The organism is Acetobacter zythi (assembly GCF_963921165.1).
Classification (GTDB): Bacteria; Pseudomonadota; Alphaproteobacteria; order Acetobacterales; family Acetobacteraceae; genus Acetobacter.
The window spans coordinates 278,599-392,998 of record NZ_CAWUEO010000001.1 but is presented as its reverse complement, the minus strand read 5'-3'; the positions used below and the strand labels follow the sequence as shown (position 1 = coordinate 392,998).

At 59.4% G+C, this 114,400-nt stretch carries 102 protein-coding genes (2 of these 102 running past the window's edge); 46 read left to right on the top strand and 56 right to left on the bottom strand.

Annotated elements, in window-relative coordinates:
* Window positions 1-534: the 5' portion of a DUF58 domain-containing protein gene (locus tag AABE20_RS01925; RefSeq protein WP_338331576.1), read on the bottom strand. 465 nt of this gene lie to the left of the window's left edge; the window shows 534 of its 999 coding nt (coding positions 1-534); the start codon lies at window positions 532-534; its stop codon lies off the left edge, out of view.
* 4 nt (window positions 535-538) lie between these two features.
* Window positions 539-1,558, bottom strand: coding sequence for an AAA family ATPase (locus AABE20_RS01920; protein WP_338331575.1), 1,020 nt, complete (start codon window positions 1,556-1,558; stop codon window positions 539-541).
* A gap of 191 nt (window positions 1,559-1,749) precedes the next feature.
* Here AABE20_RS01920 and AABE20_RS01915 point away from each other — a divergent pair, with 191 nt between their 5' ends.
* From AABE20_RS01915 to AABE20_RS01895, 5 genes are all read left to right on the top strand, one after another.
* A complete protein-coding gene (locus AABE20_RS01915) occupies window positions 1,750-2,259 on the top strand; it encodes a DUF1285 domain-containing protein (RefSeq protein ID WP_338331857.1) in 510 nt (169 codons plus the stop codon).
* Window positions 2,246-3,469, top strand: a complete 1,224-nt coding sequence (locus AABE20_RS01910) for a CCA tRNA nucleotidyltransferase (protein WP_338331574.1) — start codon at window positions 2,246-2,248, stop codon at window positions 3,467-3,469. Before AABE20_RS01915 ends, AABE20_RS01910 begins: the two co-directional genes overlap by 14 nt.
* 46 nt (window positions 3,470-3,515) lie before the next feature.
* Complete coding sequence (locus AABE20_RS01905) at window positions 3,516-5,300, top strand: ABC transporter ATP-binding protein (RefSeq protein WP_338331573.1); 1,785 nt, start codon at window positions 3,516-3,518, stop codon at window positions 5,298-5,300.
* 169 nt (window positions 5,301-5,469) lie between these two features.
* Entirely contained in the window at window positions 5,470-6,663 is a 1,194-nt protein-coding gene (locus AABE20_RS01900; RefSeq protein ID WP_338331572.1) for an HlyD family secretion protein, read from the top strand.
* Window positions 6,660-8,237 carry a DHA2 family efflux MFS transporter permease subunit gene (locus tag AABE20_RS01895; RefSeq protein ID WP_338331571.1) on the top strand — a complete coding sequence of 526 codons (1,578 nt, stop codon included), beginning with the start codon at window positions 6,660-6,662 and terminating at the stop codon, window positions 8,235-8,237. Before AABE20_RS01900 ends, AABE20_RS01895 begins: the two co-directional genes overlap by 4 nt.
* A 126-nt stretch (window positions 8,238-8,363) precedes the next feature.
* Here the strand turns inward: AABE20_RS01895 and AABE20_RS01890 are convergent, their stop codons facing one another.
* The 9 genes from AABE20_RS01890 to carA all read right to left on the bottom strand — a co-directional run bounded on the left by AABE20_RS01890 (window position 8,364) and on the right by carA (window position 21,297).
* Window positions 8,364-8,870, bottom strand: coding sequence for an RNA pyrophosphohydrolase (locus AABE20_RS01890; RefSeq protein WP_338331570.1), 507 nt, complete (start codon window positions 8,868-8,870; stop codon window positions 8,364-8,366).
* Complete coding sequence (locus AABE20_RS01885) at window positions 8,870-9,985, bottom strand: divergent polysaccharide deacetylase family protein (protein WP_338331569.1); 1,116 nt, start codon at window positions 9,983-9,985, stop codon at window positions 8,870-8,872. The genes AABE20_RS01890 and AABE20_RS01885 overlap by 1 nt, the downstream gene beginning before the upstream one ends.
* 26 nt (window positions 9,986-10,011) lie before the next feature.
* Entirely contained in the window at window positions 10,012-11,460 is a 1,449-nt protein-coding gene (locus AABE20_RS01880) for a S41 family peptidase (RefSeq protein ID WP_338331568.1), read from the bottom strand.
* A gap of 184 nt (window positions 11,461-11,644) precedes the next feature.
* Entirely contained in the window at window positions 11,645-13,096 is a 1,452-nt protein-coding gene (locus AABE20_RS01875; protein ID WP_338331567.1) for a murein hydrolase activator EnvC family protein, read from the bottom strand.
* Window positions 13,097-14,635 carry a 2,3-bisphosphoglycerate-independent phosphoglycerate mutase gene (gpmI, locus tag AABE20_RS01870; RefSeq protein WP_338331566.1) on the bottom strand — a complete coding sequence of 513 codons (1,539 nt, stop codon included), beginning with the start codon at window positions 14,633-14,635 and terminating at the stop codon, window positions 13,097-13,099.
* A 168-nt stretch (window positions 14,636-14,803) separates the two neighbouring features.
* Complete coding sequence (locus tag AABE20_RS01865) at window positions 14,804-16,000, bottom strand: threonine ammonia-lyase (RefSeq protein ID WP_338331565.1); 1,197 nt, start codon at window positions 15,998-16,000, stop codon at window positions 14,804-14,806.
* Window position 16,001: 1 nt separating this feature from the next.
* Window positions 16,002-16,475 (bottom strand): transcription elongation factor GreA, encoded by a 474-nt coding sequence (gene greA / locus AABE20_RS01860; RefSeq protein WP_338331564.1) that lies wholly within the window; start codon window positions 16,473-16,475, stop codon window positions 16,002-16,004.
* A gap of 144 nt (window positions 16,476-16,619) precedes the next feature.
* Entirely contained in the window at window positions 16,620-19,874 is a 3,255-nt protein-coding gene (gene carB, locus AABE20_RS01855) for a carbamoyl-phosphate synthase large subunit (protein WP_338331563.1), read from the bottom strand.
* 16 nt (window positions 19,875-19,890) lie between these two features.
* Window positions 19,891-21,297: a glutamine-hydrolyzing carbamoyl-phosphate synthase small subunit gene (gene carA / locus AABE20_RS01850; protein ID WP_338331562.1), complete on the bottom strand. Its 1,407-nt coding sequence runs from the start codon at window positions 21,295-21,297 to the stop codon at window positions 19,891-19,893.
* 182 nt (window positions 21,298-21,479) lie between these two features.
* Between carA and AABE20_RS01845 the strand changes: the two genes are divergently transcribed.
* The 8 genes from AABE20_RS01845 (at window position 21,480) to AABE20_RS01810 (ending at window position 29,333) form a co-directional block, all read left to right on the top strand.
* Window positions 21,480-21,935 (top strand): GatB/YqeY domain-containing protein, encoded by a 456-nt coding sequence (locus tag AABE20_RS01845; RefSeq protein ID WP_338331561.1) that lies wholly within the window; start codon window positions 21,480-21,482, stop codon window positions 21,933-21,935.
* Between the two features lie 24 nt (window positions 21,936-21,959).
* Window positions 21,960-23,789: a DNA primase gene (gene dnaG / locus AABE20_RS01840; RefSeq protein ID WP_338331560.1), complete on the top strand. Its 1,830-nt coding sequence runs from the start codon at window positions 21,960-21,962 to the stop codon at window positions 23,787-23,789.
* 155 nt (window positions 23,790-23,944) lie between these two features.
* A complete protein-coding gene (gene rpoD, locus AABE20_RS01835) occupies window positions 23,945-25,924 on the top strand; it encodes an RNA polymerase sigma factor RpoD (RefSeq protein WP_338331559.1) in 1,980 nt (659 codons plus the stop codon).
* Window positions 25,914-26,492 carry a GNAT family N-acetyltransferase gene (locus AABE20_RS01830; protein ID WP_338331558.1) on the top strand — a complete coding sequence of 193 codons (579 nt, stop codon included), beginning with the start codon at window positions 25,914-25,916 and terminating at the stop codon, window positions 26,490-26,492. Before rpoD ends, AABE20_RS01830 begins: the two co-directional genes overlap by 11 nt.
* 157 nt (window positions 26,493-26,649) lie before the next feature.
* Window positions 26,650-27,105 (top strand): 30S ribosomal protein S6, encoded by a 456-nt coding sequence (gene rpsF / locus AABE20_RS01825; protein ID WP_086647171.1) that lies wholly within the window; start codon window positions 26,650-26,652, stop codon window positions 27,103-27,105.
* Window positions 27,106-27,110: 5 nt separating this feature from the next.
* Window positions 27,111-27,386, top strand: a complete 276-nt coding sequence (gene rpsR / locus AABE20_RS01820; RefSeq protein ID WP_025827191.1) for a 30S ribosomal protein S18 — start codon at window positions 27,111-27,113, stop codon at window positions 27,384-27,386.
* Window positions 27,387-27,397: 11 nt separating this feature from the next.
* Window positions 27,398-27,988: a 50S ribosomal protein L9 gene (gene rplI / locus AABE20_RS01815; protein ID WP_338331557.1), complete on the top strand. Its 591-nt coding sequence runs from the start codon at window positions 27,398-27,400 to the stop codon at window positions 27,986-27,988.
* Window positions 27,989-28,109: 121 nt separating this feature from the next.
* Window positions 28,110-29,333, top strand: coding sequence for a class I SAM-dependent methyltransferase (locus tag AABE20_RS01810; protein ID WP_338331556.1), 1,224 nt, complete (start codon window positions 28,110-28,112; stop codon window positions 29,331-29,333).
* 9 nt (window positions 29,334-29,342) lie between these two features.
* On the opposite strand, the gene rsmA is transcribed toward AABE20_RS01810, so the two are convergent.
* The 6 genes from rsmA to AABE20_RS01780 all read right to left on the bottom strand — a co-directional run bounded on the left by rsmA (window position 29,343) and on the right by AABE20_RS01780 (window position 38,019).
* Complete coding sequence (gene rsmA, locus AABE20_RS01805) at window positions 29,343-30,170, bottom strand: 16S rRNA (adenine(1518)-N(6)/adenine(1519)-N(6))-dimethyltransferase RsmA (protein WP_338331856.1); 828 nt, start codon at window positions 30,168-30,170, stop codon at window positions 29,343-29,345.
* Window positions 30,170-31,534: a peptidylprolyl isomerase gene (locus AABE20_RS01800; RefSeq protein WP_338331555.1), complete on the bottom strand. Its 1,365-nt coding sequence runs from the start codon at window positions 31,532-31,534 to the stop codon at window positions 30,170-30,172. The genes rsmA and AABE20_RS01800 overlap by 1 nt, the downstream gene beginning before the upstream one ends.
* Before the next feature lie 81 nt (window positions 31,535-31,615).
* Complete coding sequence (locus AABE20_RS01795; RefSeq protein ID WP_338331855.1) at window positions 31,616-33,943, bottom strand: LPS-assembly protein LptD; 2,328 nt, start codon at window positions 33,941-33,943, stop codon at window positions 31,616-31,618.
* A 6-nt stretch (window positions 33,944-33,949) separates the two neighbouring features.
* Window positions 33,950-35,062: an LPS export ABC transporter permease LptG gene (gene lptG / locus AABE20_RS01790; RefSeq protein ID WP_338331554.1), complete on the bottom strand. Its 1,113-nt coding sequence runs from the start codon at window positions 35,060-35,062 to the stop codon at window positions 33,950-33,952.
* A 15-nt stretch (window positions 35,063-35,077) separates the two neighbouring features.
* Window positions 35,078-36,220, bottom strand: coding sequence for an LPS export ABC transporter permease LptF (lptF, locus tag AABE20_RS01785; RefSeq protein WP_338331553.1), 1,143 nt, complete (start codon window positions 36,218-36,220; stop codon window positions 35,078-35,080).
* Between the two features lie 89 nt (window positions 36,221-36,309).
* Window positions 36,310-38,019 carry a porin gene (locus AABE20_RS01780; RefSeq protein ID WP_338331552.1) on the bottom strand — a complete coding sequence of 570 codons (1,710 nt, stop codon included), beginning with the start codon at window positions 38,017-38,019 and terminating at the stop codon, window positions 36,310-36,312.
* Between the two features lie 574 nt (window positions 38,020-38,593).
* Between AABE20_RS01780 and AABE20_RS01775 the strand changes: the two genes are divergently transcribed.
* Together AABE20_RS01775 and AABE20_RS01770 are read left to right on the top strand one after the other, a co-directional pair.
* A complete protein-coding gene (locus AABE20_RS01775; protein ID WP_338331551.1) occupies window positions 38,594-40,426 on the top strand; it encodes an ABC transporter ATP-binding protein in 1,833 nt (610 codons plus the stop codon).
* A complete protein-coding gene (locus AABE20_RS01770) occupies window positions 40,423-41,115 on the top strand; it encodes a GntR family transcriptional regulator (RefSeq protein WP_338331550.1) in 693 nt (230 codons plus the stop codon). Before AABE20_RS01775 ends, AABE20_RS01770 begins: the two co-directional genes overlap by 4 nt.
* Before the next feature lie 134 nt (window positions 41,116-41,249).
* On the opposite strand, the gene minE is transcribed toward AABE20_RS01770, so the two are convergent.
* From minE to minC, 3 genes are all read right to left on the bottom strand, one after another.
* Window positions 41,250-41,534, bottom strand: coding sequence for a cell division topological specificity factor MinE (gene minE / locus AABE20_RS01765; protein WP_165990574.1), 285 nt, complete (start codon window positions 41,532-41,534; stop codon window positions 41,250-41,252).
* Window positions 41,531-42,346, bottom strand: coding sequence for a septum site-determining protein MinD (gene minD / locus AABE20_RS01760; RefSeq protein ID WP_165990573.1), 816 nt, complete (start codon window positions 42,344-42,346; stop codon window positions 41,531-41,533). The genes minE and minD overlap by 4 nt, the downstream gene beginning before the upstream one ends.
* A 148-nt stretch (window positions 42,347-42,494) precedes the next feature.
* On the bottom strand, window positions 42,495-43,190 hold the full coding sequence (gene minC, locus AABE20_RS01755) for a septum site-determining protein MinC (protein ID WP_338331549.1): 696 nt from the start codon (window positions 43,188-43,190) through the stop codon (window positions 42,495-42,497).
* A gap of 185 nt (window positions 43,191-43,375) precedes the next feature.
* On the opposite strand from minC, the gene AABE20_RS01750 reads away from it, so the two are divergent.
* Together AABE20_RS01750 and AABE20_RS01745 are read left to right on the top strand one after the other, a co-directional pair.
* Window positions 43,376-44,044: a glutathione S-transferase family protein gene (locus AABE20_RS01750; RefSeq protein ID WP_338331548.1), complete on the top strand. Its 669-nt coding sequence runs from the start codon at window positions 43,376-43,378 to the stop codon at window positions 44,042-44,044.
* Between the two features lie 28 nt (window positions 44,045-44,072).
* Window positions 44,073-45,248, top strand: a complete 1,176-nt coding sequence (locus AABE20_RS01745; RefSeq protein ID WP_338331854.1) for a BaiN/RdsA family NAD(P)/FAD-dependent oxidoreductase — start codon at window positions 44,073-44,075, stop codon at window positions 45,246-45,248.
* 67 nt (window positions 45,249-45,315) lie between these two features.
* On the opposite strand, the gene rsmI is transcribed toward AABE20_RS01745, so the two are convergent.
* Window positions 45,316-46,281: a 16S rRNA (cytidine(1402)-2'-O)-methyltransferase gene (gene rsmI, locus AABE20_RS01740; RefSeq protein WP_338331547.1), complete on the bottom strand. Its 966-nt coding sequence runs from the start codon at window positions 46,279-46,281 to the stop codon at window positions 45,316-45,318.
* Between rsmI and AABE20_RS01735 the strand changes: the two genes are divergently transcribed.
* A complete protein-coding gene (locus tag AABE20_RS01735) occupies window positions 46,269-47,711 on the top strand; it encodes a penicillin-binding protein activator (RefSeq protein ID WP_338331853.1) in 1,443 nt (480 codons plus the stop codon). The two genes, rsmI and AABE20_RS01735, sit on opposite strands and share 13 nt — an antisense overlap.
* Before the next feature lie 78 nt (window positions 47,712-47,789).
* Here AABE20_RS01735 and AABE20_RS01730 read toward each other — a convergent pair whose 3' ends face one another.
* The 3 genes from AABE20_RS01730 to AABE20_RS01720 all read right to left on the bottom strand — a co-directional run bounded on the left by AABE20_RS01730 (window position 47,790) and on the right by AABE20_RS01720 (window position 51,060).
* Window positions 47,790-49,388, bottom strand: coding sequence for a tetratricopeptide repeat protein (locus AABE20_RS01730; RefSeq protein WP_338331546.1), 1,599 nt, complete (start codon window positions 49,386-49,388; stop codon window positions 47,790-47,792).
* Between the two features lie 139 nt (window positions 49,389-49,527).
* Window positions 49,528-50,118: a CarD family transcriptional regulator gene (locus tag AABE20_RS01725; protein WP_025827163.1), complete on the bottom strand. Its 591-nt coding sequence runs from the start codon at window positions 50,116-50,118 to the stop codon at window positions 49,528-49,530.
* Between the two features lie 66 nt (window positions 50,119-50,184).
* A complete protein-coding gene (locus tag AABE20_RS01720; protein ID WP_338331545.1) occupies window positions 50,185-51,060 on the bottom strand; it encodes a bestrophin family protein in 876 nt (291 codons plus the stop codon).
* A gap of 158 nt (window positions 51,061-51,218) precedes the next feature.
* On the opposite strand from AABE20_RS01720, the gene fghA reads away from it, so the two are divergent.
* Window positions 51,219-52,085 (top strand): S-formylglutathione hydrolase, encoded by an 867-nt coding sequence (gene fghA, locus AABE20_RS01715; protein WP_338331544.1) that lies wholly within the window; start codon window positions 51,219-51,221, stop codon window positions 52,083-52,085.
* A 12-nt stretch (window positions 52,086-52,097) separates the two neighbouring features.
* Here fghA and AABE20_RS01710 read toward each other — a convergent pair whose 3' ends face one another.
* The 3 genes from AABE20_RS01710 to AABE20_RS01700 are packed head-to-tail and all read right to left on the bottom strand — an operon-like array spanning window position 52,098 to window position 54,324.
* Complete coding sequence (locus AABE20_RS01710; RefSeq protein WP_338331543.1) at window positions 52,098-52,688, bottom strand: YdcF family protein; 591 nt, start codon at window positions 52,686-52,688, stop codon at window positions 52,098-52,100.
* Window positions 52,689-52,699: 11 nt separating this feature from the next.
* A complete protein-coding gene (locus AABE20_RS01705) occupies window positions 52,700-53,647 on the bottom strand; it encodes a cell division protein FtsX (protein WP_338331542.1) in 948 nt (315 codons plus the stop codon).
* Window positions 53,644-54,324: a cell division ATP-binding protein FtsE gene (locus AABE20_RS01700; protein WP_338331541.1), complete on the bottom strand. Its 681-nt coding sequence runs from the start codon at window positions 54,322-54,324 to the stop codon at window positions 53,644-53,646. The genes AABE20_RS01705 and AABE20_RS01700 overlap by 4 nt, the downstream gene beginning before the upstream one ends.
* A gap of 268 nt (window positions 54,325-54,592) precedes the next feature.
* On the opposite strand from AABE20_RS01700, the gene AABE20_RS01695 reads away from it, so the two are divergent.
* Window positions 54,593-55,609: a zinc-ribbon domain-containing protein gene (locus AABE20_RS01695; protein ID WP_338331540.1), complete on the top strand. Its 1,017-nt coding sequence runs from the start codon at window positions 54,593-54,595 to the stop codon at window positions 55,607-55,609.
* A 49-nt stretch (window positions 55,610-55,658) separates the two neighbouring features.
* On the opposite strand, the gene AABE20_RS01690 is transcribed toward AABE20_RS01695, so the two are convergent.
* A complete protein-coding gene (locus AABE20_RS01690) occupies window positions 55,659-56,072 on the bottom strand; it encodes a hypothetical protein (RefSeq protein ID WP_338331539.1) in 414 nt (137 codons plus the stop codon).
* Between the two features lie 256 nt (window positions 56,073-56,328).
* On the opposite strand from AABE20_RS01690, the gene AABE20_RS01685 reads away from it, so the two are divergent.
* From AABE20_RS01685 to AABE20_RS01665, 5 genes are read left to right on the top strand one after another with little or no spacing between them, the layout of a single operon-like run.
* Window positions 56,329-58,125, top strand: a complete 1,797-nt coding sequence (locus tag AABE20_RS01685; protein WP_338331538.1) for an ATP-binding protein — start codon at window positions 56,329-56,331, stop codon at window positions 58,123-58,125.
* Window positions 58,109-60,103, top strand: coding sequence for a response regulator (locus AABE20_RS01680; RefSeq protein ID WP_338331537.1), 1,995 nt, complete (start codon window positions 58,109-58,111; stop codon window positions 60,101-60,103). Before AABE20_RS01685 ends, AABE20_RS01680 begins: the two co-directional genes overlap by 17 nt.
* Window positions 60,104-60,148: 45 nt before the next feature.
* A complete protein-coding gene (gene hslV / locus AABE20_RS01675; protein ID WP_338331536.1) occupies window positions 60,149-60,748 on the top strand; it encodes an ATP-dependent protease subunit HslV in 600 nt (199 codons plus the stop codon).
* A complete protein-coding gene (gene hslU, locus AABE20_RS01670) occupies window positions 60,748-62,061 on the top strand; it encodes an ATP-dependent protease ATPase subunit HslU (protein WP_338331535.1) in 1,314 nt (437 codons plus the stop codon). Before hslV ends, hslU begins: the two co-directional genes overlap by 1 nt.
* Window positions 62,061-62,501: a SufE family protein gene (locus AABE20_RS01665; protein ID WP_338331534.1), complete on the top strand. Its 441-nt coding sequence runs from the start codon at window positions 62,061-62,063 to the stop codon at window positions 62,499-62,501. The genes hslU and AABE20_RS01665 overlap by 1 nt, the downstream gene beginning before the upstream one ends.
* Window positions 62,502-62,662: 161 nt before the next feature.
* Here the strand turns inward: AABE20_RS01665 and AABE20_RS01660 are convergent, their stop codons facing one another.
* The 3 genes from AABE20_RS01660 to AABE20_RS01650 are packed head-to-tail and all read right to left on the bottom strand — an operon-like array spanning window position 62,663 to window position 66,811.
* Window positions 62,663-64,993, bottom strand: a complete 2,331-nt coding sequence (locus tag AABE20_RS01660; protein ID WP_338331533.1) for a xanthine dehydrogenase family protein molybdopterin-binding subunit — start codon at window positions 64,991-64,993, stop codon at window positions 62,663-62,665.
* On the bottom strand, window positions 64,986-65,462 hold the full coding sequence (locus tag AABE20_RS01655; protein ID WP_165990556.1) for a (2Fe-2S)-binding protein: 477 nt from the start codon (window positions 65,460-65,462) through the stop codon (window positions 64,986-64,988). The genes AABE20_RS01660 and AABE20_RS01655 overlap by 8 nt, the downstream gene beginning before the upstream one ends.
* A gap of 20 nt (window positions 65,463-65,482) precedes the next feature.
* Window positions 65,483-66,811, bottom strand: a complete 1,329-nt coding sequence (locus AABE20_RS01650; RefSeq protein ID WP_338331532.1) for a c-type cytochrome — start codon at window positions 66,809-66,811, stop codon at window positions 65,483-65,485.
* Window positions 66,812-67,358: 547 nt separating this feature from the next.
* Between AABE20_RS01650 and rpmI the strand changes: the two genes are divergently transcribed.
* From rpmI to pstS, 5 genes are all read left to right on the top strand, one after another.
* Entirely contained in the window at window positions 67,359-67,559 is a 201-nt protein-coding gene (rpmI, locus tag AABE20_RS01645; protein ID WP_048853984.1) for a 50S ribosomal protein L35, read from the top strand.
* A gap of 14 nt (window positions 67,560-67,573) precedes the next feature.
* Window positions 67,574-67,933 (top strand): 50S ribosomal protein L20, encoded by a 360-nt coding sequence (gene rplT, locus AABE20_RS01640; RefSeq protein ID WP_166110272.1) that lies wholly within the window; start codon window positions 67,574-67,576, stop codon window positions 67,931-67,933.
* 154 nt (window positions 67,934-68,087) lie between these two features.
* The gene (gene pheS, locus AABE20_RS01635; RefSeq protein WP_338331531.1) at window positions 68,088-69,158 is read left to right on the top strand and encodes a phenylalanine--tRNA ligase subunit alpha; all 1,071 of its coding nucleotides are present in this window, start codon (window positions 68,088-68,090) and stop codon (window positions 69,156-69,158) included.
* 4 nt (window positions 69,159-69,162) lie between these two features.
* Entirely contained in the window at window positions 69,163-71,622 is a 2,460-nt protein-coding gene (pheT, locus tag AABE20_RS01630) for a phenylalanine--tRNA ligase subunit beta (protein WP_338331530.1), read from the top strand.
* 31 nt (window positions 71,623-71,653) lie between these two features.
* A complete protein-coding gene (gene pstS / locus AABE20_RS01625) occupies window positions 71,654-72,691 on the top strand; it encodes a phosphate ABC transporter substrate-binding protein PstS (protein ID WP_338331529.1) in 1,038 nt (345 codons plus the stop codon).
* A gap of 89 nt (window positions 72,692-72,780) precedes the next feature.
* On the opposite strand, the gene AABE20_RS01620 is transcribed toward pstS, so the two are convergent.
* From AABE20_RS01620 to AABE20_RS01610, 3 genes are read right to left on the bottom strand one after another with little or no spacing between them, the layout of a single operon-like run.
* Window positions 72,781-74,499: an ABC transporter substrate-binding protein gene (locus AABE20_RS01620; RefSeq protein ID WP_338331528.1), complete on the bottom strand. Its 1,719-nt coding sequence runs from the start codon at window positions 74,497-74,499 to the stop codon at window positions 72,781-72,783.
* On the bottom strand, window positions 74,486-74,659 hold the full coding sequence (locus AABE20_RS01615) for a hypothetical protein (protein ID WP_338331527.1): 174 nt from the start codon (window positions 74,657-74,659) through the stop codon (window positions 74,486-74,488). The genes AABE20_RS01620 and AABE20_RS01615 overlap by 14 nt, the downstream gene beginning before the upstream one ends.
* Window positions 74,649-74,894, bottom strand: a complete 246-nt coding sequence (locus AABE20_RS01610) for a hypothetical protein (protein ID WP_338331526.1) — start codon at window positions 74,892-74,894, stop codon at window positions 74,649-74,651. Before AABE20_RS01610 ends, AABE20_RS01615 begins: the two co-directional genes overlap by 11 nt.
* Before the next feature lie 264 nt (window positions 74,895-75,158).
* Between AABE20_RS01610 and AABE20_RS01605 the strand changes: the two genes are divergently transcribed.
* Window positions 75,159-77,807 (top strand): cation:proton antiporter, encoded by a 2,649-nt coding sequence (locus AABE20_RS01605; protein WP_338331525.1) that lies wholly within the window; start codon window positions 75,159-75,161, stop codon window positions 77,805-77,807.
* 41 nt (window positions 77,808-77,848) lie between these two features.
* Here the strand turns inward: AABE20_RS01605 and AABE20_RS01600 are convergent, their stop codons facing one another.
* Entirely contained in the window at window positions 77,849-78,379 is a 531-nt protein-coding gene (locus AABE20_RS01600; RefSeq protein WP_338331524.1) for an HdeD family acid-resistance protein, read from the bottom strand.
* Window positions 78,380-78,682: 303 nt separating this feature from the next.
* Here AABE20_RS01600 and rpsD point away from each other — a divergent pair, with 303 nt between their 5' ends.
* From rpsD to AABE20_RS01580, 4 genes are all read left to right on the top strand, one after another.
* Entirely contained in the window at window positions 78,683-79,300 is a 618-nt protein-coding gene (gene rpsD / locus AABE20_RS01595; RefSeq protein WP_025824941.1) for a 30S ribosomal protein S4, read from the top strand.
* Between the two features lie 99 nt (window positions 79,301-79,399).
* Window positions 79,400-80,947, top strand: coding sequence for a peptide chain release factor 3 (locus tag AABE20_RS01590; protein WP_338331523.1), 1,548 nt, complete (start codon window positions 79,400-79,402; stop codon window positions 80,945-80,947).
* Window positions 80,948-81,067: 120 nt separating this feature from the next.
* Complete coding sequence (locus AABE20_RS01585; RefSeq protein ID WP_338331522.1) at window positions 81,068-81,973, top strand: LysR family transcriptional regulator; 906 nt, start codon at window positions 81,068-81,070, stop codon at window positions 81,971-81,973.
* Window positions 81,974-82,088: 115 nt separating this feature from the next.
* Entirely contained in the window at window positions 82,089-84,008 is a 1,920-nt protein-coding gene (locus AABE20_RS01580; RefSeq protein ID WP_338331521.1) for an FUSC family protein, read from the top strand.
* 78 nt (window positions 84,009-84,086) lie between these two features.
* Here AABE20_RS01580 and AABE20_RS01575 read toward each other — a convergent pair whose 3' ends face one another.
* The 4 genes from AABE20_RS01575 to AABE20_RS01560 all read right to left on the bottom strand — a co-directional run bounded on the left by AABE20_RS01575 (window position 84,087) and on the right by AABE20_RS01560 (window position 90,220).
* A complete protein-coding gene (locus AABE20_RS01575; protein ID WP_338331520.1) occupies window positions 84,087-85,118 on the bottom strand; it encodes an isocitrate/isopropylmalate dehydrogenase family protein in 1,032 nt (343 codons plus the stop codon).
* A gap of 98 nt (window positions 85,119-85,216) precedes the next feature.
* On the bottom strand, window positions 85,217-86,998 hold the full coding sequence (locus AABE20_RS01570) for an aminopeptidase P family protein (RefSeq protein WP_338331519.1): 1,782 nt from the start codon (window positions 86,996-86,998) through the stop codon (window positions 85,217-85,219).
* Window positions 86,999-87,080: 82 nt separating this feature from the next.
* The gene (locus AABE20_RS01565) at window positions 87,081-87,995 is read right to left on the bottom strand and encodes a 50S ribosomal protein L11 methyltransferase (protein ID WP_338331518.1); all 915 of its coding nucleotides are present in this window, start codon (window positions 87,993-87,995) and stop codon (window positions 87,081-87,083) included.
* Window positions 87,995-90,220 (bottom strand): ATP-dependent helicase, encoded by a 2,226-nt coding sequence (locus AABE20_RS01560; protein ID WP_338331517.1) that lies wholly within the window; start codon window positions 90,218-90,220, stop codon window positions 87,995-87,997. Before AABE20_RS01560 ends, AABE20_RS01565 begins: the two co-directional genes overlap by 1 nt.
* Window positions 90,221-90,265: 45 nt before the next feature.
* Here AABE20_RS01560 and AABE20_RS01555 point away from each other — a divergent pair, with 45 nt between their 5' ends.
* Entirely contained in the window at window positions 90,266-91,006 is a 741-nt protein-coding gene (locus AABE20_RS01555; RefSeq protein ID WP_338331516.1) for a JAB domain-containing protein, read from the top strand.
* Window positions 91,003-91,722 (top strand): JAB domain-containing protein, encoded by a 720-nt coding sequence (locus tag AABE20_RS01550; RefSeq protein WP_338331515.1) that lies wholly within the window; start codon window positions 91,003-91,005, stop codon window positions 91,720-91,722. The genes AABE20_RS01555 and AABE20_RS01550 overlap by 4 nt, the downstream gene beginning before the upstream one ends.
* Before the next feature lie 34 nt (window positions 91,723-91,756).
* On the opposite strand, the gene AABE20_RS01545 is transcribed toward AABE20_RS01550, so the two are convergent.
* The 3 genes from AABE20_RS01545 to AABE20_RS01535 are packed head-to-tail and all read right to left on the bottom strand — an operon-like array spanning window position 91,757 to window position 93,729.
* A complete protein-coding gene (locus AABE20_RS01545) occupies window positions 91,757-92,929 on the bottom strand; it encodes a 5-(carboxyamino)imidazole ribonucleotide synthase (RefSeq protein ID WP_338331514.1) in 1,173 nt (390 codons plus the stop codon).
* Window positions 92,926-93,477: a 5-(carboxyamino)imidazole ribonucleotide mutase gene (purE, locus tag AABE20_RS01540; protein ID WP_338331513.1), complete on the bottom strand. Its 552-nt coding sequence runs from the start codon at window positions 93,475-93,477 to the stop codon at window positions 92,926-92,928. The genes AABE20_RS01545 and purE overlap by 4 nt, the downstream gene beginning before the upstream one ends.
* A gap of 45 nt (window positions 93,478-93,522) precedes the next feature.
* Window positions 93,523-93,729 (bottom strand): YdcH family protein, encoded by a 207-nt coding sequence (locus tag AABE20_RS01535; RefSeq protein ID WP_025824960.1) that lies wholly within the window; start codon window positions 93,727-93,729, stop codon window positions 93,523-93,525.
* Window positions 93,730-93,959: 230 nt separating this feature from the next.
* Here AABE20_RS01535 and AABE20_RS01530 point away from each other — a divergent pair, with 230 nt between their 5' ends.
* Entirely contained in the window at window positions 93,960-94,124 is a 165-nt protein-coding gene (locus AABE20_RS01530) for a YdcH family protein (protein WP_086646044.1), read from the top strand.
* 62 nt (window positions 94,125-94,186) lie between these two features.
* Here the strand turns inward: AABE20_RS01530 and AABE20_RS01525 are convergent, their stop codons facing one another.
* The 4 genes from AABE20_RS01525 to AABE20_RS01510 form a co-directional block, all read right to left on the bottom strand.
* Window positions 94,187-94,777: a DUF1013 domain-containing protein gene (locus tag AABE20_RS01525; protein WP_338331512.1), complete on the bottom strand. Its 591-nt coding sequence runs from the start codon at window positions 94,775-94,777 to the stop codon at window positions 94,187-94,189.
* A gap of 205 nt (window positions 94,778-94,982) precedes the next feature.
* Window positions 94,983-95,510 (bottom strand): Hsp20 family protein, encoded by a 528-nt coding sequence (locus AABE20_RS01520; RefSeq protein ID WP_338331511.1) that lies wholly within the window; start codon window positions 95,508-95,510, stop codon window positions 94,983-94,985.
* Between the two features lie 175 nt (window positions 95,511-95,685).
* Window positions 95,686-95,916, bottom strand: a complete 231-nt coding sequence (gene rpmE, locus AABE20_RS01515; RefSeq protein WP_338331510.1) for a 50S ribosomal protein L31 — start codon at window positions 95,914-95,916, stop codon at window positions 95,686-95,688.
* Window positions 95,917-95,931: 15 nt separating this feature from the next.
* A complete protein-coding gene (locus AABE20_RS01510) occupies window positions 95,932-96,219 on the bottom strand; it encodes a hypothetical protein (protein ID WP_338331509.1) in 288 nt (95 codons plus the stop codon).
* Here AABE20_RS01510 and mscL point away from each other — a divergent pair.
* Window positions 96,218-96,709 carry a large-conductance mechanosensitive channel protein MscL gene (mscL, locus tag AABE20_RS01505; RefSeq protein ID WP_338331508.1) on the top strand — a complete coding sequence of 164 codons (492 nt, stop codon included), beginning with the start codon at window positions 96,218-96,220 and terminating at the stop codon, window positions 96,707-96,709. The genes AABE20_RS01510 and mscL overlap by 2 nt on opposite strands.
* A gap of 89 nt (window positions 96,710-96,798) precedes the next feature.
* On the top strand, window positions 96,799-97,197 hold the full coding sequence (locus tag AABE20_RS01500; RefSeq protein ID WP_338331507.1) for a hypothetical protein: 399 nt from the start codon (window positions 96,799-96,801) through the stop codon (window positions 97,195-97,197).
* 62 nt (window positions 97,198-97,259) lie between these two features.
* Here the strand turns inward: AABE20_RS01500 and secF are convergent, their stop codons facing one another.
* Window positions 97,260-98,207, bottom strand: a complete 948-nt coding sequence (gene secF / locus AABE20_RS01495; protein ID WP_338331506.1) for a protein translocase subunit SecF — start codon at window positions 98,205-98,207, stop codon at window positions 97,260-97,262.
* An 18-nt stretch (window positions 98,208-98,225) separates the two neighbouring features.
* Window positions 98,226-99,791, bottom strand: coding sequence for a protein translocase subunit SecD (gene secD / locus AABE20_RS01490; protein WP_338331505.1), 1,566 nt, complete (start codon window positions 99,789-99,791; stop codon window positions 98,226-98,228).
* A gap of 254 nt (window positions 99,792-100,045) precedes the next feature.
* Here secD and AABE20_RS01485 point away from each other — a divergent pair, with 254 nt between their 5' ends.
* The 3 genes from AABE20_RS01485 (at window position 100,046) to AABE20_RS01475 (ending at window position 104,250) form a co-directional block, all read left to right on the top strand.
* Window positions 100,046-101,026: a Gfo/Idh/MocA family protein gene (locus AABE20_RS01485; protein ID WP_338331504.1), complete on the top strand. Its 981-nt coding sequence runs from the start codon at window positions 100,046-100,048 to the stop codon at window positions 101,024-101,026.
* A 191-nt stretch (window positions 101,027-101,217) separates the two neighbouring features.
* Window positions 101,218-103,155: a ribonucleoside-diphosphate reductase subunit alpha gene (locus tag AABE20_RS01480; protein WP_338331503.1), complete on the top strand. Its 1,938-nt coding sequence runs from the start codon at window positions 101,218-101,220 to the stop codon at window positions 103,153-103,155.
* Window positions 103,156-103,233: 78 nt separating this feature from the next.
* Window positions 103,234-104,250, top strand: coding sequence for a ribonucleotide-diphosphate reductase subunit beta (locus AABE20_RS01475; protein WP_338331502.1), 1,017 nt, complete (start codon window positions 103,234-103,236; stop codon window positions 104,248-104,250).
* A 21-nt stretch (window positions 104,251-104,271) separates the two neighbouring features.
* On the opposite strand, the gene AABE20_RS01470 is transcribed toward AABE20_RS01475, so the two are convergent.
* Window positions 104,272-105,027, bottom strand: a complete 756-nt coding sequence (locus tag AABE20_RS01470) for a tRNA1(Val) (adenine(37)-N6)-methyltransferase (protein ID WP_338331501.1) — start codon at window positions 105,025-105,027, stop codon at window positions 104,272-104,274.
* 102 nt (window positions 105,028-105,129) lie between these two features.
* On the opposite strand from AABE20_RS01470, the gene AABE20_RS01465 reads away from it, so the two are divergent.
* The gene (locus AABE20_RS01465) at window positions 105,130-106,200 is read left to right on the top strand and encodes a polyprenyl synthetase family protein (RefSeq protein WP_338331500.1); all 1,071 of its coding nucleotides are present in this window, start codon (window positions 105,130-105,132) and stop codon (window positions 106,198-106,200) included.
* 96 nt (window positions 106,201-106,296) lie between these two features.
* Here AABE20_RS01465 and AABE20_RS01460 read toward each other — a convergent pair whose 3' ends face one another.
* Window positions 106,297-107,160, bottom strand: a complete 864-nt coding sequence (locus AABE20_RS01460; protein WP_338331499.1) for a glutamate racemase — start codon at window positions 107,158-107,160, stop codon at window positions 106,297-106,299.
* A gap of 4 nt (window positions 107,161-107,164) precedes the next feature.
* The gene (locus AABE20_RS01455) at window positions 107,165-107,917 is read right to left on the bottom strand and encodes an orotate phosphoribosyltransferase (protein WP_165990527.1); all 753 of its coding nucleotides are present in this window, start codon (window positions 107,915-107,917) and stop codon (window positions 107,165-107,167) included.
* A 269-nt stretch (window positions 107,918-108,186) separates the two neighbouring features.
* Between AABE20_RS01455 and AABE20_RS01450 the strand changes: the two genes are divergently transcribed.
* Window positions 108,187-108,426, top strand: coding sequence for a hypothetical protein (locus AABE20_RS01450; RefSeq protein ID WP_338331498.1), 240 nt, complete (start codon window positions 108,187-108,189; stop codon window positions 108,424-108,426).
* Between the two features lie 198 nt (window positions 108,427-108,624).
* On the opposite strand, the gene gltA is transcribed toward AABE20_RS01450, so the two are convergent.
* The 4 genes from gltA to AABE20_RS01430 all read right to left on the bottom strand — a co-directional run bounded on the left by gltA (window position 108,625) and on the right by AABE20_RS01430 (window position 111,778).
* The gene (gltA, locus tag AABE20_RS01445; protein ID WP_338331497.1) at window positions 108,625-109,935 is read right to left on the bottom strand and encodes a citrate synthase; all 1,311 of its coding nucleotides are present in this window, start codon (window positions 109,933-109,935) and stop codon (window positions 108,625-108,627) included.
* A gap of 150 nt (window positions 109,936-110,085) precedes the next feature.
* Window positions 110,086-110,631: a SixA phosphatase family protein gene (locus AABE20_RS01440; protein ID WP_338331496.1), complete on the bottom strand. Its 546-nt coding sequence runs from the start codon at window positions 110,629-110,631 to the stop codon at window positions 110,086-110,088.
* 14 nt (window positions 110,632-110,645) lie between these two features.
* Window positions 110,646-110,966: a chorismate mutase gene (locus tag AABE20_RS01435; RefSeq protein WP_338331495.1), complete on the bottom strand. Its 321-nt coding sequence runs from the start codon at window positions 110,964-110,966 to the stop codon at window positions 110,646-110,648.
* Between the two features lie 68 nt (window positions 110,967-111,034).
* Window positions 111,035-111,778: a metallophosphoesterase gene (locus tag AABE20_RS01430; protein WP_338331494.1), complete on the bottom strand. Its 744-nt coding sequence runs from the start codon at window positions 111,776-111,778 to the stop codon at window positions 111,035-111,037.
* Between the two features lie 305 nt (window positions 111,779-112,083).
* Here AABE20_RS01430 and scpC point away from each other — a divergent pair, with 305 nt between their 5' ends.
* Window positions 112,084-113,601, top strand: a complete 1,518-nt coding sequence (gene scpC / locus AABE20_RS01425; RefSeq protein ID WP_338331493.1) for a succinyl-CoA:acetate CoA-transferase ScpC — start codon at window positions 112,084-112,086, stop codon at window positions 113,599-113,601.
* Window positions 113,602-113,738: 137 nt separating this feature from the next.
* Here the strand turns inward: scpC and AABE20_RS01420 are convergent, their stop codons facing one another.
* Window positions 113,739-114,400: the 3' portion of a hypothetical protein gene (locus AABE20_RS01420; RefSeq protein ID WP_338331492.1), read on the bottom strand. It continues 49 nt past the right edge of the window; 662 of the gene's 711 nt are visible here — the last part of the coding sequence; the start codon falls outside the window, past its right edge — the gene reads right to left on this strand; it ends in the stop codon at window positions 113,739-113,741.

The following is a 114,400-nucleotide window of genomic DNA, read 5'->3' as shown; positions in this document are numbered from 1 at the left end:
GGGCAGGGGCACAATCCCGGAAGGGGAAAGAAGCTGGACCCGCTCACCATGGCGCAGCAGCAGGGCGGCCATGCTGAGCAAAAGCAGGACGGCGCGGTCCAGCTTGCCGGGCAGGGCGTTGGTGGAGCGCCACTGCATGGAGCCGGAAAAATCGCACCAGAGCAGTACGGTCTGTGCGGCTTCGGCTTCGGTTTCACGCACATGGGCGCGGGCTGTGCGGGCGGATTGCCGCCAGTCTATGCGGCTGACCGGCTCGCCCGGTTGTGCGGGGCGGTATTGCCAGAACGTATCCCCCCATCCAGCGCGGTGTTGGGGGTGCCTGCCCGATGCCAGTGTGGTGGCGATCTGGCTTGCATGGAGCAGAAGGTCCGGCATGCGCGTGGCCAGCGTTTGCGCGGCACAGGCCATATCCGCCGTGGCGGAAAGCGGGGGGCTTGCGGTGCCCGCCACACCGTGTTGCCCACCCGCCACGGTGCGGTTCTGGCCAAAAAACCGGCGTAGCAGAGTGGTTGGCGTCAGTCCGGACCGGCTCATGGGGTCAACCCAGAGTCTTGACCAGTCGGGCCACAATATCGTCCGTGGTCACGCCTTCAGCGCGGGCGGCAAAGGTGAGCGCCATGCGGTGGGCCAGTACGGGGCGAGCCAGAGCGGCAACATCGTCCAGACCGGGGGAAAGCCTGCCATCAAGCAGCGCGCGCGCACGGGTGGCCAGCATAAGCGTTTGTGCCGCTCGTGGGCCGGGACCCCATGCGATCTGCTCGCGCAAGGTGGCGTCGGGCGTGCTCTGGGGGCGTGCCGCGCGGACAAGGTGAACAATGGCGTCCAGCACTTTTTCGCCCACAGGCATGCGGCGGACCAGATCCTGGGCCTGCATCAGGCTTGGTGCGTCCATGACCTGCTGGACCTGCCTGTGCTGTGCGCCCGTTGTTGCCAGCAGCATGGCGCGCTCGGACGCGGCATCGGGAAAGGTCAGGCCGATCTGGAGCATAAAGCGGTCAAGCTGGGCTTCAGGCAGGGGGTAAGTGCCTTCCTGCTCCATGGGGTTCTGCGTCGCCAGCACATGGAAGGGCTGGGGCAGGGGGTATTCCACCCCGGCGACAGTCACATGGTGTTCCTGCATGGCTTGCAGCAGGGCAGACTGGGTGCGCGGGCTGGCACGGTTAATTTCGTCCGCCATCAGCAACTGGGTGAATACGGGGCCATGCACAAAGCGGAAGCTGCGGTGGCCGGTTGCGTCCTCGTCCAGAATTTCACTGCCGGTAATGTCGGAGGGCATCAGGTCGGGGGTAAACTGCACACGGCGGGCGTTCAGGCCCAGTACGGTGCCAAGGGTGGTCACCAGCAGGGTCTTGCCCAGACCCGGAGCGCCAACCAGCAGGGCATGCCCACCGGCCAGAACCGTGGTCAGCGTCTGGCGGATAATCTGGTCCTGCCCGAAAATGACGGTTGAAATTTCCTGCTGGACGGCGGCAAGCCGTTCACAGATACGATCTGCCTCCCGCACTTCTGGGGGGGAGGAAGGCTGTTGTGCCGGGAACGGTGCGTCTGATGTGGTCATGGATCCAGTCTGAATTACATGCAGGGCTTACATCAAGCGGGGTAAGCTCCCTATATCATTGTGCACAACACAAGGACACGTATTAACAGGATGGTGAGTCAGTGAAAGGTGAACAGGTAGGCGGCGCGCAGGCCCTTTCGTGCCACGATAAGCACGGGACCGATACCCCTGACGGAGCGGAAAACCGGCGTCTGCCTTTTTTGGTCAGGCGGGATGGCGTGTGGCTGTACCGTGGGTCCGAGATCAAGCGCAAGGCCATGTCCTGCCTGTTTGGCTCCCTGCTCACGCGGGATGCGCAGGGCGCTTACCTGCTACGCACCCCGTTTGAGAGCGGACTGATCGAGGTTGAGGATGTTCCCTTTTTAGCTGTGGAACTGGACTGGAGCGGCATGGGGCGCATGCAGCGCCTGAGTTTTCGCACCAACATGGACGAGGTGGTGGTGGCCGATGCCGAACACCCGATTCGGACCGTGTGGGACATCCCGCCTGAAGCCTGCCCCGAGGGCTGCCCCCCTTACCTGACCATACGGCAGGGGGAGGGGGCTTACCCGCTGGAGGCGCGCCTGTCCCGCGCGGTGTGGTACGAACTGGCGGCGCTGGCCGAGCCGGGGGCCTGTCAGGGCGTGCCCTGCATGGGTGTGTGGAGCTGTGGCTGCTTTTTTCCCATTGCGCGTATGCCGGTAGATAATGGTGAGGCCTGATTGGCTCATAAGCAGGTTGGAGCCGCCCCGGCAGGCCGCGCTGGCGCGCCTGTGGGCGATCCTGCCCGCCATGCGCCTTGTCGGCGGTGTTGTGCGGGACCTGCTGGCAGACCGCCCTATTGCGGATATCGATCTGGCCACCCCAGAACCACCTGAACAGGTGATGGAATGCCTGCGCGCGCAGAATGTGCATGTTGTGGCCACCGGCTTGCAACATGGCACCGTAACAGCCGTGCTGGATGGTGCTCCGTACGAGATTACCACACTCAGGTGTGATGTTGAGACAGACGGACGCCACGCCGTTGTACGCTGGACGCAGGACTGGCGGGCGGACGCATTGCGGCGGGATTTTACCATTAACGCCATGTCGGTCGATCGCGCCGGGGTGTTGTATGATTATTTTTCCGGGCAGGCCGATCTGGCGGCAGGGCATGTGCGCTTTGTGGGCCAGCCCGCGCTGCGGATACAGGAGGACGCACTGCGCATTTTGCGGTTTTTCCGCTTTTATGGGCGTTACGGACAGGGGCAGCCGGACCAGCAGGCCCTGCATGCCATAAGCAACGGTGTTGCCTTGCTCGATGCTCTGTCGGTCGAGCGGGTGTGGATGGAATTGCAGCGCATTCTGGCAGGGCCGAACGTGGCCGCAATTTTGGGCCTTATGGAAGGCACAGGCGTTCTGGCCCGTATATTGCCAGAAGGCCATACATTGGAGCGGTGTGTGCGGCTGCTGGACAACGGCGCACCGGGCAATGCGTTGCTCCGGCTGGCGGGGCTGAGTGCCGACCCACGCGCTGTTGCAGGTCGCCTTAAGCTGTCCCGCGCCCAGACCGGGCTGCTGGTGGCATTGGGCCGCCCCGCCCCGGTGCCCGATGCCAGCATGAGTGATGATGCCCTGCGCCGCCTTGTGGCGGATGAGCCGCATGATGTGCTGGAAGGGCGCGTATGGCTGCATCAGGCCGCAATGCCACGCACGGCTGCACAGAACGCGGTGTTTGCACAACTCAGGAGCCGGTTGCGCGGGATTGATGCGCCGGTTTTTCCCATAGCCGGGCGGGATGTACTGGCCATGGGCGGGCAGGCCGGGCCGGAGGTCGGGCGGGTTATGGGGCTGGTCCGCCAGTGGTGGCTGGACGGAGGGTGCCGTGCGGACGCGCATGCATGCCGTATGCACATAAAGCACCTGCTGGATGCAAAAGCAGCACAAAGCTGACCCTGGCCCCTTACATGCAGGGGGGAGAGGCTGGTAAAGACAGGGTATGACGTCCGAGCCTCATGCCGCCCCATCCGCTTCTTCCCGCCCTTTGCGGCCCGATGATACGCGCGCCCTGCTCAAAAGACTGTGGCATACGCAAATAAGCCAGTACCCCGGCCGCATTGCCACCGTTGTTGCCGTAACGGTGCTGACCGCGGTGCTGACTGCCCTTTACCCGCTGGTTATCCAGCGCGCACTGGATATGTTTGCCACGCGTGATCCGCGTATTCTGTATCAGGTTCCGCTTCTGGTGGTGGTCATTACGCTCGCCAAGGCTCTGGCCCAGTATGCACAGACCCTTGCAACACACGGGCTGGTTCTACTGGTGATCCGGGGTTTGCAGGAACAGATGTTCGAGCACCTGCTCCGCACCGATATTGCCCATGTGGAGCGCGAGGCCCCGGCCAAGCTGGCCGCGCGGTTTACCACGGATGCAGTTACCATTCGCGATGCCCTGATCCGCGCCGTAAGTTCCATGGGCGATGTGGTTACGGTTGTGGGGCTGATTATTTCCATGTTGTACATGGATTGGGAACTCAGCCTGATTGCGGCCGTGCTGTACCCCATTGCGGCAGTGCCCATCCAGCGGTTGGGCAAGCGTGTGCGCCGTGCATCGAACGGCATGCAGGAACGGGTGGGGGAAACCGCAGCCTTCCTGACCGAAAGTTTTGCACAGGCCCGCACGGTGCGTGTTTACAGGCTGGAGGAAAGCGAGAGCGCACGGGCAGAACTCTCGTTCGGCCATCTTTATCAGGCCATGCTGCGGATTACCCGTGGCCGCGCGCGGGTGGAGCCTTTGCTGGAAGCGCTGGGGGGTGCCGCAGTTGCCGCCGTGCTGGGTTTTGCTGGCTGGCGTGCAGCCATGGGGGGGGCAACGCTGGGCGATTTTTCCGGTTTTGTGGCGGCCCTGCTGCTGGCCTCGCGCCCGTTGCGCGCTTTGGGTTCGCTTAACGCTGCGTTGCAGGAAGGGCTTGCCGGGCTTGTGCGTGTGTTTGCCGTGGTGGACGACCCCCCCGCAGTCACGGACAGCCCACAGGCCCGTCCGCTGCCTGCGGGGGGCGGACACCTTGTTTTTGAGAATGTCCGTTTTGTTTATGCTGATGGCCGCGTGGGGCTTGACCACCTGAGCTTTGATGCCCGGCCGGGAAGCACGGTTGCACTGGTTGGGCCGTCCGGGGCGGGCAAGTCCACCGCACTATCCCTTGTGCCCCGGCTGCATGATGTCTCGTCTGGCCGTATTCTGCTGGACGGCATGGACCTGCGGGATGTGCAACTGGAAAGCCTGCGTGGCGGCATGGCCTATGTCAGTCAGGACCCGTTGCTGTTTGACCTGTCTGTCCGGGACAATATTCTGATCGGCCGCCCCGGAGCGTCCGATACCGAGGTGGCGGCGGCAGCCCATGCCGCAGCGGCGGCAAAGTTTATTCAGGCTCTGCCCAATGGTTATGACACGCAGGTCGGCCCGGGGGGGCAGCGCCTGTCTGGCGGGCAACGCCAACGCGTGGCCCTTGCCCGTGCCCTGTTGCGCAACCCCCGCCTGCTTTTGCTTGATGAGGCCACCAGTGCGCTGGATAGCGAGAACGAGGCTCTGGTGCAGGACGCACTGGCTACGCTGCGCAAAGGACGTACGACTCTTATTGTCGCACACCGCCTGTCCACCGTGCGCTCGGCCGACATGGTTGTGGTGATGAAAGAAGGGCGCGCCGTGGAATGCGGCACGCATGATGATCTGATGGCCCATGATGGACTTTATGCCCGTCTGGTCAGGACACAGGGACTGGACCGCTAGATAAAGCGATGGCGGTTTTGCAGGTATAACCGCAAATTATAGGCATAGCGGTCCATGTGGCGCTTGATGCAGGGGTATGAACGTGCCACATACTGACCGAACTGGTCGGTCAGCGGACCTGGCCGAAAAAAATGCCGCGCAGGATGTGTTGGAGAGGGCAAGGAACAGAATGGCCGACGACCATAACGAGCAGTCTTTATCATCCCCCCCCGCGCCGGAGCAGAGTGGGCCTACGGACCAGCCCACGGCTGACCAGCCGCAGGCCAAAAAAAGCAGCCGGGGCAAGGTCATTCTTTCAGGCGTTATCGGCTGTCTGGTTGTGGCGGGCGGGCTGTACTGGTTCATGACCCGTAATGAGGTGGAAACGGACGATGCCTTTACCGCAGGTCGTTCCGTAACCATTGCCCCCCATGTTGGTGGCTACGTGACCGAACTGCTGGTGAACGATAACCAGTTTGTGCGCAAAGGGCAGATTCTGGCCCGTATTGACCCGCGCGACTGGGAGGCGGAAAGGGATAAAGCCGCCGCACAACTGGCCAACGCACAGGCAGCCGCACAGGCGAGTGACATGATGCACCGCGTGGCGTTGCTGGAGTTCCCCGGTAAGCTGTTGCAGGCACAGGGGCAACTGGCAGACGCCAAGGCCCAACTGTTCAAGGCGGAAACGGACTACCGCCGCCAGCATGGTGTGGAACGCGCGGCCACTTCCCAGCAGGATATAGACTATGCCAAGGCCGCACTGGAGGCGGCGCAGGCACGGGTCATGGCGTCCGAAGGTGCGGTGCAGATGGCCCAGCCCGTTCAGCCGAATATTGAAAACGCAGCCGTGCAGATTTCGCAGCAGGAGGCGCAGGTCAAAGCCGCGCAGGCTGGTCTGGTGTCCGCTGCGCTGAATGTGGAATGGACTGTTATCCGCGCTCCTCATGATGGCTGGATTTCGCAGCGTAACGTCGAGCAGGGCAACTTTGTCCGTCAGGGCCAGAGCCTGTTTGCCATTGTAGAGCCGGAAGTCTGGGTTGTGGCCAACTACAAGGAAACACAGGTTACCAGAATGCGCCCCGGCCAGAAGGTGGATATCCGGGTGGATGCTTACCCAAGCCTGAAGCTGCACGGGCATATTGATTCGTTGCAAAAAGGCACAGGCGCAACCTTTAGCGCCTTCCCGCCTGAAAACGCGACCGGCAACTACGTAAAAATCGTGCAGCGTTTGCCCGTTAAAATCCTGATTGATGATGGCCTGAACCCCGACCAGCCTTTGGCCCTTGGCCTGTCGGTCGAGCCAACCGTTCATGTGGATACGCAGGGCCATTCCGATGCGCCCCCGCAAGGTGGCGTGGATAACGGTGGGCAGGTTGCTCCATGAGCGCACAGGCAGGCGCTGCCGCGGCGGGGTGGAAACCAAAATATAATCCGTGGACCGTGGCTTTTGTGGTGACCATGGCCGCGTTCATGGAAATTTTGGACACCACCATTGTCAACGTGTCCCTGCCGCACATCGCGGGCAGCCTTTCCAGCACGTATGATGATTCCACCTGGACGCTCACCGCCTATCTGGTTGCCAATGGCATTGTGCTCACCATTTCTGGCTGGTTGGGAAAAGTGTTTGGCCGCAAACGCTATTTTCTGATCTGTATTACCATGTTCACCGTATCGTCCTTTTTGTGCGGTATGGCGACCAGTCTGGGTGAACTGGTTGTTTTCCGTCTTATGCAGGGCTTTTTTGGGGGCGGGCTTCAACCCAACCAGCAATCCATTATTCTGGACAGCTTTCCACCCGCCAAACGTGCGGCGGCATTTGGCCTAACTGCTATTGCTGCTGTTGTTGGCCCGGTTATTGGTCCAACGCTTGGGGGGTGGATTACGGATAACTTCTCATGGCGGTGGATCTTTTTCATTAACGTGCCATTTGGTTTTCTCACCACGCTGGGGGTTATGGCTGTGGTGGAGGACCCGCCATGGGCGCAAAAGCAGAAGGCCCCGGTGGATGTTATTGGCATTAGCCTGATCACTCTTGGTTTTAGCTGTCTTGAGGTCATGGTGGACCGTGGGGAGGATGCCGACTGGTTTGGCTCCACCTTTATCCGCATTATGGGTGTGCTGGCTTTTCTGGGTATTACGGGTGCTGTGTTCTGGCTGCTCCATACCGATAAACCGGCTGTGGACCTGCGTGTTTTCAAAGACCGTAATTTTGCCGTGGGTACAGCCCTTATGGGGGCCATGGGGGCGTTGCTGTATGCATCGGCTATTGTGGTGCCGCAGTTTGCCCAGCAGGTCATGGGGTACACCGCAACGCTGTCTGGTCTGCTGCTTTCCCCCGGCGGGATGGCCGTTATTGTGCTGATTCCCATAGTGGGTAAGCTGATGACCCTGACCAGCGTACGCAATGTGATTGCCATTGGCTTTACGCTTATGGGGTTTGCCTTGTTCTATTCGGCCCAGTTGCTGCCATTGCTGGATTTCAAACATCTCATGCTGTACCGCATGAGCCAGACGGCCTGCCTTGCATTTTTGTTTGTGCCGCTCTCCACCATTGCTTATTCAACCATTCCCGAACGGTTGAACCCCGATGCCTCGGCCCTGTTCAGCATGGCGCGCAATGTGCTGGGGTCACTGGCAATTTCTGGCGCAACCGCGTTGCTAACCGAGCGCAAACAGGCACATCAGGCCTATATGGTGCATTGGATGACGCCCTTTAACCAGCCATTCAATGCCTATCAGGATCAGGTGCGGCAGGCGGCAACGGCGCGTGGCGCGCCGGAGGGGCTGGCCGATGCCGTGGCGCAACATACCCTGTTCAAGGAGTTTTCGCGTCAGGTGGCCATGTTGTCCTACAATGAGGTCTTCATGATTTTGGGTATTGGCGCGTTCTTGTGCGTGCCACTGTGCTTTCTGCTTTCCCCCCTTAGGGGAGATGGCAAAGCCAAAGGCGCTCATTAAAAAAATAGCGGGCCATGCACAGGGTTTCAAAAAAAGCCATTGGTCGGGGTGTGTATTTCCCGAGCAATGGCTTTTTTGTTGGGTCGGCTGGTTGCGGGGGAGGGGGGAGCGCCCTCCCGCCGTGGTTTAGGATGCTACGGCAAGGTGGGCAAAAACAGGAACTATCTGTTCATAGACCGGCTTTTTGAAACCAACAGCACAATCGGGCAGGGTTTGCAGGTCAATCCACATCCATGCATCAAATTCGGCAGGCAGGTGGCTGTTCAGGTGGATGTCTGCTTCCGTGCCGGTAAAGCGTAGGGCAAACCATTTTTGGGTTTGTCCACGGTAGCGCCCGCCAAGGGCGTGGCCAATCAGTGCAGCAGGCAGGTCATACTGGATCCACGCCGGGTGTTCTGCCAGAATACTTACCTGAGTAGTGCCAAGCTCTTCCCCCACTTCACGCAGGACAGCGGTGCGTGGGTCTTCCCCCTCGTCTATTCCGCCTTGTGGGCATTGCCATGTCCCTTGCGAAAGAGGCCCACCCGCACCGGGCATATCCGTCCGGCGGGCAATAAGCACGCGGCCTTCAGCATTAAAAATCAGTGCGCCTACATTGGGGCGATAGGGCAGTGTGTTCGGGTCAACCGGCATTAGTGCTGCCCCCCCATCATACGTGGGGCCGGGTTGGAGAGGTTGACGTGCATCTGCCCGTTACTGGCTGGTTGGGGCAGGCTTGCCGGGTCCGGTGGCTGGATAAGCTGGCTGACCGGCACCAGCGTTATGCCCACATCCTTAAGGTGGGGCAGCCACGCCCGCAGGCAGGCCAGTGCTACGGGGCGCAGGGGGCCAAGCACGCCAATGGCGCGCCCGTTCTGGCGGGCAAGCTGCTGGAGTTTGAGCAACTGGATGTCAATATTAACGATATCCTCGTCGGTATTGATGCTCACATCAGCCGTGCCGACCGCATTGCTGCTGTCAATATGGGTGTCGGGGCTTGCATTCAGGTAAAGCAGGCCACGCTGGTCCAGAGCGGACAGAATGGATTTGAACCCGTTGGAACTGGAAAACCCGCCACCATTTTGCCCGTCAAAAGCATTGGTAACCCCCACATAGCCCGCCAGATGGGAGAGGGACCAGTTCAGGTTATCCATATTCTGCTGGGTGGAGAGTAGAACGCCCAATGCTTTTGGGCCTTCGCTGTCGGTCGCACCGTCTTTGCCTGCATCACCTGTTTTACCCGCCTCTCCCTGCATGGGTAGGGAGAGCAGGAGTTCGTGCTGGTGCTGGCGGGCTGCATCCATAATGGCATCCGGGTCCGCTACATAGGGGGAGACCGCAAGCGATACCTGACCGGGCAGGGCGGCAATGGCGTCCTTGGTCAGGTCTTCGGACTGGCCAACACCATCAACCAGCAGTGCCACCATGGGGGCGCCGGGGGGCACGTCTACCGTAGGGGCTGCATAAACTTGGCGTGGCAGGGCGCCATGGAGGCCGCGCTTGGGCAAAGGAAAACCACCGGGGCCAACATTTTTTTCCAAAAGACTGGCCTGTGGGGGAGGAATATTGACCAGATGGGCCGCAGAGGCGGTTTTGCTCCCCGGCTCTGCCACCGTATCAATATCATCCCCTCCGGCAATCAGGTGGGGTGGCCCCATAATCTGGAGTGCCAGAGCCAGAACAGCCGTTGCCGTAAGGCAGCCCCCCCAGAAGCGGATGAACAACCGACCATTGGCCGGAAGCTGCTGCCATAGAGGGGGTGTCTGCATGACCACTGCCTTTTGCCTGCTATGCGTTAGTTATGAGCCGAACAGTCGGTCTTGGCCGCTGGCTTGACCGGCGGCAGAGATGCCGTGGGGTCGGGCGCTGGCAGACCAGCCATAGACCGCACAACACGCAGGCCTTCTTGGAGCTGAAAGTCCGTATTGGGCTTATTGTATTCAAATTCCGGCCAGTTGGCGGGGGGCTGGTCAGGAATAATCTTGGCAATGGCAGGCAGGTCCGTGCGTGGCTGCGCCTTGGTCTGGTTGCCGCCCTGATTTTTGAGAATATGTTCCAGATCGGCTTCACGCAGGCTGAAAGCGGGGTCTTCGCGCGTTTCCTTAACCACAATATCAGGCGTAATACCCAGCGCCTGAATGGAGCGGCCCGAAGGTGTGTAGTACCGCGCGGTGGTCAGGCGTACCGCCCCATTGCCGGGAATGGGAATAATGGACTGCACGGAACCTTTGCCAAAGGTACGTGTGCCAATCAGCACGGCGCGGTGGTGGTCTTGCAATGCGCCAGACACAATTTCCGAAGCCGAGGCCGAGCCACCGTTAATCAGCACCACCATGGGCAGGCCATCGGTAATATCGGTTCCGTGGGCATCCCAGCGCTGGCTATCCTTGGGATGACGGGCACGGGTGGAAACAATCTCGCCCGAGCGGATAAAGCTGGAGGAGACCTCTACCGCCTGATCAAGCAGGCCGCCGGGGTCATTACGCAGGTCAAGCACCAGACCGCCCAGCTTGCCACCGGCCTGCTGCTTGAGGGCGTTATACCCCTTGAGCAGTTCTTTTTCCGTGGTTTCGTTAAACTGGGCAATGCGCAGGTAGCCAATCCGGTCGTACAGGGCGGATTTGACCACATCAATATGAATGATCTCGCGTGTAAGGGTGACCGTAATGGGCTTGGGTGTTTTTTCGCGCACAAGGGTCAGGGTAATTTTGGTGTTGGCCTTGCCGCGCATTTTTTTAACCGCTTCATCCAGCGGTGTGCCGTCTATGGTGTGGCCATCCACGGCAATAATGTAATCTCCGGGTTTGATGCCAGCCCGAAAGCCCGGCGTGCCATCAATGGGAGAAACAACGCGGATATGCCCATCCTGCTGCTGTAGCTCCAGCCCAAGGCCGCCAAATTCGCCCTTCATCTGGACCATCATGTCATCATACTGTTTTTGGGTCATGTATGAACTGTGGGGGTCCAGACCGCTGAGCATACCGTTCAGGGCGTTGGTGATCAGGTCCCGGTCGGAAACAGGCTCAACATAGTCGGCCCGGACCAGATCCAGCACCGTGCCAAACAGGGTGAGCAGGCGGTAGGTTTCTGCGTGGTTGGTGGTGGGGGCGGCATCTGGTGTCGCACTCTGGGCCTGCGCCGGAGTGGCCAGAAATCCCGCACCGTTGTTGTGTCCGGGGTGAAAAGTCAGGGCAAGGCCGGTCATGGCTGCGGCGCCGAGCATCAGACCTGTGCGGAACTTCATGCGATCTTGTCTCCTGTCGCAGGGCTTTGGCCCGTGCGCTTGTTCTTCCTGTCTTTTCAAATGCGCGCACCCAACCATGGTTGGGTCCGTTGCGCGCCGTGCCGGAGCATGGCGGCATAGTGCCCAAGACTAGCGTGTTCCGCAACGAAGGGGAACAGCCAGAGAGCGCAACCCGCCTCACTCTTTACAGAAAGGGGGCGGGATTGACGGTTTTTTGTCCGTTACGCAACTGAATGAAAAGTGTGGCGGAACTGCCTGTTGCACTCATGTGTCCCAGTGGTGCGCCTTTTGTCAAACTCTGCGCGGTGTCCACGCTTAGCTCGGAAAGTCCAGCAAGAACAAAACGGTAGTGCCGCCCACAATTCAAAATCACCATCTGGCCGTAGCTGCGGAACGCTCCGGCAAAGTCCACGCTGCCAGAGCAGGGCGCGCGCACACTTGCCCCCGGAGGGGTGCGGTAGGTCAGCCCCGTGGTGGGGCCAGAATCGCTGGCGACCCCCCAGCCCGAAACCAGCCTGCCCGCAACAGGCTGCACACCAGCCCCCGTGCCACGTTCGGCCAGACCCGGCCCTTCGTTCTGGCTAAGGGTCGCTTCCTGCTGGCGGGCGGCCCGCGCCCGTCCGGCCTGATGGGCCTGTTCGGCAGCGGCAATTTCGCGCTGCAAGGCGGCGCGTGCGGTATCTTCCAGCGCGTCCAGCCGGGCAATGGCGTCCTGCAAGCTGGAGGCCCGCTGGGTTGCGGCCAGCAACTGCTGGGCAGCACTTCGCGCCATTCTGCTGGCCTGTTGCTGGGCAATACGGGCAAGGGCCGCCTGCTGGCGCACTGTATCGCGCTGCTGGCTCTGGTTCTGCTTCAACCCCGCGAGTGTGGCATACTGGGCCGAGAGGTCTTTATCCACGCTGCTCAGGCGTGCCTGCTGGGCGCGCATGGCCTGTGCCTGCACCTCCATCTGCCGCGACAGACCTTTCAGGATTAAAAAACCGGTTACCGCATCCCCCTGCGGCACGGGGGCGGCCAGCAATGTGTCTGACGGGTAAAGCGACAGGCGCTCGGCCAGTGGCAGAATAGGGCCAAGGGCTTGGGCATTGGCGCGTAAGGTAGCCTGTAGGTTCCGCTGCTCATCCCGGATTGCGCCAATGCGCTCGCTCAGGTCGGATATCTGCTGTTCCGTATCGTGCAACTGGCTTGTGGCGGTTACTGTTGCAGCAGACAGGGCCAGCGCCTGATTTTTGGCCTGCGCGGCGGCTGCCTGTGCCGCATCGTTTTTGAGGCGTGAGGCCTCAATGGCTGCGGCCTGCCGGGTTTTTTCCATTTCCATGGCCTGGTGCTGCGCACGGGCGGCGGCTACGGCTTCCTGCGCCTCCAGAACGGAATGGCCCTGCCTGCCCCGTGCGGTGGTGTGGGCATGCGCCAATGTGTCCGGGGTGGTTGGGAGCGTGTGTCGTTTTGTGTGTGGGGGGGCGGAGCCTGCCTGCCGCGCCCGGGCCGTATGTGTTGTGCCCGCGTGTTCAGCACCCCATGCCAGCGGGGGGCAGAGCAACCCTGCTCCGAGCAGGAGTGCGGTGGCCCCGGCCAGCTTTCTGCGTGTTTTGGCAGATGGGCTTTGGGTGCAAAAAGGTGGCCGGGGGCTGGTCATTCAGTGCGCAAGCAGGGATTGGCCTGTCATTTCGGCGGGTTTGGGCAGGTGCAGAATGTCCAGCAAGGTGGGGGCAAGGTCCGCTAGTTTGCCGCCATCATGCAGTCGGCCTGCTTTGGCCCCAGCGACAATAAAAGGCACAAGGTTAAGTGTGTGGGCTGTGTGCGGGCCACCGGTCTGCGGGTCTTTCATGGTTTCGCAGTTACCATGGTCTGCGGTTACCAGAAGAACGCCGCCTGCTTCTTCCAGTGCGCGTGCAATGCGGCCCAGTCCGGTATCCACTGCTTCTACCGCTGTAATGGCGGCGGCCAGCACCCCGGTATGGCCAACCATGTCCGGGTTGGCGAAGTTGAGAACAATCAGGTCGTATTCCCCGCTTTTTATGGCGGCTACGGCTTTGTCGGTCAGTTCGGGGGCGGACATTTCGGGTTGCAGGTCGTAGGTGGCCACTTTGGGGGAGGGCACCAGAATGCGGTCTTCGCCTTCAAACAGTTTTTCGCGCCCACCGTTCATGAAGTAGGTGACGTGGGGGTATTTTTCGGTCTCCGCCATGCGGAGCTGGCGCAGTCCGGCCTGTGCCACCACCTCGCCCAGCAAATTGATCAGTTCCTCTGGCGGGAACAAAACGGTCATGCGGCCTGCCAGTGCATCGCTGTAATGGGTCATGGCAAGGGCTGCGGCAAAATGCACGACTTTGCCGCGCGCAAACCCGGCAAAGTCTGGTTCAAGCAATGCATCCATCAACTGGCGGATACGGTCCGCACGGAAATTGAAGGAGAGAATACCGTCTCCATCCTGCATACCCGTATAGCCATCCAGCACTGTGGGAAGAATGAACTCGTCCGATACATCCTGCGCGTAGGCCGCACTCACAACCTCTTCTGGCGTTTTGGCCTGCGGGCCTGTTGCGCTGAGCAGGGCGTTATAGGTTTTTTCCACCCGGTCCCAGCGCTTGTCGCGGTCCATGGCGTAATACCGGCCAGAAATGGTGGCAAGCTGCACAGCAGAAGGCAGTGCTGCGCGGAGCTGTTGCAGGTAGGTTGCGGCCGAGCGGGGGGCGGTGTCGCGCCCATCGGTAAACAGGTGGAGTGCTACAGGCACCCCTGCGTCACTGACAATGCGGGCAAGGGCTGCCGCGTGGTCCTGATGTGAATGGACCCCCCCGGCGGAGATCAGCCCCATAAGGTGGCATGTGCCTCCAGTTTTTTTGAGCGTTGCAATAAAATCGGTCAAAGCCGGATTGCTCGCCAAAGACCCATCCGCAATGGCGGCAAAAATGCGGGGAAGTTCCTGCATGACCACCCGGCCCGCCCCGATGTTAAGGTGCCCAACCTCCGAATTGCCCATCTGCCCTTCAGGCAGGCCCACATCCTCGCCGCTTGTGCGCAGAAAGCTGTGCGGGTTTGCCTGCCACAAGCGGTCAAAATTGGGCGTTCTGGCCAGATGCACGGCATTGTCCGACGGCTCTTCCCGCCAGCCAAACCCGTCAAGAATGACCAGCATGGCGGTGCGCTTTGGGGGGCGTTGGGTGGATGGCATGGAGTTGGACCTCATTCTTATGTTTTTTGGTTATGGCATGAATAATGCCACCAAAACGCGGGGAAGATAAAGAGGTCACGGGGCAGGGGTGCTGTAGGCATAAAAAAGGGGTGGTGGAATACGTTCCACCACCCCTTTTTGTGTGTGCTCAAGAGTGCGGAAAAGCCCTTACGCCCTGCGCACGATGTAGGACAGACCCAACGCTTTGGTAATAAGGGCCGCGTGTTCAGGGTCACGCGCTTCAATCATCACTTCCAACTGGGCGGCCTGCACGGATGGGGCGGCAAAAAGCCGCTGGTGCGAGACTTCTATAATATTGCCGCCAGCTTCCCCAATGGTTTTGGAAATATCGGCCAGAACACCCGGCCGGTCGGGAATTTCCATGACCAGACGCAGAATGCGGCCATCACGCAGCATGGCGCGCAGGAGGGTGTTGGCCAGAATGCGGCTGTCGATATTCCCGCCAGAAATGGGGAGCGCTACCTTTTTGCCCCGGAACAGTTCGGGGTAGGTCAGCACGGCGGCAAGGGCTGCGGCCCCTGCACCCTCGCTGACCTGCTTGGCCCCTTCGGCCAGCAGGGTAATGGCATTTTCAATCGCACATTCAGAGACAACCAGAACCTTGTCGACCTGCTTGCGAATGACCTCATCCGTCTGTTTGCCAATCTGGAGTACGGCAATGCCCTCGGCAATGGTGGAACCACCATTGGGGTGTGTGGCCGGGCCGGGGAAGGCGGAAAGGGAATCGTAGGATTCAACCTGTACGCCAATCAGCTCCATATTGGGGCGCATGGCGCGCGCGGCAACGGAGCAGCCAGCCAGCAGGCCACCCCCGCCAATGGGGGCGACCAGCATGTCCAGATCGCCCGCATCTTCAAGCAGTTCCAGCGCGCAGGTGCCCTGGCCTGCCATAACGGCGGCATCATCATACGGATGGACAAAGGTCCGGCCTTCGCGGGCCTGCATGTCCTGTGCGAACATCAGGGCTTCGGCAAAGGTCTCGCCTTCAAGCACCACACGCGCACCCCAGTTGCGGGTCCGCACCACTTTGCCTGCGGGGGTGAACTTGGGCATAACAATAACCGCGTCAATACCCAGCAGGCTGGCGTGGCGGGCTACCCCCTGTGCATGGTTGCCTGCGGATACGGCTATTACGCCGCGCGCGCGTTCCTCCGGGGTGAGCAGGGCCAGCTTGTTGGCGGCCCCACGTTCCTTGAAGGAGCCAACAGCCTGAAGGTTTTCCAGCTTGAGCGTAATGTCCGCCCCCGTTGCGCGGGAAAGCGCGTGCGAGGCCAGAGTAGGCGTGCGGATAACCTTGCCACGAATGCGCTCGGCCGCGGCGGTGACATCTTCGAACGAGATCATATCAGATGAATTTGACGGACAGGATTTCGTAAGTCCGGTCGCCGCCAGGAGCGGGCACGGACACGGTGTCGCCTTCCTGCTTGCCAATAAGAGATTTGGCGAGCGGGGATGAGATGGAAATCTTGCTCTGTTTGATGTCCGCCTCGTGCAGGCCAACGATCTGGTAGGTGATTTCCTTGTCCGTATCCTCGTCAACAAGGCACACGGTTGCGCCAAATTTGACATGGCTGCCAGACAGGGAGGAAGGCTCGATCACCTCGGCGGTGGAGATCAGTTCTTCCAGTTCCTGAATACGCCCTTCAATAAAGGACTGGCGTTCGCGCGCGGCATGGTATTCAGCATTTTCCGAAAGGTCGCCATGGCTGCGGGCTTCCGCAATGGCGCGGATAACAGCGGGGCGTTCTTCTGATCTCAGCTTGCGTAGCTCATCTTCGAGCTGAAGCAGGCCCTTGCCCGTCATTGGAGTTTTCTGCAAGACGTGTCCCCAGAATAAAAGCTGCCGGACCTGCTGGCCCGGCGCAGTAGTTACATCAATAGTCGCGTCGGGTGACGCCTCACACTCGTGGGGTTTGGCCCGGCATGGAACGGATGGGGCAGCCGGTCCGGCTACCCCGTGCGCTCAGAACGAACCACTAAAGTATGACTGAAGTGGCGCAACATCAAGCGGTCCTTCGCGCATTGCCGCAATGGCATGGATTGCAGCGCGCGCGCCCGCCATGGTGGTGTAGTGCGGAATGCCCAGTACAAGGGCGGAACGGCGGATGTCAAAACTGTCCGCAACGGACTGTGCGCCCTGTGCGGTGTTAATGACCATCTGCACCTCGCCCGAGCGAATGGCGTCCACGCAATGCGGGCGGCCTTCGAGCACTTTGTTGACCACATTCACCTCAATGCCGGACTCACGCAGTTTGCGCGCCGTGCCCCGTGTGGCCACAATGTTAAAGCCCATGGAGGCCAGCAGGCGGCCCAGCGGGGGCAGTTGCGGCTTGTCGCTCTCACGCACGGACAGGAACACCGTTCCGCTCATGGGCAGGCGCACGCCAGCCCCAAGCTGGGATTTGGCAAAAGCCCGCTCAAAGGACGTATCCAGCCCCATGACCTCACCCGTGGAGCGCATTTCCGGCCCCAGAATGGTGTCAACCTCGGCAAAGCGGTTGAAGGGGAACACCGCTTCCTTGACCGCCACATGGGGCACCACGGCCCGGTCGTCCAGATTAAAGCCGCTCAGCTTGCTGCCCGCCATAACCCGTGCGCCAATCTTGGCTACGGGAACCCCCGTTGCCTTGGCCACAAACGGCACGGTGCGCGAGGCACGCGGATTGACCTCCAGCACAAAGATCTCCTGATCCTTGATCGCGTATTGGACGTTCATCAGCCCCACAATGCCAAGCTCACGCGCCATGGCTTCGGTCTGGGCCTTAAGCTCGGTCACAATGGCGGGGGAGAGGGTGTAGGGCGGCAGCGCACAAGCACTATCACCCGAGTGAATACCCGCTTCCTCAATGTGTTCCATAACGCCTGCCACGTACACGTCCGTGCCATCGGCAATGCAGTCCACATCGGCTTCGATCGCTTCGTTCAGGTAGCGGTCGAGCAGAATGGGGCCGGAGGAAATTTCATGCCCGGCAACGCGCAGCACGTCACGCATGTAACGCTGGAGGGAGGCGCGGTCGTACACAATTTCCATGGCCCGGCCACCCAGCACGTAGGACGGGCGCACAACCACCGGGTAGCCCACGCGCTCGGCCACGGCCTCGGCTTCCTCGGGGCTGCGGGCAATGCCGTTTTCGGGCTGGCGCAGGCCAAGCTTGTGCAACATGGCCTGAAAGCGCTCGCGGTCTTCCGCACGGTCAATGGCATCGGCCGGTGTGCCCAGCAGCGGAATGCCTGCGGCCTCCAATGCGCGGGAGAGCTTGAGCGGGGTCTGCCCGCCATACTGCACAATGCAGCCCTTGACCGTGCCGTTACGCTGTTCGCAACGGATGAGGGCAATAACGTCCTCGGCCGTGAGCGGTTCAAAGTACAGACGGTCGGAGGTGTCGTAATCGGTGGAGACAGTCTCGGGGTTGCAGTTGACCATAATGGTTTCATACCCGGCCTCACGCAGGGCGTAGGCGGCATGCACACAGCAGTAGTCAAACTCGATCCCCTGACCAATACGGTTGGGGCCACCACCAAGGATAATGATCTTTTCGCGGTCTGTCGGGTTGGATTCACAGATCGGGGGGGCAAAATGCCCTTCGTAGCTGGAATACATATACGGTGTGGCGGAGGTAAACTCGCCAGCGCAGGTATCAATCCGGCGGTAGACCGGGGTAACACCTGCTTTTGTGCGCAGTGCGTCCACTTCCTCGGGCTGTGTGCCCGACAGGCGGGAGAGCTGCACGTCTGAAAAGCCAAGGGCCTTCAGGCGGCGCAGGCTTTGTGCGTCTTTGGGCAGACCGTGGTGTTCCACTTCGCGCTCGGCACGGATGATTTTTTCCATCTCGCGCAGGAACCACGGCTCAAACTTGCAGGCTTCGTGAATGGCCTCAACCGACAGGCCAGCCCGCAGCGCCTGAGCAGCCATGAGAATACGCTCGGGCCGGGGCTGGGAAAGAGCCGCACGGAAGGCGTCCTCCCCACCATCGCCGGGGGCTTCTACCGGGTCCAGCCCATGCAGGCCGGTTTCCATCGAGCGCAGGCCCTTCTGGAGAGCCTCTGGGAAGGAGCGACCAATGGCCATGGCCTCACCAACCGACTTCATGGAGGTGGAGAGCAGGGCCGGAGCGCCGGGGAACTTTTCAAACGTAAAGCGCGGAATCTTGACCACAACGTAGTCAATCGTCGGCTCGAAGGAGGCCGGTGTTGTACGTGTGATGTCGTTTTTGAGTTCATCCAGCGTATAACCGACCGCAAGCTTGGCCGCGACCTTGGCAATGGGGAAACCCGTAGCCTTGGACGCCAGCGCGGAGGAGCGCGAGACGCGGGGGTTCATCTCGATCACCACCATGCGGCCATCGGCGGGGTTAATGCCGAACTGCACGTTGGAACCACCCGTTTCCACCCCAATGGCGCGCAGGCAGGCCAGCGAGGCATCGCGCATACGCTGGTATTCCTTGTCGGTCAGCGTAAGGGCGGGGGCGACTGTAATGGAGTCCCCTGTATGGATGCCCATGGGGTCGATGTTTTCGATCGAGCAGATGATAATGCAGTTGTCCGCCGTGTCGCGCACAACTTCCATTTCATACTCTTTCCAGCCCAGTACGGACTCTTCAACCAGCACTTCCGTGGTGGGAGAGGCGTCCAGACCGGAAAGGATAATCCGCTCGAACTCTTCACGGTTATAGGCAATGCCACCGCCCGAGCCACCCATGGTAAAGGACGGGCGGATAATGGTGGGGAAGCCAATCTGCTTGAGCGCTTCGTGCGCTTCGGCCAGCGTGTGGGCAATAAAGCTGCGTGGGCTTTCAATGCCAATGGCGTCCATGGCCTCGCGGAATTTCTGGCGGTCTTCGGCGCGGTCGATCACATCGGCCTTCGCACCGATCAGCTCCACATTATGCTTTTCCAGAAAGCCCGAGGCATGCAGCGCCATGGCTGTGTTCAGCGCGGTTTGCCCACCCATGGTTGGCAGCACCGCATCGGGCTTTTCCTTGAGAATAATGCGCTCGACCACTTCTGGCGTAATCGGCTCCACATAGGTGGCGTCCGCAAGGCCGGGGTCGGTCATGATGGTGGCGGGGTTGGAGTTGACCAGAATAACCCGGTAACCCTCCTCTCGCAGGGCCTTACAGGCCTGCGCGCCGGAATAGTCGAACTCGCACGCCTGACCGATAACAATGGGACCGGCGCCGATGATGAGGATGGAGCGGATGTCTGTCCGTTTGGGCATGATGCGTTCGGTCCTGTTAGTGCTTGACGCCGTTGGTGTCGATCAGGGTGACAAAGCGTTCGAACAGATAAAAACTGTCGGACGGGCCGGGGCTTGCTTCGGGGTGGTACTGCACGGAAAACGCGGCGTATTTGTCCGATGCCAGACCTTCGTTCGAGCCATCAAACAGGCTGACATGGGTAACATGCGCGTTTTCGGGCAGGGTTTTGGCGTCTACGGCAAAACCGTGGTTCTGGCTGGTAATTTCCACCTTGCCGGTTGCAAGGTCCTGCACGGGCTGGTTTGCCCCCCGGTGGCCGCGTTCCATTTTGTAGGTCTTGGCCCCCAGTGCCTGTGCAAGTAGCTGGTGCCCAAGGCAGATGCCAAACAGCGGTATGCCCGCTTCAAGCACGGTGCGGATGGCGGGCACGGCGTAGGTTGCTGTGGCCGCAGGGTCCCCCGGACCGTTGGAGAGGAACACGCCTTCGGGCTTGAGGGCCAAAATCTGCTCGCCCGTGGTGGTGGCGGGGACCACGGTTACGTCACACCCGGCACTGACAAGGCAGCGCAGGATGTTGCGTTTTGCCCCGTAATCCACAGCCACAACCTTCCGGCGTTTGCCCGTGGGGGCTGCGGTGTTGTTGGGCCATGACCACACACCTTCGGACCATTCATAGGGGGCTGTGCAGGTCACTTCCTTGGCGAGGTCCATGCCCTCCAGCCCCGGCCACGCCGCCACGTCTGCTGCAATGGCGTCCAGATCGAACCTGCCATCGGCAGGGAAAACAAGGGCTGCGGTCTGTGCGCCGCCATCACGGATTTTCAGGGTCAGGCTGCGGGTGTCCACGCCTGCAATGCCGGGGGTGCCGTGCTGCTTGAGCCATGCATCCAGACTGCTGGTTGCGCGCCAGTTGGCCTGCTCGGTCGGGTCTTCCTTGACCACAAGCCCAAGGGCTGCGGGGCGGGTGGCCTCGTCATCAAGCGCATTCGTGCCAACATTGCCGATATGCGGGAAGGTAAAGGTAATGATCTGCCCGGCAAAGGAGGGGTCGGTCAGGGTTTCCTGATACCCGGTCATGCCGGTGGAAAAGCAGATTTCCCCAATGGCGGGCTTGGGTGTGAAAGCGCCAAAGCCTTTCCCCCACAATACGCTGCCATCAGCGAGAACAAGAGCGGCGGTCGCGCCATCCGGGCGGGCTTGAGGCATGGATGATCCTGTCTGGCTGCCTCCCGCAAGCGGGGAGGGTCTGTCTGTAACTGCGGGTGTGGGCTGGAGGTCCTGAAGGGAAAGACCCGTGGCCTGGGCAATGGCTGGCCAATGGCGGGAGGGAATGGCCTGCGCCTGCCGCCATTTGCGAATGGCCTCGGTGCCAACGCCGGTCAGCCGCGCTGTGGCGTCTGCTCCGCCAATGCGGGCTATAATGGAGTCGATTGACATGGGCATGTGCAAAATGGTTCCTCCCGGAGCGCTCTTTTAGCAGCATGTCAGACAGGTGGGAAGAAATTTCCCACATGCGCGCGCTGGGTGCGTGGGAGGCTGGGAAGTTTTTTCCCGCTAAAGCTTTTTTTCGTGGCGGGTGATATGCTCCGCAGCGATTATAAACACATATGGAGCGTAGAAGAAGCATGACCCTTCGTGAAAGCCTGATGGCAGACCTGAAAACCGCAATGAAGGCAGGCGAAAGCGCGCGCGTTGCCACCATTCGTATGGTCACGGCCAAGCTCAAGGATGTGGAAATTGCAGGCCGTGCCAAGGGCAATGAAGGGCTGAGTGAGGAGGAAGGCGTGTCCGCCCTGCGCGGTATGATCAAGTCCCGCACGGAATCCGCCACCCTGTACCGTGATGCCGGTCGCCCGGAACTGGCGGATAAGGAGGAGGCCGAAATTGCCGTCATTCGTGGCTACCTGCCGCCAGAACTGGACGAAGCAACCCTGAACGCCGCCGTGGCCGAAGCCATTGCCTCCACAGGGGCTGCCTCCATGAAGGATATGGGCAAGGTTATGGGGGTGCTTAAAGGCAGGTTTGGTGCTGCGCTGGATATGAGCCGCGCAAGTGCCGCCGTAAAAGCCCTGCTGGGTTAAGGCTTAGGGTGGCAACGGCTCCAAATGGCCATTGATTCCAACTTTCTGGATGAGTTGCGTGCGCGCACCCCCATAACGTCCGTCATCGGGCGCAGGGTCAAACTCGCGCGTTCTGGCCGGAACTGGAAAGGTTGCTGCCCGTTCCACGGGGAAAAAACGCCCTCGTTCTATGTGTACGACGACCACTTCCATTGTTTTGGCTGTGGTGTGCATGGAGATGTGATCTCCTTTGTCATGCAGATGGAGGGCAAAAACTTCCCCGAGGCTGTGGAGGAACTCTCCTCTGCCGCAGGCATGGAAGTGCCAAAGGATACCCGCGTCACGCGTGAGCAGGTGGCCCATGCCCGCTCTTTGGAAGATGTGCTGGAGGCAGCGCAGGCGGTGTGGTCCGCCGCACTTTACAAACCCGAAGGGCGCGCAGGGCTGGACTATCTGCTCGGGCGGGGGCTTACGCGGGAGACTATAGCCGCGTTTGGTCTGGGCTGGGCCAGCGCGGGGCGGGGGCATCTGGTGGAAGCGCTGGCTCCACAGGGTATTACGCCTGAGCAGATGGCGCAGGCCGGGCTGATGCGGGTGGATGAGGACGGTCGGCCCAAGGGAGAACTGTTCTGGGGGCGTGTGACGTTCCCGATCCGTGACCGCAAGGGGCGGCTTGTCTCTTTTGGTGGGCGTATTCTGGGGGATGGGCAGCCCAAATACCTGAACGGGCCGGAAACTCCGCTTTTTTCCAAGCGCAGGCTCCTGTTCGGGCTGGACCGCGCCCGTGCTGCCGTACGGGCGCCAAGGCCAAAGGGCGTGGTGGCCCCGGACCTGATTGTGGTGGAAGGGTATATGGATGTCATAGCCCTGCATCAGGCGGGTTTTACGGGGGCTGTGGCCCCTTTGGGTACGGCCCTCACACCCGAGCAACTGGAGGTGTTGTGGCAGGTCGACCGCGCCCCCATCTTATGTTTTGACGGTGATGGCGCGGGCAGGCGGGCTGCGGTCAAGGCGGCGGAAACCGGGTTGCCTCTGCTGGCGCCCGACCACACGCTACGCATCTGCCTTCTGCCCGATGGGGAGGACCCCGATAGTCTGGTCCGCCAGCGGGGGGCTGCGTTTGTAGCCGAGTTTTTTGCCGGGGCATCGCCCCTGTCCAGCGTGCTGTTTGACCTGCTGGTGGGCGGTGTGACCAGTCCGGGGCCGGAGGAGCGGGCAGCCCTGCGGCGCAGATTGGCCGAAGTGGCCGCTCTTATTCCGGACAAGGCTCTGGCATCGGAATACCGTGCAACGCTGCTGGACCGTTTTTTTGCAACCTTCCGCCAGCAGGGGCGGGGGAAGCAGCAGGGGGGCAGGTCCGGTTTTGCGCCGCCGGGCGCCGTGCAGGATTCGCACACGGTGGATATGGACCAGGTGCGGGAGCAACAGCGGCTTATGCTGCTGTTGTTAGTAGAGCACCCACAACTGGTGGCGGAAATGGAAGAAGCCCTGTGCCGCCTTGACTTACCAGTGGATTTTGCGCCATTGCGTGGTGTGCTGCTGGACTTGTCGGCCGATGGTCGTCTGCCCCAGACAGGGGATGACCTGCGGGCATGGCTGAAGGAGCACGGGCAGGAGGCAACTCTGGCGCCGCTCATGCGTGTTGATGGCACAGGTCTGAGCCATGGAGACGTAGAGATTGTTGCCGCCAGAACACGATGGTGGCATTTTTACGGCTTGTTGTACCGTGACCAGTTCATACGTGAGGTTACGGACGATGTGGCCCGTTTTTTTTCCGAAAAAACGGGAGATACCAGCCAGTGGCAGAGATTACAGGCGCGGCTGGAGGCCATGGAGCGCCTGCGCCGTGGCGGACTGGATGATGCGGATATCTGAACAGAAGCTGAATGTTCCTGAGGGTGTTCCTCTTGACTTCGCGCTCAGTATATCCCACGTCCTGCCCGCCCCGAATAACGTGAACAGTGTAGTGTAATAAACTGGTCGTTCTGTATCCTGTCCGGGATGCAGATGGGGGGAGGAGCAGGTCTGGCATGGCGACAAAAACGGCATCAACGAACGCAGCGCAGGAACAGGATGGTGATTCCAGCCTGTTGGATACTCAGTCATCCGCGGTCAAAAAGCTGATCGCAAAAGGGCGCGAGCGGGGATGCATCACGTTTGATGAGCTGAATGCCGTTCTGCCGCAGGATAAGATGTCCTCCGAACAGATCGAGGACATTATGGCCGTCCTGTCCGAAATGGGCATTCAGGTGGTCGAAAGCGAAGAGAGCGAAGAAGGCGAAGCCCAGAAACCTGCCGAAGACGATGAAGAATCGGATGAGGAAGAGGCCGAAGCCGAAGCGGATGCAGAAAGCCCCGCCGCAGGGAATGTGAACGAAAGTGCGGGTCGCACGGATGACCCCGTTCGTATGTATCTGCGCGAAATGGGCACGGTCGAACTGCTCTCCCGCGAAGGCGAAATCGCCATTGCAAAGCGGATCGAGGCTGGCCGGGACGAAATGATCGGCGGCCTGTGCGAAAGCCCGCTGACCTTCCGCGCCATTATCTCGTGGCATGAAAAAATCCGTAACAATGAAATGCTGCTGCGTGACATTGTGGATCTTGAAGCCATGCAGAGCGGCGGCCCGATGGAAGAAGGGGCCGAGGGCGCTGAAGGCGAAGGCTTTGCCGAATCCGAGACCGAAGAGGCGGAAGAGTCCGATACCGAATCCGAAGGCGATATTGAAGGCGAAGGCAGCGGCCTGTCCCTTTCCGCGCTGGAAGAAAAGCTCAAGCCCGAAATTCTGGCCCATTTTGCTGAGATCGAACCGCTCTATGAGGCCCTGCGCAAATTGCAGGTACACCGTATTGAAGCCCTGACATCTGGCGAAGATGTGGACGGCGCGTTTGAGGATAATTACATCGCTCTGCGTGACCAGCTGGTCAGCAAGGTTGAGCAGGTTCACCTGCACAACAACCGGATTGAAGATCTGGTGGCCCAGCTCAAGCAGATGTTCCAGCGCCTGAACGTGCTGGAAGGGCGTATGCTGCGTCTGGCCGAAAGCTGCCGCGTCTCGCGCGATGATTTTTTGATGAAGTACCGTGGCCGCGAACTCGATCCGGGCTGGATGGACATGGCCTCCGCCCTGCCGGGCCGGTCATGGAAAAACTTTGTTGCCAAGCACGCATCAACAGTTGTGGACCTGCGTAACAACGTGGCGGGTCTGGCGCAGGAAACCGGTCTGCCAATTGGTGAGTTCCGGCGTGTTTACGCCACGGTCGCCCGTGGTGAGCGCGATTCCGCCCGTGCCAAAAAGGAAATGATCGAAGCCAACCTGCGGCTGGTTATTTCCATTGCCAAAAAATATACCAACCGTGGTCTTCAGTTCCTTGACCTGATTCAGGAAGGCAATATCGGCCTGATGAAGGCGGTGGACAAATTTGAATACCGCCGTGGCTACAAGTTCTCCACCTATGCCACGTGGTGGATCAGGCAGGCCATTACCCGCTCTATTGCGGATCAGGCGCGCACCATCCGTATTCCTGTGCATATGATCGAGACCATCAACAAGCTGGTGCGGACCTCGCGCCAGATGCTGCATGAGATCGGTCGGGAACCCGCTCCCGAAGAACTGGCTGAAAAGCTGGGTATGCCGTTGGAAAAAGTGCGCAAGGTGCTCAAGATCGCCAAGGAGCCAATTTCTCTCGAAACCCCGATCGGGGATGAGGAAGACAGCCATCTTGGGGACTTCATCGAGGATAAATCGGCGGTTATCCCCCTCGATGCGGCAATCCAGACCAATCTGCGTGAAGCAACGACCCGCGTTCTGGCCTCGCTCACCCCGCGTGAGGAACGTGTGCTGCGTATGCGCTTTGGTATTGGCATGAACACCGATCATACGCTGGAAGAGGTCGGCCAGCAGTTTAACGTAACGCGTGAGCGTATTCGTCAGATCGAGGCCAAGGCGCTGCGTAAGCTCAAGCACCCCAGCCGGAGCCGCAAGCTGCGTTCCTTCCTGGATGATAACTGATCTAGGCTTTCTTCAGCCGGTTACGCGCATGAGGGTGCTTGTCACCTTCATGCGTATGGCCCGCCCTCCCGCACTGCCACCCCTGGTACTGCCACAGGGATGGGTGTTTGAAGACGATGTGCGTCTTTCCGTCTCCCAGTACCGGGCCTTGCATTTTGGTGTTGGGCGCAACTGCTGCTGGTGGATGCGGCAGGTTCTGTCGGACAAGGCATTGGCCCATCTGCTGGCCACCGCTCCCATAAAAGTTGGTCTGTTGCGTGAGCACGGGCATATTCGCGGGTTTTATGAACTGAACCTGACAGACCCGCAGGATATCAATCTGGCCTATTTTGGCCTGCTGCCCGATGCCATTGGGCAGGGGGTTGGCCGGGCTTTTCTGGATGGGGTGTTGCGCCGGGCATGGGCTTGCGGGCCTGAGAGCGTGCGGGTCAACACCTGCACGGCGGATCATCCCCGTGCCCTACCGCTTTACAGGCAGATGGGGTTTGAGGTGATCCGGCGCGTGGAGGAGGAATGGGATGTGCCAGACCGGCTTGGTCTGGATATTCCTGCGCATCTGCGCTGCTAAATATCTTGCATTTCCGGGCGGGGTGTGGTTGACACTCCCTTTCCCTGCCGGACTCAGGCATTGGTCCGGCTATACCCTTGGTTTCTGGCTTGTTCAGAGGCACCGCTGCCGAAAGGGTTCGGCACGGGTGGGTTGATTGTATCCGAAGGGAGCAAACATGCCACTTTACGAAAGCGTGCTGATTGCACGTAATGACATTTCTCAGCAGCAGGTGGACGCTATTCTGGACGGTATTGCCGCTCAGATCGAAGCAGACGGCGGTGCCGTTCGCAAGCGTGAATACTGGGGTCTGCGCAGCCTTGCATACCGCATTAAAAAGAACCGTAAGGGCCATTACGCTCTTCTGGGTCTGGAAGTGCGTTCCGAGCTGCTCAAGGAAATTGAACGCCAGTTGTCCCTCAATGAAGACATCCTGCGTCTGCTGACGCTGCGGGTGGAAGAAATTGACGAAGCTCCGTCCCCCGTTCTGTCCCGCAAGGGCGAAGATCGTGGCGAACGCGGCAGCTTCCGTGGTGGCGCCAAGCCAGCCGGTGGTCGTTTTGAAAGCGGCCGTGGTGGCCGTCGCGGTGGCGACGACCGGGTTGCTGACCAGCCAGAAAACGCAGCGGAGTAATTCAGATGTCTGAAACCACAGAAATCAACCCCGCCGCCCGTCGTCCGGCTGTTGGCGCACGTCGTCCGTTCTACCGTCGTCGCAAGTCCTGCCCGTTCTCCGGCCCCAACGCGCCGAAGATCGACTACAAGGACGTGCGTCTGCTCAGCCGCTTCCTGTCCGAACGTGGCAAGATCGTGCCGAGCCGTATTACGGCGGTTTCCGCAAAAAAGCAGCGTGAGCTGGCGCAGGCTATCAAGCGTGCCCGCTTCCTGGCTCTGCTTCCTTACGTTGTAAGCTGAGGGGAACAACCATGGCTGCTACAGAAGTAATCCTGCTCCAGCGCGTAGCGCATCTGGGTCAGATGGGTGATGCGGTAAAGGTTCGTCCGGGTTATGCCCGTAACTACCTGCTGCCGCAGGGCATGGCCATTCGTGCGAACGAAGCCAACCGCGCCCGTTTTGACCGTGAACGTGCTCAGCTTGAAGCGCAGAACATCAAGAACCGCGAAGAAGCAGAACGTCTGTCCGAACGGATGGAAGGTCTGGCGGTTGTCCTGATCCGTCAGGCTGGTGACAGCGGTAGCCTGTATGGCTCCGTAAGCCCCCGCGATGTGGCAGAGTCCGTGACGGAAGCTGGTTTTACCATCTCCCGCCAGCAGGTCTCCCTTGCACACCCCATCAAGTCCCTTGGGCTTTATGAGGTTAAGGTTTCCCTGCACCCGGAAGTTGTCGTGTCTGTTATCGTTAACGTTGCCCGTTCGCAGGAAGAAGCTGAACGTCAGGCACGTGGCGAAGCGACCTCCGTGGAAGAAGAAGCCACTCTGGCCGGTGACGAAGCCTTTATTGAAGGCGAAATCGTTGCTGACGCCGAAGACGCTGAAACTCAGGAAGCATCTGCCTGAGTTTTCGCTTCTGCGAGAGTATGAAAAGAGGATCGGCTTTGGCCGGTCCTTTTTTTTTGTCGGTTTGTCGGTTTCGTTCTATGTAGTTTCTGGAGATTTTTACACATAGGGAATTTTGAGCATGAAGCGCATTCTGGGGCCGATCTTGCGGCATTTTGTAGAATCCGGCTCCCTGCGCGTGTTATGGCCAGATGGTGCCAGCAATACCTACACGGGCAAAAAGCCCGGACCACAGGCCGGTGTGCATCTTAAAAATACGGCAGCGGTCAAATCTCTGGTGCTCAACCCCGGTCTGGCATTTGGTGAAGCGTATATGGATGGCTGTCTGGAGCCATTGGACTGCACGCTCTACGACCTGCTGAACCTGCTTATGCTGAACGCCATGAACCCATCGGGGCATATAACGGAGCAGTTTTCCGCTGCTTTGCGCTATGTGCGGCGCGGCTGGATCCAGTTTAACTCCACCTCCCGCTCCAAGCAGAACGTGGCCCACCATTACGATCTGGGGAACAGCCTTTATGCGCTGTTTCTGGATAAGGACTGGCAGTATTCCTGCGCGTATTTCCGCACGGGAGAAGAAACGCTGGATGAGGCGCAGGAGGCCAAAAAGCACCATATTGCCGCCAAGCTCAAGCTTGATCGCCCCGGTCTGGAGGTGCTGGACATAGGTTGTGGCTGGGGTGGTATGGCCCTGACACTGGCGCGTGATTACGGCGCGATTGTAACCGGCATTACCCTTTCGGAAGAGCAGTTGGCTTTTGCGCGCAAGCGTGCGCAGGATGCAGGGCTTGCGGAGCGTGTTCATTTTGAACTGCTGGACTACCGGCATTTACAGCGCAAGTTTGACCGTATTGTCTCGGTTGGTATGTTTGAGCATGTCGGTGTTGGGCACTACAAGGCGTTTTTTGAGACAGTCCGTAACGCCCTGAAGCCAGATGGTATTGCGCTGATCCACTCCATTGGCCGGAGTGATGAACCCGGAACCACCAACCCGTGGATGAACAAATACATCTTCCCCGGTGGGTATTCTCCCGCACTGAGCGAGGTTTTTTCCGCCGTGCAGCAGACCGGGCTATGGGTTACGGATTGCGAGATCCTGCGCCTGCATTATGCCAGAACCATTGCCATCTGGCGTGAGCGTTTTGCCGAACGCCGCGTGGAAGCTGTGGCCATGTATGATGAACGCTTTGCCAGAATGTTTGAATTTTATCTGGTTGCGGCGGAACTCGCCTTCCGCGTGCAGGGGCACATGAACTTCCAGTTGCAGCTTTCCCCCTCCATAAGCGCGGTCCCCTACACCCGCGATTACATGGTGGACGCGGAAAGACGCCAGACCGCCAGCTAAGGCTAAGGTCTAACCCAGAGCCAGATGTGCACGCGCCAGTTGGTCAAACTCTGCAATGCTCAGGGTTTCGGCCCGGCGGGTGCCGTCTATACTGGTGGCATCCAGCAGCTTTGCGCCGTTCAGGCTTTTAAGCGACCCTCGCAGCATTTTGCGTCTTTGGCCGAAGGCTGCGGCAGTAACGCGCTCCATGGCCTTGAACAGGGCAGGAGAGGGCTGCTCATGGTGTGGGGTAATGCTGGCCACAGCCGACCAGACTGCCGGAGGGGGCGTAAAAGCACCCGGGGGGAGCTTCATCACCACAGAACAATCCGCGCACCACTGGCTTAACACTGCCAGACGGCCGTAATGTTCGCTGTCGGGGGCTGCGCATATCCGTTCGGCCACTTCCCACTGGAACATCAGGGTCAGGCGTTCCCATGCCGTACCCTGGCGCAACCACCCGATGAGCAGGGGCGTTGCAACATTGTAGGGCAGGTTGGCTACAATCTGCCGGGGGGAGGGGCAGAGTGTTGTCAGGTCATGCTTGAGGGCGTCGGCCTCGATCACGCGCAGGCGGTCGGGGTAAAACTCGGCCAGTTCCGTAATGACCGCCACGGCGCGCGTGTCCAGTTCCACAGCGGTAACCGTGCTGGCCCCCGCGGCCAGCAACGAGCGGGTTAGGCCACCGGGGCCGGGGCCAACCTCCACAACATGCTGCCCGGCCAGAGTGCCTGCAAGGGCTGCAATATGGTCGGTAATGCCTGGGTCGAGCAAAAAGTGCTGGCCCAGAGCCTTGCGGGCGTCCAACTCATGCCGGCGAATAACATCGCGCAGGCTTTCCAGTTCGGGAGGCAGGATTACGCCCCTTTCAGTTTAACGTGCAGGTCAATCATGGCGCGGCGGTGCAGATCGCTGTCAAGCTGACGGGCTGCCTGCTCTACGCGTTCGTTCATTAACTGGTCCGCAATTTCGCTGGGGGAGCGGTTGGAAAAGTTCTTTTCCGTTTTGGAGCAGACCATAAGCAGGTCAATCCCCTCGCGCGAGACCATGGGGCGGGAAGCCTGACCAATGGGAAGCTCCGCCAGAACGGACTGCATTTGTGGGTTCAGGCGCTCAAGGGGAAGTTCACCGGGGTTGCTCGGGCGTTTTTCGCCTTCGGCCTTGTTGGCGGCTTCCATATCCGGGCAGTTATGGGTTGTTTCGATAATGTGCATAGCCCGTTGCAGCGCGGCTTCCTGCTGCGGGGTTACGTGCTGGGGGTCCAGTGGTGTGTCAAACGATACAAAAACCTGACGGACATCGACCATATGGCCCATTTCCTTGCCCACGATCCGCTTGCCGTTCAAGGACACAATCAGGAACCCGCCGGGCACGGTAATGGGGTTGGAGACCGCGCCAACACCTACAGGCATCTGCCGCACAATATCCACAACACTTGGGTCCAACTCATCTTCCTGCACCCAGCCCATGGAGCCGCCATCCAGCGCTGTCTGGCTTTGGGAGAACTGGGCGGCCACAATGGGGAAGGGAGCGCCCTTGTGGAGTTCGTCAATAACCGTGTTGGTAAAAGCGAGTTCTTCTTCCGCGTGGCGGGGGTCATCCACCTTGACGAAAATTTCGCTAATTTCGTATTCCGTGCGGCCTTCTTCACGCTTGAGTGCGGCCTGACGCTGGGCAATATCGCCTGCGGAGACGCGTGAGCGCGGGCCAAGTTCCTGCCGCAGGACCTGAATCCAGCCAATCTGTACGCGCAACTGGTCGATGAGTGTGGTCAGGGAAACGCCATCCTGCGCAAGGTGGCTGCGCAGGGTGCCTTCGGGCATGCCATTCCGTTTTTCAATATTGCCAATGGCTGCGGCAATCTGTTCGGGGGCAATGTTGATGTGACGGCTCAGAATTTCCTGCGTCCGCAGTTTTTCATCAATCATCTGACGAATAATCTGTGGGCGCAGGCGGGCCATCAGGTCATCGGATACGGGCAGGCCAGTGGAAAGGGCAAAAAGCTTGCCGCGATTGTCCACGTCTCTTTTGGTCAGGGGGATGCTGTTCACCACCGCGACAATCATATCATCGGGTTCAGGCTGCGCCACGGGGGCCTGCGCGGTTTTTGCGGCTGACGTGCGGTGGTGTGTGGCCGCCACAGCAGGGGGAGCCGCCACACAGACCGGAAGGGCCAGCGCGGTAAGAGAACAACAAGCCAGTGTTAAGGAGCGCAGACGCATACGGAACGGTCTTTCAGCTTTCTGCCATATCAGAACGATCTGTTTGTGATACCGGAGATGGCACTATTTTTGAAGCAGTTCTTACTTGAGGCCAAAAGCCCCAAGCGTTTTAAGGCTTACCGTGACCAGATAGGTCGAGTTACGCTGCTCCCCACCGATGGTGGTGTATTGCTTCAGATACATGAAGTCGATAGCGAAGCAGTCATTATCATACCCAAGATCCCCCCCCAGAGAGACGAAGTTCTTGCGTGAAAGGCTGCGCCGGGAAAAGCCTGAAGCGTGCCAGTTCCGCCAGTCCACGGACACACCGCCGCTGAGTTCGCTTGTCTGCGTTGTGTAGAGCTGGTTGGGGGGAGAGGAGCGGTAGTTGGTCGCAAAATAGTAATAAGGCGTCACAGGCTCGTAAATATAACCGCCACGAATGCGGAAATGCGGCACACCGGCACTGAACAGCGCATCGCCAAAATTGATTTTGGTCGTGTGCGGGTCCAGCCGCATGCGGGCTGTAAAGTCAAAATACTGGCTGGGTATGACGCGTGCACGCGCCACCACGTCCGAGGCATGGTGGTCCAGCCCGGAGTAGGGGAGCATGTCATGCGTAATATGCTGCTGAAAACTTTCGCCCGCCAGCAGGTCCACTACGTGGCCGTCCCATGTCCAGTTGGCGTGAATGCCCACATTGCCGCGCAATCCGCCATCCAGCCTGTCTGTTCCTTGGTAGCGGTTGAGGGCGAACAGCGTGCTATCGGTAAATTCGTAGCTCATGCTGTCTTCGTTGGGGATCATGTCATTTGTCCCCGCGCCGGTATTGGGGGCGTAAATACCCTGCACAATTGGCTCGATCAGCTGGGTGCCCCGGCCATGTTCAAACGTGCGGACAAAGGGCCAGTTGGTTTTTAAGGCGATGGTGGGCAGCACCTGCCCGCTTACGGTCGTACGGGAGGTATTGTAGTAAGTGGGTTGCTGGTACAGCTTGCGCGCGCGGTAGACCATTGAGTCCAGTCGCAGGGTTAGCAGGAACTGCTGGCCCATTTTGGTATGGAATGGGCGGTTCCAGTTCAACTGGAGTTCACCACGCTGGTCAGACACGCCGTTTCCACGGCGGACGTTAAAGTCCGTTGTGTCAACGCTCAGGCGGCCACCCAGCGCATCCGGCTGTCCTGTAAAGCTGTAGGTATAACGGGGCAGTACAAGGGGCAGATCCTTGTTATGAATGATACCCTGGTTCAGCCCCTGATAGTACTCGCCGTCTAGGCGGCTGTAAGAACCGGTACCAAACCCTTCCACATGGGCGGTGGAGGTAAGGGTATCTTCCCCATAGCCCTGCACACGGTAATCGCGCATGTAGTTTGCGGAGCTGGCCAGTTTGATATTGGCGCCAGCCCGCCAGTATTTGTTAATGGAAAAATCACCGCGGGCGAAAATATGGCCTTGCATGCCATGGTTGCCCCCGCTGTTTTCGGGTTGGCCAAAGCTGTTGGTGTAGGACTCGTTCCTATGGGTGTCATAGGCGACCCCGCCACGGATGCTCAACTGGCCAAAATTCAGGTGGTTACGGTAAAAGGCGCTGAGCTGCGGTCCTGTTTTGGTGGCGAACAGGCCCTGCACACTCATGTCAGACTGCTGATTGATGACCCAGTAATAGGGAATTGTAAAATAGGTGCCAAGGTAGCGGTCATGCGGCGTTACGCCGGGCATGAGAAAGCCGCTCCGCCGCTTGGCAGATGGGTCGGTCATGGAAAAATAGGGTAAATAAATGACCGGAATGCCCATAATATCCAGATAGGCATCGCGGAAGTCTATTTTCTGGTGTTCAAGGTCCTGCGTCGCGTTAAAGGCGCGGAACTGCCAGAAGGGCGGACGGGTTTTGTCTTTTTCACAGATTTCGCAGGCCGTGTACACGGCGCGGCTCATGTCGTTAATTTTGCCGCCGGTACGCCGCATGCCGTTGGCCGCCATTTTGGCGTTGTCTGGCATGGTGGCGTTTACGTGCAGCATGATCCCGTCCTTCATGCCGCCTGTCAGTTCCGCATAATGGGCGTATATGACCGATCCGTTCGGTTGGATGGTGGCCACATTCCCGCGTGCGGCAATAAGGCCCGTATCCCTGTCATATACAATTTTGTCCGCGCGCAGGACCCGTTCGCCCTGCCAGACCTGCACGTTGCCCGTCCATGTTACGGTGTGTTCGACATCGTTGTAATCAACTTTGTCGGCCTGAAATGTTGCGGGGTCGTTGGGGGATGTCTTCTGGCTGGGGTTTACGTGCATGGACTTGGGTTTGAACTGCGCAAACGCGGCCCTTGGCTGGCTGATAACCAGACATGCCGCAACACTGCCCAGTGCGGTTGCAGCACTCAGGGTGGAGCGGCGGCGCAGCAGGGCGCAGCAAAAAGGCCGGAGCGCCACGATCAATCAGCCATCCTCCAGATGAAGAAGTAGTGCAACAGCCAGGCATAGCCCGGCAAGGGTAGGTGCCCATGCAGCCAGAACGGGGGGAAGCGCTCCTGACTTTCCAAGCTGCTCAGCGACTTTGGATATGGTGAAAAGCAGAAAACCTGCCGTAACACCAGACCCAACCATTTTGGCAACGCCCCCCCGCCGTGATGGACGCATGGAAAAACCGGCCGAAACCAGCGCCATGGTGCCAGCCAGTATAGGCAATGCGAGCAGGGACTGAAAATGAATACGGTGGCGTATGGATGAAAAACCTGAATGTTCCAGCAGGCTTATAAAGCCCGGCAATGTCCAGACGGACAGTGTGTCGGGTGAAGCAAAACTTTCCTGCACCCGTTCAAGGGTGAGACTTGTGGGGAGGATGATCGTGCCAACGGACTGAAGAATGTTGTTCGGTTTTACAACCGAAGCCTCTGTAAGCTCCCATCCGGCACTTTGCAAAGACCCTTTGGGAGATTCGATTCGCATCACCAGCCGGTCTTCGTGGTCGAGCCGAAAGATGCTGATATCGCGAATATGCAACTGCCCCTGAGCCACCTGTACGTTTCCTGCATGCAGCATGGCAACGCCTTGGGGGTCGTACTGCGTATCCGCCTGCCGGAGCCAGAGGGAGCCGCCAGAAAGGCTGAGTGGCCCCCCATCGGAGCGCAGATACTGCTGGTCCAGATCCGCCGCCCGCCGGTACATGACCGACGAAAGGGGGGAGAGCACGCATGTGGCCAGCAAGCCAAGCGCAATGGCGCAGGTCAGGGGGGCCGCCAGAAACTGCCATGCGGAAATACCCGCAGCCCGCGCAACAATCAGTTCGGATGAGCGGGTTAGCCGCCAGAAGCACACAATGCCGCCAAGCAGAATACCAAAGGGCAGAATTTCAATGGCAAAATAGGGTATGTGCAGCCCGGCTATTTCCGTCACAATATTGGAGGGAACCTCGGGGCGGGAGGCAACCCGGCGGAACAGATCAATCAGGTCGAACAGGCAGATCACGCCCGTAAGTGCGGCGACCATAGCCAGAACGCACAGCATGAACTGCCGTGCAATATAGCGCGAGAGAGTGACAGCGGCGATCATACGCTCAGACGCCCCTCATGCCTGCGGGCGCCGGGAGGTTTTTATTTCTGGCATGAACAGCACATAAGCGCAGACCAGCCCCGGCAGGGTGGCAAGGAGCGGAATAAGCGGCAGAAGGCGGATGTTCCGCCCGGCCAGATTTTGCAAAAGCATGGTCATGGCCAGCAACCCCACAACGCACAGCACAGCCACCAGAGGCCGCGTTACCCCCCCATGGCGCGAGAACGTGCCCCGGAGCATGGCGAACATGCCGATCATGGCAAAGGAGAAGCAGGTGAGCGGGGATGTAACGCGCCGCCAGCCTTCCACCCGGAACTTGCCCCGATCACGCACGGATACGGCGTTGGGGGCGGGGGAGAGTAGTTCGGAGAGAGACATCTCAGCCGAATCACGCGTGTGCTGGTTTGATGGATGTACGGTTGAAAAATCCATGGTGTCCTGTTTGAAAACAAGCATGTTCAACCGGCCGGTCTTGCGGTCGATAACCTGACGTGACCCATCATAGAGCACAACACGCGGCACGTCATTGACAATGACCATATTGCCGTGGCTGGCCAGAATTGTGGCGTGGTTGTCTGGCTGGCGGTCATCCTCCACCAAAATGCCCCACAAAACCCCGTTTTTGTCGCGCGAGCGGATATAGACGGTCATGGTGTTTGATATTTTTGTAAAAACACCATCTTGCAGCATGAAGGCGGCCATCTTGTTTCTGATCTGAATTTCGTACTGGCGGAACGCGTGGTAGGTGGTCGGCACAATCCACACGTTGAGCACAAACACGACCAGTGCGGAAAACGTGGCGCAGATCAGCCCCGGCCGCGCCAGCGCAAAGGGGGAAAGCCCCGCCGCCTGCATGACCGTAAGCTCTCGGTCGTTGGACAGGCGCTGGTAAATGAACAGGCTGACAACAAAAGTTGTAATGGGCATGACCACCGCCACAAAGGACGGCAGCAGAAGGCTGGTCAGGCCAATAAACACCCGCAGGGACAACCCCCGGTCCACAACCAGCGAAACAAAGTGCAGCGACTGCATAAGCCAGATCAGTGCGGTCAGCCCCCCCGTTGTGGCCGCCAGCGCAACCAGCAACTGGCGCAGCACGTAACGGTCCAGCGTCAGAAGGTGGCGTTGGAGCCACAGGATAAGGGAGCGGACAGTCATGGTGTCGGTTATCTACCTCCGCAGTGCCAGAGGCAACAGTCCGGGCTGTAATCGGTCTATAAAATAGAGATCACAACGCCCGGCCCCGACTAGAACATCAGCATGACGCCGCCTGATGCGGTGTTGTCGCTCTCCTTGCCGCCACCATGAGCGGAGGATGAGGTATGGGAGTATTCCCCAATGACGGTCAGCCAGTCGGTCATCTGGTAGTACGCAGCCCCGACCTCGGACTGGTTGCGGCGGACCAGCCCTGCGGACCCGGCAACACTTTCCAGAGCGGTGTTTTCGCCACCTGCCAGATACAGGTTGCTCACGCCATAACTGCCAACCAGACGGAATTTTTTGGTAATATGGTAAGCGCCCTGCACGTAGTACCCTTCGGAACTCCGCTTGCGGCCATTGGCGTCCACACCATCAAAGAACAGGCCCGTCGTGCCCAGCCCGCTGCCGCGGTAATAGTAGGCAACGCCTTCAAACGGACCATAGGTAACCTTGGAGCCAATGTCCCCGGCTTCCACCATGGTGCTGCGGTGCTGATCGGCGCTGAGCAAAGGGGTGGTGCCGTTGGTTTGCAGGCTGCTCAACCCCTGCATGTGCTGGATCAGGAAGCTGGCCCAGATGTGGAACTGCACATCGGAGACGGCAAAGTCATACACCGCGCGGCCCTGCACCATGGGGGAGGAGTGTTGTGTAGACCCGGCAGAATACTGGCTGGCCGCAGTGGCTGAGGTCGGGTTGGTGGCATCGGCGTAGCCGAATTCATCCAACGGTTGGAAAATACCCACCGACCCCTGAAAACCCCCAAGCTTGGGGGAGGTGTAGGAGATCTGGGGTATCCAGTCCGCATACACATAACCCACACCAATACGGCCCAGAGACGTATTGCCCGGCGATGCATTGCTCCCCGTGGAGCCAACACTCAGCAGGGTTGCATCGTTCATAATGGCATCGCTGGCGAACAGGGCCAGATCACGACCGATCTTGAAGGTGCCGATGTCCTTGTTCCCAAAGGTCATGTAAACCTGACGAAGATCGATGCCAGCCGTACCAAGGCCCACGGGGCTACCGCCGGAGTTGGCGTTAAAGGCGGCAGGCTTGGCGTTGTCCAGCCCCGGATACATGCCCAGAACGGCGGAAATATCCATTCCCTGCTGCACCGTGTTCATCTTGAGAATGAACCCTGCGGGGAGCAGCCCGTTCCTGACAGCCGATGAGTCAAAGCCCGATGAGCCGGAAGACACGCCACCCGCAATGGGGCGACCGCCAGCGGGGCTGTTATAGGAATAAAAACCGTTCACAAAGCCAGACAGGTTAATGTCTATGGGGCCAGCCTTAAATGTCAGGCCCTTGCCGGGAACGTATTTGGCAACCCGGACAAAATTGCCACCATCCAGCGCTTTGGCGGCTTCCTGCGCGGAGCGTGCACTGGCTTCGGCACGGGTGGCGGCGTCTTCCGCCCGCAAGGACGCATCGTTTTCGCCTGCGCCGGGATCAAAGCGGATGCCCGGTTCGTAACCTGATTGCGCACCACGGGCCGCATGGGCCATGGCCGTGTGGGCACTGCCCGAGGCAACATGGGTGGCGTGTGCGGCATGGGGTTCGGCCGCAAGGGCGGCATGGTGCACATGCTTGGCCAGAAGTGTGTCATATTCATGTCTGGTCAGGCTGCCTTTGGCGCGCAGCACATCCAGCAGGTCTGCGTAGTCATCCGCGTAAGCGGGCGTGGAGAGCATATGCGGCATCCCGGCAACTGATGCAGCCATGACTGTAGCCAACAGTGCCTTTTTTCCCGATGCCATGAACTGTGTACTCCCTTGAATTCTCTGTTCTCTGTGGGAGCCAAGCCTTGCTGTCGTCAATATGTGGATAACGGGCGGCAAAGCTGCGTGCGCGCTGGGGTATCCATTCGTTTTTCAGCTATCTGCTTTGCGTATTGTGGGGCTGTGGTGGTTTTTGTGCGGGGCATGGTTGTTATGCGTTGCGTTCTATCAGTTAAAATAGTGTAATATTTTCAAAGATTTATATAATTTTTAGCATATGTGGACCCTGAGAAATTCTGTTTGGAGATGAGCCAGCCCCGTAAAGCGCAGAGAGAAAGATCGCACGGAAAAATTGAAAAACGGGTGAGTAAAGGTTGTTTTGTTGTGTGGCTCATCACGCAATCTTTATCGTTATAACAATGGCTTCGGGCCACTCCGGTCGGCTCGGCTCCGCAATGGGCGTGATGCATGTGGTGCGTTGGTCTGCACGAAAACCTGTTTGGGAGAAGCCAGAAAGACACGTAGTGTGGGGTAGCTCCCCGTTACGGAACAGGGGGTGCCGTTCTGATCTGGCAGCAGGGTCAGGCGTATTCTGCCAGGGAAGAAACAAAGCGTGTTGGTGGACAATAAAAAGAACAATACCGCCGGGGCAAAGCCCGTATCCGATCCTGTGACCGTGCCCGATGAGGCGCTGCCAGCGTATGCAGGCAGGCCGGTCCGCTTTTTACTGCGCTACATGCGTGCCCGCCCGCTGGGCCATGCGCTGGTGTTTGGGGCCGTGGGTGGGGCCATAAGCTGCATTGTCCTGTCCTCCTACGGCATACGCCATTTGGTGGACCTCATGACCAGCCATTCCGGCGGGGCCGTGGTGTCGGCTGTATGGGCCGCCGTGGGGGTGTTGATCGGGCTGATCGTGGCGGACAACATATGCTGGCGCATTGCAGGCTGGTTTGCCGCACGCACGTTTGTGGCGGTCACGGGGGATATAAGGCAGGACCTGTTCCGGTTCCTGACCGGGCATTCCCCGGCCTATTTTGCCGACCGTATGCCCGCATCCCTTGCCGCGCGCATAGCAACGGCAGGGAATGTCAGCTTCACTATTGAGAACATGCTGGCATGGAACGTTATTCCTCCCAGCCTGAACGTGCTGCTTTCCGTAGTGCTCATGCTCTCGGTCAGTTGGACCATGGGGGGGACGACCGTTCTGCTGGCCGGTGGGTTGTGCCTGATCATGTTCCGTCTGGCGCTCAAGGGCCGTCGGCTGCATGGGCATTACGCGGTGGCGGCCGCCGGGCTGGAGGGCGAGACACTGGACGTTATGGGCAACATTGCCCTTGTGCGGGCCTTTGGCATGCGCAACCGCGAGCGCCAGCGCTTTAACGCCCTGACAGAACGGGAAATGGGCGAGCGGCTCAAATCCCTGCGTTACATGGAACAGCTCCGCATGATCCACGCAGGCATGACCGCCGTGCTGACCACGGGGCTGCTGGTCTGGGCCGTGCTGCTGTGGCAGTGGCAGCAGGCCAGTGTGGGGCAGGTGGTTATGGTGATCACCTTGGGCTTTGCCATTCTGCACGGCACGCGCGACCTTGCTCTGGCGCTGGTGGAAACCATTCAGCACAATGCGCGCCTGTCCGAAGTACTATCCTCCTTGCTGGTCCCGCATGACATGCCCGACCCGCAGGTGGCAGCCGACCTGCCCAGCCCGGTGCGGGGGGATATACGCTTTGGGGATGTGACCTTTGCCTACCCCGGAGGGGAGCCAGTTCTGGCGCACTTTAATCTGCATATTGCAGCAGGCAGCCGTGTGGGGCTGGTGGGGCGTTCTGGCTCGGGCAAAAGCACGGTGCTGGCCCTGTTGCAGCGCATGCGGTTTGTGCAGTCCGGCTCCATTCTCATAGATGGGCAGGATATTCGCGACCTGACGGATGACGCCTTGCGGGCATGCCTGTCCGTTGTGCCGCAGGATGTCTCGCTCCTGCACCGCAGCGTGATGGAGAATATCCGCTATGGTCGCCCCGATGCGAGTGACGAGGCCGTGCGGGCCGCCGCTGCCGCTGCCGGATGCGCCACATTTATTGATGCCCTGTCCGAAGGGTTTGAAACAATAGTGGGCGACCGGGGTGTTAAGCTCTCAGGCGGTCAGCGCCAGCGTATTGCCATTGCACGGGCATTTTTGCGCAATGCCCCCATTCTGGTGCTTGATGAAGCAACCAGCGCGCTGGATACGGAAAGCGAGGAGCATGTGCAGCGCGCGCTTGACCGGCTTATGGTCGGGCGCACGGTTATTGCCGTAGCACACCGCTTGTCCACGTTACGAAATTTTGACAGAATCGTTGTTATGCAGGATGGCAGAATTGCTGAGGATGGCTCTCCTGCGCTACTTGAGCAGCAGAATGGTCTCTACAGCCAGTTTCTGAACAGGCAAATGGCACATGCGCAATGACATTTAACACCACCACCATACCAGCGCAGGGTGAGAGCAGGCCCGAAGGACGGGGCGCTCTGGCAGCGTATGCCTACCAGCAGATCCGTGACCAGTTGATCTATTGCCGTTATCAGGGAGGCGAGCGTCTGGTCCTGCGGCCATTGGCTGTATCCCTTGGATTAAGCCCGACCCCTGTGCGCGAAGCGCTCCTGCGCCTTGTTTCCGAACAGGCTCTGGTGCTGGATGAGCGGAATACGGCTTGCGTGCCCCTGACCTCGCGCCCTGTTTTTCTGGATATTCATGGTGTGCGCGAGGTGCTGGAAGAACGCGTAACCCGTGATCTGGCAGCCCATATTACCCCCGAACAGATTGTTATTCTCGAAAACAAACACAAAGCTTTTGTTGCTGCGTATGAGGCGGGTGAGCCGCATGCAACGGCCATTACCAATGTGTATTTTCACAGCACCGGGGCCAGCTTTTCCAGACTGTCAGTAACTGTGGGGTTAATCCGGGGGTTATGGACCCGCATGGGGCCAATTTATGCCGCAGCCAATGGCCTGCCCACCATAAGCCCCGCTAACCCTGACCACCCGCACCTGCAACTGCTCGAAGCCTTCCGGGCGGGGGATGCGGATGCGGCTGTCAGAGCGTTAAAGCGGGACTTTATGCAGGCCAAGGAATGGTTGGAGCCTTTGCTACCCGGCTAGAACTGGCGGGGGCATACCCCATAAAAAAGCGCCCTCTCTGGTCCATGTTGGCATGGGCAGAGCAGGGCGCTTTTTCATGGGCGAACGTTAAGTGCAACCAGACCGCAGTGCATACAAGGCGGCCTGGTGTGCGGTCAGCTTTTTTTGGCGTTTTCGGGCCTGTCGGTCAGACCGGGGACCTCAACATCAATTTCCAGCACCGAACATTGCGCACCACGGTCCATTTTGATCTGGACCTTGTCCTGATCAACCGCCACATGCCGCTTGATCACTTCCATAATCTCGCGGTGCAGCTTGGCCAGCAGGTCGTCCTTGCCATCACCAACAGCAATGCGTTCGTGTGCCAGCAGGATCTGTAACCGATCGCGAGCAACCGGTGCCGATGAACGGCGCTTGAAGATGCTGGAGAGAAATGTCATGCGACTCTCCGTCTAAACAGCCAGTCAAACAGGCCTTTGCGTTCTGTGGGAATGGTGACTTCCACCTTCTCTCCCATCAGGCGGCGTGCGGCTTCGGTATAAGCGCGGGCTGGCGCGCTTTCCGGTTCTGCAATGGTTACGGGCGCACCTACGTTGGATGCTTTGAGCACGTCCGGGCTTTCGGGAATAATGCCCAGCAGCGGAATGGACAGAATTTCCAGCACATCATCCGTGCCCAGCATGTCGCCCCGTGCGGCGCGCTGCGGGTCGTAGCGGGTGATCAGGAGGAACTTCTCCATTTTTTCACCAGCTTTGGCTTTTTCCGTTGTGCTGTCCAGCATGCCAATAATGCGGTCGCTGTCTCGCACGGAGGAGACTTCCGGGTTGGTCACGATCACGGCCATATCGGCATGGTGCATGGCCATTTGCGCGCCACGCTCAATGCCTGCGGGGCTGTCACAGATGACCCAGTCAAACTTTTTGCTCAGATCGGCAATGACCTTGGCCACGCCTTCGGGTGTCAGCGCGTCCTTGTCCCGTGTCTGGGAGGCGGGAAGGAGGGAGAGCGTGTCGACCCGCTTGTCCTTGATCAGGGCCTGGGCAAGGTTTGCATCGCCCTGAATGACATTGATCAGGTCGAATACAACGCGGCGTTCTGCCCCCATAACCAGATCGAGGTTACGTAGACCAACGTCAAAATCAACCAGAACCACGCTCTGGCCCGCCTTGGCGAGTGCTGCCCCAAGAGCTGCGGTGGTGGTGGTCTTGCCGACACCCCCCTTGCCTGACGTGACGACCAGAACCTTTGCCATCAGTCTTCCTCTTCCTTTGTAAGACGGTAAAGCCGCATGCTTTATGCCACGGCGCATTCTGGGTGAGACATTACAATCTGTGCGCGAAAATGAAACTTATAATCTGACATTAACACGGTTTTTATGGCATGTTTTATTCAAACCCGCATCAGGGTAGGGGTTTGAATACCAGAGTTTCCCTCGCCAGCAGAACCTGCGCGGGTTTGGACGTGCATTTTGCATCCATTTCTTCTGCTGTTGCGTAGAATCCATCAATGGCCACAAGCTCGGCGGCAAGGTTGCGTGTAAAAATTCGTGCTTCCGCATTGCCGCCAATTCCGGCAATGGCGCGGCCACGCAAAGCCCCGTAAATATGGACGGACCCACCCGCCGTTACTTCCGCCCCGGAGGACACGGCCCCCAGAACAACCACATCGCCATCGGGCCAGATAATGTGTTGGCCCGAGCGCACACTTTCTTCCACCACAAGGGTGGGGGGGAGTGTTGGGTTCTTGTCCCCTTCGGGTATGCTCACAGGGCCAGAGGCACGGCCGCCCATCGGGGTTTCGGGCCATGCCCATTCAGCCACGGCGGGCCATGACCTGTCCCCCCCTTCTATGCCCAGCACACGTATGCCCCGTTCCTGCAGGGCAGGGAGCAGGTGGGGCAGGTCGGGCGTGTTGGCCTGCATAAGGCTGAGGTCAAGAATGACCGGCTTGCCAGCAAAAAAACCCACCGCACGCTGGATCTGGTGGTCCAGTGCGGCCAGCCAGTCAACCAGTGGCGTTTCCGGCGTGAGGGTCAGGGCCAGAAAAGACCGCCCAGACATGCGGATGCGGGGGGGAGTGGAATGTGTGCCGGACAACGAACAGATGCTCTCTCAAAAACAGGAACGCCATTTAGCGTGTAGAATAACAGGGTCGTATTGCAACAGAGAAGTTTGTGTTGCGCGTCAGTTTTTGCTGCGTAAAGGGGATATGTGGAAATTGATGGGCCTTGCCGGGTTTTCCCTCTGGCGTGGCTGCATGCAATGGCATAAAGCACTAGGGTATGCGTACCCTGTTCCATTTCCCCCTTTCGCCCGCCAGCCGCACGGTGCGCCTTGTGCTGGGCGAAAAACGCCTGCCGTTTGAAGCGCTTGTTGAACGTGCATGGGAAAAACGCCCCGAATTTCTGGCCTTGAACCCCGCAGGTGATGTGCCTGTGCTGGTGGAAGATAACGGATTGATCGTGCCCGATGTGTACGTGATCTGCGAATATCTGGAAGAAGCCTATGCCGATATTCCCCTGCTGGGCCGCACGCTGGCCGAGCGGGTGGAGGTGCGCCGCGTTGTTGCATGGTTTGAAACCGTGTTTGCCCGCGAGGTCTCTGGCCGGTTTATTGATGAACGGGTCATGAAGCGCCTGAGTGGGCGGGGCAACCCCGATGGTGGCGCACTGCGCGAGGCCTATGCCTCCATGCGTCCGCTCATGAAATACGTGAACGATCTGGCCGAAAACAGGAGTTGGCTGGGTGGGCACTTCTTGTCCCTTGCCGATTTTACGGCCGCGGCCCACCTGTCCTGCCTCGACTTTATTGGCGACATAGACTGGGCCAAGGTGCCCGCCGTGCGTGACTGGTACGCCAAAATGAAGTCCCGCCCGTGCTTTCGTCCGCTGCTGAACGACCGGGTTTCCGGCATTACGCCGCCCGATTACTATACCAATCTGGATTTCTGATATTTTGACACACAATAACGCAGCCCCGATGTTTGATGTTCTTGTTATCGGTGGCGGAGCGGCGGGGTTAATGGCAGCCCTGACGGCAGGCCAGCATGGTCGCAGTGTGGCGGTGCTGGAGCATGGGCCAGAAGTCGGGCGCAAAATCCTGATCTCGGGTGGCGGGCGGTGCAATTTTACCAACCAGACCATGCGGGCGGACCGGTTTTTGTCCGCCAACCCGCATTTTGTCAAATCCGCCATCAGCCGCTACCAGCCCAGCCATTTTCTGGACCTGCTGGCAAAGCACCGCATTGCGTGGCACGAAAAAAAACTGGGCCAGCTCTTTTGCGACAACTCCGCCCACGACATCGTGCACATGCTGCTGAACGAATGTGCGGCGGCCCATGTGCGTATTCTGACCGATGTGCGCGTGTATGACGTGAGTAAATCCGATGTCTTCCGGGTCCAGACCTCTCGGGGGGATATGACCGCCCGCGCCGTGGTGCTGGCAACGGGCGGGCTGTCCATTCCCAAACTGGGGGCCAGCCGCTTTACGTACGAGATGGCGCGGCAGTTTGGCCTGAGCGTTATCCAGCCTGAACCCGCCCTTGTCCCGCTGACTTTTGGTGGCGAGAGTGATGAATGGGTGCGCGCGCTGGCTGGGCTTTCCCTGCCTGTGCGGGTCACTTGTGGCAAAACCGCGTTTGAGGAAGCCCTGCTGTTTACGCACCGGGGTCTGTCTGGCCCGGCCCTGTTGCAGATTTCGTCCTACTGGTCAGCCGGGCAGGCGCTATCTGTGGATTTTCTGCCCGGTCAGGATATTGCCGGGTTGTTGATGAAGCTGAAAAAGGAAGGCTCCAAGGCAAAAGGTGCCGGAGCACTGGCCCGCTGGTTACCGCAGCGTCTGGCGCATGCGCTGGTGGAACTGGGAGCGCCCGAGCGTACACTGGCCGAATGGGCGGACCGTGACATCCGGCTTATGGCCGATCGGGTCCACCGTATGGCGTTAAAGCCGCAGGGGACGGAGGGCTTTGCCAAGGCCGAGGTCACGCGTGGCGGGGTGGACACCAAGGCCCTGTCCTCGCGCACCATGGAGGCGCAGTCCGTGCCGGGGCTGTACGTGGTGGGCGAGGCGGTGGACGTAACCGGCTGGCTGGGTGGCTATAACTTCCACTGGGCATGGGCCAGTGGCCATGCCGCAGGTGAGGTTGCGGGCGGGTAAGGGCTGTTCTGTCCCTTGCCGCTCAGCCGTATTCACAAGCCTGTCCGGCCTTTGGTGGCCGCCCGGCTTACTGGTTCTTGAGTTCAGCCGCCAGTTCCAGCGCACGTGCATAGACCGTGCGTTTGGGCAGCCCCGCAGCCGCAGCGGCCAGTGCTGCCGCATCCTTGACCGAGTGCGTGTCCAGCAGGGTGCGCAGTGTGGTGTCCAGATCATCGGCGGAAGTTTCAATCTCCGGGGCGGGGCCGAGCAGGACTGTAATTTCGCCCCGTGGTGGGGTCTGGGCGTAAAATGTGGCCAGTTCCCCCACTGTGCCGCGTTTGACCTCCTCAAAGCGTTTGGTCAGTTCCCGCGCAACGGCTGCGGGGCGGTCGGGGCCAAACACACCAGCCATGTCCGCCAGCATTTCCGCCAGACGGTGGGGGGCTTCGTGCCAGATCAGGGTGGCACTCAGCCCTGCGCGTTCGGCGGCATGCAGTTTGGCAAATGCGGCAGAACGCGCGGCGGAGCGTGGGGGTGCGAACCCAACAAACATATACGGGTGCGGCGGCAGGCCAGACAGAACAAGGGCCGTAAGGGCGGCATTGGGGCCGGGGATAACGGTTACGGGAATATCCGCGTCAATGGCGGCACGGGTCAGCCTGAATCCGGGGTCGGAGAGCAGGGGCATGCCAGCATCGGACACAAGGGCAATATGCGCCCCTTCGCTCAGGCGGCGGATCAGGTTGGGTACGCGCTGGCGTTCATTGTGTTCATGCAGGGCTTCTGTGCGGACAGAAATGTTACGGTCGGACAAAAGGCGGGCGGTCATGCGGGTGTCTTCGCACAAAACCAGATCAGCCTGTGCCAGTGCTTCGGCCCCTCTGGGGCTAAAATCTCCCAGATTGCCAATGGGGGTTGCAACCAGCACCAGACCACCTGAAAAACGCGCATGACTTGGCGCATCTGCTTCGGTATGCAAAGGTTCGATCCCATTGGAAGACGGTGCCTCGGACGGGGTGTTGGTAGAGGATGATCTGGATGATGACGCGTGCATACTCGCTCCTGTCAGGGCTTTCCCGTCAAGGTCTGGCGGCAAACCGGGCATTGTGCAAGACCGGAGTGGCCGCCCTTGGTGTAACGGGGCTGATCCTTGCCGGATGCGCCGACCAGTCCACGCCGTTGGGGGCGGGGTCGGCTACGGCGCCCGCCATGCAGGCCACCAGCCACAAGGTTGGCGTGCTGCTGCCTTTGAGTGGCGCTAACGCAGCCCTTGGGCACGAACTGCTTGCAGGTGCGCAACTGGCGCTCAGCGGGGAGGGACTGCCCCCGGACATGCAGATGGATGTGCATGACACAGCAGCAATAGGGGGTGCGGCCTCCGCCACATCGGCTGCATTGCAGGCGGGGGATGGTATTCTGCTTGGCCCGCTGACCAGTGGTGATACCGCCGTAGCCGCCCCACCGGCACAGGCTGCGGGGATTCCCGTTCTGGCGTTTACCAGCGACATTACGCAGGGGCGGCCGGGCGTGTGGGTTATGGGCATAACCCCAGAGGAGCAGGTGCAGCAGCTTGTGGCGCAGGCCAAGCGGGACGGACGGCAGCATTTTGCCGCCCTGCTGCCAGACAATGCTCTGGGCCACGCAATGGGGAATGGTCTGGTCAGCGCCTGCCGGGATCAGGGGCTTGCGGCCCCCACCATCGCCTACCACAATGGCACGGCGGACAGCATTAACCAGACATTGCGCCAACTCTCCGCTTACGATGCACGGGTGGCCGCCGTAAAGCAGGCCATGCCCGCAACCCCCGTACCGGGTGCGACCACAACCAGTGGCAACCCCAGCGAAGTACCCGCACTGACCGAGCTGCCCAAGCAGGCACAGTTGCCCGCAAGCCTTGCCGCAGCCCTTGGGCAGGACCCCAGCCAGCTACCACCAGCACAGCAGCCAGATGGCACAACCGCCCCCACGGCCCCCATAGGCCCCCAGATTACGCTGGGTAGCCCGCCGTTTGATGCGCTGGTGCTGGCCGATATTGGGCTGGGGCTGAAAAACGTGCTGGATGCACTGGCCGTAACGCAGGTCAACATGCCCGATGTGCGCATTATGGGGCCGGGGCTATGGGCATCTTTTGCCTCCAAGCTGGGGGCAATCAAGGGGGCGTGGTACGCAGCGCCCGACCCCACCTCCCGTCAGGCTTTTGTGACCCGCTTTATGGCGCGTAACCACCATATGCCCAAACCGCTGGCCGATATGTCCTACGATGCGGCAATGGCTGCCCTAACGGTTGCCCGCAGTGGTGTGCCCGGCTACCCGGCTGCGTCCCTGACCCGTGTGGGTGGCTTTGCCGGGGTGGATGGTACCTTTACCCTGCTGCCAGATGGGCGCGTACGCCGCGCGCTGGGCGTGTTCGAGGTCATTGGCAATGGCTCCGATGCCCGTATGATCTCCACCCCGGTGCAAACGCGTGTGGGTGTGTCGGGCTAAAAGTAACGGACCAGAACGCACAACAAAAAAAGGGCGGCCCTGCATACGTGCGGGCCGCCCTTTTTTTGTTGTCATGTCTCAGGCTTGCCCAGCGGCCATGTCCGTGAGCGCTTGTGCAACCCGTGCCACAACATCCTGCCAGTGCCGTGGTGTGGTCTGGCGGATAATGCGCAGGGTTGGGTACCACGGCGTGTCCTCCCGTCCATGCAGCCAGCGCCAGCAATTATCGTAACGGTCCATCAACAGCACGGGCTTGCCCAGAGCGCCCGCCAGATGCGCGACCGATGTATCGACCGTAACCACCACATCCAGACCCATAATCAGTGCTGCCGTATCATCCAGCGTGTGCAGGTTATCTGTTGGGTCGTACAGCGCCATGCCTTCTGGTGGGTCCATCACCTGCTCGGCGTAGGGGCCTTTTTGCAGGCTGATCAGGTTCACCCCCCGTACTGCGCCCAAAGGGGCTAATGTGTGCAGGGTCATGGAGCGCCTACGGTCGATCATATGGGCAAAATGAGAGGTCGGCCGTGGCGCGCCCCCCCAGACCAGCCCCACATTCAGTTTGCCGTTCCGCGGTAACAAGGGGGCCATGGCTGCAACTTTGTGGCTGTTGGCCCGCATATATGGCACCGCAGCCCCCCATGGCTGTGGTGTGGCGGCAAAAACCCGTGGCAGGCTGATAAAGGGGCAATGCCAGTCATACACTGGGGTGGCGCCACCGACCTGTACGCTGTGTACTCCGGGCAGGGTGCGGCATAAATCCGCCAGTGCTTCTGGCACCCACAAGTGGATGATGGCGCCGCGCTCGGCAAGAGGCCGAACGTAGCGTGCGAACATGAGTGTGTCGCCCAGACCTTCCTCATGTGTAATCAGCACCCGCTGGCCGGTCAGGTTGGTTTTGGGGCCAAGGGTGGGCAGTAGCCGCTCCATGGGCAGGCTGGTATGGCCGGGCAGGCGGAAGCGCCATTCATGCTCGGTCCAGCCCTGTGCGTAATACCCGGCCTTGAGCAGGGCCACGGAGTAATTGACCCTGATCCGCGCATCCTGCGGGCGTAGGGCCAGAGCCTGCCTGAAATACACAAAGGACTGCTCCATTTGCCCCTGTGCCGCCAGTACGGAGCCAATATTGGCCAGTGTGGCCACATCATCGGGGGCGTGGGGCAGGCAGTCTGTCAGGCATTGCAAGGCGGTGTCGAGCGATCCGCGTTCGGTATGGGCCATGGAGAGCAGGTTATGGGCAAGCATGTCCTGCGGTTGCCGGGCGGTTGCCTCTGCCAGAGTGCTTATGGCGGCATCAAACTGCGCGCTCTGGACCAGCAGGTCACCCAGAGCGGTGTTGATCCGGTTGTCCGTTGGGGCCAGTTGGCTTGCTGCACGGCACACGGCAATGGCCGCTGCGCGCTGGTCCAGTGTGACCATGAGTTCGCTCAGGTCCTGCAAGGGGTGCTGGCTGTTCGGGTTGCGTAAACCTATGGTGGCCAGAATACGGGCCGCTTCGGGTATATTGCCTTCACCACACAGGCAGAAGGCGTGCAGGATGAACGCCTGCTCGTTCTGCTGCGCCACCAGGGGGGCCAGCAGGGCGCGTGGCTGGCTGAACTGGCCTGCCTGAATGGCCTGCATGGCGTGGCGCAGGGTTGTCAGGCTGGCTTTGGTCGTGGCGGAAGGGGGCTGCATGGTTATAATCCGCAAGGTTTACGGGTGGGCTGCAAAAATGCTCCCCGCACGGCAGGGTATAAAAAACCCGGCAGGGCGGGGTGCCTTGCCGGGTTGGGGGTAAACTGGACCAGAAAAAAACGCGTCTGAGGCAAAAAACTCAGGCGGCTTTCATGACCGCGGTCAGTTCTTCCAGAACCGCGTTGGGTTCTTTCTTTTCCAGCACGGCAACTTCAGCCACAAAACGCTCCTGTGCGGCTTCAAACAGTTTACGTTCGCTAAAGCTGCCGTCCAGACTGTCTACGTTGCGGCGCAGGTCACGCAGGACTTCGGCAATCTGCACCAGATCACCGGAGTTGATTTTTTCCTGATACGCAACAGCGCGGCGTGCCCACATGCCTTTGCTAACATGGGGTTTGCCCTTGATGATGGACATGGCCTTGTCCACAATCTCGCGCGAGACAATTTTGCGCAGGCCGGACTTGCGGGCCTTGGATAGCGGGATGCGCAAGGTCATCTGGTTGCCGGGGAAGGAAATCTGGATGACTTCCAGCTTGGTTCCGGCAATTTCGTCAATCCCGATCCGGTCTACACGCCCAACGCCGTGAGCGGCATAGACAATAGCATCCCCTTCCTGAAAAGGATCTTCGTCTTTCACCTTGGTTTTGGCCTGGGCTGCAGTCGTGGCGGCAGCGGTGCGTGCCATTGCATCTGTCACGCCGCCTTTTGGAGGTGTTCTAAACGTGTTCATGGTCGGGACCTGTAGCATAAAATGCGCTGATTGTCTGCAATATAAAGAATAGGGGCGGCAATGCCCTTATTGCTGGACGCCATTGTGCGTTTGCAGGGGTGGGGCCGTCTGGTCGCCTGTGGGCTGGACCACGTCAATTTCAATATTGCGGGCCATGGTGGCCATGGGCAGCGCATGTGGTGTGCCCGAAAAAGGATTTTGCAGGTCGTCCGCACTCTTGTCCAAAATCAGGAACAGGCACCCCACAAGCGAGGACCCCAAAGGCGTAATCCATTCCAGCGTCTGCACCATGGAAAGTGGCAGAACAATGCAGAAAATGTTCACCAAAGCGCGTGGCAGGGCGGAAAACTGCATGGGCAGGGGAGTATTGCGAATACGCTCAAGCCCGCCTTGCGCATTGGCGATATCGGACAGAATGCGGTCAATCTGCCCATGGACTGCGCCATCAATGCCCTTGCGTGTGACCTCCTCGGTCACACCAAGACCAATCTGGTAGAGAATGGCGTTAGGCTTGTTGCGATAGGGGGCAATGGCCTTGAGCATTTCTGGCGGCAGCAGGCGCTCCACATCTTCGCTCGCATCCACCGGGCCAAGCGCCATGCGCAGGGCATGGGGGTATGCGGCTATGGCATACATCAGGTCATGGCGGTCACCCAGCAGGGTGCCTGCCTGCCTGCCAAAGGAGCGGCAGTTATTGGTAATGGCTCCCCATAAGGTGCGCCCCTCCCACCAGCGGGCATAGGCGCTGTTGGAACGGAACCCCATGAACAGCGCCAGAGCGGAGCCGATAAGGGAGACAGGCAGGCTGGGCTGCTCCATCCATTCCTGATGGAAAATCTGAAAGAGAATGACAACAACCAGATCCCACGCAGCCATAAGCAGGATAACCATCAAAATTTCCCGCGTGATAATGCGTAGGCCGACCTTCTGGTCAACGATCATTCAAAAATCTCCGGTTCTGTAGGCAGGGGGGGCGGAATGCCCGGTGTCATTTTAACACACAATACATCGCAGGGTTGCCTGCAGGATTATGGTTTGTACATGCTGGGCAATGGTAAGCATGAGCAGGCATGGCTGACCAGATGAAAAGGGACGCGGGAATGACTGAAGCAACAGGACTGACACTGCTTGAAGAGCATAACGCGCATGGTGGGCGTGTTCTGTTTTACCAACATCCGTCCAGCGTGCTGGGGCTGCCCGCACGGTTTGGCGTGTTTTTGCCTCCATTGGCCTTACAGGGCAACACGGTGCCGGTTGTGTACGCACTGGCCGGACTGACCTGCACGCAGGAAACTTTCCTGATCAAGGCCGCAGCACTGGCCGAAGCCGCCCGGCTGGGCATTGCCCTTGTCACACCCGATACCTCCCCACGTGGTGCGGGCATAGAGGGCGAGGCCGTGGACTGGGACCTGGGAACAGGGGCCGGGTTCTACCTGGATGCAACGCAGCAGCCATGGGCGCAGCATTACCGTATGGGAAGTTACATAGCGCAGGAACTGCCTTTGCTGGTGGAGGCCGCTTTGCCGCTGGATGGCGCAAGACGCGGAATTATGGGGCATTCCATGGGGGGGCATGGCGCGCTGGTGCATGGTTTGCAGGCCCCCTTGTTCTGGAAATCCATTTCCGCTTTTGCCCCTGTTGTGCATCCTTCCATTGTCCCTTGGGGCAAAAAAGCGCTTTCCACCTATCTGGGGGCTGACCATGCCGCATGGCGCGCGCATGACGCGGTGTGCCTGCTGGAAGATGGATATAAACACCCGTCCTCCATTCTGGTGGATACCGGCCTTGCGGACCAGTTTCTGCAACGCGAGTTACAGCCGTGGCATCTGGTGGCCGCAGCAGAAAAAGCCGGGCAGGCGCTGATCTGCCGTGAGCATGAAGGGTATGATCATTCCTACTGGTTTGTGCAGAGCTTTGTGGCCGAACATCTGCGCCACCATGCCGCCTTGCTTGGTGTGCCTGCCTGATCTGGTAAGGGGTTAGAGCGAGGGGTTGCGCTTCATGCCTGCCAGCGCGCCAAGCCACTTCATATATTCCATGCCCATTAGTCGGATGGTGGAAAGCCGCCATGGGTGCTCCATGGCAGGGGGCATAACCGGGTAGGGGCTAAGGGTTACGCCGGGCAATGTGCGCCCCAGTTCCAGCATGGCGCGGCGCATATGGTAGCCTGCGGTTACAATAATCAGGCTGTTAATGTGGTGGTCTGCAACCCAGACGGCGGTTTCGGTCGCATTCCCAATGGTGGAGCGGGCCTGATACCCCAGTGTAATGCGGGCCGCCACATCTGGCGGGGTGGCTGCGGGCAATAATGCATGCACCGATGTTTGCAGGTCCACGCCCGAAATAAGCAGGCGCGCGTCCGGGTTGCTGGCCAGCAGACGGAGCGATGTTTCCACCCGTCCGGTGCCCCCGGTTAGGGCAACAATGCCTGCGGCATGCAATGCGGGGGCGGGGGGCTGGCGTGCATCGTATATAAACCAGCCAAAGCCTGCCAGCCAAAGCCCGCCCGCCAGCAGGCAGGTTTTTTGCAGCAAAGGCACGAACCGCTGGCTCAGGCGCGGCAGGGGCATGGTGTTCCGCATTATGGCAGGCGCAGCAGCCACAGGCGCACCATGACCTGAGTTGTAAACCAGCAGATGAATGCCGCAGCAAAGGGGAGCAGTGCAAGGGCGCACAGCATGTCTGGCGGTATGGTGTTGGCCAGAGCCTGCCAGTCTGTTGGCAAAAGCTGCTCAGGCGTGGTGGGGGGTGTGCTGGCAAAAGGGGCTGCCATTTGCAGGAGCAGCAAAAGGGGCGGGCAGGCGACCAGAGTGCCGGTCAATCCGCCGCCAAAGCCAAGGGTTGCCGTGCGCCATGCAAAACGACCGGCAATATAGCTGTCCGAGGCGCCAAGCCCATGCAGGGTTTTAATAATGTCCTTGCGGGTGGCAAGGCCGGTGCGGGTGGCAAGGCCCGTAATCATGGTGGCAATGCCGCCCACACTAAGCAACGCCAGCCCCGCGCAGGCCAGCAGGCTATTGGCCAGTGCGCGCAGGCGTTCACCCCAGCGGGCGTTATGCTCGACTATGGTGCCCTGAACGTGGGCGTTCAGGGTTTGCTCCAACGTGGCTGGCACTGCCGTATCGGGCGGGAGTTTGACGCGGATAATAGCGGGGAGCGGGAGGGCGGAATTATCAGTCTCTCCCAGCCATGGTTCAAGCAGGCGGGCCAGTTCTGGTGGGGTTAACTGGTGTATCTGTGCCCCTTCGGGCAGGCTGGCAAGGTCGGCCAGCACGGCCTGCACGCGGGTTGTGGTGGGGCTGGGGCCGGTTTGCGTAGCCAATGGGCTGTCCGCATCTGGCACCTGAATGGTCAGCAACTGGGCCGCACCACCGGACCAGCGGGCAGAAAGCGCGCGCGCACCACTGGCTCCGGCCAGAGTGAGTGCCGCAAGAAAGCCCATCATGGCCACAAGTGTAAACAGGCTGCGGTCTGGCAGGGCTTCGGAAAGGGAAAGGCCGTCCTTACGGCCAGAAAAAGGGCGGCTCATGCGCGCTCGCCCCCATCTTCAACCAGACGCCCGCGTTCGAGAAACAGAAAGGGGCGTTCAAGCCTGCGAACAAGGGATTCGTTGTGGGTCGCCACCACAACCGTGGTCCCCATGGCGCTGAGTTCGGCAAACATATCGAGCAGGCGGCAGGCCTGACTTTCTTCCAGAGCGTTTGTTGGTTCATCCGCCAGAATAAGGCCCGGCCGGTGGATAATGGCGCGGGCAATGGCGGTGCGCTGCTGCTCCCCGCCAGAAAGCCGCGTTGCGGGCACATCCAGACGTTCGCCCAGCCCCACCCATTTGAGAATGGCGTGAACCTCGTCCTGAATTTCGTCCTCGGGGCGGTTTTGCAGGCGTAGGGGCAGGGCCACGTTATCGGCAACCGAAAGGTCGGGCATAAGCTGGTAGTCCTGATGTACCATCCCGATTCTTTGGCGCAGGCGCACAAGGGCTGCGCGTTTTTCTTCCTGTGCGACCGTTTTGCCCAAAATGGTCATCTGCCCGTCCGTAGGCAGGTTTTCAATGTGCAGCAGGCTGAGCAGGCTGCTCTTGCCCGCACCAGAAGGCCCAAGCAGCCAGCGGAAGCCACCTTGGGGCACAGTAAAGGACAGGTTGGCCAGCACAGGCCCGCTGTCCTTTTTGCCTCGGCGCCAGGAAACATTGTCCAGACGAATCATTTACCTGTTTCCGGGCGAAAGAGCATAAGAATAAGGCATGTCCCACATATGGTGGAGTGTAGCGGATAGTCCCGTGGACTGTCGATTGCGAAGCGCCATTAACAGCTGAATTGAAAAAGGTGTTCCGTGTCTTTAGGATCGGGGGCTGGCACGGTTTGCCCTTTCCTGTGATAGGAAGGGGGATTACGTTCGTCTTCCGTCCTGATGCCTAGCCTGCCGTTCCAGCCAGACCGGGGCAACGGGGAGAGGCCCTGCTAAGAGAGTGTTCATGAAGATTGTCTGTCCTTCCTGCGGTGCGGCATATCAGGTTCCCGAAGCTCTTCTGGCTAAAAGGCACACGCTTAAATGCTCTGTCTGCGGTGTAAAATGGCGGCTTACTCCCCCAGACGCACAGGACGATGGACATGCTGGCACACAGGCCAGCCCCCCTCCGCAGGATGGCGCTCCGGCTGTAGCCGCCTCCAAACCGGAGGTTGGTGGGGCCAAGCTGAACGCGCAGCCCCCACAGGTGGGGCAAACACCAGCCCCGGTTGAGCACGCTCCAGAACAGACCAAAACGAAAGTCGCGCAGGACGCACCCGAACCTGCGGATGTGCTTGCCGATGCGCCACAAACACCGGCTGACCAGCAGGCCGAGGCATTGCCCCCCACCACATCGCTGGCGGTTGGTGAAGGTAATGCGGCAGAGCAACCCGCAGCACAACCGGTCGTAGCTCCCCCCGCAGAGGCAGATAAACCCCTTGCCCCGCCAGTGCCGCCGCCTGTAAGCGCGCCAGAGCCAGAGCCAGAGCCAGAGCCAGAGCCAGAGCCAGAGCCAGAGCCAGAGCCAGAAGAGCCTGTAACGCCGGTAGCCAATGCGCCTGCGGCACCTGTGCCAACCCCAGCCTCCCCCGTTATGGCTCCGGTCGCCACGGTTGCGGTGGATGCCGCGCAGCCCACCAGTAATGAACCATCCGGGGCTGTACCGGCCACGCCCCCACAGGAACCGGAGCAGGGTAAGGCAGGCAAAATTGCAAGCACGCCACTGGCCGCCCATATTGCCCGCCCGGCTTATAAGCTGGGGTCAGGCTCGGTTGTGCAGAATGTGCGCGAGGCTATTGCAAGCGGCACCAGACGGCTGGCTGGCACGGATGTGCACGCCCTGCTGCAAAGCGAACAGTTCTGGCGCAGGGCATGGATTGTAAGCTTTGTGCTGGCGGCACTGGTTGTGCTGGGTGCGTGGCACTGGTGGGCAGCACTTGTGCAGGCATGGCCAGCAGCGGCCCGGCTGCACCAGCCGGGATAACATTATTTTACGCCCCCCAAGGCCCCTACGGGCAGGGGGGAATGGTTGGTTAAAGCTTGCGACCGACCAGCATGGCCAGTGTTGCGCCCGCTGCAGCCAAAGCCATAAGGCCCAGACCATCGCAGATTAGTCCGCTGGCGGTCAGTTCATGCCCGGCAAGGGTAATCTGTTCGGGAATGGCGTTGGCAACGCTGGCAATGGCGTCATGCGCCTGTGGGTCGGCCGATGCTGTAGTGCGGGTCAGGGTTTTGACCAGTGCAGGCAGTGCAGCCCATGCGGCACCAGCAATGAGCAGAAGGGGGGCGAACAGTTCCGCCATCTGCTGCACAAAATAGAACACAAAATAACACGCGGCCCCTATGGCCGTACGCAGCAGCCGTAGCCCGGCGGAAGCAGAGGCATTCTGGCGGGAGGACATGGCAATGGGTTGCTGGGAAGCGGGTAGGGGTGTGCGCGTGTCCATAAACCTGTGTTCCTTCAGGTAATCCGAGGCGGAAGTGTCGGCCAGACTGCCGCAGTGGCAGGTGACCCCAAGTAAAGATCGGTCTTTATACCGTTCTTGTGCGTGTCTTGCCACCATGCTTGCAGGGGGGCAGATGCGGGCAGCCATGGTGGTAACGCATTCGCGAGCAGACGACGGATGTTTTTGTTTGGTATGGGTTAAAATCAGTTTTAAGCGCAAGAAGGATGGGCCTAGGCGTCCAGCTATAGGCGGAATTATGGATTTTCTTTCCTGCACCATCCTGTTCGCGGGGGTTAATGCAACCTGCGAACAACAGCTTGTGGCAGAGCTGGACAAGCGCGGTCTGGGGGTGCGCATAGCCGCAGACGGTCGCACGGTTTTTGCCGGGTTTGACAGCGAACTCCCAAGCCTTCTGGTTGTGCAGGACCACCTGCCGGATATGTCCGCCGCCCAGTTGTGCCAGCGCCTGCGCTTAACATCGGCCACACGGGGCATACCCGTGGTTGTTCTGGTGGACGAACACAACGCGGAGCAGGAGCGCGAGATTCTTGAACGCGGGGCGGATGCCTGCTTTTGCGCAACGGATGACCCTGTTTTTCTCATTTTTCGGATATGCGCGCTCCTGCGCGAATTTGGGGATGAAACAGCCGAGCGTGAAGGAGCCGTATTCCGTCAGCCGCGCGTATCCGTAGTTACCGCGCCGGGTGGGATTTTATGGGCATGGCCCGATGGAGGGGATGTTGGAAAAACCCCTCGCATTGTCAAAATGCTGCGCCAGAACGGCGAGGACGCAACGCTGGTGGAAGACCCCGACCGGCTTGAATTGTCCAATGTCAGCGCCGGGCGCATTCAGCCAGACTGCATTGTGGTGGACCTGAGTTGCCCTGCCTTTAACGGGCTGGCGCTGGCGCAGACCGTTTCCGCCTTCCGGCGCAGGAGCCGCCAGTGCACACGTGTGCTGGGGGTTGTGGAACACGGTCAGTTGACGGCAGAAAAAATACGCATGGCGTTCAATGCCGGTGTGGATGATCTGACGGATTCGGACATAGAACCCGCATTGCTGGTGGCGCGCATAAGCAGCCTTGTGCGCCGCAAAACCTTGCAGGACGAAGCCCGGCGCGAGGAAGCCCATATAGAAAGTGCCCGTGCGCGTATGGCGCTGGCGGATGCGCTACGCCGTGTGAACGCGGATCTGGCAGCCGCTAACCGTAAGTTGATCGATGCGCAGGTCAAACTGGTGCAGTCCGCCAAAATGGCCTCGCTGGGGGAACTGGCCGCAGGTATTGCGCATGAGTTCAATAACCCTCTGGCGTTTGTTCTGGCGCATGAGAACACGGTCAAACGCAGTATGGCGCAGGCTTTGCAGGCCGTAAGGCAGGGCGATACCGTGGTGGCGGAAGCCGCATTGACCAAAGGGTCCGAGCGGCTGGCCTCCTCCCTTGTTGGTCTGTCCAGACTGCGTGAACTGGTTGCCAGCCTGCGGCGTTTTTCCCGTCTGGAGGAAGGCGAATTCCGCCGTCTGGACGTGCCGGACGCCATTGCCATGGTGCTGACACTTCTGGCCCCCAAACTTGGGCAGGAAATAGCGGTGGAATGCCGCTTGGAGGCCCCGCCAGAGCTGGTCTGTCAGGCGGCTCTGGTCAATCAGGTGGTCATGAACATTGTCAGCAACGCCGCCGATGCCATTCTGGAAAAGCGCGAGACAGCCCGCAAACAGGGTGGTCCCGTGCCCGGCAGACGCAAGGACCAGATTCTGATTGCCTCTTTTTTGGAAGCGGCAGAGGCCGGAGAGACGGAAAACTACGTGTTGCAGATATCGGATACAGGGCCGGGAGTGCCGCAGGAATTGCAGGAACGCGTTTTTGAACCGTTTTTTACAACAAAACCTGTAGGCTCAGGGACCGGGCTTGGTCTGGCAACGGCGTATGGGGTTGTGCAGGCACACGGCGGGAGTATTGTTATAACAAATTCAGGGGCTTTGGGTGGTGCCTGTTTTACCATCCGTGTGCCCTACAAAACAGGAGAGGAGAGGCGCGGTGAGCACGTTATATGAACCAACACAGCGCCCTTTGGTGCTCGTTGTGGATGACGAGCCTGAAATTCTGGTCGCACTGTCCGATCTGCTGGAGAGCGCCTATACGGTCCTGACCGCCTCTTCTGGGGAGGAAGGGTTGGAACGCCTGCGCCTTAACCCCGGCGTTGCGGTTATTGTTTCCGACCAGCGTATGCCGGGCATGACGGGCGATGTCTTTTTGGCTCATGCGCGCGAGCTGTCGGCCGCGGGGGCTATTCTGCTCACGGGGTATGCCGATATTTCGGCCGTGGAGGCCGCCCTGAACCGGGGCCAGATTTCCTTTTTTGCATATAAGCCGTGGGATGATGAAACCCTGCTGTCCATGGTTGGGCAGGCGGCAGCGCGGTACTTTTTGGAAAAAGAGCTGGAGTGCGAACGTCTGCTCCTGCGTGGCCTGCTGGACAACCTGCCTTTTGGGCTGGCGGTCAAGGATCAGGCGGGCTGCTTTGTGCGCCTTAACCAGCAGATGGCAAGCCAGATGGGCCACACGGTGGCGCAGTGCATTGGCCAGCGTGAAGAGGACCTTGTGGATGGTCCAAGGCTGGAAAGCCTGAAAGAATCTGAAGGCCAGCTTGCCCAGACCGGGCGTGACCAGCAGGTGCTCCAGCTTCCCGCGCAGGACGGGCCGGCCCGTTGGCACGACCTGACGCGCGTACGGCTGGACAGCCTGCGCAATACCCCCGTGCAGTCGGCCATGCTGTCCGATTACTCCATTCTGATCGACCGCGACGTAAGCGAGCTTTTAAGTCTGGAACAGCGGTTGCGGCAGGCGCAAAAAATGCAGGCCATTGGCACATTGGCCGGTGGCATCGCGCATGACTTTAACAACCTGCTTACGGCCATTCAGGGGTCGTTGGAGCTTGTGCAGGATCTGGAGCCACCAAAGGAAGCCTCGGTCGTCCGGTTGTATGAAAACGCCATGGAGGCCGCCCGGCGTGGTGCTGTGCTCACGCGCAAGTTGCTGGACTTCAGCCGCCCAAGGCATCTGGTCTGCCAGCGGGTGGATATGCATGATGTGCTGGAAAACCTCCAGAACTTCATGAAACAGGGGAAAGTGCCAGAGGAAATCCGTGGGGCGCTGGATACGTCCCGGCTGGAGGGTATGGGCCGGTTTAGCAGCGTGCGCTTCAGCATTCCTGATGAGACCCTGCCGCCAGTTTGGACCGATGCGGTGCAGCTTGAACTGGCGGTGTTCAGCCTGTGCATTAACGCGCTGGATGCCCAGTCCGAAGGGGGGGCGACCTGCGTTTCCGTTCGGCGGGTTGCGCGCCTGCTGGGGCGCCATGTTGGGCGTGAACATGCGGGGGCGTGGGTTGTTGTGCAGGTTACCGACCGCGGCATTGGCATGACGGAGGACATACGCGCCCGTATTTTTGACCCGTTCTTTACCACCAAAGGAACCGGGCAGGGTGTGGGGCTTGGCCTGTCCATGATCTACGGCTTTATCAGCCATTGCGGCGGAGAAGTGCGCGTGGATAGCGCCCCCGGTGGCGGCACATCCGTGGAGCTATGGTTCCCCGCCATGGATCAGGAGATGGCGGCGGCCATTCCCGCGGTGCCTGCCAACACGGTGCAGACCATTGCCCGCGTCCTGCCCGAAAACGGGGCAGGCAGCACCATTCTGGTCGTGGATGACGAACCGGGCGTGCGTGCGGTCACCAGCGGCTTTTTGCGCCGTGCGGGGTATGAGGTCATGGAGGCCGCAAGTGGCGCGGAAGCCGTGGAAAAAGTGCAGTCCACCGCAAGCATTGCCCTTGTTGTCATGGACGTGATGATGCCGGGCATGAATGGGGGCGAAGCCGCGCGGCGTATTCACGACGTAAGGGCCGACCTGCCGGTTCTGTTTGTAACCGGCTATGCGGATTTTGGCGTTCTGCCCGAAGGGGTTGCCGTTCTGCACAAGCCTTACACGCGTGATGCGTTGCTGGGAGATGTAAGGGCTATGCTGGCAGCATAGCCCGCCCCCTTGTGTCCTGCGCCAGAACGCCTATTTCTTGGTGTTATGGATAGTTTTCATTCTGCTTCGTCTTCGCATGATCCCGTCGGCTGGCACGGGACCACCATTCTTTGTGTGCGCCGGGGTGCGCAGGTTGCCATGGCGGGTGATGGTCAGGTCACGCTGGGCAGCACCGTGATCAAGGGCAACGCCCGCAAGGTCCGGCGCATTGGCCCCTCAGGCAGCATTCTGGCCGGGTTTGCCGGTGCCACGGCAGATGCCTTTACGCTGCTGGAGCGGCTTGAGGCCAAGCTGGAGCGCTACCCCAACCAGTTGGAACGCGCCTGTGTGGAACTGGCCAAGGACTGGCGCACGGACCGCTACCTGCGCAGGCTGGAGGCCATGATGGCCGTAGCCGATGCGGAGCACTCCTTTACCCTGACAGGTAATGGCGATGTGCTGGAACCAGAGGATGGGATTATCGCCATTGGTTCGGGTGGTAATTACGCATTGTCCGCCGCCCGGGCACTGCTGACGGTCGATGGGCTGAGTGCCGAGGACATTGTTACCCGCGCCATGAAGATTGCTGGCGATATCTGTGTCTATACCAACCACTCCGTGCGGATAGAAACGCTGGATGCCAGAACTGCGGGAGAAAACGCCTGATGCAAGCCCCCCATCTTTCCCCGCGTGATATTGTTGCTGAACTTGACCGCTATATTGTGGGCCAAGGGGATGCCAAACGTGCGGTCGCCATTGCCATGCGCAACCGCTGGCGCCGGGCGCAACTGCCCGAGGCCATGCGGGAGGAGGTCGTACCCAAGAACATCCTCATGATCGGCCCGACCGGCTGCGGCAAAACCGAGATCGCCCGCAGGCTGGCCAGACTGGCGCAGGCCCCGTTCCTTAAAGTGGAAGCCACCAAGTTTACCGAGGTCGGTTATGTCGGCCGGGATGTGGACAGCATTGTGCGCGACCTTGTGGATGCCGCCATTGTCATGCTCAAGGATCTGCGCCGCAAGGATGTGGAGGAGCAGGCTGCTCAGGCAGCAGAAGAACGGATTATCACTGTGCTGGCGGGCGAGGGGTCTTCGGCAGATACCAAAAGCAAGTTCCGCACCATGCTGCGCAGCGGGCAGCTTGAGGACAAGGAAATTGATATTGCCATCACCGAGCCAGCCCCCACAGGGCCGGGTGATATGCCGGGCATGATGCCGGGGAGCGTGATCAATATCGGGGACATGATGAAAGGATTCATGAACCGCGCGCCCAAGCAGAAAAAACTCAAGATTTCCGCCGCCCGCGAACAGTTGCGCCGCGAGGAAGCCGAACGCCTGCTGGATAGCGAAAGCCTGACGCGTGAGGCCGTGGCCCATGTGCAGAACAACGGCATTGTCTTTTTGGACGAAATAGACAAGGTGTGCGCCCGCTCATCCGAAACGGGGATGAAGGGAGGCGATGTCTCGCGCGAGGGGGTGCAGCGAGACCTGCTGCCCCTTATTGAAGGCACGACTGTTTCCACCAAACATGGCCCGGTCAAAACTGACCATATCCTGTTCATTGCCTCGGGCGCGTTCCATCTGGCCAAGCCATCCGACCTTCTGCCTGAATTGCAGGGGCGGCTGCCTATTCGTGTGGAATTACAGCCTCTCTCGCGCGATGATCTGCGGCGTATTCTGACCGACCCGGAACATTCGCTGCTCAAGCAGTACACGGCCTTGATGAAAACCGAAGGTGTAAGCCTGACGTTTGCAGATGATGCGGTGGACGCACTGGCCGAACTGGCCGCCGATATTAACGACCGGGTAGAAAACATTGGTGCGCGCAGGCTTGCCACGGTGCTGGAAAAACTGCTGGAGGATATTTCCTTCACGGCTTCTGACCGTCAGGGCGAAAATGTTGTGGTGGATGGCGCCATGGTGCGCGACAAAGTGGCGCCTTTGGCCCGCAAGGGTGATCTGAGCAGGTTTATTTTATAATGGAAGCACCATTTGTTAATCCGCAGGAAGAGACTGCGGCAGAAGCGATCGAAGCCATTGGTGATGAGCTGGGCATATTTGATGACTGGATGGAACGCTACCAGTACATCATAGAAATGGGGCGCAAACTGCCCCCATTCCCGCCCGAGTGGTGTAACGATGCGCACCGTGTGCCCGGCTGCCAGAGTCAGGTCTGGCTGGAGGAAAAGGAAGCCGAGGGCAGGCTTTACTTTGCCGGTCTGTCAGACGCCGCCATTGTGTGTGGTCTGGTGGCCTTGCTGTTGCGTGTTTATTCAGGCCGCACGCGAGAGGAAATTCAGGCAACGGACCCCGGATTTTTGCGTGATCTGGGGTTGGTGCAGGCTTTGTCCACCAACCGTGGTAACGGGGTGGAAGCCATGGCCCGCGCCATTCGCACGGCAGCCGCTGTGTCCGCCTGAGCACTATCGGTTCTGTATGGGCTTTAAGGAGCGCATGACCGTCCGCCATTAAAAAACCCCCAGTTCCGCGTGGTTGCGCGGGCTGGGGGTTTTTCAGTTTTGGAGCCGACCCGTTCTGTTTTGACGGGCCGGTTTTTGTATTCAGCCAGGCTGGAATAGGGTCAGGCGTTCCCTTTTTCCTTCAAAGCCTTCAGCACATCTTCCGGGCGGATGGGCAGGTGGCGCAGGCGCACGCCCACGGCGTTGAAAATGGCATTCCCCACGGCTGGCGCAATGGTTGTGACCCCCGGCTCACCCAGACCCATGGGTTTTTCCGTGCTGGGCAGGAATTCAACATCCATCTCCGGCACATCTGCAATACGCAGGGGGGTGTAGGTGTTCAGGTTCCGGTCGCGCACGTTGCCGTCCACAATTTCGGTTCCTTCAAACAGGGCCATGCTCAGCCCCCACAATGCGCCACCTTCGGTCTGTGCCGCAGCGCCATCGGGGTCAATAATGGTGCCCGCATCCAGCACCAGCCAGATTTTCTGGCAGGTTACAACGCCTGTCTTGCGGTCAACATGCACCTGCACGGCGCCTGCCGTCCATGTTGGCATGTTGCGTTCCTGCCCAAAGGTGGTGGCAATGCCAATGGCGGTATCCGCAGGCAGGGAGACTTTGCCATAACCGCATTTTTCCGCCAGATGCCTAAGCACATTGGCCTGACGGCTGGCCCCACCCACGGAGTTGGGGGCGCTGCCTGCATTGCGGCCTTTGCTGTCCAGCAGGCTCAGGCGGTAGTCCACGGGGTCCAGCTTACGGGCGTAGGCGATTTCGTCCAAAAAGCTTTCATGCGCCCATGGGGTCCAGCCGGAACTGACCGAACGCAGCCAACCGGGGCGGAAGGTATCGCTCGCCAGATCGTTGTCCAGCGCGCGCACCAGCATGGGGCCTACATCGTACCAGTGGTCAGCGCCAGCAATGGCAAACTGGTCGTAAGGCTTGCCATCTTCGCCTTTTTCCATGAACGCGCTGGCCATAACGCGGGTTGGCCAGCCAGCAGAGGCATGGTGCTGCCATGCTGTAATGGCGCCATCGTTCCCCAGTGCGGCACGCACCGTCTGCACGGAGGGGGAGCGGATGGAGTCAAACAGCACGTCGTCCGAGCGGGTAAAGATCAGCTTGACCGGCTTGCCGCCAATGGCCTTGGAAATAAGGGCCGCAGGCACTGCGTAATCCCCGTTCAGGCGGCGGCCAAAGCCCCCACCCAGCAGATAGCTGCGCATGACCACTTCGGATTCAGGAACCTGCAAAGCCTTGGCAATAACGGGCAGGAAGAGGGTCTGCCACTGGTTGCCACAATGCACCTCCCACTTGCCTTCGTGCTGGCGGGCCAGCGCGTTCATGGGTTCAAGCTGGTAATGCAGAACGGAGGAGCAGGTATAGGTCTGCTCGACCACTTTGGCGGCTTTGGCGAATGTTTCGTCCACACCGGGGTCGTTGAACACGCGGGAGCCACCAGCTTTGTTGGCAATCTGCTTGCGACCGTAGTCCAGAATGTCCTGCTCGGTAACATTGGCGGTTTTGCCCGGTGTCCACACAACCTTGAGCGCATCCGTCGCACGGATGGCCGCAGGGTAGGAGGTGGCCAGAACAGCAACCCAGCCCGGAACGGTGTCTGATGGGTCTTCGAGCACAATGTAGCGGATATAGCCCTTGACCTTTTTGGCCTCGCTCTCATCAACCGAGACAACCTTGGAGCCATAACGCGTGGGGGGCAGCTTGGGGCGGGCATACACCATGCCCTCCAGCTTGGCGTCTATGCCGTAAATGGCGGTGCCGTTGGTTTTGGACGGAATGTCCAGCGCCTTGACATCCTTGCCAATCAGCCGGTGCTCGGATGCGGGCTTGAGCGGCAGTTTGGCCATTTCTTCTGGCGTGTAGGTTTTTGTCGGGTGCGCGCGGCTGACAATATCGCCGTAGCTGATGGAGCGGCTGCCCGCAATAACCTGCCCGTTCCGCGCAATACAGGCCGAAGGCGCAACGCCAAGCAGTTTGGCGCCCTGTTCCACCATAACCGTACGTGCCGCAGCACCGGCCTGACGGAACTGGTCCCATGTCATCCAGACCGACCAGGAACCGCCGGTGACCATAAGCCCCCATTTGGGGTCCGTATCCACATAGGTAATGCGGACCTTGTTCCAGTCGGCTTCCATCTCATCTGCAATAATACGGGCAAGGGCTGTGCCAATATGCTGGCCCATTTCCGCACGGATGATGTTGACATTCACCCAGCCATCGGGGGCGATGGAGCACCAGATTGTGGGTTCAAAGGCGCTGGCTTCCTGCAAGGCGGCGGGAGCATCCTGCGGGTAAACCTGTGCTGCCTTACCCTGCCGGGCAAACCCGAACAGGAAGGCAGACCCCGCCGCCGTAAGCAGAAAACTGCGGCGCGAAGGGCCACGGCCTGCGACCCGGTCCTGCTGTGCGGCAATACGTTCGAGCTTACCCATTGGACGGCTCCTCCTTACGCAGGGCGGCAGCTGCTTTTTTAATGGCTTTGCGAATACGGACATAGGTCATGCAGCGGCACAGGCTGCCGCCCATAACACCGTCAATTTCCTCATCCGTGGGGTCCGGGTAATCCTTTAACAGGCTGACGGCCTGCATAATCTGGCCGGACTGGCAGTAACCGCATTGCGGAACCTGAATGTCCTTCCATGCTTCCTGCACGGCATGTTTGCCATTGGGGTCCAGCCCTTCAATGGTGGTCACATCCGCCCCTTCAAGCGAACTGAGCGGGGTAATGCACGAGCGTGTTGCCCGGCCACCAACCAGAACGGTGCATGCGCCACACTGGCCTACACCACAGCCAAATTTTGTGCCCGTCAGATCCAGATCATCACGCAGCGCCCACAGCAGGGGGGTGTCGTCTGGCACATCGACAGAAACGTCACGGCCATTGAGTTTGAATTTTACCATCTCGTGCTCCGTGGTCCGTCTTAGTGCGATGAATTGACAGGAATGGTGGTAATGGTCTTGCGCACTGCGGCTGCTTTCTTTTCCAGATCCGTCCATGGCGGCAGGGTGGTGCGGGTGCGGCGCAGGTAGCCCGCAATCCGCGCCATATCCTGATCGGACAGGGCATTGTAGAAGCTGGGCATGGCAACGCCCGTCTGGCCTTCTTCTGCTGTCAGACCATGCAGGATGACCTGATAGAGGTTTGTCGGCTCGCTCAGCCACAATGCGTTGTTCAGCGCCAGATCGGGGCGGCCGAGCACGGGGGAAGGGGCCGCATTGTAATGGCAGGCGGCACATGCACCCTGATAGAGCTTGGCGTCCGGGTCCACACTGGGGCCGATCAGATCGGTCTTGGACTGTTCCATGGCGCGGGCAAGGGCGGCCTTGTCGTGTTTTTCACGCTCGGCGGCGTGGTCCACATCAGCAAAGTAATGTGCAATGGCGTGTACGTCCTCTTCCGGTACAGTGGAAAGGAAGCGGTGCGGCACGGGGGACATGGGGCCACCGGCGGGGCCATGCAGCGGGGCCACCCCAAAGCGCAGATACTGGAAGAGTTCGTCTTCCGTCCATGTGGTCGGGGTGGGGTTGTGTTCGTTCAGCGGTGGGGCAATCCAGTTGTCCACCACTGCGCCATCGTAAGGAGCGCTCTTTTTCTCAGCACCCATGAAGTCGCGCGGGGTATGGCATGCGCCACAATGGGCATTACCTTCGGACAGGTAGGCCCCACGGTTCCACAGTGCATCATGCCGTGGGTCGGGCTTGTACACACCGGGGGTAAAGTAGAGCAGCTTCCAGCCTGCCTGCAAAATGCGCAGGCTGAGCGGGAATGGCAGCTCGTTGGTGCGGTGCGTCATGTGCACGGCAGGGCGTGTCATCAGGTAGGCGTAAAGGTCGGAAACATCCTGCTCGGTCATTTTGGTGAAATGATCAAACGGGAAGGCCGGAATAAGATGTACACCCTTGCGGGAAACCCCAAGGTGCATGGCGCGCTGGAAGGCTTCTTCCGACCAGTTGCCTATGCCGGTTTCGAGGTCTGGCGTAATATTGGAGGAATAAATGGCGCCAAAAGGCGTTTCCATTTTGTAATCGCCCGCCAGTTCGGGGCCGCCGCCCGCATCCGTGCGGGTGTGGCATTCCGCGCAGTACCCTTCGGCGGCCACAATGCGGCCACGCTCGATCTGCTCGGCGGAAAAACTGCCCGGGTCGGCGGCTTCTACTGGTTCAATAGGGGGGTACCAAGCGTAATAAAGAAAGCCCAGGCCACCTATGGCGCCAATGGCTGCTGCTCCTGCTAATAGACGTTTGATCACTCTATCCCCACCTTATGTGTAAACGTCCCGTCTGGCGGGCAGATGGATCAAGTCTGCCCAACACAGCCAGAGGAACAGCGTCTGCGGTCTGTCGTTGATTGAGATCAATCTTATCTGGATTTGCATCACAGATAAACGCATAGAAGCCGCGTTATTACACGAGTAAGTGTATATGATTTATCTATATCGCAAGAATATTACAAAAAACGGCCTTTTTTGGTTATTATCTATATTCACGTAGATATAGACAAGTAAAGATTTGCATGTGCGGCATGCATTTTCTTCGGGCGAGAGGGCGGCGTTGCCTCAATAGAGAGGAGGCAGATCCGCCCCAATGGCATACAGAATCCGACCGGTCGAAGAATCGGGCGTGGCCTGTGTGGCACATTTGTTGCAAGCGAAGGCTTGAAAGCGCGCCGCCTTTCTTTTAAGGAAGCGCATTCGCGCACGCGTCCGGGCCTGTGGGGCATGCCCGGCCGTGCAGAAGCCGCTTTATACCCTCGCGGGAATGAAGTGGTCAGGTCCAGCGTATTTCAGGAGTAAAGAAATGCCCAAAATGAAGACCAAGTCGTCGGTCAAGAAGCGGTTCAAGATCACCGCGACCGGCAAGGTGCTCTCCGGCCCGTGCGGTAAGCGTCACGGCATGATCAAGCGTACACAGAAGATGAAGCGCTCCGCACGCGGCACGCAGGTTCTTCAGCCGCAGGACGGCCGTACGGTTAAGCAGTGGGCCCCCTACGGGCTGTAAGGAGCATCTAAGATATGGCACGTGTTAAACGCGGTGTAACCACACTCGCACGCCACAAAAAAGTTCTGGAACTGTCCAAGGGTTACCGCGGCCGGTCTTCCACCAACTACCGTATTGCTCTGGAACGCGTTGAAAAGGCGCTCCAGTACGCATATCGTGACCGCCGCAACAAGAAGCGCGAATTCCGCGCTCTGTGGATCCAGCGTATTAACGCCGCAGTGCGTGAACACGGTCTGACCTACAGCCGTTTCATTAACGGTCTGGACAAGGCCGGGATCGAGATTGACCGCAAGGTTCTGGCCGCCATCGCATTTGATGACGCAGCAACCTTTGCCGAAATCGTCAAGAAGGCACAGGCCGCTCTGGCAGCCTGATTGCCGGTCCTGACAGATCCGGTATACAAGAAGGCCGTCCATTACCGGGCGGCCTTTTTGCTTTTTGGCGGATGGTTTTTGGGCCAAAGGGCTTTTCTCCCGGAGCGGGAGATTGTATCCGCCCGGTAGCATTTTTTCCTCAGCGCGGGGTTCCATGAGCGACGATCTAGAAACTCTTCGGCAGGATGTCCTGTCGGAACTGGCTGGTGCCACAGACCTGCGGGCATGGGATGCCGTGCGCGTTGGCACACTGGGTAAATCCGGCCGCCTGACCGGCTTGCTCAAAGCGTTGGGGAAAATGCAGCCCGATGAACGTAAGGCCCGGGGCGTTGCCCTGAACCGCCTGCGTGATGAGTTAACGCAGGCAGTGGAGGCCCGCGGCCGGGAGCTGGAAGCCGCCGCCCTACAGGCCCGCCTGATTGCCGAAAAACTGGATGTGACCGCCCCCCCCGTGGCGGAAACCACAGGCTACATCCACCCGATCAGCCGCACGATCGAGGAAATGACGGCCATTTTTGGCGTTATGGGTTTTCACGTTGCCGAAGGGCCGGATATCGAAACCGACTGGCACAATTTTTCGGCCCTGAATACACCGGACCACCACCCCGCCAGAACTGATCACGACACGTTTTACCTCCCCCCTTCACCGGGGCTGGACGTGACCCGCGTCCTGCGGACCCAGACCTCTGGCGTGCAGATCCGCACCATGCTGGGGCAAAAACCTCCTATTCGCATTATTGCGCCCGGTCGCACGTACCGCGCCGACCATGATGCAACGCACTCCCCCATGTTTCACCAGTGCGAAGGTCTGGTGGTGGGCGAGGGGATTACTCTTGGGCACCTCAAAGGCTGCCTGATCGAGTTCCTGCGTGCGTTTTTTGGTAAGCCGTCCCTGCCAGTGCGCTTTCGTTCATCCTACTTCCCGTTCACCGAACCCTCCTTGGAGGTGGATATCGGCTGGTCGCGCAAAACGGGCGAGATCGGGGCAGGGGAAGACTGGCTGGAAGTGCTGGGGGCAGGCATGGTTCATGCCCGCGTTCTGGCTAATTGCGGGCTGGACCCGCGCGTGTGGCAGGGGTTTGCCTTTGGTATGGGGGTCGAACGTCTGGCTATGCTGAAGAACGGCATTCCCGACCTGCGTTCGTTCTATGAAAGCGATATCCGCTGGCTGCGACATTACGGGGCAGACCCGCTCGCACCCGCACTGCTGCACGAAGGGGTGTGAGAGTATGAAATTCACGCTGTCATGGTTGTATGACCATCTGGAAACTCAGGCAACGCTGGCCGAAATCTGCGCCATGCTCAACCAGATCGGTCTGGAGGTGGAAAGTGTTGAGAACAAGGGTGCAGCCCTTGAACCCTTCCTGACCGCCCGTATTCTGGACGCCCAGCCCCACCCCAATGCCGACCGGTTGCAGGTCTGCCGGGTGGATGCGGGTCCGGGCTTTGCGGATGTGCAGGTTGTGTGCGGCGCACCCAATGCGCGCAAGGATCTGGCGGTTATTTTTGCCCCGCCGGGCGCTTATGTGCCGGGGCTGGATATTACCATCAAGGCGGGCAAGGTCCGGGGTGAGCTGAGTGGAGGCATGCTGTGCTCCCTGCGCGAACTGGGGCTGGGTGAGGAAACCAGCGGCATTGCCGAACTGCCAGCCGACACACTGCCCGGCCAGTCCTACCCCGATTTTGCCGGGCTGGATGATGTTGTGATCGACATTGCCATTACCCCCAACCGGGGCGATGCACTGGGCGTGCGCGGCATTGCGCGCGATCTGGCCGCGGCAGGGCTTGGTACATTGCGCCCATGGCTGGCCGAAACGGTGGAGGGCACGTTTGCCTCCCCCGTGGAATGGGCCATTACCTACCCCGAAGCCTGCCCGTGGGTGCTGGGGCGGACCATCCGTGGGGTCCGCAATGGTCCCAGCCCGGACTGGTTGCGTAACCGGCTGGAAAGCATTGGCCTGCGCTCCATTTCAACACTGGTCGATATTACCAACTATTTCTGCTTCGACCTCGGTCGTCCGTTGCATGTGTTCGATGCGAACAAGATTGCCGGAGGGCGGTTGACCCTGTGCCGGGGCGCGGGCGAGACCTTCCGCACGCTCGATGGGCAGGATTGCACCGTAACAGCGGAAGACTGCGTCATTGCCGACCAGAACGGTGTGCAGTCCCTTGCCGGGATCATGGGGGGGGACGCCACGGGCGCGACCGAGGCCACAACCGATGTGTTTGTGGAATGCGCGCTGTTTGACCCCGTGCGCGTGGCGCTGAGCAGCCGCAGGCTCGGCCTGTCGTCTGATTCCAGCTACCGGTTCGAACGCGGTGTGGATCAGGCGTTACCCGTGGCCGCCCTTGAGGCCGCAACCCGCATGATTGTCGAGCTGTGTGGGGGGGAGGCCAGCGAGGTTGTCTCCGCCGGGCAGCAACCTGCATGGCAGCGTAACGCAACCTTGCGCTTTGACCGGGTGCGTGACCTTGGCGGACTGGACGTGCCAGCCGATGAGAGCGTGGCCCTGCTGGAAAAGCTGGGCTTTGAGGTGCGTACGCGCAATGCGACCACGGTCGAACTTGGCGTGCCGTCATGGCGTAATGACGTGGCGCAGGCCCCCGTGCTGTCACAGGGCAAGGACCTGCCAGCCGATGCGGCCGCCGCAGCCGCACAGGGTGTGGCCGCCATTGAAGCCGAGAGCGATCTGGTGGAAGAGGTTCTGCGGCTTAAAGGGCTGGATGCGGTTCCGGCCGTGCCTCTGCCCCCCCTCAGCGTGGTGCCGGGGGCATCGCTTACGCCCGCACAGGCCCGCTTTGCGCTGGCCCGCCGCGTGCTGGCTGCGCGTGGGTTAACGGAAACGGTAGGCTTCTCGTTTGTCTCACACGAGGAAGCCGTGCATTTTGGTGGCGCGCCCGAAAGCCTGCGTCTGCTCAACCCCATTGCCTCCGATCTGGACCAGATGCGACCAACGCCACTGGTTAATCTGGTCGCAGCAATCCGGCACAACAGTGTGCGCGGATGGGGGGATATCGGGCTGTTTGAAATTGGTCCGGCCTTTGCCGAAATCGCGCAGCAAACACTGGCGGCAGGTGTACGCTCGGGGCATACGCAACGTTACCCCGGTGTGCCCAGTAATGCGGTTTCGCTCTGGGCGGCCAAAGCGGATGCGTTGGAACTGCTGCGCCAGTTCGGGGTTAACCCCGATGCCATAACCACCACGGCGGATGCGCCTGCATGGTACCACCCGGGTCGCTCCGGTGTGCTGCGGCAGGGGCCTAAGAACATTCTGGCGTATTTTGGCGAACTGCACCCCTCAGTACTTCAGGCCGCGGGGATTGATGTGCCGGTTGTGGCGTTTGAAGTGTTTGTGGAAGGTGTGCCCCAACCCAAAAAGAAAAAGAAAAGTGCGCCGGTCCTTTCCGCCTTCCAGCCTGTGCGGCGTGATTTTGCATTTGTGCTCGCGCAGGATATTCCAGTGGAAAGCGTGTTGCGCGCGGTGCGTGGCGCCGACCGCCAGCTTGTGGCCGATGTGAGCCTGTTTGACATTTATACCGGCCAGCATGTGGCGGAAGGCATGCGCTCGGTTGGGGTGGAAGTAACCCTCCAACCGACCGATAAAAGTCTGACGGATGCTGAACTCGAAGCGGTGTCCGAGCGTATTGTGGCCGCTGTCAGCAAGGCAACGGGTGCGGTCCTGCGCTAAAAGCAGGGTTGGCGGCAGTAAGGAGCAGATCATGGCATATTCCCACCTCACCCACATGCGCTGCTGGGTTAAAGCGGGTTTTGCCGCTCTGCTCCTGTGTGGTGGGTTTGCCCTGCCGCATCCCATGCGGGCGGAAAGCATTACGGGGGCAGGTTCCAGCTTTGCCGCGCCGCTGTATCAGGCATGGTCCGCAGCCGCACCTTCTGGTGTGGATGTGCGGGTTAATTACCAGACCATAGGTTCGGGCGCTGGGCAGAACCAGATTCTGGCTGGCACGGTGGACTTTGGGGCCTCTGACGCCCCCATGACCCATACGCGGCTGGAAGGCGGCAGGCTTGTGCAGGTGCCCACGGCCATTGGGGGCGTGGTCATTACGGCCAATGTGCCCGGTATTGCCAATGGAACCCTGCGCCTGAGTGGCCCGGTGCTGGCCGATATTTATGCAGGGTCCATAACGCAGTGGAACGATGCCCGGATTGCAGCCCTTAACCCCGACCTGCATCTGCCCGATCAGGTGATCGCACCTTTGCACCGGGCGGATGGTTCGGGCACGACCTATGTTTTTACAGACTACCTCGCCCATGTTTCGCCACAGTGGAGGGATGGCGTGGGTAAGGGCACGTCCGTTGCATGGCCAGCAGGTGCTGGTGCGCGCGGGAATGATGGCATTGCAGCCTATGTGCAAAATACAGCAGGCAGCATTGGCTACCTTGAATACGCCTATGCCGAGCGCAACCATCTGGCGCTTGTGCAGATGCAAAACCACGCAGGTTTTTTTGTCAGCCCCTCGGCCAGTAGTTTTGCGCAGGCCGCACAGGCTGCCCTGTGGGACGAGGCAGACCTGACCGCCACACTGAGTGATGTGGACGGTGCGCAGAGCTGGCCCATTATCACCACCACATATGTGCTGTTCCCAGCCGCAGCCACGGCCGATAATCAGGGAGATGCCGTGCGCCGGTTTTTCCGTTGGGGGCTGGTGGAGGGGGCAACCGTAACCCGGCAGCTTGATTATGTGCCCCTGCCAGAGCAGATCAGAGCGCGTGCGCTCAAACGGCTTGGCGCGGAATAAGCTGTTAGCGGGTGTTATCCCGCGATCATTCCAGACTTGTCCTATATTTCATCCACAGATTCTGTGGATAACCGGGATCGGCTCCGCGGTTAGTGCAACCAGACCTGAGAGAACAGGAGCTGGTTGACCTCGGTATAAAAAAAGTTCCGAACACGGGCGGACGTGAGCACCACATTGTCTTTTTCAATCATGGGGGCGGCGGGGGCCTGCGCCATAATGAGCCTGTTGGCGTCCACCCATAGCTGGTCGCGCTGGAATGTGCTCAGGCTGGTATCCGTTCTGGCACGGTCCATGACAGCTTGAGCCTGTGGGTCGCAAAAACCGGGAATGTTGATGGAACTGTCGGAATGGGGGTGAAAATTCTCACACCCAAACAGCGCGTCCACAAAGTTGGAGGCGGAAGGATAATCGGCAGACCAACTTGTCAGGGCTATTTGCACATGGTTGTCGGTGTTCTGGATGTAAGGCAGTTGCAGGCTGCTGCTGATCGGACGTAAAGCCGCCTGATAGCCAAGGTGTTGCAGCATGTCGCGCACCCATACGCCCATGGCCATGTCGGCACTGGTGCTGGCGACAACCAGAGTGACCTTCTGCCCCATGGTGCCGCTGGCATGCACCAGATTACGGGCTGTTTGCATATCTGGTGCGGCCCACTGCTGTGCTGGTGCCGTGGGGGAGGCTGCCTGCGTGTAAGGGCAGGTCTGGCCCTCAACCCCCAAAGCGGAAGGGATCAGGCCGCAGAGCGGGCGCGCAATGCCCGGCCCGCCGTACAGAATAACCAGCGCCTTGCGATTAAGCGCGTAATTGACCGCCTGACGCACCCTTATGTCCGTAAAAGGGGCCTCGTGCATGTTCATGGCTAAAAAATAGAGCGATGGGTGGCGCATAACGTGCGTTTGCCCGGCAAAACGGCTGCCCAGTTCGCCCAGCCGGTCAAGGGGAATGGTATCGGCCATCCAGTCGTACTGCCCGTTTTCCACGGCGGTTACGGCGGCTTCCTCTGGTATGCCAAAAGTATATTCAATCCGGTCCGGGTAGCCTGCGGGTTGTGCCTGCGGGTTCCATGTCTGGAAGGCGGGATTGCGGGCAAGGTGGAGGAAGTTACTGGGGTCGTAGGATTCCAGCATGTAAGGGCCGGTGCCGGGCAGGGGGGTGTTGCCCGTATCATGGTCTGGGGTGCTGGCTGGTAGAATAACAGCGTGGGTAAAAGCAAGCTTTTGCAGGAACTCCGCATCCGGGTGTGTCAGATGGAAGGTTATGCGCCTGTTGGGGGCGTCCGCCTCTAGGCCGTGCTCAAGTGTGCAGTGCGCAGGAGCGCGCAGGCAGGCATCCGCTCCGATAATGGCGCCGTAAAAAGACCCAGCCGTTGGCGCACCAATCCGAAAAAGCCGTTGGAAGGAGGCCACAACATCTGCCGTGGTCACAAGCTGGCCGTTGGAAAACCGGATGTTGGGGCGCAGGGTAAAAGTATAGGTCAGCCCACCATCGCGCGGAGCGGGCAGGGATTCGGCCAGATCGGGCACAACCTCTTTGCCTGCTGGGCCTGTTACTTTGTTAAAGGTGGTCAGCCCATCATACACATTGGCAAAAAGATTAATGTATTTGCCTGTGTAATTAATCTGGGGGTCCAGCGTGCCGCCAGAAGCAGCCGCTACCAGCCGCAGGGTGCCCCCGCCATGTTCGGGCCGGGGCAGGGAGGCGGGGGGAATATCCGCACCAACTGCCAGAATGGGGAGGCAAAGCAGCCAGCAGGCCAGCAGGCAGCCCACCTGCTGCGCGTAAAAAGGTGGTTTTTTAGTGGGTCTCATTCGGCCCCATGGTCTGGGCGGGCTGCCCGGGCATGGGTTGGCCGGTCATAAGGGCGGCAAAGCCGGAATACATGGAGGTCAGGACAATAATGCCAACCATGACCGCCCCGGCAATAATGGCCAGACGGACAACTTTTTCCGTTTTATCATTATCGGTCATACTGCAGGCCTTCCGTGTTACCATCGGCCTTCTTCTCATAAAAACCTTGTGATTTTTTATACTTGAAGGAGTTCTGTGGTGTTGCTGGTGGCCTGTACCAGTCGGGGGCAGCCTGCCCTTTGTGGTTGCGTGGGTGGTAATAATGCGCATGCGGGTCTTCAGCACAGGCCGAAAGTCCTGTGAGGATAAACACAAGCAGGGCAAGCTGAGGTCGGGAGCACATCAGTTTCTTCATGTGTGGGAGCATACTCCCAATCTTTCGGCCCGAAAAGTCTTGGCCTGTGTGGTTTACGGTCATGCCTTGTGTGTTCAGCAGGTTCCGTAAAACAGGCAGTTATGCGCTGCCTGCATGTTCCAGACCTGTGCTTGCAGGTGTGGCATGGTTGCCGCGAGCCTGTTAAAAGCGGAACCAGAAAACAGAGTCTGCCATTTCCTTGCCTTATCATTGTGTTAGCAAGGGTGGAATTCGGACAGGTTTTGGCAATAGAGGGGCATGGGTATGGCGGTAACAGGTCTGGCTGCGATACTACTTGTTATTGCGCTCCTTCTGGTCGTGGTGAGCGCGGTGCAGCCGATTGCCCGCAAGCTTGAACTGTCCGAGACCGTTCTGCTGGCCATTGTGGGCATTATTATTGGCTCGCTGGCGGATTTTGCGCTGCGGACATCCTATGCTTCCGCCCTGAGCGGCATAGCTGAAACCCTGCTTGATTTTCCTATCAGCAGTGAGTCGTTCCTGCTTATTTTTCTGCCCGTTCTGGTTTTTCAGGGCGCTCTGGCCATTGATGTGCGCCGCCTTGCGCATGAGGCGGCAACCGTTCTGCTGCTGGCCGTGGTGGCTGTGGCCCTGTCCACTGCCCTGATCGGTTTTGCCCTTATGCCGTTTGCGGGCATGCCACTGGTGGTCTGCCTGCTGCTTGGCTCCATTGTGGCTACCACGGACCCGTCCGCCGTGGCCGGAATTTTCCGTGATATCGGGGCCTCCACCCGTCTGACCCGGTTGGTGGAAGGCGAAGCGCTGCTGAATGACGCAGCCGCCATTTCCATTTTTTCCATCCTGCTGCCTTCGGTCACATTGCACCGCGCCATTCATCCGGGGGAGGCGGTTGTCTCGTTCGTTGTGTCCTTCGTGGGGGCGCTGGTGGTTGGGGTTTTGTGTGGGCGGCTAACACTGGCCATGATGTCCGCCATTGGCAGTTCCGCTGCCGAAATTACGCTCAGCGTTGCACTGCCCTATGTTGTTTATATTATTTCGGATGAATTTCTGGGTGTATCCGGTGTGGTGGCAACCGCTGCCGCGGGGTTGACGCTCTCGGTTTACGGGCCATCCACCGTGCGGCCCCAAACGTGGCTGTTCCTTAACCAGCTATGGCAGCAACTGGTGTTCTGGGCGGGGTCGTTGGTGTTTGTGCTTGCCTCCATGCTGGTGCCGCACCTGCTGGTGGGCATGACCCGCTGGGACTGGGTTCTTATCCTGATTGCAAGCGTGGCCGGGCTGACCGCCCGTGCCGCCGTGGTGTTTGGCATGTTGCCGCTTTTGGCATGGTCGCGCCTTTCTCCGCCCGTGCCAACGCCGTTTAAGGTCACCATGGTGTGGGGTGGGTTGCGTGGAGCCATTACACTGGCCCTTGCGCTGGCGGTTACGGAAAACGAGCATGTGGCCACACCCATTGCCCATTTTATTGGGATTATCGCCACGGGGTTTGTGCTGATCACCCTGCTGGTCAATGGCACCACCCTGCGCTCGCTTGTTCTGTTTTTGAAACTTGACCAGCTTTCCCCCATTGATGAGGCCATGCGGCATCAGGTTCTGGGGATTGGTCTGGGCAATGTGCGCGAACGGGCGGAGGAACTGGGTAGCGAGCTGGGCTTTAGTGCGGACGCCACACGCCCTGTGCTGGACCAGATCGAACGCCGCTCGGAGGAAGAGCAGGCCGCCAATGTGTTTGATCAGGCTTTGTCCGATACCCAGCGCGTCAATCTTGCCCTGATCACCATTGCCAGTCAGGAGCGCTCGTTGCTGCTGGACCTGTTCCGTATGCAGGGGTTGTCCCGCCGGGTGATGGAAACCCTACTGCGGTCGTCCGAAGCGGCTATTGATGGCGCAAGGCTGGAAGGGCGGCTGGGTTATGTGCGGGCACTCAGGCGGCGGCTTAGCCCATCCCTGCGGTTTGATCTGGCGCAGTGGGTTCACAACTATCTGCGCTGGGACAGGCCGTTGATGCTGTGCATGGCCGAGCGGTTTGAAATGCTGATGGTGGCGCATTTTATTTCCATCTCGCTGACCCGCTTCATGCGGGAGCGGCTGGAACCCACACTGGGCAGCCGTATTGGGGAAATTGTGGCCGAGGTGCTCTCGCGCCAGCGCAAACTGCTTGATGAAGCGCTGGAAACCCTGCGCCTGCATTACCATGGTTACGCCGAGGCGTTGGAGAACCGCATTTTCCGCCAGATATCCCTTCGTCTGGAAGGGGAGGAATACGACACCCTGCTTGCTGAATCCCTGATTAGTGATGAACTGAACCGTGAACTGCTCAAGGAGCTGGAGCGGCGCAGGCACAGGCTGAACAAGCGGCTGAGTTTTGACCTGCGGAGCGGCATAGAGGACCGGATTAAAAACGCGGCGGTGTTCAGGGGCCTGCCCGGCGCGGAACTGCACGATCTGGCGACCACCACATCCTTGCGGTTTGTCGCCCCACAGGAAATGCTGTGCCGCAAGGGGCAGAGGATGCGCTACGTCTACTTTATCAGCGCCGGGCTGGTGGAGGCGCATATAGCGGGGGTGGATGAACTGTACGGAGCAGGGGACCTGCTGGGCGCGCAGGAGGCTCTGCACGGCTGGCGGTGTGTTGGCAATGTGCGTGCGGTGCAGTTCGGGCACTTTATGGCCATCAAAGCCTCGCGCTTCCGCCGTCTGGTAGATGACTACCCGGTGGTGATGCAGAATATTGAAACCATTCTGCGCAAGCGTGAGGCAGGCGAACGCCCGACATCACTCCTGCCAAGGCAGAAAATTGCCGCTATGGATGAGGACGGTCTGGCCGCAAGGGCACTGCTCTCGCCCGAGACGGATGTACTGGCCCTTATGCCACCCGAAAAGCCCGATGCCGCCCATGAGGGCGATAAAGATAAAGAGGCAGGTCAGGAGTAATGCCTCCCGGCCTGCCGCTCGTGTGCCTGCGCGTATAACCTTTAGCGTAGGTTGCTCTGGCGCAGGGCAAGGCCGAACTGCACCCAGCCAATACCGCTTGCAATCAGTTCTACGGCAATAAACGTTCCAATCAGCCACAGGCCGGACCATGGCAGGCTGAGGTACAGGCACACGCCCACCACAAGGCTGATCAGCCCGCTGCCCAGAATAATGCCCCAGCCCGGCAGGCCACGGTATTGCAACGCCATGACCGAGCGCAGAACGCCCACCACAACAAAGCAGACCGAGGCAAAAACCGTAATGGCCACGGAGCCGGAAACCGGTTCCTTGATCAGCAGCGCACCGGCAATAATATAAAGCCCGCCACAAAGCAGGGAGAACAGGAATCCACCCCAGTCCTTGACCGCTACGGCGTGTACGCCCTGCATGATCCCGGCAAAAATAAGCAGGCCACCAATAAACATGGTGCTGGCCAGTGTTACGGACACAGCGTCAATACAGGCCACAAAGCCCAGTATGACCAGTGCAATGCCCAATCCGACAAAGAGGGCCCATTTGTGTGCAAATGGCATTGGAGTTTATCCTTGCATATCAGAGGAAGAGAGTGATGATCTGATAGTATGGTGCCACCCGTTAATACAAAGCAAAAACAGAGCCACATGCGAGTAATCCACACCACCTGCGTGGCTTTTGTTGACAGGTGGGCGATGTTCTCGTAGACCCTGCCTCCATTGCCGGGAATGTGGACAGACCGGCCAGCGCCTTTTTGCTGGTAATGCGGTATGCGCCCGCTCCGATCCGTGGTGGACGGAGACTACCGGTGTAATGACGGGCTGTTTCTCCCAGCCCGCCTGTTGAGAGATGAAGAGCGCACTATGAGCAAGCGCCTTGAGAGCAAGTATAAAATTAACCGCCGCCTTGGCGTAAACCTGTGGGGCCGTGCAAAGTCCCCCGTTAACCGTCGCGAATACGGTCCGGGTCAGCACGGGCAGCGCCGCAAGGGCAAGCCTTCTGACTTCTCTGTCCAGCTGATGGCCAAGCAGAAGCTCAAGGGTTACTACGGTAACATCACGGAAAAGCAGTTCCGTCGTTACTATCAGGAAGCCGTGCGTCGTAAGGGCGATACGTCTGAAAACCTGATCAACCTGCTCGAACGTCGTCTGGACGCGGTCATCTACCGCATGAAGTTCGCGATCACGCCGTTTGCTGCACGTCAGTTCATCAGCCATGGCCACATTCTGGTCAACGGTCGCAAGCTGAACATCCCGTCCTACATCGTTAAGGATGGTGACGTGATCGAAGTGCGCGAAAAGTCCAAGCAGCTCGCCATCGTTCTGGATGCAACCCAGTCCGCCGAGCGTGACGTGCCTGAATACATGGAAGTCGATCATCGCCAGATGAAGGGCACGTTCCTGCGTGGCCCGCAGCTTTCCGATGTGCCGTATCCGGTGCAGATGGAACCGAACCTGGTGGTCGAATTCTACTCCCGTTAATCGGGAACTCCGGTTCGACCTGTGGACGCCGGGTGGAGGGGTTACTCTCCATCCGGCGTTTGCCGTTTTTATTCATGCCAGAAGCTCCGGAACTGATTTATGTCTGATACCGCCAGTCCTGAACTGGGTAAGGAAATTGCCCGCCGTCGTACGTTTGCGATCATCTCGCACCCGGATGCCGGTAAAACCACACTGACCGAGCGCATCCTGCGTGCCGGTGGTGCCATTCAGCTGGCGGGTAACGTGCGGGCCAAGGGCGAACGCCGCCGTACACGGTCTGACTGGATGGCCATCGAGCGCGATCGCGGGATTTCTGTTGTCAGTTCTGTCATGACGTTTGACTACGGCGGGTGTGTGTTCAACCTGCTCGACACACCGGGCCATGAAGACTTTTCGGAAGATACCTACCGAACCCTGACCGCAGTGGACTCGGCGGTTATGGTGATTGACGCCGCCAAAGGCATAGAAGACCGGACACGCAAGCTGTTCGAAATCTGCCGCCTGCGCGATATTCCCATTGTTACCTTCATCAACAAGATGGACCGCGAGGCACAGGACCCCTTTGCCCTGCTGGACGAAATTGCATCCTCCCTCGCACTGGACACATGCCCCGCTACCTGGCCGGTTGGCCGTGCAGCAACCTTTGTGGGCACGTATGACCTGCTTAATGGTAAGCTGAACACGCTAACCCCGCTGGCTGAAGATGACGACCGGCTTGTACACATGCGCGAGGAGCTGGAACTGGCGGAGGCCGCCCTGCCGGAGTTTGACCGCGAATCCTTTGATGCAGGCCATCTGACCCCGGTCTTTTTTGGGAGTGCGATCAAGGAAATAGGCGTGACCGACCTTTTGGACGCGCTGGTGGCCTTTGGCCCGTCCCCCCGTGCGCAGGCTGCCGAAAACCGCACGGTTACGGCGGACGAGCCGGGCATGACGGCGCTGGTGTTCAAAATTCAGGCCAACATGGACCCCAACCACCGCGACCGTATTGCCTTTGCGCGCATCTGCTCTGGCCGCCTTACGCGCGGTATGCGGCTTAAACACACCCGTACGGGCAAAAGTTTTGCTGTGCACACGCCCCAGTTCTTTTTTGCGCAGGACCGCCATCTGGCCGAAGAGGCATTTGCAGGCGATGTGGTGGGTATTCCCAACCACGGCACCCTGCGTATTGGCGATACGCTGACCGAGGGTGAAGATATCCAGTTTACCGGCGTGCCGTATTTTGCGCCCGAAATTTTGCGTCGTGTCCGGTTGGATGACGCCATGAAGGCCAAAAAGCTCAAGCAGGCACTGGTACAACTGGCGGAGGAGGGCGTGGTTCAGCTATTCCGCCCTCAGGATGGCTCCCCTCCCATTGTGGGTGTGGTGGGTACGCTCCAGCTTGATGTGTTGCAGGCCCGTTTGCGGGCAGAATATGGCGTTGGCATCGGGTTTGATTCCACACCTTTCTCCCTTGCGCGCTGGATAACCGGCTCGCGGGATAAAATTGAGGCATTTGCCGCCTCCAACCGTTCGGCCATGGCGGATGATCTGGATGATGACCCGGTGTTTCTGGCGACATCAAACTTTATGATGCGCCGGACAGAGGAACAGAACCCGGACATCAAGTTCCACGATATCAAACAGATCGGGATTGAAATCGGCTAAGGCGCTCGTGCCAGGTCGTTTGCCGCATGGGTGCAGCACCAGTGCGGTGGCGGCTGGTGCGTGCAAATGGGGCAGGGTTGCGGGCTGCTCCGTTATTTTGGGTAAGGGGGCATCGCACAGGTGTTTTTGCGCCAACTCAGCTACCTGATCGCTCTGGACCAGCACCGCCATTTTTCACGCGCGGCACAGGCGTGTGGTGTGTCCCAGCCTGCGCTTTCCTCCGCAATCCGGCAGTTGGAAAACGAGCTGGGTATTACCATTATCAACCGCAACCGCCGGTTTTTTGGGCTGACGGAAGAAGGCCAGCGTGTGCTGATCTGGGCACGCCAGACGCTGGCTGATCTGGACAGCCTGCGGCAGGAGGCCGCCTTTGCGCAGGATGTGGCCGGTGGGTTTGTCTCCATTGGTGTTATGCCGCAGGGGGTGCAGGTTGTGCCGTTGCTGCTGGAGCATTTCCGCAGTGCCGTACCGGCCTTGCAGGTTGAGGTAACCGTTTACCCAAATGCTGAAATCCTGCACCAGCTTAGGGAGCAGCGTATTCAACTGGGCCTGATGTATCTGGATCAGGTTCCCAAGGACGGGCCGTTTGAGGTCCAGCGCCTGTATGCCGAGCAGTATGTGCTTATTGCAGCCCCATCCATTCCATTGCCCGCTGGACGGCACTGTGGGTGGGAGCAGGCGGCAGCACTTCCGTTGGGCCTGCTCAACCGCAATATGCGGAGCAGGCAACTGGTTGATGCCTGTTTTGCGCAGGCAGGGGTTACCCCGCGCGTGATGCTTGAGACCAATGTGCTGGAACTGCTGCATGTGGAAATTATGGCGGGCAAGGTTGCCGGTATTATGCCTGTGTCCGCCCTGCCTGAGCGCATGGGTTTTATGGGGCCGTTGCAGATCCGCAGGCTGGACCCGTCCCCCGCACCAGAGGTAGGGGTGCTGCGGCTGAACCAGCCTAATTCCACAGCGTTACTGACCCGGTTGTGGCATGTTTCCACCAGTCTGGAACTGGATGATATTTATACCGCTTAGTGTAATGCGGGTTCATTATAAGTTTTGCTTATGATGTGATCAGAACAAACGCTTGGACTTATACGAACGAGCTGAACATCGTGCGTTTTTTCCGGCTGGTTGAGTGCAACACACCATGAGCAATATGGACTCAGATGCACGCGTGTCAGACGCCCATCGGTGGAGGGGCGAATATCTGTCCGCCGCGTGGCAGGCGCTCGCCACACAATGGGCTGGCAAGCTGAAGTGGCTTGTCGCGCCATCGTGGGGGGATGTGGCCTTTGCCGTGCGCTCGGCCCTTGCTGCGGGGTTGTCGCTTGTTATCGCCATGGCCATGGAGCTGGACAGCCCCCAGTGGGCACCACTTACCGTGTGGGTGGTTGCCCAGTCCTCCCGCGGGGAGAGTTTGTCCAAGGCACGGTGGCGCATTGCGGGTACGGTTCTGGGGTGCTGTGTTGCTGTGGGGCTTATTGCGGCTTTTCCACAAAGTCCTGCCCTGTTTTTTGGTGTACTGGCCTGCTGGATTGGTCTGTGCTGCGGCATGGCTACCTTTTTGGAAGGGTACAAAGCCTACGGGCTGGTGCTGACAGGGTTTACCTCCGCCATTGTCGCCACCGGGGCTATTATGCAGCCCGATCAGGTGTTCGACATCGCCATGTCGCGCGGCACATATATTGTACTGGGTGTTGTGTGCGAGGCGCTGCTGGCTCTTTTGTTTATGCCCGGCTTGCAGGCCCGTGCGCGCGCGCGGCTGAAAACGCGGCTGGATGATGCCCAACGGCTGGTGCGCAAGCGTGTGGCCTGTCTGGTGGAAGGCCACACGACAACGGAGCTGGACCAAAGCCCGCTGTTGAGCGAACTCACAACCGCAGGGAGCCGTATTGAGTACGATGCGCTGGAGGCTGGTGGATATGGCCACATGGCCGACCATGCCCGCGCGGCGCTGGCGGGGTTGCTGGTTCTGCTGGCGCGGGCGGAAGGGCTGGCAACCCTTAAGCTTTTGCCAGCGCAAAAAGTGCCGCCATCCATCCGCAAGGATGAGCGGATAATTGAACAGCATGTGGATGCCTGCCTGACCCACAGGCGAGGCGACCGCTTCCGGTTTCGTATCCGCTCGCGCAGGCATACGCTGGAAGCGGTGGAAAACGGCGTGCGGGCGTGTGCGGGTATTCTGGTTGGCTGGCTGTTGTGGGAGGTAACGGCATGGCCTGCGGGGCCTACTTTTATGTCGCTTCTGGCCCTTGTGTATGGTCTGCTTGCCACGCGGGAGAACCCGGTTGTGGCCTCGGCGCCGTTTTTTCGGGGGGCGGTGTGGTGTGTGCTGGTGGCGGGGGTGTATGTAACGCTGGTTCTGCCCGCACTCAGCACGCCAGAGGTGCTGGTCCTGCTGCTTATGGTGCCTATGGTCATAGGCGGACTTGCCGCACGCAACCCGGCTACGGCGGGTTATGCTTTTTCGTTCAATATGTTCCTGCCGGTCCTTATGGGGCCGAACAATCAGGGACGGTATGACGAGGTCTCTTTTCTCAATACATCACTCGCATTTTTGGGGGCGGTGCTGGTCGCCGGGTGGACATACCGTACGGTTCTGCCTTTCCGGCCGGACTCCCACATGCTGCGTACGGCGCGCTGGACCAGCAGGCAGTTGCAGGAGCTGGCGTCCACCAACAATCGGGTATCGGTCTATCAGTGGTTGTCAGGCAATGCGGACAGTCTGGTGCGGATTGTACGCAACGCGCAGGGTATTGCGCTCCCGCAGCGTAATGCGTTTGCCCGCCAGCAGTTCTCGGGCATGGTCAGTGGTATGCATGTTATTCTGCTGCGCGAACTGGCTTTGGCGCCGACCACGCCGCATGCTGTGCAACAGGCGCTCCGGGCGTTTTTGCGGCATTGGGAGCATGATGATGGCGCGGTAGTGACCCGCCAAGCCGCTGTAACCGCGCGCTGGCTCGACCGGCAGGTGGCGCAGATGCCTCCACCCCAGCAGGAAATTTTTGAGCACGCACTGGTCAGCCTCCGGCTGCTGGCCTGTGCCCAGCCTGTGGACCTGCCATAAAAAAGGGGATGCCAGAGCACCCCCTTGTGGTCATTCTCCGCAACCGGGCGGGCCGGTGGCGGAAGAATGCCCTGTAACTTAGGCCAGACCCTGCTTGAGGGCTGCCGTCAGTTCCTTGGATGTGGCGTTGCCGCCCAGATCCTTGGTGCGAACACCCCCTTCGGTGATCACTTTTTTGATCGCGGCGTCAATCCGGTCAGCCTGTTTGTCATGGCCAACGTGGCGCAGCATCATAACCGCAGCCAGCAGCAGGGCCAGCGGGTTGGCAATGCCTTTGCCTGCAATGTCGGGGGCGGAGCCATGAACGGCTTCAAACACGGCGGCTTTTTCGCCAATGTTTGCACCCGGCGCCATGCCCAGACCACCCACCAGACCAGCGGTCAGGTCGGACAGAATGTCGCCGAACAGGTTGGTGGTGACAACCACGTCAAACTGCCATGGGTTGATGACGAGCTGCATGGCGCAGGCGTCTACAATCCGTTCGTTAAAGGCGATGCGGCCTTTGTATTCTTCAGCAACCTTACGGCCTTCCTCAAGGAAAAGCCCGGTCAGCAGCTTAAGAATGTTGGCCTTATGCACGATCGTAACCGTCTTGCGGTTGTTCTTCACGGCATAATCAAAGGCGTATTTGACAATCCGGCGGCATTCCGCGCGGGAGGTAAAGCCGGAGCTCAGAGCAATACCCTTGGGGTCTTCACCCACGGGAATGTAATGCTCCATGGCGGCATAGTAGCCTTCCAGGTTCTCACGGAAGAGAACGAGGTCAATGTCATCAAACCGGCCACCGGGCACAATGGTCTTGGTGGGGCGCAGGTTGGCGAACAGGCCGAATTCCTGCCGGAGCGTCACATTGATGGACTTGAAGCCACCCCCAACAGGTGTGGTCAGCGGGCCTTTAAGGGCAAGGCCCGTACGGCGGATGCTCTCAATGGTCTGCTTGGGCAGTGGGTCGTTAACCGCATCTACACCAGCCATGCCGGCCAGCTGACGGTCCCATACAAACGGGGCCTCAACCGCGTCCAGAATTTCTATAACCGATTCAACAATTTCAGGGCCAATGCCATCACCGGGAATAAGTGTGGCGGGAATGGTCTTGCTATGTGCTGTCATTCTGAGAAGCTCCCTTTCAACTTCGGTGCCTGTTCTGCGCTTCTTTGCGCACACAGGCGATTCCCATTTACGTGACCATTGGTGGCAAACGCCTGCTATCACGCCTTATTGAGAGGCGCACAGGCCATTTGCAGCCATTTTTGGGCATCTGCGGGCAGATGTGGGCCAATCTGCTGCAAGATTTCTGCATGGTAGCTATCCAGCAGGGCGGTATCTGCTTCCCCCAGAAGGGCCGGGTCTATCAGACGCCGGTCAAAGGGGGCCAGAGTCAGGGTTTCAAACTCCAAAAAGGCGCGCGTGGAGTCTGCCTGCGTGGCGGGGCGGACCAGAACAAGGGTTTCCAGCCGGATACCGTAAGCACCGGGCAGGTAAAAACCCGGCTCGTTGGACAGGACCATACCCGCCTGCAACGCAATGGTGGATGTGGCCTTGGAAATACGGACCGGCCCTTCATGCACGGAAAGAAAGCTGCCAACGCCGTGGCCAGTCCCGTGGTCAAAATCCAGCCCGGCCTGCCACAGGTCGTACCGTGCGAGCGCGTCCAGCGCATGGCCTTTGGTGCCGGTGGGAAAACGCGCATGGCCAAGCCGCAGGTTGCCTTTGAGCACACGGGTAAAAGCGGCCTTGAGTGGCGCGGGGGCTACGTTTGGGCCGCTCCAGAGGGTGCGGGTGACATCGGTTGTGCCATCGGGGTACTGGCCGCCACTGTCAATCAGGTACACCTCATCGGGGGCTATGGCGCGGTTGCTCTGCTCGGTCACGCTGTAATGGATAATCGCGCCGTTAGGCCCAGCCCCCGAAATGGCCGTAAACGAGTCCTCCACATAATCCGCCGCCTCACGCCGGAAGGCGGTCAGTTGTCTGGCGGCGTCCAGTTCGGTTGTGGTGGTGGCGTGGGTTTCCATCCAGTGCAAAAAGCGGCATAGGGCCACGCCATCGCGTAGGTGGGCTGCGCGCATGCCCTGCTGTTCCACATCGTTTTTACAGGCTTTGGGCAGCAGGCATGGGTCTGGTGTGGGGGCAACGGTTGCATTGTGCTGGCCCAGCACCTGCGTAAACCACACGGCATTGCTTGCCGGGTCCACGCCCACGGTGCGGCCTGCCAGTGTGGCCAGAACCTGCTCCAGCGCAGCGGGCGCATGCACACGCACATCCGCACCCAGCCACGTGCGCACATCGGCCGGAATTTTGTCTGGCGGAATAATCAGGTCAACGCTCGTATCCGTATGGAGAATGGCAAAGGCCAGCACCACGGGTGTGCAGGGAATATCCGCCCCACGGATGTTGAGCAGCCAGGCAATGGAGGCGGAATCGCTTATGATCGCCGCATCCTGCCCCAGTGCGTGCAGGTCATGGGCAATGCGGGTGCGCTTGCTGGCAGCACTTTCCCCCGCATACTGCAACGGATGCACAAAAGCGGGGCCAGCGGGCAGGGCGGGGCGGTCCAGCCACAGGCTGTCCACCAGATTATGGGGCGTGGGGGTTAGGCAAAGCTGGTCCTGTTGCAGGTACGGGGCCAGTTCGGCGGCGCTCATAATGCGGGGGTCGTAGCCAATGCAGGCGCCGGGGTGGGTGTTGCTGCCCAACCATGTGGCCGGGGGAACCTGCCCACCATGCACACGCTCCCAGCATGCGCCATCCACCTGCTGGTCCATTTGCGTAATGTAGCGGCCATCGGAAAAAACAGCCGCTTTGTCCGCCAGCACAATGGCGGTGCCCGCACTGCCGGTAAAGCCACTGATCCATGCCAGCCTTTGGGCGCAGGCGGGCGTGTATTCGCCCAAAAACTCATCACCATGCGGAATAATCAACCCGTCCAGCCCGTTCTGGCGCAACAGGGTACGAAGGGCGGTCAGTCTGCTCATGGATAAGGAGGCCAAGGTACTACTCCGCAAAATGGTGGGGGATACTCAGGCAGATGCAGGCTTGGGCAAGCCTGCAAAAACCATGCCGCACATTATTTCAGGCTGAAAAATAACCAGCCGGGCGGCGCAGGATAAGGGTTGCCCAGTCTCCTTCGGTCAGGACCTGCTCAAGCACCAGCCCCTGCCTGCGGTGGGCGGCCAGCACCATGCGCACCTGCGTTTGCAGCAGGCCAGCCAGAATAACCGTGCCACCGGGGGCTAGCGCCTGCGCCAGATCCTTGGCCATAAGGCACAGCGGGCGGGCCAGAATATTGGCGAACACCAGATCATACGGTGCGTTTTTGCGGATGGCGGGGGTCTGCCAGCCATTGCCCAGTCGGCAGGTCAGTGCCCGGTTCAGCCTGTTGCGCTGCGCGTTCTGGGCGGAAACACGGACAGACCATGGCTCAATATCCACCGCCAGCACCTTCTGGTGCAAAAGGGCGGCGGCAGCCATGGCCAGAATACCCGTGCCACACCCAAGGTCCAGAATACGGCGTGGGCGGCGGTGGGCTATGCGCTCCAGCGCACGCAGGCACCCACGGGTGGACCCATGCTCGCCCGAGCCAAAAGCCACGCCTGCATCCAGCGTAAGTACAATACGGGTGGCCTCGGTGGCATCAGGCAGGTGGGTGCCACGCACCACAAAGCGCTTGCCAACCTGTTGCTCGGGAAAAGCCTCATACGTGCGGGCAAGCCAGCCTTCGGCCTCGGTTGCTGCGCGTTCGAGGGGGGCGGACACGCCACTGGTCAGCTCGGCCAGCATAAGGGCGAGTGCCAGTTCGTCCTCCATGTGGCCTGTGTCTTTTACGCCTTCAACCCGCCATTGGGTGCCTTCGGGGTTGGCTTCAAAAATACCAACGGTCGTGCAAACGCTGCCTATTGCGTTTTCATACGATTCCACGGCCGCTTCTGGCACGGTAACGGAAATGGTTTCCAGATTGGTTGCGTGGCGGCGGGTCGGAGGGGCCATTATAATTTCTCGATAAAGGAGGAAAGAAGTCGTTTTGTTCCCGCGTCTTCAAACGCGATTTCCAGATGGTTGCGGTCCGCCGCAATAACGATACCCACGCCAAAGCGGGGGTGGCGGACCTGCTGGCCAAGGGCAAAGGCTGGCTCGGCCTCGGGGGGGCGTTTGCGCCGGGCAATAACGGGGCCGTTGTCAAACAGGCTTTCTTCGGCAAACAGGCCGCGGCGGGCGGCCCCCCCTTCGTTTTTGCGGGCAATATGCTCCTCTGGCAGTTCGTCCAGAAAGCGGCTTGGCATGGAAGGCTGCCAGTTGGCGTAAATGCGCCTGCTTCCGGCATGGTAGATCAGGGCCTGTTTGCGGGCGCGGGTAATGCCCACATAGGCCAGCCTGCGCTCCTCCTCCAGTCCCTTTAGCCCGCCTTCATCCAGCGTGCGCTGGGAGGGAAAAACACCTTCCTCCCAGCCGGGCAGGAATACCGTATCAAACTCCAGACCCTTGGCGCCATGGAGCGTCATGATCGACAGTTTGGCGTCCTGTGCTTTTTCGTCTGTCTCCATCACAAGGGAGACATGCTCCAAAAACTCACCCAGCGTGCCAAAATCTGCCAGTGCGCGTACCAGTTCTTTCAGGTTTTCCAGCCGTCCGGGGGCTTCGGGCGAGCGGTCCAGCCGCCACATTTCCAGATAACCACTTTCTTCCAGCAGGTGTTCAACCGCCAGAACATGGCCTTCGCGCCCCAGAATGTCGCGCGTGGTGTTCAGGGCGTTGATCAGTGTACGGAGCTGGTCGGCCATTTTGCCCTTGAGCTGGCCGGTGCCGAGCAGGGTCTCGGTTGCAACGCTTACCGGCGTTCCGGCAAAGCGGGCGGCTTCGCGCAGTTTTTGCACACTGGCAGGGCCAACGCCGCGTTTGGGCACGTTAATGATCCGCTCAAACGCCAGATCATCCGCAGGTTGGCTGACCACGCGCATATAGGCCAGCGCATCGCGGATTTCCGCCCGCTCGTAAAAGCGCACACCGCCCACAATGCGGTACGGCAGGCCGGTCTGCACAAGCCGTTCCTCAAACGCGCGGGTTTGAAAACCCGCGCGGACCAGAATGGCCATTTCCGCCAAGGACTGGCCCTTGTGGTGCAGCTTTTCCGCCATGTCGCACACGCTGCGGGCCTCGGCATCTGAATCCCATACGCCGGTGACCAGCACTTTTTCCCCATCGGAGGGGTCATCCCGCCCGGAGCGCAGGGTTTTGCCCAGCCGTTCTCCATTATGGGCGATCAGCCCGGCTGCGGCTCCCAGAATATGGCGGGTCGAGCGGTAGTTACGCTCCAGCCGGACAATCTGGGCACCGGGAAAATCTTTTTCAAACCGCAGAATGTTTTCAACTTCCGCTCCGCGCCATGAGTAGATGGACTGGTCATCATCCCCCACGCAGCAGATATTGGCCGTGCCATCCGCCTGTTTGGCCAGCAGTCGCAGCCACAGATACTGCACGGTGTTGGTGTCCTGATACTCATCGACCAGAATGTAGCGGAACAGGCGGTGGTACTGGGCCAGCACATCGGGCCGGGTGCGCAGGATTTCGGTCACATGCAGCATCAGGTCGCCAAAGTCGCAGGCGTTCAGTTGTATCAGACGGGCCTGATACGCTTCGTAAATGGCGCGGGCGTGGTTGTTTGCAAAATCTGTATCTTCCGAAGGGGTCACGCGCGCAGGTGTTAACCCCCGGTCTTTCCAGCGTTGGATAACCCCGAGCAGGCCGGGTGCGGGCCAGCGTTTGGTGTCTATCTGCCACGGTTCCATAACCTGTTTGAGCAGGCGTAACTGGTCGTCCGTATCTAAAATGGTAAAGTTCTGGGTCAATCCCACGTATTCGGCATGGCGGCGGAGCATGCGTGCGCACAGGGCATGGAAGGTGCCAAGCCACAGCCCTTCGGCAGGGGCGCCAAGAAGTGTGGCCACACGCTCGCGCATTTCCCGCGCGGCTTTGTTGGTAAAGGTTACCGCCAGAATCTGCCACGGCCTGGCGCGTTCGGTCAGCAGGATATGGGCAAAACGTGTGGTCAGCACACGGGTTTTGCCCGTACCTGCGCCAGCCAGAACCAGTAGCGGGCCATCTGTTGTTTCAATGGCCGCGCGTTGCTCCGGATTAAGGCGCGCAAGGTAGGAGGAGCCGCTTTGGGGAGCAGCATGGGAAGCGGGATGAGAAGGGGGCTCGAATGTGGTCACCATTCCCTTATATAGTGATGTCCGCCTTAGGCCAATCGGAGCAATAGGATGGCGAAAACAAAGATGCCGCCAGATCGCAAACCTTCCGCACAGGAGGGAGATGCGGTTTTTGCCTCTACCGGGCCTGCGGGGCACCGCAAGCGTATGCGCCAAAGGGTGCTGGCCCATGGTGCGGGCGCACTGGCGGATTACGAACTGCTGGAAATGCTGCTGTTCTACGCCGTGCCCCGGCGCGATACAAAACCGTTGGCCAAAAGCCTGATCAACCAGTTTGGGTCTTTTTCCGCCGTGCTCGAATCCGCGTCCGATGTGTTGCACGGTGCGGGCATGCCGCTCGGCGCCTCCGCACTGTGCACGCAATTGCCCCATGTGGCGGCATGTCTGGTCCATGATGGAAGTAGCGGGCGGGCCTATCTGGGCGATTGGGATAGTCTTGTGCAGTATTGCAACACGGCCTTGCAGGCGGAGGAACGCCCGCAAATGCGTATGCTGCTGCTGGACAGCCGCAATACCCTGCTGGTGGACGAACAACTGGCTTGGCCCATGCATGCGCCAGCAGAAGACGTGCGCCATATTTTGCAACGTGCGCTGGAGGTGCAGTCCTGCGCGGTTGTAACCGTGTTTCTGGCCCAACAGGGGCAGGACGTGCAGGCCCTTCTCCAGAGCAGTGCGCCCTTTGTTGCGGCCTTGCGCAAGGCCGCCCCTTTGCTCGCTGTTAGTGTGCATGACCATCTGGTGGTCGGGCCGGAGCTATGGGCCAGCGCACGCCAGATGGCGCCAGATTGGTGAGCCGCCCCCCACCTCGGCCCGGCGTTGCCGATGGCGCGGCTTTTTTTATTGCACCGCAGGACGGGCTGGTCCCGCTCCAGCCCGTGGCAGGGCCGGAGCCGGTGGGGGTGGATGACCAGCACTGCCTTGCGGCCTTACTTGGGGCTGCGGGCATGGCCGGCGCTACTGCCAAAGAGCAGGCGGTTGCCCTTGTGGCGGAATATGGAACCCTGTCCGCTGTTCTGCTGGCGGCAAGCCTGCAGGAGGGGAGTGTACGCCAACAGCCAGAAGCCGTGCGTGTGTTGCTGATTCTCGCGCGGGAGAGTGCTTTTCGCCTGCATCGTGCCCGGTTAATGCGGGGGCGTGTGCTGTGCGAACGTCCGGCTCTGAACGCCTATCTGTTAGCCCTTATGGCGCGGGAAAAAACCGAGCAGATGCGTGTGCTGTTTCTGGACGCGGCAAACCGGCTTGTGGCGGATGAGGTTATGGGCCGTGGCACGGTGGACCACGCCCCGGTTTACCCGCGTGAGATTGTGCGCCGTGCGCTGGCCCTGCGCGCGGGTAGCTTTGTACTGGTGCATAACCACCCCAGCGGAGATGCCACGCCCTCGGCTGAGGATGTGAGCATGACCGGCCAGATCATGGCCGCAGCCCGTATTGTGGGCCTGCATGTGGCGGACCACCTGATTGTGGGCAAGGAGCGGGTCCTGAGCATGAAGGAGGCGGGCTTACTGTAGCCTGCGCCCCCCATTGCTCAGGGTAGTGGGGGTGTTAGTCTGCGTTTATGGGCGGAGGGGCCGCGCATTTGGTGGCCAGGGGGCCAAGGGCTGCCTGTATGCCCCACTCACCCGGCAGAGCGCCGTAGGGGAACAGAATGTTCACATGCCCCATTTTGCGGCCCTCGCGGGCAATTTTTTTGCCGTACAGGTGGGGGATATGGCCCGAATGGGCTAAAATGGCGGGCCATAGGGCCATATCCTCTGGTCCGACCAGATTTTTCATCACCGCGTCCGAATGGCGGATGGCATAGGGCAGGGGCAGGCCCGCAACGGCACGGATGTGCATGTCAAACTGGTCCTGCGCACAGGCATCCATTGTCCAGTGGCCTGAATTATGCGGCCGGGGGGCAACTTCGTTCACCATCAACGACCCATCGCGCACAAGGAACATTTCCACCCCCATAATGCCGACCAGATCAAACTGTTCGGCAATAAGGGCGGCCAGTCGGCCTGCTTCAAGGGCCACATCGTCCGCCACGGGGGCGGGGGCGAGTGTCAGGTCCAGAATGCCGTGCCAATGGTGGTTCAGAACCGTGTCAAAGCACCGGGTTGTGCCATCTGTGCCGCGTGCGACCATAACGCTGAGTTCGCAGGCAAAATCGACCATGCCTTCGGCTACCAGCGGGTGCGGGGCCAGTGCGGCAAACGCTTCGTCCAGCTCCGCTTCGGTGTAAACGCGGCGCTGGCCCTTGCCGTCATACCCGTTGCGGGTGGTCTTGAGAATAAGCGGGAAGCCAAGCTTATTGGCCGCTTCATGCAAGGAGGCATGGTCCGTAACCGCATGCCACGGTGCTAGCGGCACACCGGCGGAGGCCAGAAATGTTTTTTCCGCCAAACGGTCCTGACTGATGCGCAGGATATGGCCAGACGGGCGCACGGGGCAATGCCTGCTCAGCCGGTCCAGCGCATCTGCACTGATGTTCTCAAACTCGAACGTGACAACATCAACAGCCTTGGCAAAGGCATCCAGTGCATCGGGGTCGTCATACGCGCCAAGAGTTATGGCGCTGCAAACCTGTGCCGCAGGGCCGTGCGCATCCTGCGTGAGAATATGGGTTTTATAGCCCAGCCGGGAGGCTGCAACAGCAGACATGCGGCCAAGCTGCCCCCCGCCCACAATGCCAATAACGGCGTTGGGGGCCAGGGCTGCGTGTGTATGGGTCATTCGTTTTCTGTCACGGGTGTATCAGCAACCGATGCGGTCTGTACCGCGCGCCATGCCTCCAGCCGTGCGGCCAGTTCCGGGTTCTGCAAAGCCAGAATGGAGGCCGCCAGCAATGCCGCGTTCTTGGCGCCAGCCGATCCAATGGCCAGTGTGCCAACAGGTACGCCACCGGGCATCTGCACAATGGAGAGCAGGCTGTCCATGCCTTTGAGCGCACGGGATTCCACGGGTACGCCCAGCACGGGCAGGCGGGTCCATGCAGCGCACATGCCCGGCAGGTGTGCCGCACCCCCAGCGCCTGCGATAATAACAGACAACCCTCGCTCCGCCGCCGTGCGGGCATAGTCCGCCAGCCTGTCCGGCGTGCGGTGGGCGGACACAATGCGTGTTTCGTGCGGGATTTCCAGCTCGTTCAGAATAGCATCGGCATGGCGCATGGTTTCCCAGTCGGACTGGCTCCCCATGATTATGCCAACCTTGGGGGCGGTGGCTGCCGCGCCGTTGTCTGCTGCGTGGGAGGTGGTGGTCTGGGGGGCTGTCGTGTTCACAGGGGTAGGGTATCCGGTCTTGCTAATGCTGGTCCTGTTGCAAAGTCAGGCAATATTGTCGGGTATCAGTTGGCTTTCAACCCGTGTTATGCGGTCTTTGAGCAGTAATTTCCGTTTTTTGAGCCGCTGAAGGTACAACTGGTCGATAAAAGTTGTCTCGTTGGTCATGCGGTTGATGACCGTATCCAGATCACGATGCTCGCTTCGCAGTTCAAGAAGTTGCCCCAGTAGTGACTCGCGGTCTTGCATCATGGCGCTGGTTCTCCCTGTGTGCATCTGACTCGTGCATTCAATCGGATTACTCCGTTGTCGCATTTATGGTGCGCTTTACCAACCATGCATTGCGAAGCCAGCTTGCGCAAACCTGAAAAAGTTCCATGTGCACAGCGCATATCGGTATGCGGCGGGATATGAAATTAACATGAAATTTTTGGCCGCCTGTACGCTAGCGTAAAAAAGTCACTAACCGAATGGAGGCAGCCATGGCGCGCCTAGCAAGGATAGAGTCTCTCAAACACCGCCATTCTCATATTGACCAGAAAATTGCTTCCGAAGGGGGCAGGCCCAGACCGGACGAGCGCGTTCTGATGTGCCTGAAGCTGCAAAAGCTCAGGATCAAGGAAGAAATAGAACGGCTGGCGGGCTAAAAAAACGCAACGCGGTTCAGTCTGTCGCATGTGCATACGCGGCAGACTGAACCGGAAAAATTTTATTCAGCAGAAAAATCAAGATCGCCCGCATCCAGCGCAGGCATGGGAATTTCCGCCCCTTCACGCTCAAGCCGGGCATTGGCGTCGGCTACGGCTGCGTTCAGGTCCGTCTGGCTGCATAGGCCAACGGTCACTGGGTCACGCGGTTTGATGTTGGGCGTGTTCCAGTGTTGTTTGTCCCGCACTTTGGCAATGGTGTCCTTAGTGGTGCCCAGCAGTTTAACAATCTGCTGTTCGCTCAACTGCGGGTAGTTGCGCAGCAGGAAGGCAATACCATCGGGGCGGTCATGGCGTTTGGCAACCGGCGTGTAGCGCGCACCCTTGGAGCGGCGGCGTACAGGGTTGTTGGTCGCCAGAATTTTAAGCCGTGCGGTAGGGGTTGCCTCGCAACGGCGGATTTCTTCCAGTGCAAGCTGGTGGTTGGCAACGGGGTCATAGCCCACAATGCCCTGAGCGACTTCCCCATCGGCAATGGCCTGCACTTCCAGCGGGTGCATCCCACAAAAAGCGGCAATCTGTTCAAAGCTGAGCGCGGTCTTTTCGATCAGCCACACAGCGGTTGCTTTTGGCATCAAGGGTAAGGTCGTCATTTGGCTTCTATCCTGTCGTCGGGCGGCGCTCACGCAGGCACCGGTAAAATTGACGGCCTGGAACCTCTTCCGAAGCCTGCGTGCCTGCCGACGCGCATCTATGCCCCCGATATGGAGGGAGCAGCCCGGTCAGGTCAAGCCGCAAAAACACAACAAAAGGGGGTGGAACCACTGTTCCACCCCCTTTTGGACCCGCAAGGCGCACTCAGGCCGCATCCGACACGCGCTGGTTACGGGCCGTATCGGCCGCAACAACGTTGTGGTTCGGGGCAAAGGGCGCGCTGGCGGGGGCATCGGCTGGCATGCTGGTGCTATGGCCCGCACGGACCGGAATGCGCCGTGGTTTAAGGGCTTCGGGCACGATCTGGCGGACACTGATGCGGAGCAGGCCGTTATTCATATCCGCTCCTGTGACCTCAACATGGTCGGCCAGTGCAAAGCGGCGTTCAAAGGCGCGGCGGGCAATGCCGCGGTGCAGCACTTCGCCCTCGTTTTGTGGGGTACTCACCCGACCGGAGACAACAAGTGTGCTGTCTTGGACCAGAAGTTCAATATCCTCGGGGGCAAAGCCTGCCACGGCCATGGTCAGGGCGTAGCTGTCGTTCCCTGTTTTGGCAATGTCGTAGGGGGGGTAGCTTGGTGTGCCCGTGTTGCGGGCTGCGGTGTCCATTACCTGTGCCAGCCGGTCAAAGCCGATGGCGGTACGGAACAGGGGTGCAAAATCATAGGTCATGTGGAACCTCCTCGTTCAGCAAGGTTCTGCCGTGCAGCAGGCCCCATAAGGCGGCCCGTGGCGGCAGGTCTGTCTGGCCGACCCCACATGGGGCATCGGCCATACCCCAAACGTGGAAAGCCCCGCCTCCTTTTTCAAGAGGGCGGGGCCTGAAGCACACAAAGACGCTGAAAAATCAGCCCTTGGAACGGGTGCCGATCCCTGCAAAGCGCTTGTTGAACTTGGCAACCTGGCCCCCGGTGTCCATGATGCGCTGAACGCCGGTCCACGCCGGATGGGACTTGGTGTCAATGTCCAGACGGATGGTGTCACCAGCTTTGCCGTAGCAGGAGCGGGTGGTGTATTCCGTGCCGTCGGTCATGATGACGGTGATTTCGTGGTATTCGGGGTGAATGCCGGGCTTCATGGGACAGGTCTTTCTTTACAGCAGACGAAGGCCCGATACCGACCGGGCCGAATTGCCGTGCATATAACGGTATGCGGCAGCAGGATCAACCGTTGATTGCGCACCTTTTACTCCAAACCGGGGCAGTCCTGCGCCGCGTTGTGGGGTAACGCATTGAATGGTCCGTGGGAATAATGATCTGCCTGCTGGCATACGGGGTAAAGATTTTTGAATATTCCAACAATAAAGCTTGAGAAACAGCCAGTCCGGCGGATACAGATCAGTATCTTTGTATAAAACCTTACAAACAGGATAATTATTCATGGCTGATCTTAAAACTGATCTTAAGGCGCATGTTCGTACACCGGGCTGGGTGGGGGAGTTCCGCGCCTTTATCATGCGTGGCAATGTGGTGGATCTGGCTGTTGGTGTGGTCATTGGCGCCGCGTTTACGGGAATTGTGAACAGTCTGGTCAAGGATGTGTTCAACCCCATTATTGGTCTGCTGGTGGGCGGGATTGATTTTTCCAACCTGTTCGTCACCCTTAAAGGCCCGCATGAAGCAACGTTGGATGCCGCGCAAAAAGCCGGGGCGGTCACCCTGAACCTTGGTCTGTTTGTGAATGCGGTTATCCAGTTCCTGATCGTGGCCATGGCCATTTTCTGGATGGTCAAAGCCCTGACCCGCCTGCATGTGCGTGAGGAAGCCAAGCCCGCAGCCGCACCCGCGCCCACCAAAACGGAAGTGCTGCTAACCGAAATCCGTGACGAACTTGCCGCCCGGAACAATGGGCAGGCAACGCCGCAGGGCTAAAAGACTTTCAGGTATAAAATGGACCCGGACCATGGGCCGGGCCAGTGGCTGTATTTTCGGCTGGCGGAATATGGGGTAGGTTCTTGAACATGAAGCGCCCTGTATTCCGCTTTTTTTGTAAAGCGCCCCCCTTTGCCGCCATGCTTGCCCTTGTAGGCGTGGCAGGCTGCCAGAGCGTGCCGTATGAACTCAGGGTGGAGCAGACCCCCAGCACGCTGCTGTACAGCTACGCCATAGCCAATGGCATGGCGCGCGGGCAGTTGATGAGCGGTGGCTTAACGCTGCCGCAGATTGTTCATATTGTTACGGCGGATCGGGCGGCCCTTGCGGCCATTCTGGCGTTTCGGGATCACCCGGACGGCAATACGCTCAAAGTGGCTGGGCTAAAGGTGGAAAGTTTTCTGGCCACGATTGATGAACCCGCCACTTTTTCGGGCAGCATGATGGTCGTGCCCAATGGCGCACCCGTCCCACTTTCAGGGCATTGAGGCATAAAAAAACGGAGCAGTCAGACTGCTCCGTTTTTTTATTGTGTCCTGATCATGCGCGCTCAGGTGGACGGCGTTGTGGCCTTGCCACTTTTGGCACCCCGCTTCAGGCGGCCTTCTCCCATAAAAAGCAGAAGGGGCGCTGCGATGAAGATGGAGGAAGACGTGCCCACCACAATGCCAAACAGCATGGTCCACGCAAAGCCGGACAATGTGGCGCCTCCCCACAGGGCCAGCGGCAGGGATGCCAGAAAGACCGTGGAGGATGTGCCCAGTGTGCGGTTGAGTGTTTCGTTGATTGAAAGGTTGATCAGGTCAATGAGCGGCATGGTGCGGTATTTACGCAGGTTCTCACGCACACGGTCATAAACCACCACCTTGTCATTGGTGGAGTAACCCAGAATGGTCAGAATGGCGGCCACCATAACCAGATCGAACTCAAAGCCGGTGAGTACGAGAAAGCCCACCGTTTTGGTCAGGTCCAGCACAAGGGTGATCACTGCGCTAAGGGCGAACTCCCATTCAAACCGGAACCAGATGTAACCCAGAATCATGGCAAGGCTGAGTGCCAGCGCCAGCATGCCGTTGCGGAACAGTTCGGCCGAAACCGAGGCTCCCACCGCATCGGCGCGCAGAATGGTCGTGCCGGGCAGGGCCTCGGCCACAGTGTGGCGCACCTTGTCCACAATGGCTTGCGTATCCTGCTCCGAGCCAGCATCCAGCCGGATCAGAACATCGTTCGCTGCGCCAAAGGACTGGAAGGAGGCGTGCTGCACCCCATGCTCGGCCAGAGCCGCGCGGATTTTGGCAAAGTCCGCCGGGCCGGGGGTTTGGGCTTCCACCACAATCCCACCGCGAAAATCCAGCCCCAGTGTCAGGCCGGGGTGGAAGAACAGAACAAGCGATGCAATCGACAGCACGGCCGAGACGATCAGCCCCATGTAGCGACCGCGCATGAAGTTGATGTGCGTATCCTTGCGGACAAAACGCAGAAGAGGACGTCCGAACATAAGTAGCGCCTCGTTTCTTCAAACAGGCAGGCTGGTTGGGCGCGTACGCGCGTACCAGCGGGCCATGAGCATGCGGGAAAGCAGCAGGGTGGTGAACAGAGTGGTCACAATGCCAATGGTAATGGTGAGCGCAAACCCACGGACCGGACCTGTGCCAAAAACAAACAGCATGACGTGGGCCAGCAGGGCCGTGGCGTTACTGTCGATAATGGTGGAGGTGGCTTTTTCAAACCCTGTCTGCATGGCTGCCAGCGGGGTGCGCCCACGGGCAATTTCCTCGCGGATGCGTTCGTTGATCAGGATGTTGGCATCCACCGCCATACCCAGTGTAAGCAGCATGCCCGCCATGCCGGGTAGGGTCAGGGTTGCCTCAAAGAGCGAGAGAATGGCCACCATGAGCACCAGATTGGCCAGCAGGGCCATATCCGCGTACCAGCCAAAGCGGCCATAAAACAGCACCATAAAGACCACGACCATAACAAAGCCAACGGCAAGGCTGATCATGCCTGCGCGAATGGAATCGGCCCCTAGTGATGGACCAATGGACCGCTGCTCGATAACGCTCAGGGGGGCAGGCAGCGCGCCTGCGCGGAGCATCAGGGCAAGGTCGGTGGCCTTCTGCGCGTCAAACCCGCCAGTAATCTGGCCGTTGCCACCGGTTATGGGGCTCATGATCACGGGGGCTTCGATAATCTTGTTATCCAGCACAATGGCGAATCGCTTGCCCACATTGCTTTGCGTGACGGCGGCAAAGGCGTGTGTGCCAATCGAATCGAAAGAGAAGCTGACGGCCCATTTACCGCTTTGCTGGTCAATAACCGCACCGGCGTTGGTCAGGTCCGAGCCGTCCACATCCACATGGTCGAACACGGGCAGGGGGCCACCCTCTGCCGGGTCGGCCATCTGGAGCAGGCTTACGCCTTGCGGCGGGTAGGTGGCGTGCAGCGGGTTGGCGTCTACCAGATGGAAGCTCATTTTGGCCGTGGTGCCCAAAAGAGCCTTAATCCGGTCCGGGTCGCTAATACCGGGGAGTTCCACCACAATGCGGTCATCACCCTGGCGGGTAATTTCGGGGTCCACCGCACCTGTGCCGTCAATGCGGCGGCGCACAATCTCAATGGACTGGGTCACGGCCTCACGCGCACGGACGCGAATGGATTCGGGGGCCAGCACAAGGGCAATGCTGCCGTCCTCACGCTTGCTTACGCTGAATTCGTTCGGCACGGCGCGGGGCAGGGCATTCAGGGCTGCTATGTCCGCATCGGTTTCAGAAGCCGCACGGGGCATGAACGAGATGGTGGCCTTGGCCGCATCCACCGTAATGTTCTGGTAGCCAAGATGCGCGTCAAGCAGCGCATCGCGCGTGTTTTCCGAAAGGGTTTGCAACCTGTCATGGGTCAGGCTTTGCAGATCAACCTGCATGAGCAGGTAGGAACCGCCCCGCAGATCCAGTCCAAGGTGGATCTGTCGCCATGGTATGGAAGGGAGCGGCTTGCGCATGCCGTTGGGCAGGCACAGCAGCAGGCCTAAAAGGCATACGCCCAGTACCGAGGCCAGTTTGAGGCGGCTGTAATACATTCTCACCTGATCGCTTGCAGTTTTGCTGCCCGGAACATGCCGTTCAACCCCAACAGATGCAACCCGTTCGCGCGCTTATGGGTGGCATGCTGTGCTTTTTCGTTCATTTTGCGTGGCGCAGGCGCATCACCCCACCCCAAATGGCGCTGGCATGGCAGGGGCGGCATGGCTGGAGCAGGGGCTTTGTTTGCATTCGGGGGCGAGGCTGCTACCCCTTGAGGGGTCTAAAAAACTGGCCAGATCAGGCAAGGGCGGTACAGATGAGCACAACGCTGCGTGTAGGGGTTATTGGGGCAGGGCATTTTGGGCGGTACCACGCCCTGAAAATACGCGATGTGCCGGGCGAGAGCCTGTCTGGCCTGTTTGACCCCGATCCCGCCCGTGCGCGGCTTGTTGCGCACGAGGCAGGCTGCCCGGTTGTGGCGGATGTGGATACACTGCTCGCCCAGTCCGATGCGGTGGTGGTGGCCGCTCCGGCGGAGTTTCATTTTGACCTTGCCGTACAGGCCCTGCGGGCGGGGCGGCATGTGCTGGTGGAAAAGCCGGTGGCGGCAACGCTGGAACAGGCGGACATGCTGGTCACACTGGCGCGGCAGAGCGGGCTGGTCTGCCAGGTTGGGCACCTGCTGCGCTACTCCGCCGAGCATGAGGCCATAAGCAGGCGCATAACCCGCCCGCTTTATATAGAGGCCACGCGCATAGCCCCCTACAAGCCACGCGGGACGGATGTTTCCGTTATTCTGGACCTTATGATCCATGATCTGGATCTGGTTCTGGCCCTTGTGGACAGCCCGATTGCACAGGTGGATGCGCTGGGGGCGGCGGTCAGCTCCGAGTACGAGGACATAGCCAACGCGCGGGTGCGGTTTGAAAACGGGTGTGTGGCCACCATTACCGCCAGCCGCATTTCGCTCAAGACCGAGCGGCGGATGCGCCTTTTTTCCGAGGAGGGGTATCTGTCGGCTGATTTTGTCAAACGTGAGTTGAGCATGATCGGGCGTGAGCGGGGCCTGCCGCTACCGGGCACAGGCGGCTTCAGGCGGGAGAGCATAAGCTGGAAGGAGCATGATTCGCTGTTTGCGGAGCATCAGGCTTTTGTGGCGTCCTGCGTGCATGGCGCTCCTGTGGTGGTGGATGCCGTGGCCGGGCGGCGTGCTCTGGCGGCGGCTCTGGCTGTGGCGGATGGCATAACCACCACGCGCACCCTTATGGAGCAGTCCGGCCTGATCGGGGGGAGTTGAAAAGACGTGCGCAAGCGACGCGGGAGGAATCCGCTGTTTTTCAAAGCGCAAGCTTAAAATTGGTCATTTTCGTCAAAAAAAAACCTAGATATGGGGGCAAAGTGGGGTAAGAAGCGCGATATATGGTGTGTGCGTCCGCGCCAGTCACACGCCCCCCAATATCGTTCGTAAAAAACCGGAGAGCAAAAGCCATGAGTCTGATCGACGTGCATGAGAATGACGTTCGTCGTTCCCATTCAGGAGCATCAGGCTCGGCTGAGGAACCGGATCTGTTCGGTGCCGAGCAGATGCAGGATATGGTGCAGCTTCCGGGGCACCATCAGGTGCGTGTGGACCGCTCGCGCGATGCGCTGTTGACCCCGTTTGGCAAGGCCACGCTGGATAACCGCTACCTGCTGCCTGATGAGAGTTATCAGGACCTGTTTGGGCGCGTTGCGTCCTATTACGGGGCGGATGCTGCCCACGCGCAGCGTATTTATGACTATATCAGCCGCCACTGGTTCATGCCCGCAACGCCTGTGCTGTCCAACGGCGGCACAACGCGTGGCCTGCCCATTTCGTGCTTTCTGAATGAAGCGAACGACAGCCTTAAAGGCATTGTCGATCTGTGGAACGAGAATGTGTGGCTGGCCAGCAAGGGTGGGGGCATTGGCTCCTACTGGGGGAACCTGCGCTCCATTGGCGAGAACGTGGGCCGTAATGGCAAAACCTCGGGCGTTATCCCCTTTATCCGTGTGATGGACAGCTTAACGCTTGCAATCTCCCAGGGGTCGTTGCGCCGTGGGTCGGCCGCGGTCTACCTGCCGGTCTGGCACCCCGAGATTGAAGAGTTCATAGAAATCCGTCGCCCCACGGGGGGGGACCCCAACCGTAAGGCGCTTAACCTGCACCACGGTATTCTGGTCTCCGACGCGTTCATGCGCGCTGTGGAGACCGATGCCGAATGGGCGCTGCTCTCACCCAAGGATAACTCGGTTATCCGCAAAATTTCGGCGCGTGGGTTGTGGATTCGTATTCTCACCGCGCGTATGGAGCAGGGCGAGCCATATATTGTTTACTCCGACCATGTGAACAATGCGCGCCCGGAGCACCACAAGCTTGCCGGATTGGAGGTCAAGACCTCCAACCTGTGTTCCGAAATTACGCTGCCAACGGGCATAGACCACCACGGCAAGGCGCGTACTGCGGTCTGCTGCCTGTCTTCCCTCAACCTTGAAACATGGGATGAGTGGTCGGATAATCCTCAGTTCATCGAGGATGTCATGCTCTTCCTCGATAACGTGTTGCAGGACTTTATCGACCGCGCACCAGAGGACATGGAGCGGGCCAAATACGCCGCCATGCGTGAACGCTCCGTAGGTCTGGGGGTTATGGGGTTCCACTCCTTCCTGCAGGCCAAAAATGTTCCGTTCGAGAGCGTGATCGCCAAGGTCTGGAACCGCAAGATCTTCAAGCATATCCGCGAGCAGGCCGATGCCGCCTCCCGCCATCTGGCGGACCTGCGCGGCGCCTGCCCCGATGCCGAGGAATATGGCATTAAGGAACGCTTTTCCAACAAGATGGCCATTGCGCCCACGGCGTCCATTTCCATCATTGCAGGCAATGCAAGTCCGGGGATCGAGCCGATCGCGGCCAACGTGTTCTTGCAAAAAACCCTTTCCGGCTCCTTTACGGTACGGAACCGGCACCTGCTCAAGCTGCTGGTGGAAAAAGGGCAGGACACGCCAGAGGTGTGGTCCTCCATTACCACCAGCAAAGGCAGCGTGCAGCATCTGGACTTTTTGACCCAGCAGGAAAAGGACGTGTTCAAAACCGCGTTCGAACTGGACCAGCGCTGGGTGGTGGAGCATGCGGCCGACCGGCAGCCATTTATTTGTCAGGCGCAGTCGGTCAACCTGTTCCTGCCTGCGGATGTGCATAAGCGCGACCTGCACCAGATTCATTTTCAGGCATGGAAAAAGGGGCTGAAATCTCTTTATTACTGCCGCAGCCTGTCCATCCAGCGGGCGGATACGGTGAGCAACGTACTCGCCAAGTCCGAGGTGCTGGGGGCGGGGGTGGCCGAGCAGGCCGCCGCAGACCATGCCGCAGGTGGCAATAATTATGACGAGTGTCTGGCCTGCCAGTAAGGGCTGACGGGTCAGTATCTGTTTTTTATCACAGTCGTGTGGCGGTTTCCTTGGGTGGTGCCGCCTGATGGAGGCACAATGAGCGAGCACAAAACCGGCCAGCAGCCGCAGGAACAGCGTTTTGACCTGCTGACAGCCAACCCGGTGTACAAGCCGTTTCGGTACCCGTGGGCGTATGATGCATGGTTGACGCAGCAGCGCGTGCACTGGCTCCCCGAGGAAGTGCCGCTGGCTGATGACGTAAAAGACTGGCACCGTGTGCTCAACGAGAGCGAACGCCACCTTGTGACCCAGATTTTCCGCTTCTTCACCCAGTCGGATGTGGAAGTGAACAACTGCTACATGAAGCACTACAGCCGGGTGTTCAAACCGACTGAAGTGCTGATGATGCTTTCGGCCTTTTCCAACATTGAAACCATTCATATTGCGGCATACAGCTACCTGCTGGACACGCTGGGTATGCCGGAGGAAGAATATTCCGCGTTCCTTAAGTATAAGGAAATGAAGGATAAATACGATTACATGCAGTCCTTTAACGTGGACAGTAAGCATGAAATTGCAAAGACGCTGGCAGCGTTCGGGGCATTTACGGAGGGGCTACAGCTTTTTGCCTCCTTCGCCATCCTGCTCAACTTCCCGCGCTTTAACAAGCTCAAGGGCATGGGGCAGATCGTGTCCTGGTCGGTGCGGGACGAAACCCTGCACTGCCTGTCCATTATCCGCCTGTTCCGCGTGTTCATTCAGGAAAACCCGCATATCTGGACAGATAAGCTGCGGCAGGAACTGACCGACATCTGCAAAACCATTGTCGAGCACGAAGAGGCCTTTATTGACCTTGCGTTCGAAATGGGACCGGTGGAAGGGCTGGATGCGGCACAGGTTAAAACCTACATCCACTTTATTGCCGACCGCCGCCTGACCCAGCTTGGGCTGGACCCGGTGTACAACACGACTACCAACCCGCTGCCTTGGCTGGATGATATGCTGAACGCGGTTGAACACGCCAACTTCTTTGAAAACCGTTCAACCGAATACAGCCGCGCCTCCACCATGGGCACATGGGAAGAAGCGTTTGAAAGTTCGGTTTTCTCGTAATATCCGGCCGAAGGGGCGGGCCTAAAGGCCGGGCAGGGCTGTGCCGTTTTCCAGCACGTCGCGCGCCTGTGGGGTAAAGGCTCCGTCTGCTTCATGCAGGATCAGGCCAGACAGAATGCGGGCAGGGCTTTTGACCCCAAGTCTGGCCTGCACCAGCAGAATGCGCGCTTCGCGGTCTGCTTTGGGCCAGAAGGGGTACAGGGTTACACCCCCAAAGCCGTGGGCGACCAGTTCGGCCACGGCTCTGTCGGTCAGGGCGGAGGGGAGTGCCAGTGTCAGGCTGCCTTTGTGGCGCAGGATAGCGGCGGCCCCCTTAACCCATAGGGGGAGGGTCTGCATGCCCATCCGGCGGGCAAGGTCCCGGCGGGGTTCGGGGGAGGCTGTGCCAGTTGTGGCGTGCCACGGTGGGTTGGTCATGCAATGGTCAAAGCGCAGGTCCTCAGGCACACCTTCGGGGAAAGATGTTGCAAGAACAGAAACCTGCTCCTTTTTGTTGGCACGCAGGTTTGCGCGGGCAAGTTCTGCGGTTTCGGAGTCTTTCTCAATGCCTGTTCCGTGCAGGTCGGGTACGCGGTGCATCAGGCATAACAGCCCTGCACCGGCGCCGCAGCCGATTTCGAGCACATGCTGGCCCTGGCGCGCGGGCACGGCTGCGGCCATAAGAATGGGCTCAAGCCCTGTGCGGTAGCCTTGCTGAAACTGGCTGTAAGCGATACGTCCACGCAAAAGAGTGCCATGCGAGGTCGTGGGAAGGTGGCTTGATGGTGCTTGTTGCATCACTGTGATCTGGCTGGCTTGAATTTGTTGGTGCTTGACCGTTTTTCAGGTGCCTCGCATATAAGAGAACGTCAACTCATCCCATGGCTGGGGGAATAGCATTTGGGTGTTGCAGTCAGTCTGTCGGAAACGGACAGCGCCGCGAGCCAGGATGGATCTGGAGTTTCTGTGAGTAAACCAGGGGAAGCTGGCCTTAAGGCGCTGGCTGATTATCTCGCTGCGGATATGCAGGCATGTAATCAGGTCATTGTGGACCGCATGCAGAGTTCCGTAGCGCTTATTCCGCAGTTAGCTGCGCATCTTGTGGCCGCTGGCGGCAAGAGGCTGCGGCCATTGCTGACACTCGCCTCCGCGCGGTTGTGTGGCTACAACAATCAGGACGGGCGCATGAGGCATGTAGAAATTGCCGCCTGCGTTGAGTTCATTCATACAGCCACACTGCTGCATGATGATGTTGTGGATGACAGCCAGCTAAGGCGTGGTCTGGCGAGTGCTAACGCAATTTTTGGCAACAAGGCCTCTGTGCTGGTGGGGGACTTCCTGTTTGCCCGCTCGTTCCAGATTCTTACGGCTGATGCCTCGCTTGATGTTATGGCGATTCTCTCTGCTGCATCTGCCACACTGGCCGAAGGCGAGGTCATGCAGATGACCACGCAGAATGATCTGACCACCTCGGTTGAGCAGTATCTTCAGGTTATTTATGGCAAAACGGCGGCGCTGTTTGCCGCAGCCTGCGAATCTGGCGCTGTTATTGGGGATGTCACCCCAGCCGAACGTGAAGCCCTGCGGGTTTACGGTGCTAATCTGGGCATGGCGTTCCAGCTTGTGGATGATGCGCTGGATTATTCAGCCGATCAGGCCGTGCTGGGTAAAGAAGTCGGGGACGACTTTAAGGAAGGCAAGGTCACTCTGCCCGTGCTGGCGGCCTATGAGGCTGGCAGCGAGGAGGACCGCGTATTCTGGCGTCGTGTGATTGAGGAATGCGAGCAGCAGCCAGAAGATCTGGATACAGCACTGGCCCTTATTGCCCAGACCAACGCGATTGGCATTACCCTTGCCAGGGCGGAAGACTACGCGACTCTGGCCCGTCAGGCGTTGCAGGGCTTCCCTGACAACGATCTTAAGGCCCTGTTGCTGGAAACCGCCAGTTACTCCGCCAGTCGCGCTAGCTAGGCTAGAGGCCATTTTGGCAAGAGACTGGTAAACCCATGCCAGCTTATTTTAAGTGCCAAAGTGGCCCCTTTATCAGCAGGAAGACCTTGCTACAGCTTAGGCCGTGCAGGTCCGTTGCTGGCTTATCTGTTCTTGCCACAGATTGATTTTATCAAAACCAAAAGTAGGCAGATGGGCGGTCAGAGCCTTGGCGTCCGCAGGGTTTGCCGTAAACCATGCCTGTTCTGGCATCGTGGCGGTGTTGGGCGCGGGCTGTAGGGTTTGCAAGATTGTACAGGTCTGACGGGCGACCGCATCGGCTGGGTCCAGCCACGTCATACTGGGCGGGGTCAGCCTGCGGAGCTGGTCGAGCATGAATGTGTAATGCGTGCACCCTAGACCGATCGCATCCAGCCGGCTGGAATCGGGGTGGCTGAACAGCCCTTCAATATCTTTATAAATCAGGTCATCGGGTACGGAGTGACCCCGAAAAACCTGTTCGGCATAGCTTGCCAGATGAGGAGCCGCATGGGCGATCAGGGTGCAATCTGGCGCATAGAGCGCGTGTAGGCGGGACAGGTAAGGCCGCCGGATTGTTGCACGCGTGGCCAGCAGGCCGATAACGCCAGTTCTGGTCTGGCGTGCTGCCCAACGAATGGGGGGCACACAGCCCACAAACGGAATACCGGGGCAGGCGAGACGCAAGGCATCCAGAGCCAGAGTGCTGGCCGTGTTGCAGGCAATAACAACAGCTTGTGGCTGCAAGCGGGCAATAGCCGCGCAGACAAGGGAGATGATGCGCCGCGTAAGGACGGCATCATCCTGCTCGCCGTAAGGAAAAACGGCAGTATCTGCCAGATAGTCAACCCCGATATGGGGCGAGAGTGCCCGAATGGCCCGCACAATACCCAGTCCACCAATGCCTGAGTCGAACGCCAGAACACGGTAGGGACCACTGAGTGCGGGGCCAGTCGTCTGCACGGTGTTATTTGTCCTTGCGAGCCTTGAATTCGGCGGCTTCTTCCAAGCTGCCAACACCACCACGGCGGGCGGACCAGCCACAGGGGTCTTCCAGAAAGCGCCGGACTTCAGATGCCGCTTCTTCGGAGAAGTAAGGGCGGCTGGCGCAGGCTTCAAGCACATCCCACCACGTGCACAGGGAGTGCAGGGCAACGTTCATGTCTGTCAGGGTCTGTTGCGCACCGGGGAACACGCCGTAGTAGAACACAACAAAGGCGTGGTTCACAATTGCGCCCGCATTGCGCAGAGCATTGGCGAACTGCACCTTGGATGCACCATCCGTTGTCAGGTCTTCCACCAGCAGGGTCCGCATGTTTTCGGGCACATCGCCTTCAATCTGGGCGTTGCGGCCAAAACCTTTGGGCTTTTTGCGCACATAGGCCATGGGCAGCAGCATGCGGTCGGCCATCCATGCGGCAAACGGAATGCCTGCTGTCTCGCCCCCTACAATGGCTTCCAGACTTTCGTAGCCAACGTGGCGACCAATTTTTTCAACACCCAGTTCCACAATTTTTGCGCGTGCGCGGGGGAAGAAAATAATGCGGCGGCAGTCAATATAAACAGGAGACTTCCAGCCCGATGTCAGGGTGTAGGGTTCTTCGGGGCGGAAATTGACTGCCTTGATTTCAAGCAGCAGGCGTGCGGTGGTGAGGGCGGCATCACGATCCCATTCGCTGGACTCTCCGGTGGGAGAGGCAATGCCTGCTGGCGACATCATGGCAGATTCCTTGAAGTTATGGTGGTTAAAGTTGGATTGGCATACCGCTAGCCGGGCCGAAAATCCATGCCTCATCTGCCTGTATATGTGATTTGCGGCCTGCTTTTGGTAGGAAAAAGCAGGATTTGGGTGCAACGTAGAAAAACGGCGGACATACGCAGGTTGTGATTTTATGTGTAAAGTAAATTACAACTTAATCCTTGCGTTGGCGCAAGATGTGGCGTTTAATTGCGCAAGTTAAGATCGATTATCAATTAAGGGTCAATGTCGTGGCTATGGAAGCAAGTCGGATCGCACGGAAATGCGAGCGGGCCGTCATCACGGCTTACACAGAACTGCGCGAGGTGGGGACAACAGACGTGACCGCGTTTAATGCCTGTACCACCCTGTATCGTATTCACCACCCTGAATCGTCTTTGAGTGAAGCGCGTATGCTGGTCTCCGAATGGATTGATCACCACATGGTACGCAAAGCAGATGGTCCCACTGCCGGGTGCAATTGCGCCTGACACCGCCCAAGCCGTACTAACGAGCTAGGTTGGGACTATAAAAAAAATTGTGGCGGATGCTCATGGCAAAATGAGCATCCGCTTTTTTTTGTGAGTCATAACGGCGCTGTGCGTCTGTAGTTTTGGCAGGCCACAAAAAAAAGCTGGCCCACATTGCTGCGGACCAGCTTTTGACCAACCAGAGATGGGTTGGGGTATTTAGCGCTTGTTCAGGGGCACAAAGTCCCGTTCCTTAGCACCCAGATACAACTGGCGGGGGCGGCTGATCCGCTGGCCGGGTTCTTCAATCATTTCTTTCCACTGGCTAACCCAGCCGGTCGTCCGGGCAACGGCAAACAGCACAGTGAACATGCTGGTTGGAATACCCATGGCCTTGAGGATAATGCCGGAATAGAAATCCACATTCGGGTAGAGCTTACGCTGCACAAAGTAATCATCACTCAGTGCAATGTTTTCCAGCTCCACAGCCAGATCAAGCAGCGGATCATCCTTAATGCCCAGTTCTTTCAGAACTTCGTGGCAGGTCTGCTGCATAATTTTGGCGCGTGGGTCAAAGTTTTTGTAAACACGGTGTCCAAAGCCCATGAGCTTGACGCCACTGTTCTTGTCTTTGACCTGAGCGATAAAGGCGGGAATGTTCTCTTTTTTGCCAATATTGGCCAGCATTTTCAGCACGGCTTCGTTGGCGCCGCCATGGGCAGGTCCCCACAGGGCGGCAATGCCAGCGGCAATACAGGCAAAGGGATTGGCCCCAGTGGACCCTGCCAGACGCACGGTGGAGGTGGAGGCATTCTGCTCATGATCCGCATGCAGGATCAGAATCCGGTTCATGGCGCGGGCCAGAACAGGGTTGACCTTGTAGGGTTCGGACATGCGCGCGAACATCATGGACAAAAAGTTTTCCGCGTAGTTCAGGTCATTGCGCGGATAAATAAAGGCGTCACCCTGTGTGTATTTGTAAGCCCATGCTGCAATGGTCGGGATTTTGGCGATCAGGCGCATGGCCGCGAGTTCGCGGTTTTCGGGAATGGCGATGTCGCATGCATCGGGGTAGAAGGCCGAAAGCGCGCCAACCGTGCCACACAGAATGGCCATGGGGTGGGCATCGCGCCGGAAACCATTGAAGAAGTTGCGGATCTGCTCGTGCAGCAGGGTGTGGTTTGTCAGCGTGGAAGAAAAGGCATCGTACTGCGTTTTGTTGGGCAGTTCGCCATTGAGCAGGAGGTAGATCACCTCTTCGTACGAAGCATTTTCCGCCAGCTGGGCAATGGGGTATCCACGGTGCAGCAGAACGCCTTTATCGCCATCAATAAAGGTGATCTTGCTGTTGCAGGAGGCCGTCTCGCCGTAACCGGGGTCAAACGTGAACACGCCCAGTTCGGAGGGCAGTTTACGAATATCAATAACATCCGGCCCAAGGTTGCCAGAAAGTACGGGCATCTCGGCGGTTTTGCCACCGATCGAAATGGTAGCGGTGGACTGCTTACCCTCGTTCTGCGACACGCTCATGGTGTTTCCTTTTGCATAGTGGGGTCACGGTCGCGACTGCGGCCTGCTGTTTGAGTGTTGTCTCCCATTCAGGAGCAAACAAAAAGGTTCATCCCGATAAACCGCGCGTTATCACGCGCCTCAGTCGGCAGGAAACTGGGGTTTTTTCTCTCAGGGTCGCGTGAATGTGTGCAAAACAAGGCTCATGCTGCCGCAGTTTGCCCAAGAGCTTTGGTCTGGAACAAGGTCGCTCCCCACCATCTTGAAGACAGCCAGTGAGGCCGGTGCGAATCCCTGATCAAGCATTTCGTTCCTGTTATCCAGCCAGCGTGCAAACTCGGAAATTCCCGGATTATGCCCGATCAGCAGAACTGTGCGCGCCTGTGGTGGCACCTGCCAGAGCGCCATGGCCAGAGCGCCCGGTTCGGCCTCGTATATTTCGGGGCACAAAAACACATTGTCTATGGAAGGAGGGTGAAGAACGTTCTGCACCCCTGCAAGGGTCTGCTGTGTTCTTACGGCCGGGCTGCATAGGGCTGTATCGGGTATCAGCCTGTTTTCACGTAACCAGATCCCACACCGCATGGCGGCCCGCTCTCCATCATGCGTGAGAGGGCGCGCCATATCTGACTCGGCAGAAAAGCTGCCGAGTTCGGCGGGGGTGGCTTCTGCATGGCGGAGGAGAATCAGGCGGCGGGGGGAGGGAGAAGCAGGCATAAGATCACATGATGTTATGGTGAGGGAGGAAGGGGAGCGGCCTCAAGCGCAATGGCTTCATGGTGGCGGATCACTTCGTGGATGATGAAGTTGAGGAACTTCTCCGCAAAGTCGGGGTCCAGATGGGCGTCTTCGGCCAGACGGCGCAAACGGGCGATCTGCTGCGTCTCCCGCGCAGGGTCGGCGGGGGGGAGTTTGTGCTGGGCCTTGAGCGCGCCCACCGCTTTGGTGCAGCGGAAGCGTTCGGCCAGCATGGCAACAAGAGCTGCGTCAATATTGTCTATGCTACGGCGGAGGTCCTGCAGGGCTTCCGGGGGGCACGGCTGATTTGTCACGATAATCAAGGTCTCTGGCTGCTGATCAAAACATTATGGGAGCGTTATAAACGCGCAACGCCCAGACGTTAACAGACAAAAAGCTTTTCTTCCACGGGGGGGTAGGGCAGGTCCACCCATGCCAGATGCCCACCTTTGCCTGCACCTGTATCTACAAATATGGCACGCCCCCCGGCACGGCCGGGTATGGTTAGCGGGCAACCGTTGGTCGAACGCTGGTCATGGCCGCAGTAAACGGTATAGCCGTTGGGAATGTGGTTGACCCAGTTTAGCGTGCGTTCGGGGTAGCCATCGGCCTGCATGCGGCTTGTGGTTTCGCCAAACAGAGCGCGGGAGAGCAGGTAGGTCACGCGCCCCAGCGGGGGCGGCGGGGGTTCGTTCAGCATGTGCGGCTCAAATGCGCCATGCACAAAAACGGTCCGCCCCATGACCAGCCACGCCGGAGCCTGCTCCAGCGCAGGGAGCACATCGTGGAGGACATCCGCATTATCTGGCGCCTCAAGCTGGGCCAGTGTTTCGTCCAGATGGGGGGACGAGCGGAGCTTTTTGCCCATAAGTGCGCGGCCGAGCTTGCGGTCGTGGTTGCCAATCAGGAACAGGCCGCGCCCTTCGCGCTGGACCTGAAGCATCAGGCGCAGAACGCCCGCGCTATCTGGCCCATAATCCACCAGATCACCGAGTTGAATGACAAAACGATCCGTGGCCACGGCATGGCGGAAGGCTTCCAGATCCCCATGCACATCGCCCACAATGCGGAGTCCTTTTTGCATTGCGTTCTTCACGTTTTCGTCATGCCTGGTATCCGTGAACATTCCATCCATACCTGTTCTTTTCTAACCTTCATGTAGGCTTTTCGAGCGAAAACAGGAACGGTGCTGGCAAGTTTTTTTTGAAGGGGGCATACGCATGCACAAGTATGTGACGCGCCAGAGGGTTCTGTTTGAGCATAGGGTGCAAGAGCTTTCAGGGGCGGAAACAAGCCTGAAAAATGCAAAAGCGGATGCAGCCACGGCACGTGGCGCACAGCCCCAGCCGGGTTGTGGCGCACGAACTGCGGGGTGGTTTGTCCCTTTTGTATGTTCGGAACAGTTTGAGAAAAAAAACAGGAAGGCCTCTCATGACAGAGCGCATTCGGAACGTCGCGCTGCGTAGCAAGGTTTGTCCGGCAGAGGCCGCGGCAAAGCTGATCCGAAATGGTGACGTAGTCGGCACCAGCGGTTTTACAGGCGCAGGCTACCCCAAGGCCGTGCCCATGGCGCTGGCCCAACAGATGGAAGATGCCCACAACCGTGGGGAAAAGCACCAGATCAGCCTGATCACCGGTGCCTCCACCGGCCCGCAGCTTGATGGTGAGCTGGGCAAGGTGAATGGTGTTTCCTTCCGCTCCCCGTTCAATACCGATCCGGCCATGCGCAACCGCATTAATGCGGGCGAGACGGATTATTTTGATAACCACCTCGGGCAGGTCGCACTGCGCGCATGTCAGGGTAACTACGGCAAGTTCGATGTGGCCGTAGTGGAAGCCACAGCCATTACGGAAGAAGGGGGTATTGTGCCGACCTCCTCCGTTGGCAATTCACAGACTTTTCTCGATCTGGCTGACAAGGTCATTATCGAGGTCAACGAATGGCAGAATCCGGGGCTGGAAGGCACGCACGACGTATGGGATGGCAATAGCTACGCCAGCGCCCCGCGTGACATTATTCCGCTCTCGCGCGCTGACCAGCGCATTGGCCGTACGTTCCTCAAGGTTGATCCGGCCAAAATTCACGCCATTGTCCGCACGAACGATAGCGACCGTAACGCACCGTTTGCTGCGCCAGATGGCACAGCCAAGGCCATTGCAGGCTACCTGCTTGATTTTTTTGAACACGAAGTCAAACAGAACCGTCTGCCGCCCTCCCTGCTGCCGTTGCAGTCCGGGGTTGGTAATGTGGCCAATGCGGTGCTCGACGGGTTGAACGAAGGGCCGTTTGAAAATCTGGTTGGTTTTAGCGAGGTCATTCAGGATGGCATGCTTGCCATGCTGGATTCGGGGCGTATGCGTATTGCCTCGGCAACCTCGTTCTCCCTCAGCCCCGAAGCTGCGGAAGAGATCAATAACCGGATGGACTTCTTCCGTTCCAAGATCATCCTGCGCCAGCAGGACATCAGCAACAACACAGGCGTTATTCGCCAGTTGGGCTGTATTGCCATGAACGGTATGATCGAGGCCGATATTTACGGCAACGTCAATTCCACCCGCGTTATGGGTTCCAAAATGATGAACGGTATTGGTGGTTCGGGGGATTTTGCCCGGAATGCCTACCTGTCTATCTTCCTGTCGCCGTCCACGGCCAAGGGTGGCAAAATTTCGGCTATTGTGCCCATGGCTGCCCATGTGGACCACATTATGCAGGACACCCAGATTTTTGTAACCGAGCAGGGACTGGCTGATCTGCGTGGGCTTTCACCCGTCAAGCGCGCGCAGACCATTATCGAAAAATGCGCTCATCCAGATTACCGTCCGATGTTGCAGGACTATCTGGACCGTGCACTCAGGGAGTCTTTTGGCAAGCATACACCGCATTTGCTGACCGAAGCCCTGTCGTGGCATCAGCGGTTTATTGAAACAGGGTCCATGCTTCCCGCGTAAGCGGGCTGGCTGGTTCCAGTTTTGGGCCTCTGCTCCGTAACACGGGCAGGGGCTTTTTTTGTGGTTATTTTTAAGCGTCCCGCAGGTCAGCGTGTGTGCCCCCGTGTGGTCTTCGGGGTGCTGCGCGCAAGAGTGTATTATTCGGAGTGCGTGACCGTGGATGCAGGGACTGCAAGCGATGTGGTCAACTGGTAAGGCTGGTGCGTGATCACAATATCAACCGGCCGGTTTGCCAGAAAATCAGCAGTGGAGATTTTGGCCGAAGGACTATCGGTAATAATGGCCTCTGCATCGCGGTGGACCAGAGAGAACAGGCTTGGTGCGGCGGAGGGGGAAAGATAGGCTGCGTAAGGGTGGCGACCGGCCATGCGGTGGGCGTTATAGGCGTCCCGCTCGGAGTTTATGGGAATGGCCACCATAACCTTGGAATCGGCTTTTAAGGCTGCGGCAGTACTTTTGTAGTCTGCGGGTACAAAAATAACCCGGTCACGCATATGGGCCTTGCTGACCTCGAACGCCACGGCCTTGGGGTCTGCACCGTGCAGGTCCAACATCAGCAGGGTGTTGGAATGGCTGGCGGTGTTCAGAACGGTAGCAAGTGTGCTGCTGCCGGGTTCCACTGCAACCTGCCCATTCGCACTGCTTGTCAGGCCAAGGCGGATCATGCCGGGGCGGTCAATGGAGGAAATGGTCGCAGCCTGTGCCACATTCTGCGTGCCCGTATTGCTGGCGCACACAATAAGCCCGTGGTGAATACGCGCCATAATACCACTGGTTTTGGTGTGGTGAATGGCCAGTA

Excerpts from the sequence above, each read along its gene's own strand:
- hslU (WP_338331535.1), top strand. The coding sequence starts at position 60,748 with ATGCAAGCCCCCCATCTTTCCCCGCGTGATATTGTTGCTGAACTTGAC.
- scpC (WP_338331493.1), top strand. The coding sequence starts at position 112,084 with ATGACAGAGCGCATTCGGAACGTCGCGCTGCGTAGCAAGGTTTGTCCG.
- AABE20_RS01525 (WP_338331512.1), bottom strand. The coding sequence starts at position 94,777 with ATGACGACCTTACCCTTGATGCCAAAAGCAACCGCTGTGTGGCTGATC.
- AABE20_RS01475 (WP_338331502.1), top strand. The coding sequence starts at position 103,234 with ATGAGCGAGCACAAAACCGGCCAGCAGCCGCAGGAACAGCGTTTTGAC.
- minD (WP_165990573.1), bottom strand. The coding sequence starts at position 42,346 with ATGGCAAAGGTTCTGGTCGTCACGTCAGGCAAGGGGGGTGTCGGCAAG.
- AABE20_RS01885 (WP_338331569.1), bottom strand. The coding sequence starts at position 9,985 with ATGCAGACACCCCCTCTATGGCAGCAGCTTCCGGCCAATGGTCGGTTG.
- AABE20_RS01530 (WP_086646044.1), top strand. The coding sequence starts at position 93,960 with ATGGCGCGCCTAGCAAGGATAGAGTCTCTCAAACACCGCCATTCTCAT.
- AABE20_RS01800 (WP_338331555.1), bottom strand. The coding sequence starts at position 31,534 with ATGCGTCTGCGCTCCTTAACACTGGCTTGTTGTTCTCTTACCGCGCTG.
- AABE20_RS01720 (WP_338331545.1), bottom strand. The coding sequence starts at position 51,060 with ATGATCGTTGACCAGAAGGTCGGCCTACGCATTATCACGCGGGAAATT.
- AABE20_RS01750 (WP_338331548.1), top strand. The coding sequence starts at position 43,376 with ATGCGTACCCTGTTCCATTTCCCCCTTTCGCCCGCCAGCCGCACGGTG.
- AABE20_RS01485 (WP_338331504.1), top strand. The coding sequence starts at position 100,046 with ATGAGCACAACGCTGCGTGTAGGGGTTATTGGGGCAGGGCATTTTGGG.
- AABE20_RS01865 (WP_338331565.1), bottom strand. The coding sequence starts at position 16,000 with ATGATCTCGTTCGAAGATGTCACCGCCGCGGCCGAGCGCATTCGTGGC.
- AABE20_RS01520 (WP_338331511.1), bottom strand. The coding sequence starts at position 95,510 with ATGACCTATGATTTTGCACCCCTGTTCCGTACCGCCATCGGCTTTGAC.
- AABE20_RS01875 (WP_338331567.1), bottom strand. The coding sequence starts at position 13,096 with ATGACCAGCCCCCGGCCACCTTTTTGCACCCAAAGCCCATCTGCCAAA.
- AABE20_RS01620 (WP_338331528.1), bottom strand. The coding sequence starts at position 74,499 with ATGAGACCCACTAAAAAACCACCTTTTTACGCGCAGCAGGTGGGCTGC.
- gltA (WP_338331497.1), bottom strand. The coding sequence starts at position 109,935 with ATGAGCGTGTCGCAGAACGAGGGTAAGCAGTCCACCGCTACCATTTCG.
- AABE20_RS01665 (WP_338331534.1), top strand. The coding sequence starts at position 62,061 with ATGGAAGCACCATTTGTTAATCCGCAGGAAGAGACTGCGGCAGAAGCG.
- AABE20_RS01900 (WP_338331572.1), top strand. The coding sequence starts at position 5,470 with ATGGCCGACGACCATAACGAGCAGTCTTTATCATCCCCCCCCGCGCCG.
- lptG (WP_338331554.1), bottom strand. The coding sequence starts at position 35,062 with ATGATCGCCGCTGTCACTCTCTCGCGCTATATTGCACGGCAGTTCATG.
- AABE20_RS01735 (WP_338331853.1), top strand. The coding sequence starts at position 46,269 with ATGACGCGTGCATACTCGCTCCTGTCAGGGCTTTCCCGTCAAGGTCTG.
- fghA (WP_338331544.1), top strand. The coding sequence starts at position 51,219 with ATGACTGAAGCAACAGGACTGACACTGCTTGAAGAGCATAACGCGCAT.
- AABE20_RS01560 (WP_338331517.1), bottom strand. The coding sequence starts at position 90,220 with ATGGTGACCACATTCGAGCCCCCTTCTCATCCCGCTTCCCATGCTGCT.
- AABE20_RS01910 (WP_338331574.1), top strand. The coding sequence starts at position 2,246 with ATGGTGAGGCCTGATTGGCTCATAAGCAGGTTGGAGCCGCCCCGGCAG.
- secF (WP_338331506.1), bottom strand. The coding sequence starts at position 98,207 with ATGTTCGGACGTCCTCTTCTGCGTTTTGTCCGCAAGGATACGCACATC.
- rpsR (WP_025827191.1), top strand. The coding sequence starts at position 27,111 with ATGTCTGAAACCACAGAAATCAACCCCGCCGCCCGTCGTCCGGCTGTT.
- rplI (WP_338331557.1), top strand. The coding sequence starts at position 27,398 with ATGGCTGCTACAGAAGTAATCCTGCTCCAGCGCGTAGCGCATCTGGGT.
- AABE20_RS01710 (WP_338331543.1), bottom strand. The coding sequence starts at position 52,688 with ATGCCCCTGCCGCGCCTGAGCCAGCGGTTCGTGCCTTTGCTGCAAAAA.
- AABE20_RS01770 (WP_338331550.1), top strand. The coding sequence starts at position 40,423 with ATGACATTTAACACCACCACCATACCAGCGCAGGGTGAGAGCAGGCCC.
- AABE20_RS01545 (WP_338331514.1), bottom strand. The coding sequence starts at position 92,929 with ATGACCCATACACACGCAGCCCTGGCCCCCAACGCCGTTATTGGCATT.
- AABE20_RS01745 (WP_338331854.1), top strand. The coding sequence starts at position 44,073 with ATGTTTGATGTTCTTGTTATCGGTGGCGGAGCGGCGGGGTTAATGGCA.
- AABE20_RS01500 (WP_338331507.1), top strand. The coding sequence starts at position 96,799 with ATGAAGCGCCCTGTATTCCGCTTTTTTTGTAAAGCGCCCCCCTTTGCC.
- AABE20_RS01895 (WP_338331571.1), top strand. The coding sequence starts at position 6,660 with ATGAGCGCACAGGCAGGCGCTGCCGCGGCGGGGTGGAAACCAAAATAT.
- dnaG (WP_338331560.1), top strand. The coding sequence starts at position 21,960 with ATGGCCATTGATTCCAACTTTCTGGATGAGTTGCGTGCGCGCACCCCC.
- mscL (WP_338331508.1), top strand. The coding sequence starts at position 96,218 with ATGGCTGATCTTAAAACTGATCTTAAGGCGCATGTTCGTACACCGGGC.
- AABE20_RS01890 (WP_338331570.1), bottom strand. The coding sequence starts at position 8,870 with ATGCCGGTTGACCCGAACACACTGCCCTATCGCCCCAATGTAGGCGCA.
- AABE20_RS01510 (WP_338331509.1), bottom strand. The coding sequence starts at position 96,219 with ATGAATAATTATCCTGTTTGTAAGGTTTTATACAAAGATACTGATCTG.
- rpsF (WP_086647171.1), top strand. The coding sequence starts at position 26,650 with ATGCCACTTTACGAAAGCGTGCTGATTGCACGTAATGACATTTCTCAG.
- AABE20_RS01920 (WP_338331575.1), bottom strand. The coding sequence starts at position 1,558 with ATGACCACATCAGACGCACCGTTCCCGGCACAACAGCCTTCCTCCCCC.
- AABE20_RS01470 (WP_338331501.1), bottom strand. The coding sequence starts at position 105,027 with ATGCAACAAGCACCATCAAGCCACCTTCCCACGACCTCGCATGGCACT.
- AABE20_RS01695 (WP_338331540.1), top strand. The coding sequence starts at position 54,593 with ATGAAGATTGTCTGTCCTTCCTGCGGTGCGGCATATCAGGTTCCCGAA.
- AABE20_RS01535 (WP_025824960.1), bottom strand. The coding sequence starts at position 93,729 with ATGATGCAAGACCGCGAGTCACTACTGGGGCAACTTCTTGAACTGCGA.
- AABE20_RS01690 (WP_338331539.1), bottom strand. The coding sequence starts at position 56,072 with ATGGACACGCGCACACCCCTACCCGCTTCCCAGCAACCCATTGCCATG.
- AABE20_RS01660 (WP_338331533.1), bottom strand. The coding sequence starts at position 64,993 with ATGGGTAAGCTCGAACGTATTGCCGCACAGCAGGACCGGGTCGCAGGC.
- AABE20_RS01685 (WP_338331538.1), top strand. The coding sequence starts at position 56,329 with ATGGATTTTCTTTCCTGCACCATCCTGTTCGCGGGGGTTAATGCAACC.
- AABE20_RS01555 (WP_338331516.1), top strand. The coding sequence starts at position 90,266 with ATGGCGAAAACAAAGATGCCGCCAGATCGCAAACCTTCCGCACAGGAG.
- AABE20_RS01725 (WP_025827163.1), bottom strand. The coding sequence starts at position 50,118 with ATGAACACGTTTAGAACACCTCCAAAAGGCGGCGTGACAGATGCAATG.
- AABE20_RS01440 (WP_338331496.1), bottom strand. The coding sequence starts at position 110,631 with ATGCCTGCTTCTCCCTCCCCCCGCCGCCTGATTCTCCTCCGCCATGCA.
- AABE20_RS01905 (WP_338331573.1), top strand. The coding sequence starts at position 3,516 with ATGACGTCCGAGCCTCATGCCGCCCCATCCGCTTCTTCCCGCCCTTTG.
- AABE20_RS01605 (WP_338331525.1), top strand. The coding sequence starts at position 75,159 with ATGGCGGTAACAGGTCTGGCTGCGATACTACTTGTTATTGCGCTCCTT.
- AABE20_RS01810 (WP_338331556.1), top strand. The coding sequence starts at position 28,110 with ATGAAGCGCATTCTGGGGCCGATCTTGCGGCATTTTGTAGAATCCGGC.
- AABE20_RS01830 (WP_338331558.1), top strand. The coding sequence starts at position 25,914 with ATGATAACTGATCTAGGCTTTCTTCAGCCGGTTACGCGCATGAGGGTG.
- rpmE (WP_338331510.1), bottom strand. The coding sequence starts at position 95,916 with ATGAAGCCCGGCATTCACCCCGAATACCACGAAATCACCGTCATCATG.
- rplT (WP_166110272.1), top strand. The coding sequence starts at position 67,574 with ATGGCACGTGTTAAACGCGGTGTAACCACACTCGCACGCCACAAAAAA.
- AABE20_RS01700 (WP_338331541.1), bottom strand. The coding sequence starts at position 54,324 with ATGATTCGTCTGGACAATGTTTCCTGGCGCCGAGGCAAAAAGGACAGC.
- AABE20_RS01565 (WP_338331518.1), bottom strand. The coding sequence starts at position 87,995 with ATGGCCCCTCCGACCCGCCGCCACGCAACCAATCTGGAAACCATTTCC.
- rpsD (WP_025824941.1), top strand. The coding sequence starts at position 78,683 with ATGAGCAAGCGCCTTGAGAGCAAGTATAAAATTAACCGCCGCCTTGGC.
- AABE20_RS01730 (WP_338331546.1), bottom strand. The coding sequence starts at position 49,388 with ATGCAGCCCCCTTCCGCCACGACCAAAGCCAGCCTGACAACCCTGCGC.
- AABE20_RS01610 (WP_338331526.1), bottom strand. The coding sequence starts at position 74,894 with ATGAAGAAACTGATGTGCTCCCGACCTCAGCTTGCCCTGCTTGTGTTT.
- hslV (WP_338331536.1), top strand. The coding sequence starts at position 60,149 with ATGGATAGTTTTCATTCTGCTTCGTCTTCGCATGATCCCGTCGGCTGG.
- AABE20_RS01705 (WP_338331542.1), bottom strand. The coding sequence starts at position 53,647 with ATGAGCCGCCCTTTTTCTGGCCGTAAGGACGGCCTTTCCCTTTCCGAA.
- AABE20_RS01455 (WP_165990527.1), bottom strand. The coding sequence starts at position 107,917 with ATGATGTCGCCAGCAGGCATTGCCTCTCCCACCGGAGAGTCCAGCGAA.
- AABE20_RS01655 (WP_165990556.1), bottom strand. The coding sequence starts at position 65,462 with ATGGTAAAATTCAAACTCAATGGCCGTGACGTTTCTGTCGATGTGCCA.
- lptF (WP_338331553.1), bottom strand. The coding sequence starts at position 36,220 with ATGACTGTCCGCTCCCTTATCCTGTGGCTCCAACGCCACCTTCTGACG.
- AABE20_RS01845 (WP_338331561.1), top strand. The coding sequence starts at position 21,480 with ATGACCCTTCGTGAAAGCCTGATGGCAGACCTGAAAACCGCAATGAAG.
- AABE20_RS01575 (WP_338331520.1), bottom strand. The coding sequence starts at position 85,118 with ATGACAGCACATAGCAAGACCATTCCCGCCACACTTATTCCCGGTGAT.
- gpmI (WP_338331566.1), bottom strand. The coding sequence starts at position 14,635 with ATGCCATCCACCCAACGCCCCCCAAAGCGCACCGCCATGCTGGTCATT.
- rpoD (WP_338331559.1), top strand. The coding sequence starts at position 23,945 with ATGGCGACAAAAACGGCATCAACGAACGCAGCGCAGGAACAGGATGGT.
- AABE20_RS01615 (WP_338331527.1), bottom strand. The coding sequence starts at position 74,659 with ATGACCGATAATGATAAAACGGAAAAAGTTGTCCGTCTGGCCATTATT.
- AABE20_RS01600 (WP_338331524.1), bottom strand. The coding sequence starts at position 78,379 with ATGCCATTTGCACACAAATGGGCCCTCTTTGTCGGATTGGGCATTGCA.
- minE (WP_165990574.1), bottom strand. The coding sequence starts at position 41,534 with ATGACATTTCTCTCCAGCATCTTCAAGCGCCGTTCATCGGCACCGGTT.
- AABE20_RS01480 (WP_338331503.1), top strand. The coding sequence starts at position 101,218 with ATGAGTCTGATCGACGTGCATGAGAATGACGTTCGTCGTTCCCATTCA.
- AABE20_RS01780 (WP_338331552.1), bottom strand. The coding sequence starts at position 38,019 with ATGGCATCGGGAAAAAAGGCACTGTTGGCTACAGTCATGGCTGCATCA.
- AABE20_RS01430 (WP_338331494.1), bottom strand. The coding sequence starts at position 111,778 with ATGTTCACGGATACCAGGCATGACGAAAACGTGAAGAACGCAATGCAA.
- pheT (WP_338331530.1), top strand. The coding sequence starts at position 69,163 with ATGAAATTCACGCTGTCATGGTTGTATGACCATCTGGAAACTCAGGCA.
- pheS (WP_338331531.1), top strand. The coding sequence starts at position 68,088 with ATGAGCGACGATCTAGAAACTCTTCGGCAGGATGTCCTGTCGGAACTG.
- pstS (WP_338331529.1), top strand. The coding sequence starts at position 71,654 with ATGGCATATTCCCACCTCACCCACATGCGCTGCTGGGTTAAAGCGGGT.
- AABE20_RS01580 (WP_338331521.1), top strand. The coding sequence starts at position 82,089 with ATGAGCAATATGGACTCAGATGCACGCGTGTCAGACGCCCATCGGTGG.
- AABE20_RS01590 (WP_338331523.1), top strand. The coding sequence starts at position 79,400 with ATGTCTGATACCGCCAGTCCTGAACTGGGTAAGGAAATTGCCCGCCGT.
- rsmI (WP_338331547.1), bottom strand. The coding sequence starts at position 46,281 with ATGCACGCGTCATCATCCAGATCATCCTCTACCAACACCCCGTCCGAG.
- carA (WP_338331562.1), bottom strand. The coding sequence starts at position 21,297 with ATGCCCATGTCAATCGACTCCATTATAGCCCGCATTGGCGGAGCAGAC.
- AABE20_RS01880 (WP_338331568.1), bottom strand. The coding sequence starts at position 11,460 with ATGAAGTTCCGCACAGGTCTGATGCTCGGCGCCGCAGCCATGACCGGC.
- carB (WP_338331563.1), bottom strand. The coding sequence starts at position 19,874 with ATGCCCAAACGGACAGACATCCGCTCCATCCTCATCATCGGCGCCGGT.
- rpmI (WP_048853984.1), top strand. The coding sequence starts at position 67,359 with ATGCCCAAAATGAAGACCAAGTCGTCGGTCAAGAAGCGGTTCAAGATC.